Source organism: Candidatus Accumulibacter sp. ACC005 (genome assembly GCF_907163215.1).
In the GTDB taxonomy this organism is placed as follows: domain Bacteria; phylum Pseudomonadota; class Gammaproteobacteria; order Burkholderiales; family Rhodocyclaceae; genus Accumulibacter; species Accumulibacter regalis.
This window is the reverse complement of sequence record NZ_CAJQUB010000012.1, coordinates 1-114,775: the sequence shown is the minus strand read 5'-3', so window position 1 is coordinate 114,775 and position 114,775 is coordinate 1. Positions and strand designations below refer to the sequence as shown.

Sequence of the window (114,775 nt, the reverse complement as noted above, 5' to 3'; positions counted from 1 at the left end):
TGGCGTGCTCGCCGACGTGACGCGCATTCTCGCCGATCAGGAAATCTCGATCGACGCCATGATCCAGCGTGAGCCTGCCGAGGGGGAAGAACAGACCGAGATCATCATGCTCACCCACCAGACGCGCGAGCGAAACATCGACGCGGCGATTGTCCGCATCGCATCGCTCGACGCCGTCAAGGGGGCGATCGTCCGTCTGCGCCTGGAAGAACTTCTCTAGGAGCCGGCGCAGCGGGTGGCATCGGCGGCATTGCTGCCGACCCCTGCGCGGCGAGGTCGCGCAGGCTGATGCCGCCAACCGCCGTGTCGAGCGCCAGCCGCATGCGCTCGAAGACGGCGTCGACCGCCGGCGCTGCCGGTAGGCCGACGGGTGAAAAGAAGCGTTCCTCACCAGCGCTGCGCACCGTCTCCAGGACCTGCGTCACGCTGATCAGCGCCGGGTCGCGCCCGAGCAGGTAGAGCGGCGGGTCGTCGCTGCTCTGCAACAACAATTTCTCGCTTTCCAGGGCATCGACAACGGTCTGCAGGACGTGCCGCGGCATGCCCAGCAGGCGAATGAATTCCGTCAGCGAGGGCGTGCGCTCACCGGCCACGAACCTGCCCGTCACCAGGGCCATGGTCGACAGGGCCAGCCGCTCGCGCATGCGGTTGCTCAGTCGCGGTTCGCCGGCGCCGGCGTAGAGATACTCCGGGTGCTGGGCGTAAAAAGCGACACTGGCGCCGAAAAGCAGAATCAGCCAGCTCAGATAAAGCCAGATCATGAACAGGATCAGAATCGCCAGGCTCGAATAGATCGCCGCGTACTGGTTCGAAGTCGCCACGAAGGCCGCAAATCCCCACCCGGCGGTCTGCCAGGCAATACCGCCGGCAGCACCGCCGATCAGCGCCGGAAGCAGACGCACGCGCGCGTTCGGAATGAACATGTAGACAAAGGTGAAGGCAGCAATGACCAGCAGATAGGGGGTCAGCCGGCTGATCGTCTGTACCAGCTGACCAAGCATCTCGATGGCCAGCAGTCCGCGCACCGTCTCGACATTCATCACCGTGGCGGTGATGCCAAGCGCGGCGAAGACCAGGATCGGACCCACCATGAGCACGCTCAGGTAGCGGCTGAAACGATCGGCAAGCGAGCGCGGGCGCTGAATATGCCAGATGTAATTCAGCGACTCCTCGATCTTCTGCATCAGGGAAATCGCGGTGTACAGCAGTAAGGCCAGGCCGAGCGCGCCAAGCACGCCGACGTTCATGTTCTGGATGAAGGTCGTGATACTGGTCGCCACTTCCTCGCCTTTTTCACCGAGGGGTTCGAGGAAGTTCAACAGCATCGGCTGAATCTGGTTGTGCACGCCGAACGCCTTGAGCACCGAAAAGCTCAGCGCCAGCAGCGGCACGATCGACAACAGCGTCGTGTAGACCAGACTCATGGCGCGCAGGGTCAGTTGTCCGTCGACGACATCACGGATCAACAGCAGGAGCGTGCGCACGACGCGTATGCCGCGCGCCTGCCACAAGGACAGGCTTGCGCCCTGCCCCCCCCAGATGATGCCGTCCAGACGACTGAGCAGATTCGTACCGACTGCAGGCTTCACTTGACGACCTCGAGTTCAAGTTGCAGGGTGACCGCCTTGGCGTTTGCCGCGCTCGCCGGGCGCGCCTTGCCGAGCAGTACGCGCTTGGCGTCCACTCCGTCGGCGCTGGTCATTTCGGCAATGATCGCTTCGCCGCGACGAGTGGCAAGTTGCGCCAGAGCCTCGTCGGAAACCGGCTGCTCCTTGATCATGCGCTCGAGAAGACTCTCGTAGAACGCCAGCGGCGGCCCCGCGGCCGGCTTCCCGGCCGGCGCCGTGCTGGCGGACGATTCCCCTGCCGGCTTGCCAGACGGCCCGGCGGCAAGTGCACGCTGCTTCACCAGCGCCAGGACCTCAGGCGCATAGCGCTCGCTGAACAGCGCCTCGATCGCCACCTGCGCGCGCGGGTTGGCGGCGTCGACCGGACCGGGGTCCTCGCCAGGCGTCACTTCGAGGCCCATGCGGACGACAAGGTCGCTGCGCACGGCCAGCGACTTCAGCGCTGGCGTGTCCACCTCGGCCGCTTGCGTTGGCGGCACGAGAAGCTTCAGCGTCGTCCGTTCCTTCATCGCGCGCGCCACTGCCGCCAGTTTTTCGCGCTCGGGCGGGGCAAGAACGGCGCTGCCAGGTTCGAAGTCGATGCTGTCGAGTTTGCTGTCGCTACCGGCACCGAAAAGGGCACCGAGCGCCCGGAACGGCGCCGTGATGATGCCGCCGATCAGGTTGCCGAAGGCCTTGCCGACCACTGCCCCGTAGGCAAATTCCGGGTCGTTGAGATCGCCGCTGACCGGCAGGCCGATGTCGATGACCCCCTGCGAATCGCTCAGGATGGCGATCGCCAGGTCGAGCGGCAGGTCTGCTGCGCCGGGGGTATCGACCTTTTCGCCGAGTTTCACCTGCTTGAGGACGATCTTGTTCTCGCCACGCAGCTTGCTGTCCTTGACCTTGTACTGCAGATCGAGCGCCAATTGTCCGCCGGTGATCCTGCGGCCCGCGAACTTGATGACGTACGGCGACAGCGAGCTCATCGTCAGGTTGCGGAAAGTCATCTCGATGTCGGTCAGCCTTGCCGGGCGAAAAACGCTGATCTGGCCGCGAATCTTCGCCGAACCGTACTTGTCGACGCGCGCGTCGAGCTGCACTTTGGCACTGCCCTTCGGATCGGTGCCGAGACCGGTGATCACCCCCTTCAACTCGTGCATGCGCGTGCCGAACTGGGGTCGCAGACTGAGGTCGGCAAACTCGAGCGCGCCCTTGGAAATGCGGATGCGCGCGATCGTCACCGGGAAGGGATCGTCGACCGCCGCGCCTTCATCAGCGGCCGCCACTGCCACTTCGGCGGGCCCTGCAGCACCCTCCCCTCCCGCCGGCTGGTCGGCGGCAGCCGCGGACTCGCCGTCCCTGGGCTTCTTGAGAACGTCGGTCAGATTCACCGATTGGTCCTCGGCAATGATCAGGCGCCCCGCCGGCGCGACCAGCCGCAGCTCGCCGATGTCCAGGCGGTTCGGCTCGACGGTCAGCAGCAAATCGTCGCTGGCCAGCGCATCCCAGGTGACGAACGGCCGCTGCGCTTCGCTCTCGTCGATGCGCAGTTGATCGACCGCAAAACCGCCCTTGTAGGCCAGCTTGGCGGCGGCCGCGGGATCGCCGTAGCGTAGACGCCCGGAGGTCGATAGCGTACCCGATGCCAGATTCAGTTCGGCGAACTCCGCCAGGTAGGGCTGAACGGGCGCCAGCGCGATGGCCGCCAGCTTGAGCTGCAGGTCCGCTGTGCCGTTGTCGGCACGAACACTGCCCCTGGCGTCGATTTCGCCGCCGCTGGCGACAGTGGCCTTGAACTCCACCTGCATCGGTGTGCTGACTCCGGTCGCGAACCCGGCGATGCGCGCGCGGATGGCCTGCAGCCCGACCGTCAGCGGCGGCCCGCCGCTGCGATCTGCGAAACCGAGTGCGAAGCGATCGACCTCGATCGCCTTCACCGCCACCCGCCAGGCACTATCCGCTGCCGCGGCCGCGGCACCAGTGGCGTCGGTCTCGGGTGCGGCAGCTGCCGCCGCCGCGGCAGCGCCGCGAGTGACGATCAGTCCGTTGAACCTGCCCTCTGCGTCGAGCCAGGCTTGCGCCTGTCCATCGGCCACAACGATCTTGTCGACGCTGATCAGCCGATCCTTCAGGCGCAGCACGCCGCCCGAGACCTTGGCTTGCGCAAAGCGCAACATTTCCGTCGCCGGATCGGCAGGACTGCGCACCACCGCATTCGTCAGCGCCACGCTGAGGCCATCGCCGCTGACCTCGACCGGACCGGCGGGCAAGGCGACCAGCAGCGAGTTGGCCGCAAGGCTCGCCGCCGCGATCTGCGCGATTTCCGACGACGCGCCCTGGGCAACGGCAGCGAGAGACTTCAATGCCAGCGCCACACCGTCAAGGCGAAGGTTCACGCCAGTGGAAGCAGGCGCGGCGGACGACCCACCAAGGGTCGCGGCAAGCGCACGCACGTCAAGGACTGCGTCCTGCCAGGCCAGGCGATCGGCGCCCTGGCGTGCGGCAAGGCCGGCCATCGCCACCTGTACAGCGCCAGCGTCGATGCGCAGCGCTGCGTCGTTCTGCGCCAGCGACAGCTTCTCGCCACCGATGGCGAGCTTGCGCAGATCAACGCCGTCGGCCCCTCTCTGCGCCTTCAGCCCGGCAAGGCTCGTTTGTGGTTTTTCGATGCCGAGGTCGAAACGCCCGTCGGCGATGAGCATGGCGATCTTCTCCGCGGCGACCAGCCCCTCCGGAAAAGCCAGGGTGTCGGCGCCACTCTTGAGCCGCGCGCCGCTCAGTGACAGCTTGGGCTGCGCCAGCTCGACGCGCGTTTCGGCCGCCGCCAACTCGATCGCCGGAGACGTCTCGAAAGCGAGCGCAGCGACGTCAATGGCCAGCGCCTTCGCCGGGTCCGCGTAGGCGAATTCGAGCGCCGAGATTTCGGCGCTGTCGACCACTACCCGCCAGCGGGGCGCCGCGCTTGCCGCCGCAGTATCGGCAGCAAGGGCGGCGGGTGCGGTGACCGTTTCCGTGTTCACCGCCACCACCGGGTCGGCTGCTTCCCGGGCGGTCGCCGCTTGTGCTGCATCGGTTGGCCCGGTTTTCCTGTCCGCGCCCTTGTCCGCTTCTTCCACCGCGCCAGCCGCCGGGACCTTGGCCGTGGCGTGTAGCAGCTTTTCCCAGTTGAGCTTGCCGTCGTCGTCAAAAGCGACGGCGACGTTGCCTTTCGCCAGCCGGAGAGTAACCAGCCGTGCCTCGCGTGCGGCGAGATCGACGCTCCCCTGCGATAGCGACAGCGTCTCAAGGGCGAGCAGCGGTGAAGCGGCTCCGGGCACGCTGACCGACAAGCCGCTGACGTCGAGAGCGACATCCTGCACGCTTCCCGACAGGCTGCCGCCGGCATCGAGCGCGAGGTCGAACGCGGCGCTGAGGTCGGCTTTCCCGGCGGGCGCGTCGATCGCCAGCAGACGCGACAGACTCCTGACCAGCGTCGTCACCTGCACACCGCTCAGCGTCAGCCGCCCCTGGCTGGCCATCGGATTGAGTGCCAGTTCGCCGCTCGTCTCGACGCTCTCGTCGGCAGCGCTGTGCGCCGACAGGCGGTAGCTGGCCGCCTGCTCGGGCAGGCTGGAGAGATTGTCGATCTCGATCACGATCGGCTCGATGTGCGCGACCAGCGGCTCGTCGAGCAACTGGTCGGAGAAATCGACGCGGCCGTCGTTCAGCGCGACGCGGCGGACGACAAACCGCGGCAAGCCTGCGTCTTCCGCAGCGGGCTCGCTTTCCGGCAGGCGTTCGAGCAGCGCGGCGAAGTTGTGCCGGCCGTTCCGGTCGAGTGCCAAGTGCACAACCGGCGCCTCGAGACGAGCTTCGGCAAAGGTCCAGGCGCGATCGATGACGCTGCGCAGCTCGAAATCGACCAGCAGGTGTCTGAAGCCGAGCAGCGGCTGGCCGTCGGGGTCGGAAAGAGCGAGATCGTCGACCTCGAATCTGAAGAGCAGCGGATTGAAGCGCACGTCACCGACGCTGATCGGGTGGCCGAGTTGCGCCGGGACCTGTTTTTCGACCTGCCACTTGATGATCGCCGGCAAGGCGAAAAAACCGCCGAGCACATAAAGGGCGAACAGAAGCACGGCGACAATCACCGGTTTTCTGGAAAAGAAGATTCGCAAGCTGTTGAGCATGAATGGGCGCTTCCACCGCCTAGACGACGGCTAGACCTCCGCAGTGGGTGCCAGCGACACGGGTTGGGCACGGCCACACCGTGGGCGGCGCTTGAGCGCTGGCAAAGCCGCCAGGAACTCTGTCGCATCTCGCGCGACAGCTCACTCCGACAGCGCGAGTGCGATGCTTGTTCCGGACGCCTGGCCACGCACCTCGACAACCCGGACACGCCGAGCCAACCGCGATTCATGATAACGCGTTGTAGCCGTGGAGCATAACGCCCAGCGCTCGCGCCCGGCTCGGCGCGCAAGGCTTACAATGCACCATTTGCCACGATTGGCCAGCATTGGCCATGCTTCGGCTTTCCGGCCCTTGCCGACGCGCCACTCCACCACCCGACAGGTCGCACTTCGCAGTTCGGCGCGAACTTGCCGTGTGGCCATCGAGCCCTGCCAGCCCAACCCTTCGAAAGCCCCTCCGCATGCGCCCACCTCCTCTCGCCGGACTTCGCGTCCTTGATCTGACCAGACTTCTGCCCGGCCCGCTGGCCACCATGCATCTCGGCGATCTCGGCGCCGACGTGATCAAGATCGAGGACACCGGCGGCGGCGATTACGCGCGCACCGCGGGCGCGGTGCACGGCAAGACCAGCTACTTCGAATTGGTCAATCGCAACAAGCGCAGCCTCACCCTGGACCTCAAGCAAAGCGCCGGCGTCGAGGCGTTCATGCGCCTCGCCGCCAACGCGGACGTCATCGTCGAGGGCTTTCGCCCGGGCGTCGTCGATAAGCTCGGCGTCGGCTACCAGGCTGTGGCGGCGATCAACCCACGCATCGTCTATTGCGCGATCACCGGCTACGGCCAGGACGGCCCCTACCGCGACCGCGCCGGCCACGACCTCAATTACCTGGCCTACAGCGGCCTGCTCGACCAGATCGGCGCCGCAGGCGGCGCGCCGGCGATTCCGAACTTCCAGATCGGCGACCTGCTCGGCGGCTCGCTGAGCGCGCTGATCGGGCTGCTCGCCGGCGTCGTCGACGCCCGTACCAGCGGCCGCGGGCGCTACGTCGACGTGTCGATGACCGACGCCGTTTTCGCCCACACCCTCTTCCCGCTGCTGGCAGTGCTCGACCGCGGACACGCCGTGCCGCGCGGCGAGGACCTGCTTTCCGGGGGCATGCCCAGCTACGGCGTCTATGCGACCAGCGACGGCCGTCACCTGGCGGTCAGCGCCATGGAGCCGAAGTTCTGGCAGACCTTGTGCGATACCCTAGACCGCCCCGACCTGCGTCCCTGTGCGTTTGCCACCGGCGCCGAGGGCCAGCGCATCCGCGGCGAACTGGAAGCGATCTTCGCCCGCCGCAGCCTGGCCGAATGGACCGCCGTTTTCGACGGCGCAGACTGTTGTGTTGCGCCCGTGCTGCGCCTCGAGGAGAGTGTCGACAACGCGCAGTTGCGAGCCCGCGAGATGATCGTCGAGGTCGCTGGCGTCAAGCAGTTCGCGCCGCCGTTCAAGATCAGCGAGCACCCTTTCGTAGCCCGCCACGGCGCTCCGGGCGCCGGCGAGCACAGTGCCGAAATCCTTGGCGAAGCCGGTTTCAGCGCCGGCGAGATCGCCGCGCTGCGCGCGCAGCAAGTGATCTGAAGCGAACCGGCCGAAGCCCACGCCATGCAAGGCATCGTGCTCCTGCTTCCCGATTTTAGCCTGATCCTGCTCGGCTGGGCGCTCTACCGGCTGGTCGATTTCGGCGATAACTTCTGGAGCGGGCTGGAAAAGCTGGTCTATTTCGTACTCTTTCCGGCCCTGCTGTTCAAGGCCCTGGCCGGCACCAGAATCGATTTCGCCACCGCCGCCCCGCTGTTCGCCAGCGGCGCGGCGGCGCTTGGCTGTGGAGTGCTTTGCGGCCTCTTCGCAGCGCCCCTGTTCAAGCACAACAAAACGGTTTTCGCCTCACGCTTCCAGTGCGCTTTCCGCTTCAACTCCTATCTCGGACTGGCGGTAATCGGCAAGCTCCACGGCGCCCCGGGAATCGCCGCGATGGGAATTCTCATCGGCGCGATGGTGCCGCTGGCCAACCTCGCCTCGGTCTGGATGCTCGCCCGGCAAGGGAATCTCGGCCTGCTCCGCGAAATGCTCCGCAATCCGCTCATCCTGGCCACACTGGCCGGCTTTGCGTTCAGCGCCAGCGGTCTGACGCTACCAGCCTCCGCCGGCCAGTTGCTGGGCAGACTCGGCGACGCGGCGGTCGCCCTCGGGCTGCTGGCCGTCGGCGCAGCGCTGAAGTTGCGCGGCACTTCCGGATCGCACGCGGCTTCCTGCTACCTGCTGGCGGTCAAGCTTCTGGCCGTGCCGGCGGCCGGGCTGCTGGCCGCGAGCAGCCTCGGCTTGAGCGGGGTGTATTTCGATACGGTGATCGTTTTCGCCGCCCTGCCGACAGCCACCTCCGCCTACATTCTGGCCGTACGCATGGGCGGCGACGGCCCCGGCGTCGCCTGGCTGGTTTCGGCGAACACGCTGGTGGCCATGCTCACGCTGCCGCTGTGGCTGACGATTGCCTTGCGCTACTGAGCAATCCCGGGCTTTCGCCAGCACTCAGCGATCGGCCATCGCCGCCGCATCCTCGCCGGTGGCGACTGGCCGGACGACGACCACGGCCACCGAGACGTTGTCGCTCCCGTCGCGCGCACAGGCGAGTTCGACCAGCCGCTGGCTCGCTTCGCGAGGCTGCAGAGAAGCGACGACCTCGGCAATGTCAGCGGCGTCGACCGATGCGTGCAAGCCGTCCGAGCAGAGCACGAAGGTGTCGCCGATCTGCGGCGCGGCGCAACTTCGCGTGGCAATCTTCAGGCCCGAATAGGTCCCCAGGGAACGCATCAGGACGTTGCGCATCGGGTAAAGGCGGGCGGCCTCGGCGCTGAGCACGCCGTTCTTGACCATTTGCTGGACCAGGGTATGGTCCTCGGTCAGTTGCCGACAATGGCCTTCGGCACAGTGGTAGAGGCGGCTATCACCGACGTGCGCGAAAAGCACGCTGTCGTCCACGATCACCAGCGCGGTGGCCGTCGTCCCCATCCCCTCCAGCGAGGGATCCGCCAGGCCGGCCTGGCAAATCGCGCGGTTCGCGTCGAGCATCGCCCGTTCCAGGGCCCGCAAGCGATCCTCGCCCGGCCGTGCGGCAAAATAGCCGCGGCAAATCGTGTCCACCGCCAGCGTGCTCGCCACCTCGCCGCCGCGATGACCTCCCATGCCGTCGGCGACCATCGCCAGCACGCCGAGGCGTCTGCGCAGGGCAATGTCATCCGGGCAAACAAAGGCCAGAGCATCCTCGTTGCTGCGTCGCACGCGGCCGACGTCACTGGCCATCCCGGCGCGCACGGTGTACTCGGGCGGCGGGTCGGAGACGGGGCCGCTCACTGGCGCCTTGGCAGGCATGGTGACCACGCCAGACCCTCGTCAGCGCGTTCGCGAGCAGCAAGGAGTCCGGGTTCGTGCGCAGGGCGCTGCGCTGCGCACGTCGGGACGACTCTCAGCAGCAATGGTGGCTCCTTTTCGAAGGAGCGACCATTGTGCCATGCGTCTCCGCCGTTTCGCGCCCGACCTTCAGGAAGAAGCGCTTCACGACGGCGCTGCCGCGGCGGTCGGCCTTGCGGCACTCATGCTGGCTTGCCAGCGATGCCGTGAACGAAGTGTGCAGTGTGTAGTGGGCGTCAGTGGCAGACCGGCTGCCCCGATTCAACGGTTCGATGCACGGTGCAATCGTCGCAGATCTCCGGCAAAGAAAACCTTCGCGTCAAACGCCATCGATTGCCTCGTCGCCGGCCGCGCAACCGATCGGCAGGGTGACGCGGAAACAGCAGCCTTCGCCGTCTTGCGCGCGCACTTCGATGCGTCCGCGGTGACGCTGCACGATACTGTGCGAGAGCGACAGGCCCAGCCCGGTGCCCTGACCAACCGGCTTGGTCGTAAAAAAAGGCTCGAAGACGCGGGCCAGATTCTCCGGCGCAATGCCCTTCCCGGTATCGCTGACTTCGACCCAGACGGTGTCTGCTTCGCAGCCGGTTCTGAGGGTGATCCGGCCATACCCTTCGATCGCCTGCGCCGCATTGACCAGCAGGTTCATGAATACCTGATTGATCTGCGAAGGCGCGCAGTTCACCAGCGGCAGCTCAGCGTAGCGCTTCTCCACCTTCGCCTTGTGCTTGATTTCGTTCCAGACAATGTTCAGCGTACTTTCAAGGCACTGATGCAGGTCGCTCCGCTGCCAGTTGGGCTCGCCTGGCCGCGAGAAGTCCTTGAGGTCGAGAACGATGCGGCGTACGCGGTCCAGCCCCTCGCGTGACTCGTCTACCAACCTCTTTAGGTCCACGCACAGATCCGAGTAACCGATCTCCTCCTTGATCTGTTCGACCCGGGCAGCGCACTCGGCGCTGTGCGATCCGTCTTGTTCGTAGGCATCCACCAGCCGCAGCAGGTGGTCGGCATACTCGCCCAGGACGTCAAGATTGGAGAGCGCGAAACCGACTGGATTGTTCACCTCGTGTGCGACCCCGGCGGCCAGCTGGCCGATCGCCGACATCTTCTCCAGTTGTCCGATGGCCGCCATTTTTTCTGATCGCAGCAACCGGCTGTGCGCCTCGGCGAGCTTTCCCTGGGCGATCTTGTCCTGGGTCAGGTCGGAGAACACGCCCACCAGATGCGTGAGCACGCCATCGCCGTCGTGGATCTGCGTGACCGAGAGAGACTGCGGGTAGAGTGAGCCGTCCTTGCGCCGGTTGATGACTTCTCCATGCCAGCAGCCCTCTTCGAAAATGGCCGCCCACATCCGGTCAAAAAAGGCACGGCCATGCTCGCCTGAGCCAAGCAGACGCGGCGTCATGCCGCGCGCCTCCTCCGCCGAGTAGCCGGTGATCTCGGAAAAAGCGCGATTGACGCGGACGATGACGCCGTCGGGCCGGGTGACGACGAGGCCTTCCTGCACACTCTCGAACACCTGGTCGGCGAGCGCCAGCTGCTCCTCCATCGCGTATCGTACGGTGGTGTCGCGCAGGCTGACAGCGGTTGCCGGCTGACCAAGCCATTCGAATCGCGAGGCACGCAGCTCGGCCCGACCGATGCAGCCCGCACGATCGATGTACTCGATTTCGGCGTGCCTGCCGTCCAGCGTGATCGGCAGGCCAAGATCCTTTCCGACGAGTTCGCGGCCACCAAACATGTGATACGCACCACGGTTGGCGTAAAGAACGACGCCCACCACATCGAGCACCAGGATGCCGTCCGGAATCGCCTCCAGCAAGCCAAGGATAGTGTTTTCCTCGTACGACGGGGCTTGTTGTTGAAGAGCGTGCAAGTTGGTGATCATCGGTCGGTCCCTGCGTCGTCAGTTACGCTGAACAAGTGGTAGCAATTCCTGCCGGCCCGTTTGGCCTGGTACATTGCCTGGTCGCATCCCAAGCCCTACGCTCCGCAGGTCCGCTGCTGGTCTGCTGAACCGTTCGCAGGCGCTGCGGTTCCATAAAGCACCTTGCCCCGAAGATCAGGAATCAGAATGCCGTCGCTGGTCGTCTCGACGATGGCGTTGAGGTGCTCGCGACTTCCGCGCCGTGGCCTCTTCGGCGCTCGCGTGCTCTCGCCAATCGACATCGCCTGCCCTCGCCTGCCGACCTACTCGCCGAGTTCTTCCCTGAACAGCGAACCCATGCGCTCGATTTCCGGCTGCGCGATCTGCATCGGCTGGCCGGAAAGAATCCCGGAGATGCCGTGGAACTGCGCGCCGATGTGCATCCCCTGCCCGTCGATGGCGTACTCCCTGATCCCCTTGTCGTGCATCGAGCCACGCATCTTGAGCACCGTAATACCCCGCCGCATCTCGCCGAACATTTCCACATAGCGCAGCAGGAGGATCGAGTCGGTAATCGTGGAAATATGTTCCTCGGTGATCGACGCGCCCCCCAGCAAGGTCGGAGTCGTCGACGAGAACAGCCCGACGATCTCCTGATGCTTGATGAACGACGTGATGCCGATGACAAATTCGCGAAAACCCTTGCCGGTGGAAACCCGTTCCAGTGCTGAAAGGCTGTCCACCGCGACGCGCGTCGGCTGGAAGGCGCGAATCTCCTTCTTCATCCGGATCAGGTGGTCTTCGAGGCCCATCACCTCGGGGTACACGCAGACCACCTTCAGCCGGCCTTCCTGCTCCATGGTCTCGAAATCCATTCCCCAGCCGGAGGCATTGCGAAAGAGCTGCTCGCGACTTTCCTCGAAGGCAAACAACAGGCATCGATCGTCCTGCTTCTGCGCGCCACTGACGAAGGCGGTCACCAGCAGCGTCTTGCCGCAACCAGTCGCCCCCGAGACGAGGATGATCGAGTCCCGGAAAAAGCCGCCGCCGCACATTTCGTCAAGCGTGTCGTTACCGGACGTCACGCGCAAGGTCGACGACTTCTGCTCCAGCTTGGTCTCCGAGAGGGGAATGATCACCAGGCCCTCGCCGGGAATGACCGTGAAGGGGAATTCGCCCTTGGCGTGGTCGGTACCCCGGAACTTGAGGATCTCCACCGTCCTGCGCCGTTTCTCGTCGTCGAGGACATTGCGCAGAATGATGACGTTGTCGGCGACGAACTCCTCGACGCCAAAGCGGGCCAGCGTGCCGTACTCCTCGGTTCTCTCGGCGGTCAGGATCGTCGTCACGGCCATTTTCTTGAGCGCCACGGCCATCCGATAGAGCTCACCGCGAACCGTCGCGACATCCGAGAACTGACTGAATACGGCTCCCAGCGAGTCGACGGATACGCGTTTCGCCTGCACCCTGCCGACCGCATACTCGATGCGCGCCACCAGGGCGCCGAGGTCGTAACTGCCAGCCTCGACAACCTCCTGATCAGGTTGCGGGCTGGCGTCGACGAAAGCCAGCTTGCCGTCGCGCACGAACTCCCCGAGTTCCCAACCAAAGCTGAGCATATTGCTCATCACGTCGTCCGGCGACTCTTCGAAGGTGACGAAGACGCCACCCTCGCCGCGACGGATCCCCTCGACAAGAAACTGCACGGCAAAGACCGTCTTGGAGCTTCCCGCGGTCCCCGACAGGAGACAGGTGCGACCCTTGGGAAGCCCGCCCACGGAGACATGCTCGAAACCAGGAATGCCGGTTTCGAGCTTTTCCACTGCCGTGATCACTGAGCCGGACATGACCTATTTCCTCTTTCGTTCGTTGGCGCCACCCAGCGCCGCAATGTCAAGTCCGAGCAAGACCTTCTCGGTATCGCTGAGATCCCCGATGACTCGCCGCAAGGGCGGCGGCAGCTCTTTTACCAGGGTCGGCGTGGCAAGGATCTTCTGATCCTCCGCCAACTGCGGCTGCTCGAGGACGTCGATCACGGTCATTTCGTACGTTCCCTGGAGTTCCTCGGCGCAAATCCGCTGCAGGTTCCTGATGCCCTTCTCGGAACGCGGCGTATGCCCCGTCACGTAAAGGGTCAGTCTGAATTTGTTCATGTGGATCCCTTCTTTGCCCGGCCGTGCAGCGCTTGTGTAGTCGAATTCGGCTCAGGATGGGCCGCGGCCGGGACGCGGTTGTAGTTCTTGCGATAAAACGACAACAGGTTCCCCATCAGTTCAAGCACCAGGAAGCGCCCTTCTTCGATCATTGCCTTCGCCTTCGCCGCGGGAACGCCCTTGGTGTTTCTTGTCAGCGTCTGCGAGTGCAACTCGGCGACATCGCGCGCACCGGCCTGCAGATAACCCAGGTCGTCGGCGAGTTCCCGCAGCTGATCGGAAACGGGATTATCGACCTTGAAGGCCAGGTTCTCCACCGCCAGCTCCAGCGTCCTGCCGTACCTGTGCACCAATTCGTCAAATACGCCCTTGGCCGAGCGTGAGAGTGGCGCCGAACCGTACATACTGCCGACGACGGATAATACAGGAGAGTTGGCCACCGTATACCGTCGCTCGATCTCCTCAAGGAGCTTCTCCGACTGCTGCAACTGGAGGCGCGCCTCCTCGAGCGCAGCCTGGTCGGCTTTGTGCTGGGTCAGGTCGGAAAAGATACCGACCAGGTGCGCAACCTGGCCATCGCCGTCCTGAATTCGCGAGATCGAGAGCAACTCGGGATAGAGCGAGCCGTCCTTGCGCCGGTTCACTATTTCGCCGTGCCAGAACCCCTGCCCGGCGATCGACTCCCACATCCGCTCGAAGAAGGCGCGATCGTGCTCGCCCGATTTCAACAGACGCGGCGTGTTGCCGAGCGCTTCTTCAAGCGAGTAACCGGTGATGGTCGTAAACGAGCGATTGACGCTGACAATCACCCCATCGGGTCGGGTGACGATGATCCCTTCGCGGGCGTTCTCGAAGACCTGGCCAGCCAGCGCCAATTGCCTTTCCAGGGCGCGTCGTTCGGTAATGTCACGCAGGCTGGCAACGGTGGCCGGTTGCCCCAACCAGTCAAATGTCGCGGCGCGCAGCTCGGCACAGCCGACTCGGCCCGCACTGTCGATCACCTCGATGTCGGCATGACTTTCGCCGGCCATGATCGGCAGGCCAAGATTCTTGCCGAGCAGCCGGCGGCCCCCGAACATGCGATGCGCGCTGTCGTTGGCATAGAGGACGATGCCCATCGCATCGAGGACGATCATCCCGTCCGGCATTGCCGCGAACAGGCGGAGAATCGCGTCCTTGTCGAAAGACGGATCTTCCTGAACTTTTTTTGGGCGCAGGCTCATCGCTCAGTCAAAGGCTTGGCGCGCGAGGAACGAAACATCGATCAGCCGCCCTCGCCACCTGTGCCATCGGTGGCGATGATCGAGAGAATCTTCTCGGACTGGGAAATGGCGCCGAGCAGCTTGAGGACCGGCAAGGGCACCAGGCGGACCAGCGTAGGGGTGGCAAAAACGTCGCCCTGAAGTGCTTTCTCCGGCTCCTCGAGAACGTCGACCACGTCGAGCACCCAGTGGTCCAGGCCGACTTCGGCGTTCATTGTCCGGCCCAGACTGGCGACCTGTTGCCGGATTTCGTCATTGACCCCGGCGACGTACAGGGTCAGTTGGAGTTTGCTCATGGCTTGCCTTCCTTCGCGCGGGGGTGGTCAATCGCCGTTGATGATCGACTTCACGATGATGCGGATTTGCTCGGGCGAAAGTGGCTTGGCGGCAAGCTGGAAACGAAGGCCGGCCTGTTGGGCACGGCGCAGCCCTTCCATGTACTCCTGGGCAAAAGCGGTGGCAACATAGACCGGAATCGTCGCATCCGTGGCCTGCAGACGGCGCAGCGTTTCGACACCGTCCAACCCGGGCATCTTGAGGTCCAGGAACACCAGGTCGGGACGCCGGGCAGCCGCAAGCTGCAGACCGATCTGCCCGCTGTCTGCCAGCTGAACCTCGTAACCGTCATCGGCCAGCGCGAGTTCAAAGGCGTCACGCACGGCGCGATCATCGTCGATTACCAGAACCACTCCTGCCGTCATCAGGCTTCCTCGGGGAAAACATCAAGTTCAATGGAAAACACCGCGCCGCCGTCCAGCATGTCGGCCAGGGTCAATTTTCCGCCCGCATTGTCTATTAACTGCCGAGAAACCGCCAGACCCAATCCGGTGCCGCTACCCGTCTCTTTGGTGGTGAAAAATGGATCGAAGATCCTGGCCTTGATGGCGTCCGGAACACCAGGACCATTGTCGGCGACACGGAGCACGGCACGCGAGTTGTCGAACTGCTCGAGCGTGACACTCACGCAATGGGGGCCTGGCGACTGCTTGCAGGCGTGGCAAGCGTTGAACAACAGGTTGAGCAGAACCTGCTGCAGCGCATCGTGACTGCAACGCAGGCGCGGCACGGGCGCCGGCAGGCGGAGGTCGACCAGCACGTCTGCCTGCCGGCGCTCGCCCTCGATGAGCACCAGCGTATCGGCAAGAACCCGCGCCGGGTCGCAACTCTGGTCGGCGACCGAAACTGGCATGCGTGAAAACACCAGCATGTTCTTGACGATGCGCGCAATGCGCTCGACTTCGCCGACCGCGCGCTCGAGCATGCTGCGCGGCCGCCCCTCCTCCAGCTTCCCGATGGCGTATTCGAGATAGCCGAGGATGCCCATCAGTGGATTGTTCACTTCGTGGGCGACGCCACCGACCAGCGTTCCCAGGGCGCTCAACTTTTCCATACGCAGCATTTGTGCCTGCGACTGCTCGAGCGCCTGGTGCGCCGCTTCGAGTTTCGCCGTGCGCTCGACAACCTTTCCTTCCAACTCCGCGTTCAGCGTTCTCAGCTCTTCCGTGGCCATGGCGCGCGCACTTTCGATCTTCTTCAATTGCTCCGCCATGGCGTTGAAGCTGCGTGAAAGCGTCCCGAACTCGTTATCGTCGGCGACCGGAATGGCCTGTTCCAGATCACCACCCGCTGCCCGGCGCAGCCCCTCGAGCAGCACCTCGAAGCCCCGGTTCAGGCGTCGCGACAAGAGACTCAGGAAAAGCACGCTGAGCAACGACAAGGTGACCAGCACGGCGATGATCCGCGTATTCGCTGCACCCCGGACGCGCGCCATGGCCGCGCGCTGAAGATCGGCCAGCTGCTGCGCCTTGAAGCCCAGGCCCTGGACATTGACCAGCAGCGCACCGATGGCCTGCTCGCGTGCGCTGGGGTGCGCCGCGAGCAGCAGGTCCAGCAGGCGCCCATTGTCCTCATGGTCCTGCCGGAGGGTTTCCAGCAGTTGCTCACCCCCGGGCTCGCTGAAGCGCGCGCCGGCCAACACGCTGCTCAGCGAGATCTGTTGTCGGCGCAACTGGGTGCTTGCCCCGGAACTATCGTGGAGCAGGTATTCCTGGGTCAGGATGTTCATCTTGGACACCTCGCGACCAAGCTGCTCGGCGATGTCTGCACCCTGGCGAATGCGCGCGATCTGATTCCAGGAAGCCCACAGGACGCCACCGACCAGAACGGCCAACAGGGCAGGCAAGAGGGCGGCAATACGGAGCTGGCTGCGGATGAGCATGGTCGCGGACTCAAGGGTTGGCCGTCAGGGTGGCAGGCTTGACCACTGGCAAGGCATCCGGACGGAGGAAAGACTGCCGCTCGCCTTGTCCGCAGGCGCACCGGCCGGGATGCTCCGGCACGACTAGACGATCCCCGCTTGGCGAAGCGCCGCGATCTGCGTGTCGCTGTGGCCAAGTTCGCGCAACACGGTCACGCTATCTTCGCCGAGTGCCGGCGGTGCCTTGCGGTAGCCGACCGGCGTCGCCGACAGGTGTATCGGGTTGGCGACCTGCGGCGCGCTGCCGCCGCTGGCGTGCGGCATGTCGAGGCGCATGGCACGCGCCACGACATGCGGGTCGGCGAAAACAGCGGCCAGATCGTTGATCGGGCCACAGGGAACGGCCGCCTGCTCGAGCGCGGCCATCCATTCGCCGGTCGTGCGCAGCACGGTGTTTTGCCGCAGCAGTGGAATCAGCGCCTGGCGGTGCCTGACCCGCGCCGCGTTGCTGCTGAAGCGCTCGTCGCCGGCCCACTCGGGATGCCCGGCAACGGCGCAGAAGCGGGCGAACTGGCCGTCGTTGCCGATGGCCAGGATCATGTCGCCATCGGCGGTCGGAAAGTCCTGATAGGGGACGATGTTCGGGTGGGCGTTGCCCATGCGCCGGGGTGCCGTCCCGGATACCAGATAGTTCATGGCCTGATTGGCCAGGCAGGCGATCTGCACGTCGAGCAGGGCGAGGTCGATGTGCTGGCCGTCGCCGCTGCGAAACCCGTCCCGGTCGCGATACGCCAGCGCGGCGAGAATGGCGTTGCCGGCGTAGAGACCGGTGAGGATGTCGGTGAGCGCGACGCCGACTTTCTGCGGCCCGGCGCCGGGCTCGCCATCCGGCGTGCCGGTAACGCTCATCAGGCCACCCATGCCCTGGATCAGGAAGTCGTAACCGGCGCGCTCCGCGTAGGGTCCCTGCTGCCCGAAACCGGTGATCGAGCAATAGACGAGCTTGGGGTTGAGCACGCGCAGGCTGTGCTGATCGAGGCCATAGGCGGCCAGACCGCCGACCTTGAAGTTCTCGATCAGCACATCGGAGTTGCACGCCAGCCGGCGAACGATTTCCTGCCCCTCGCGACGGGTGATATCGACGGTCAGCGAGCGTTTGTTGCGGTTGGTACACAGGAAGTACGCTGCCTCGCGCGTCGCCTGGCCGTCGCCATCGGCCAGCCACGGCGGCCCCCAGCCGCGCGTGTCGTCACCGCAGCCCGGCCGCTCGACCTTGATCACGTCGGCGCCGAGGTCAGCGAGCAACTGACTGGCCCAGGGGCCGGCGAGTACGCGTGACAGGTCGAGCACGCGCAGATGCGACAGTGCGCCGCCGCTGTTCGCCCGCGAAACGGTGGGCATCGCCGGCGGCTTCAGAAAGCGGCGATGCCGGTCTGTGCCCGACCGAGGATCAGCGCATGCACGTCGTGCGTGCCTTCGTAGGTATTGACCACTTCGAGGTTGACCATGTGGCGAATGACGCCGAACTCGTCGGAGATACCGTTGCCGCCAAGCATGTCACGTGCGCAGCGCGCGATGTCGAGCGACTTGCCGCACGAGTTGCGTTTCATCATCGAGGTGATGTCCGGAGTCGCCGTGCCTTCATCCTTCATGCGCCCAAGGCGCAGGCAGCCCTGCAGGGCCAGGGTGATTTCGGTCTGCATGTCGGCGAGCTTCTTCTGGATCAACTGATTGGCGGCCAGCGGACGACCGAACTGCTGGCGATCGAGGGTGTACTGGCGCGCCGTGTGCCAGCAGGACTCGGCCGCGCCAAGCGCCCCCCAGGAGATGCCGTAACGCGCTGAATCGAGGCAGGTAAACGGCCCCTTCAGGCCACGGATGTCGGGGAACGCGTTCTCCTCGGGAACGAAGACCTCGTCCATGACGATTTCGCCGGTGATCGAGGTGCGCAGTCCGACCTTGCCGTGGATGGCCGGCGCCGACAGGCCTTGCATTCCCTTGTCGAGGATGAAGCCGCGAATCGCGCCGGCGTCGTCCTTGGCCCAGACGATGAAGACATTGGCGATCGGTGAGTTGGTGATCCACATCTTGCTGCCCGACAGTCGGTAGCCGCCGTCAACGGCGCGCGCCCTGCTGGTCATGCCGCCGGGGTCGGAACCGTGGTTGGGTTCGGTAAGCCCAAAGCAGCCGATCAGTTCGCCACTCGCCAGACGTGGAAGGTACTTGCTTTTCTGCGCCGCGCTGCCGAAAGCGTGGATCGGCACCATCACCAGCGACGACTGGACGCTCATCATCGAGCGATAGCCCGAGTCGACCCGCTCGACCTCGCGGGCGACCAGACCGTAGCTGACGTAGTTGAGGCCGGCGCCACCGTACTCGTTTGGAATCGTCGCGCCAAGGAGGCCCATCTCGCCCATTTCGCGGAAGATCGCCGGATCGGTTCGCTCGTGGCGAAACGCATCCTGAACGCGCGGCAGCAAGCGGCCCTGACAGTAGTCGCGCGTGGCGTCGCGCAGCATGCGCTCGTCTTCGCTCAACTGCGCCTCGACAAGTAACGGGTCGTCCCAGCAAAAGCGTGCTCCGGATGCATTGGCCATCGACATCTCCTGAGTATGGTTGTGACCTTCCTGCCCCCGTCGGCCCCCTTGCGCAATGCATCGGTGAGTGGCAGACAGCAGCAGGGATTGAGTATCCTGTGCCGATTGCGATCAGGCAAGCCTTTGCCGGCGCCGGCGCCAGGCCTTGATCAGATACAGCCGCCATGCCGCCCGTGTCGCCATATAGCCCGACGCCGAGAGTGCGCTGGCGAGAGCGACGAGGCCCAGTGCCAGTGGCTTGGCCACCACCAGCATCCATGCCTGCATGGCCTCGGTCCACGCGGCAAAGGCGGTGACGCTGAACGCCGGTGGAGCGACGAAGCCCGCGCTATCGCCGGTCAGCAAGCGCCCCAGCTGATACGCGACCAGGTACAGCGGCACGATGGTGAAGGGATTGGTGTACAGAGTGACGAGAAGAGCCAGCGGCAGATTGATGCGAAACTTCACCGCGGCAAGCGCCGCGCCGATCATTTGCAACGGGCCGGGAATCAGCCCGCAGAACAGACCGGTGGCTACCGCGCCGGCGGCCGAATGGCGATTCAGGTGCCACAGCCGCGGGTGCAGCAAGGACGACTGGAACGGCCGCAGCCACGGGTTGTTGCGGATGGTTTCCTGAGCGGGAAGGTATTTCTTGAGATAGCTGCGCATCCTGCTCATTATGCGCGAGAACAGCCGTTCGCTGCAGACACCGGCCCATCCCCGGGCCTTGCTCGCTGGCCCGGCTCGCCAGCGGCTTTTCCCCGCTCATTCCCGCCGCTTGCGTAGCACTCCCGAGCCGGCGGTACGGATATTGCCGGCCCATATCAAAGACAGTCTACGGCCGGCGTCGGAAAATCCGCTCTTTCAACCCCCTTGTTGCTCACGGAGACCACCATGCATGCATGCGACCAGCCCACTCAGGAAGCCGTCTATCCCTTCGACGCACGTGGCGTCGCCAAGCGCTTTCGCCACGCGGCGATCTTTGGCGCCCTCGATGCCTTGCTCGCCGGCGAAACGATGCGCTTCTGCAACGATCACGATCCGCTGCCCTTGCTCGCCCAGTTGCAGGCGCGCTTCGGCGACGCGCTGCAGATCAAGTACGTCCAGCGCGAAGCGGGCGCCATCGTCATCGACTTCACCAGAATGGCTTGACGGCAGACCGCCGAATTCACCGCCAGCAGGCGGCCAACTGCGCGCGAACGACGGCCTATAGCCGCCGCCAGCCAGGGGCTGGGCGACCTGTTCCTGGCGCAAAGGCGGCTGGCGAGCGCGTGACAGGGTGCTGATCTACCTGGGGTTTTCTGCCGTCGCGGTCTTCCTTGCCGCGCTGGTGTTACTGCATTCCGGCGGCACGTCGGTCGCGGCAGTCGCACACCTGGTGTTCACCGTCGCCGTGGTGCCGCTGATCTTTGCCGCCATCAGCCATTTCATTCCCGTGCTGACGCGCAGCCGCGCGGCCCCACGCGGCGTTGTGCTGCTGCCACTGCTGCTGCAGGTGGCCGGCGTGGTGACCTTTCTCGCCTTCCGGGGCACGCTGCCGGAGAGTGCTGTGTACGCGGCGGCGAGCGTCACCCTTCTCGTCGCACTGCTGTTTTCCGGCTGGATGATTCTGCGTGCCCGACGAACGCTGGGCAGAGCGCACCCCGGCTGGCGCTGGTACCTGCTGGCCATCGTCTTCCTGGCGGCCGCGCTGCTGCTGATCCCGGCGATGAACGGGTGGCCACAGGCACGACCGCAGCTGCGCCTGCTACACCTGCATCTCAATACCCTGGGTTTCATTGGCTTGACTGCGCTGGGAAGCTTGCAGGTTCTCTTGCCGACGGTCTTGCGAACACCCGACGCCGGAGCCGCGCAACGGCTGCGCCGCCAGTTGCCCTTCGCCGCCGGCGCGGTGCTTGCCGTTGCCTTCGGCGCCGCTTTCTGGCCACCGCTGTCGCTGGCGGGGGCGCTCGTATTGCTGGCCGTCACGCTGCAGATCGCCAACGCCTGCCTACGCCGCCACGGCTGGCAAACCCTGAGCGCCAATGGTACGGCAGCGGCGCTTTTCGCGGCGCTGGCCGGCTTTGCACTGCTGCTGATCCTCGGCAGCGCCCATGCCTTTGCCCTGGGCAACGGCGGTGACGCGGTACCGGCGTTTGTCGTCGCCTTCCTCCTGCCGCTGGTCAGCGGCGCCCTGTCGGAACTGTTTCCGGTCTGGTACCTCCCCGGCAGGCGCACGCCGGCACGTGACCGGATGCACGCCGAACTCCGTTGCGGCGGCACCTTGCGCGCCATCCTGCTCCTCGTCGGCGGCGCCCTGCTGGCGCTGGGAATGGACGACGGCTTGTGGTTTGCGGCGCTTGCGCTGCTCTCCTTCATGTTCGCCCTGCTCCGCTCGCTGGCTACCGCCGGGGCTCGCCGAACGACGCAATAAGGACTTAATTCTCATTGCAACACAATTAGTTACAAGATATCTGAGAAAAAAGTCTCAAGATCTGCGAAGCCTATCCGTATCTGGAACTATGGCCGACGCACAGCGGCCCCCAGACGGAGCCAACGAGATGTTCAAGCACGATGAGTCTTCCCCTCTACAGTCATCCCGGCACGCGTCACGCCGGCCGCACCGGCTGCCGGATCTCGCCAACCTGCCCTTGCCGATGCGCGGCCACCTTTCTCTGCCGACCGCCAACGGCCGCGTCCATCACCCGCACATCCGTCGCGTCGAAGCTCCCGTACCTGCGCCAGGTGCGCTGCAACTACTGGTCGCCGAAGCGCGCATCGCGGAACTCGAGAGCGCCTTGAGCGAAGCACGGCAAGCAGCATTCACTGACGCCCTGACCGGAGCACTCAACCGGCGCGGCTTTGACGAAGCGTATAAACGCGAACTGGCTCGCTCGCGTCGCAATGGCAGTCAGTTGGCCATTGCCCTGATCGATGTCGACGACTTCAAGCGCCTGAACGACACGCTGGGCCACCATATGGGCGACGAAACGCTGGTGCATCTCGTCAAGAGCCTGCGCGCGGCGCTGCGTCCGTCGGACATCCTTTGCCGTTTCGGCGGTGAGGAGTTTGTCCTGCTGCTCCCCGAAACCGCACTCGACGAGGCAGTCGCCGCCATTTCCCGATTCCAGCGCCAGTTCGCCGCCAGCGCCGTGCCGGGCTGTGCGCTAGCCGTGACCTTCAGCGCCGGCGTCGTCGTCAGGCAGAACAGCGAATCGCTCGAAGACGTGATTCTCCGAGCCGACGCGGCGACCTACGCCGCCAAACGCGCGGGCAAGAACTGCGTGATCAGCGGCTGACCCTGGCCAAGCGCCTGCCCTGCAGCGGGGTTCGGCGCCAAGGGCGCCGCGCCCGAGCGTGATAAACTGCGACTCCGCCGGCGTCCAGCGGCATTCCCACTTACGGTCCTCAACATGCGCTATCTCTCGACTCGCGGCCAGAGCAACTCCGACACCAAGAACTCGGCGGCGCCGAGGTTCACCGAGATTCTCCTCGCCGGCCTGGCACCCGACGGCGGCCTCTACCTCCCCGAGTCGTATCCACAGGTCGGCAAAGCCGAACTCGAAGAGTGGCGCGGTTTGTCCTACGCCGATCTGGCGTACGCGGTGCTCTCCCGGTTCATCGATGATATTCCTGCCGCCGATCTGCAGGCCCTGATCGCCAGAACCTACACCGCGCAGGTCTACGGCAACGGTCGCAACCGTGAGCAGGCCGCCGAAATCACGCCCTTGCGTTGGCTGGAGAAACCCGACGAGGCCCGCGGCGAAGGCGGCCTGGCGATCCTCGAACTGTCCAACGGCCCAACGCTGGCCTTCAAGGACATGGCCATGCAACTGCTCGGCAATCTCTTCGAGTACGTCCTGGCCAAGCGTGGCGAGGAGATCAACATCCTCGGCGCAACCTCGGGGGACACGGGTTCATCGGCCGAGTACGCGATGCGCGGCAAGGAAAGGCTGCGCGTCTTCATGCTCTCGCCGCACCAGCGGATGAGCGCTTTCCAGCGCGCGCAGATGTATTCCCTGCACGATGAAAACATCCACAACATAGCCGTGCGCGGCAGCTTCGACGATGCCCAGGATATCGTCAAGGCGGTGTCCAGCGATCACGCCTTCAAGGCGCGCTACAGGATCGGCGCGGTCAATTCGATCAACTGGGCGCGCATTGCCGCACAGATCGTGTACTACTTCAAAGCCTATTTCGCGGCCACCGGCGGAGTTGGCGGGAGCAGTGATCGAGAGGTGGCTTTTGCCGTACCTTCTGGCAATTTCGGCAACATCTGTGCCGGCCACATCGCCCGCATGATGGGCTTGCCCATTGGCCGCCTGGTGCTGGCAACCAACGAAAACGATGTCCTCAAGGAGTTTTTCCAAAGCGGCGTCTACCGCCCACGTGTCAGCGCCGAAACGCACGCCACATCGAGTCCGTCGATGGACATTTCAAAGGCGTCGAACTTCGAACGCTTTGCCTTTGATCTCGTCGGCCGCAATGCCAGCGTAATCCGCAACCTGTGGAGCGCCGTTGACGCGGGCGGCAGCGTCGATCTCTCCAAGACGTCGTTTTTCGCGAAGCTTTCCGACTTCGGTTTTGCCGCCGGCAGGAGCACCCATGCCGACCGCCTGGCGACAATACGCCAGACCTTCGAGAAATATGGCTTGGTGATCGATCCGCACACCGCCGACGGACTGAAGGTCGGCAGCGAACTGCGCAGTCCGGACATGCCGATGGTCGTACTCGAAACCGCCCTGCCGGCCAAGTTCGAGGAAACCATCGGCGAAGCACTGGGCCGCCGACCCGAGCGACCGGCAGCTCTGCAGGGTATCGAGGACCTGCCGCAACGTGTTGAGGTGATCGACGTCAGCGTCGATGCGGTGAAGGCGATCATTCAGCGACTCCTGGACTGATCACCTACGACCAGGAATTGAGAAGGGCGCCTTGTGGCGCCCTTCTTCGCGTTGCAGATTAGCCCTTGCATCGCCCCGAGTAGCGCGCAAATTCTGCTGCCGAGCGATTCCTTCAGAGGTAGATGACGGCCGGAAAAACGGCGGCGGCGAGTACCAGCACCAGCCACTCTAGGTTATGACGCGCCAGGAATCCGGTGAAGTGCATGATCAGAATCGCGATCGCCACCACGTAAAACAACGCAAACAGCATCCGAACCCCCTTTCTTTCAATGCACCAACCACCAGTCCCATCCTGCCTCACATCGACCGGCGCCGATTATATAACGCATTGCCCAGCCCTCGACGGTCAGCGCGGCGTCGCCTGTGCTACGCCGAAAAGCGCATCGACAGGTCGAGTGCCCGTACGTCCTTGGTCAAACCGCCGATCGAGATGCGATCAACGCCGGTCTCGGCGATGCCACGTACGCTGTCGAGGCTGACGTTGCCCGACGCTTCGAGAATCGCCCGACCGGCGGTCAGGGCGACGGCTTCGCGAAGCTGATCAAGACTCAGATTGTCGAGGAGAATCATTTCCGCACCGGCGTCCAGCGCCTGCTGCAGCTCGACCAGCGTCTCGACTTCTATTTCGACGAACTGGCAGGCGCGGGCCGCCCCTGCGGCAATCCGCGTGGCCGCGAGCAGCGCCGCGGCGATGCTCCCGGCGGCGTGGATATGGTTTTCCTTGATCAGAATTCCGTCATAAAGACCGAGGCGGTGATTGCCGCCCCCGCCACAGCTGACGGCGTATTTCTGGGCCAGGCGCAAGCCGGGAATCGTCTTGCGCGTATCGACGACCTGCGCCCGCGTTCCGGCCACCAAGTCGGCGTACTGCCGGGCCTTGGTGGCGACGCCTGACAGCAACTGCAGGAAATTGAGCGCGCTGCGCTCGCCGGTGAGCAAGGCGCGGGCAGGCCCTTCGATCTCGCAGAGCACCTGATCCGGGTGGGTACGCTGACCATCCTCGACGCGCCAGTCGATTTCGATCGTCGCATCCAGTTTGCTGAAGCAGCGGCTGAACCACGAGTTCCCGCAAAGAATGGCGCTCTCGCGTGCGACCACCGACGCACGGCTACGCACCCCGGCGGGAACGAGTTGCGCGGTGAGGTCGCCGCTACCAACGTCCTCGCTGAGCGCGGCAGTGACGTTGCGCTCGATTTCGGCATCGAGCAAGGCTGCAATAGGCATGGCATTCCCGTAGACTGAGAACCTGGCCGCGGGATTCTATCACTGAAGGGAAGCACAAATGCTCGACCTACTGCTTGTTAGCCTGGGAGTACTGTTCGCTCTCCTTGTCGTCGCAGCGCTGATCACCCTTTACGTGCAGGACGTGACGCAGGAAAAGCACGCCGTGTTGCGGAATTTCCCGCTCGTCGGCCACCTGCGCTATTTCTTCGAAAGCCTCGGCGAGTACTTCCGGCAATATTTCTTTCTCGGCGACCGAGAGGAACAGCCCTTCGACCGGGCAACGCGTAGCTGGGTGTACCGCATGGCCAAGAATGAGGGCGGCATCATCGGCTTTGGCTCGACCTACCCGATCCATGAACCCGGCGCGCTGGTCTTCGTCAATGCACCGTTCCCGATCCTCGACGACGAGCAGCAGGAACCACCGCCGCTGCTCATCGGCGAAGGCTTTTGCCAAACGCCTTTCGTCGGCAAGTCACTGGTCAATATCAGCGCGATGAGCTTTGGCGCCATTTCCCGCCCGGCCGTGCGCGCGCTGTCGCGCGGTGCGGCGGCCGCCGGTTGCTGGCTGGATACTGGCGAGGGCGGGCTCTCTTCGTATCACCTGGAGGGTGGCTGCGACATCATTTTTCAGGTCGGAACGGCGAAATACGGCGTCCGTGACGAGAGCGGGCAGTTGTCCGACGCGCGCCTGCGCGAACTGGCCACGCACGCGGCGGTGCGCGCGTTCGAGATCAAGTTGTCACAAGGAGCGAAACCGGGCAAGGGCGGTGTCCTGCCCGGCAACAAGGTCAGCGCGGAGATCGCCGGCATTCGCGGCATTCCCGTCGGCCGCGACTCGCTGAGTCCGAACCGCCATCCCGAGATCGGCAACATCGACCAACTGCTCGACCGCGTCGAGCACATCCGCGCGGTGACCGGCAAACCGGTCGGCGTGAAGACCGCCATCGGCGGCCGGCACTTCCTCGATGAACTCAGCGCCGCGATCGCGCGGCGTGGCCTGCAGGCGGCGCCCGACTTCCTGACCATCGACGGTGGCGAAGGCGGCAGCGGCGCCGCACCACAGGCCCTGGCCGATCACATGGCGATGTCGATCGACGAGGCGCTGCCGCTGGTCGTCGACGCGCTGATCGCCAGCGGCCTGAAAGAGCGGATTCGGGTGATCGCCGCCGGCAAGCTGCTGACCCCGGCGCGAGTTGCCTGGGCGCTGGCGAGCGGCGCTGATTTCGTCAACACGGCGCGCGGCTTCATGTTTTCTCTCGGCTGCATTCAGGCCCTGCGCTGCCACACCAATACCTGTCCGACCGGCGTCACCACCCACGACCCGCGTCTGCAACGCGGCCTGGTGGTCGAGGACAAGGCCGCACGCGTCGCCTCCTACTGCCGCAACATGAACCAGGAGGTCGCCATGATCGCCCATTCCTGCGGCCTGCGCCATGCTCGCCAACTGCGCCGCGAGCACGTGCGCATCGTTCAGCCGGGCGGGCAAAGCGTCGCTCTCGACGTGCTCAAACCCTATCCTACCGGTCCCGCCGTAGCGACTTCCTGAGCTCTCGCCTCAGGCGCACGCGGCGACAATGGCCAACAGGCCCTCGCCGTAACGTTCGGCCTTGGCCACACCGATGCCCGGGACGGCGAGCAGCGCCGGCAGTGAATCGGGTCGCACGGCGGCAATCTCGCCCAGCGTCCGGTCGTGCAAAATGACGTAGGCCGGCACGCCCTGCTCGCGCGCCTGCGCAAGTCGCCAGGCGCGCAGGCTGGCCAGCAACGGCGAATCGCGGGGCCCAGAAACGCCGCTTGACGCCGCCCTGCCGGCGCCGCCCGCCTTGCTTCGGGTCACTCTGGTCTTCGGCGGTTCGACTTGCCGGCGAAGCTGCAGACGGCTTTCGCCCTTGAGAATCGGCCGCGCGCTATTGGTCAGCTTGAGCGCGCCGTACGCCGAGGCGTCGGCATCGAGCAGGCCGGCGGCGAGCAGCTGGCGAAAGACCGAGCGCCAGCCGCGCTCGTCGATATCGGCGCCGACGCCGAAGGTCGGCAAACGCTGATGGCCAAACTGCTGTACTTTTTCGGTGTTCTTGCCGCGCAGGATGTCGATCAGGTGGCCAGCGCCGAAACGCTGGCCGGTGCGCAAGGCGGCGGACAGCGCCTTCTGCGCCGCCACCGTGCCGTCCCACACGATCGGCGGCACGAGGCAGACATCGCAATTCCCGCAGGACGTCGCCGGCTCGCCGAAATAGTCGAGCAGGATCACCCGCCGACAGCGGGCCGACTCGCAATACGCGAGCATGCTCTCCAGCTTCTGCCTTTCGACGCGCTTCTGTTCGCTCGGCGAAGCCGACTCCTCGATCATCTGGCGATGGATCACCACGTCGTTGAGACCGTAGGTCATCCAGGCTTCCGACGGCTCGCCGTCACGCCCGGCTCGGCCGGTTTCCTGGTAATAGGCTTCGAGGCTCTTCGGTAGGTCGAGATGGGCGACGAAACGCACATCGGGCTTGTCGATTCCCATCCCGAAGGCGATGGTGGCGACCATCACCAGGCCGTCCTCGCGCAGGAAGCGTTGCTGGTGGCGCTGCCGGTCGCTGCCCGCCAGTCCGGCGTGATAGGGCAAGGCGGTGACGCCCTGCTCGTTCAGCCAGGCCGCCGTCTCATCGACCTTGCGCCGCGACAGGCAGTAGACGATTCCCGCCTCGCCCTGATGCGCGCCAAGAAAGGAAAGCAGCTGCTGGCGTGGGCTGTCGCGCTCGACGATGGTGTAACGAATGTTCGGGCGGTCGAAACTGTCGACAAAGACTTTCGCCTGCTCGAGGCCGAGCCGGGTTCTGATTTCCTGCCGGGTCAGCTGGTCGGCGGTCGCCGTCAGGGCAACTCGCGGCACGTCGGGAAAGCGCTCGTGCAACTGCGAGAGCTGCATGTACTCGGGACGAAAGTCGTGCCCCCACTGCGACACGCAGTGGGCCTCGTCGATGGCGAACAGCGCCACCTGCTGGCGCGCGACGAGCTGCTCGAGCAGGCCGATGAAGCGATCGCTAAGCAGGCGTTCGGGGGCCACGTAGATCAGGTCGAGCTCACCGCGCAACAGCCTGTGCTCCGTTTCGACCAGCGCCCGGAAATCCAACGACGAGTTGAGGAAAGCAGCCTTCACGCCCACCTGGCGCAAGGCATCCACCTGGTCCTGCATGAGGGCGATCAGCGGCGAGACGACGACGCCGACGCCCGTCCGCAGAAGCGCCGGGATCTGATAGCAGAGCGACTTTCCGCCGCCGGTCGGCATCAGCACGAGTGCGTCACCGCCACTGACCAGCTGGTCGACGATCTCCGCCTGTTGGCCACGAAACGAGGGATAGCCGAAAATCCGGCGCAGGAGTTCCGTCGCCGCCACCGCCGCGCTCATCGTCGCTGGGAACTGCGCAAGGAAAAATGCCTCAAGCCAGACGCTCGCGGGTCAGGGTTTCGCCGTCCCAGCAAAGGCACTCCCCTGCCCCGTCACGCTCGTTCCAGTCCGCCATCACCCAGCGCTCGACGTGAATGCCATCGACCATGTGATCGTGTCTTGCCGGACGGTGCGTGTGGCCGTGGATGAGCGTGGCGTAGCCATATGCGCGCAGGAAGTCGTCGGTCGCAGCGGGATTGACGTCCATCAGGAAAGTGGCCTTGCCACGCTTGGCCGATTCGCTTTGCTGGCGCAGCGCAAGGACCATCTGCTTACGTTCGGGCAGCGGCTTGGCGAGAAAGGCCGTCTGCCAATCCGCCTGGCGAACGAGCGCGCGAAACGCCTGGTACTCGCGGTCATCGGTGCACAGCGCATCGCCGTGGGTGAGGACGAACTGCCATGTTGGCAGCGACAGGACATGCGGGTCGGAGAGCAGGCGCGCACCGCTGCGCGCCAGGAAGGATTCGCCGAGCAGGAAATCGCGGTTGCCATGCATCAGCGACAGCTCGACGCCGCTGCTGGATAGCGCGTGCAGCGCTGCGGCGATGTCCGCGGCGAACGAGTCCCCGGGATCGTCGAGGCAATCGTCGCCCGGCCAGGCTTCGAAGAGATCGCCAAGAATGAACAATTGCTCGGCAGAACGCGCCCGACCGGCAAGGAAATCGAGGAAGCTGCGGGTGACAGCTGGCGCTTGCGGCGCCAGGTGCAGGTCGGAAATGAATAGAATCAAGGATGCTGCAGATCGTGCGGCGGAGCAGACTTCAGCAGACTTCGGCGCGTTCGATCAGCACATCGTCGACCGGGACGTCGCGATGAAAACCGGACGAGCCGGTGCGCACGCCCTTGATCTTGTCGACCACCTCGCTCCCTTCGACGACCTTGCCGAAGACGCAGTAGCCCCAGCCTTCGGCGTTCGCCGCGCGATAGTTGAGCGACGCGTTGTCGACCACATTGATGAAGAACTGCGCGGTCGCCGAATGCGGTTCGTTGGTACGCGCCATGGCCAGCGTGTAGGCCGCATTCTTGAGGCCATTGTCGGCTTCGTTCTTGATCGGCGCCTTGCAGGGCTTCTGCTTCATGCCTGGCGCAAAGCCACCCCCTTGAATCATGAAGCCGGGAATGACGCGATGAAAAATGGTGTTGTCGTAATGGCCGGCGGTCGCGTAGTCAATGAAGTTCTGGGCTGAGAGAGGCGCTTTCTCGGCGTCCAGTTCGATAGCGATGACGCCAAAATTGGTGTGCAGCTTGATCATGCGGGATTCCTTATTTTTTCTCGGAGATGACTTTGACCGACTGGATGATGACCGGCTCGACGGGGACGTTCTGGTGCATCGCACGATTGCCGGTCGGGACCTTGGCGATCTTGTCGGCGACGTCCATACCCTGGGTGAGCTTGCCAAAGACCGTGTAACCCCAGCCGTCGGATCCAGGGGAGTTGAGTGCGCCATTATCCTGGTGGTTGATGAAAAACTGCGAACTGGCCGAATGCGGGTCGGCAGTGCGCGCCATGGCGATCGTCCAGCGGTCATTCTTGAGCCCGTTCTTGGCTTCGTTTTCAACCTTTCGCGGCGCCGATTTCTGTTCCATCGCCGGAGTGAAGCCGCCGCCCTGGATCATGAATCCCGGGATGACGCGGTGAAAGATCGTGCCGTTGTAAAAACCCTCGTTGACGTATTGAACGAAGTTTTGCACGGTCTTCGGAGCCTTCTCGGAATCGAGTTCGATGACCATTTTGCCCATGCTGGTCTGCATTTCGACCGTTGGCGCGGCCAAGGCCGCAAAAGGCAACAGTGCGGCCGCCAAGGCGGCAATTCTCTTGTACATCAGGCGCTCCCTTCGTAAATAATCTTCCAGCGACCGTCTTCACGTATCCAGTACTGGCGCTTTTTCATCAGGTTCTTGAAGTTGTTGCTGGTGTACTGCTGGTCAAAGGTGACGAAAACGACGCCATCCTTGCCCGGGCTGCGAAACATCGATTGCCGGGAAAGGTCGATCTTGACCCATTCCTTGCCGGTAAGCACTTGTCGCTTGCGCGCCGCGAACTCGGCGAAGTTCTGCTTGTCGGTTTGAAACGCCCGCGAGTAGTGAGCCAGCAGGCGGTCGACGTCGCCACTCTCCCAGGCCAGTCGCCAGGCTTCGACTTCCCGGCGCAGGCCCTCGCGCTCGCGCTGCCAGTCGCCAGGCGACAACCATTCGATGGAATCACTGATGATGACCGGTGTGACGCCCACCTGGACGTTCTTGGCGAGGACTTCGAGGTCGGCGTTGGACAGCACCACACAGCCTTCCGATGCCTTTGGGGGGCGCGAATAGGTGTCGGCCGGTGTCCCGTGCAGCCAGATGCCGTGCCCCTTCCGTCCCTGACGCTTGTCCCATTCATTGGGATAGTTGATCGGGAACGCGCCGGTGCCGTAGAGATCACTCAACTTCTTGGCCGACAGCGCGGCGGTGACATGGTAAACGCCTAACGGCGTCTTGCGGTCGCCCTCGCGCATCTTGTCGGCGCCCGATTTGCCCTGCGTCACGTAATAGTCGGCGACGAAACGTGGCCGGCCACCGTCGTTCTCGTACAGATAGAGCCGCGACTTCTGCGTGTCGACAAGCATCGCGTGCTTCTGCCCGGGCTCCATCTGCAGCAGCGAGCTGGGCAGTTGATCCGCCAGGGCCGGCTTCTCGCGGTAGGCCTTGATACGCACCAGCGCCTCGTCGCGCAGGTCGGAGAGCTTCTCCCGTGGCGCGTTGTCGGCGTTACCAAAGGTCTCTAGCGGCTTGCTGCGAGCGAGCAGGAGGTCGCCCTTGATCAGATGCCCGAGCCGGAAATTCGGATATTGAAGGAGAAGAGCTTCGGTCTTCTGGAGTGCCGCATCAATGCGATTTTTCTCTATCTCTCCGAGGATGGTGGCGAGTTGCGATTCCGGACCCGCATCGGGGAAGACCACCGTGCCAGCGGCGCCGGCAGCGATGGCCGGAGCGGCCACACAGGCGGCAACGATGGCCAAGGTGACGCGGACCCTGTTGATCAATCGACCCGCTCCTGCTCGATCAACCATTTGCCCCGTTTCTTGACGAAGACAAGTGTCTTGCGTACGGTTGATTCGAGCTTGTCCGACGTGTAATGCTGCTTGAAGCTGACCGTTGCCTTGTTGTCAGCGAAGGAGATCGTGATCTCCTCGAGATCGACCTGAATCCTGCCGGGCTTGTCGATACGCTTTCTGCGCTGGGCGTCCCACGCCTTGCGCGACATTCCGCGCGGCGTCCTGAAATCGTCAGCGTAATGCGCGAGATAAACCTTCATGTTCTTGTCCGACCAGGCCTTGGCCCAGGCCTGCAGCGCCGCCCTGACGCCGACCTGCTCGGCTGGCGGCGGTGGCGATTCTGGCGGCGCAGGGGGCGCCGTGGCGACCCTCGGCGATGGCGCGGGTGGCGCTCTTTCTGCCGGCGTAGCGGCCATGGGCTTGCCCACGGAAATCCCGGCGCCCCTGTCCACCGCCTTCGCGGGCGGCGGTTCGGAAGGTTTGCCTGCCGGCGCTGTCGGCGCTGTCTGCGCTGTCGGCGGCGGCACTGGTGCAGCAGTCACTGGCGGTGCCCTGGTCGGCTGGACAGCGGCCCTCTTGCCGGCATCGTCCGCCGCTGGCACCGCGGCACCGGGCTTCACCGACGCCCTGGAAGAGGTGCCGATCAGCTCACGAATCATCGACAGCTTGGACTGCGTCGCCTGGTTCGACGAATCCAGCTGCAACGCCTTGTCATACGCCTGGCTGGCGAGCTTGGCATAGACATCACCGAGATTCTCGTGCGCGATGGAGTAGCTCGGATGCGTCCGGATGGCCATCTCGAGCGCCGTGCGCGCCTTGTCGTACTGCTTTTGCTGAGCGTAGAGCACGGCGAGGTTGTTGTAGGGCTCGGGTAGTTCCGGATAGTCCTCGGCAAGCCTGTTGAAGATGACGATCGCTTCGGCCGGGCGCCCCATCTCGGTGAGGATAACGCCCTTGAGAAAGCGCCCCTGCGCCTCTTTTGGCTGGCTGGCGAGATGGGCATCCACCTTCTCGAGCGCCTGCGACCACTGGCCACCCTTCATCAAGCGCTGCACGTCGGGCAGGTAATCGACAATCGCCCAGGATGCAGAAGCAATCAGGAGCAGGCCGAAAAGCAGGGCAGGGAAGCAGGCGGACAAGGGCCTCTGGGAGATCGAGCGCATCGTTATGGTATACTGACCGGTGCAGCGGTTGGATGTTACTTAGCCGGTCGATTCTAACAAGAAGTACGTCGAAACCAAAGCACTCCCTACTCGCGCTGGCCGGCGCCGAGCACTCTCGTGAGTCCGAAAATGCTGAAAATCTACAATTCGCTGACGCGCGAAAAACAGGACTTTGTGCCGATCATCCCGGGCAGCGCCCGCATGTACGTCTGCGGCATGACAGTATACGACTACTGCCACCTTGGCCACGCGCGCGTTCTGGTGGTTTTCGACATGGTCCAACGCTGGCTGCGGGCGAGTGGGTTGCAGGTGACCTACGTTCGCAACATCACCGACATCGATGACAAAATCATCAAGCGGGCAGTCGAGAGCAAGCAGAGCATCGCCGAGCTGACGGCGCGTTTCATCGCCTTCATGGACGAGGATGCCGCGGCCCTCGGCGTCGAGCCGCCCGACCACGAACCTCGCGCCACCGCCTACGTGCCGCAGATGCTCGACCTGATCGGACAACTGGAAAAGAACGGCCTCGCTTACCAGGCCGCGGATGGCGACGTAAACTTTTCGGTGCGCAAGTTCGCTGGCTACGGCAAGCTTTCGGGCAAGTCTATCGACGACCTGCGGGCAGGCGAACGTGTCGAGGTCGACACCGCCAAGGAGGATCCGCTCGACTTCGTGCTCTGGAAGCACGCTCGTGACAACGAGCCTTTCTGGCCTTCGCCGTGGGGCAATGGCCGCCCCGGATGGCATATCGAGTGCTCGGCGATGAGTTCGGATCTGCTCGGCAAGCACTTCGACATTCACGGCGGCGGCCAGGATCTGCAGTTTCCCCACCACGAGAACGAGATCGCGCAATCCGAGGGCGCCCACCTCTGCCGCTTTGTGAACTACTGGATGCATAACGGCTTCGTTCGTGTCGCCGACGAAAAGATGTCGAAATCGCTCGGCAACTTCTTCACGATCCGGGAAATCCTCAAGAACTACGACGCCGAAGTTGTCCGCTTCTTCATCCTGCGCGCGCATTACCGCAGCCCGCTCAACTACTCGGACAGCCATCTCGACGATGCCCGTCAGGCGCTGACCAGACTATATACGGCGCTGAAGAGCGTGGGCGCCGCGGACGCCGGTGCCTCGCCAGTCGATTGGGACGAGCCGCACGCGCAGCGTTTCAGGCAGGCGATGGACGACGACTTCAACACCCCCGAAGCGTGCGCGGTACTCTTCGACCTGGCGGCCGAACTAAACCGCAGGAAGTCGCCGGCTGTCGCCGGGCAATTGCGCGGACTGGCAGGTCTGCTCGGCCTGCTGACGCGCGATCCGCAGATCTTCCTGCAAGCGGCGCCGAGCAACGAGACCGCGGACAGTGTCGCGGACATTGAAGCGCGCATCGCCGAGCGCGTTGCTGCCAAGAAGAACAAGGACTACGCGGCGGCGGATCGCATCCGCGCCGATCTGCTGGCGGCTGGCGTTGTCCTCGAGGACAGCAGCGCCGGAACCACCTGGCGACGCTCGTAAGCGCTGCCTGACCAACGCCAGCCGGCAGCGAGCAGCACTGAAAGCGCGGAAGCCCTAATGCATGATGCGGCCGTCGGGCCCGATAACGGTCAGGTCGACGAAGCGCGAACCACTCCGTTCCTGCGCTGAATAGCTGACCCGATACCCCCCCAGATCGAGGTTGTGCATGCTCTCCAGCGCATTGACCAGCCCTTCACGGGTCGGCTCCCTGCCGGCTTTGCGGAGCGCTTCGACCAGCACTCTGGCCATCGCATAGGCCTCGAGCCCATAGTACGAAGGCTTTCCCTGCGGCCCGATCAGCTTCCGGTATTCGTGCGCCAGCGGCGTTGTGTCGTTCCACGGCGACGGCATGACCTGCGAGATGCCGATACCGCGCGCCTGCTCACCGAGCTCCTGAACCAGCAATTCGGCGCCAACGGGAGAAAGGGTCATGAACTGCGGCATCTGATCGGCCTTCTTCATGCCGCGGACAAAGGCCGCCGTCGGCTTGTAGAGCGTCACCATGATCACCGCCTGCGGATTGACCCCGGCGATCTGCTCTACCGCCTGCGCGACGTCGACCGAGTTGCGCTCAACCGAGGCCACCGCAGACGGCGCCAGCCGATGCTGCTTGAGCGCGCCAACGACGCCATCGAGGCCCGATTTGCCGAAACCGTCGTTCTGGTACACTACGGCAATGTTCTTCATGCCCAGCGAGACCAGATGCTTGACCAGGGCTTCGGTTTCGTTCGCGTAGCTGGCCCGGACGTTGAACATGTAGCGGTTGTTCGAACTGTCCTTGGGCGACTGGCGGAGCGAATCGGCACCGGAAATCGCGCCCACCAACGGCACCCTGGCGACGCCAAAAGCCTCGTTCATGGCGGCCGTCGTCGGGCTCGATCCGTATGAAGCGAGCAGGGCAAAAACCTTTTCAGTGTTGATCAAGGCCTTGGTATTGGCCACCGCGCGTTCGGTCTCGTAGCCGTCGTCAAGAACGCGCAAGGAAAGCATCCTGCCGTGAATGCCGCCGGCTTCATTGATCTGGCGGAAGTAGGTCTGGATGACTCTCTTCATATCCAGGCCGTAAACGCCGTTGGGACCAGAAAACGGCGCCGTCATGCCGATCAGGACACCGTTTGCGGTAACGCCCGTCTCGCCCGCGGTGACGCAGCAGCCAAAGCCGCTCAAAAAAACGCACAGCAGCGCCTTTGCCAACCTCATGCTCATGCGCTTGTCCTCCTCCCGAATAGGGGTCGCGGTCGTCTGCGGACCGTTTCGACCAGACGGGGAAGGATGGCAAGAAAAGCTGACAGGCGGCTTACAGGCTTGAGAAGAAACGGGTTTGAAGCTTACGAATCAACAAGCGTGGCAGTTGGCCAGCGGACGCGGGCGGCCAAACGGACAGGGCTGTGCCGGCCCGCCCACCCGCCGAACCCTCAGGTCGCCGCAAAGAAATCGCGCACCCGATCCATCCAGGATTTGGCGCGCGGATTGTGACGCCCCGAGTTTTCCTGACTCGACTCCTCGAGTTCGCGCAGCAGCTCCTTCTGACGTTCAGTCAGATGGACCGGCGTTTCGACGACGACGTGACACAGCAGGTCTCCGTGCGCGTGGCTGCGCACGCTCTTGATGCCTTTTCCACGCAGGCGGAAGACCTTGCCAGACTGCGTTTCCGCAGGGATCCTGATTTTGGCCGCACCGTCGAGAGTCGGGATATCGATCTCTCCACCGAGCGCCGCCGTCGTAAAGCTGATCGGCATCTCGCAGTGCAGGTCGCTCTGCTCGCGCTGGAAGACGGCGTGCGCCTTGAGATGAATCTGGACGTAGAGATCTCCCGCCGGGCCGCCATTGACGCCGTGCTCGCCTTCGCCGGAGAGCCGAATCCGATCGCCCTCGTCAACCCCGGCGGGGATCTTCACCGCCAGCGTCTTGTGTTGCTTGACCCGACCCGCGCCGTGGCAGGGAGCGCATGGGTCGGCGACGAAGCGACCGGTCCCATGGCATTTCGGGCAGGTTTGCTGAATCGAAAAAAAGCCCTGCTGCAGGCGAACCTGGCCACTCCCCTGACAGGTCGGGCAGGTTTTCGGTTGCGTGCCAGCCTTGGCACCGCTGCCGTGGCAGGCATCGCAGACTTCCATGGTCGGAATGCGGATCTTCGTTTCAGTGCCGAAGGCCGCCTGCTCGAGGGTGATCTCGAGGTTGTAGCGCAGGTCTGCGCCACGATAGACGTTCGAGCGCCCGCCACGAGCACCGCCGAAGATCTCGTCGAAAATACCGCCAAAAGCGTCGGAGAAGCCGCCCGGACCTCCACCGCCCATGCCGGACTGGGGGTCGACCCCGGCGTGGCCGTATTGGTCGTAAGCCGCACGCTGCTGGGAGTCCGCGAGAATTTCGTAGGCTTCCTTGACTTCCTTGAACTGCTCTTCTGCCTTGGGGTTATCCGGGTTGCGGTCCGGATGGTGTTTCATCGCCAGCTTGCGGTAGGCTTTCTTGAGATCTTCATCGGATGCGTCGCGATTGACGCCCAGAATGTCGTAAAAGTCGCGTTTAGCCATCGTTTCTCAAGCACGTTGTGGGACGGAGCGAGGCGCGATTATACGCCCCGCCCTGCAGCAGGATGCCTACTTCTTGTCTTTGACTTCGGTAAACTCGGCATCGACGACGTCGCTGTCGTCCTTTTTCGCCGTCCCTGCGGACTCGGCTCCGGGCGCGTGATGCTCGCCGCCCCCACCCGCCTCGGCCTGCTGCTTGGCGTACATTTTCTCGCCAAGCTTTTGCGCCGCCGTGCCGAGGGCCTCGGTTTTCGCCTTGATGCTCTCGACGTCGTCGCCGCGGATCGACTCCTCGGCCTCCTTCATCGCGGCTTCAATGACCGCCTTCTCCCCATCGGCAAGCTCCTTGCCGTATTCGGCAAGAGATTTCTTGACCGAATGGACCATGCCATCGCACTGATTGCGCGCTTCCGCCAGTTCGTGCGCCTTGCGATCCTCCTCGGCGTGCACTTCGGCATCCTGCACCATGCGCTGCACTTCCTCCTCGCTGAGGCCGGAAGAGGCCTGGATCTTGATCTTGTTCTCCTTGCCGGTCGCCTTGTCCTTGGCCGAGACATGCAGAATGCCGTTGGCGTCGATGTCGAAAGTCACTTCAATCTGTGGCATGCCACGCGGCGCCGGCGGGATGTCGGAGAGATTGAACTGCCCGAGGCTCTTGTTGCCACTGGCCATTTCACGCTCACCCTGCAGGACATGAATGGTGACCGCCGACTGGCCGTCATCGGCCGTCGAGAAAACCTGGTTCGCCTTGGTCGGGATGGTGGTGTTCTTCTTGATCAGCTTGGTCATCACCCCGCCAAGCGTCTCGATACCGAGCGACAGCGGCGTCACGTCGAGCAACAGGACATCCTTGACCTCGCCCTGCAGCACGCCACCCTGGATCGCCGCACCAACGGCAACGGCTTCGTCCGGATTGACGTCGCGGCGCGGTTCCTTGCCGAAGAAGGCCTTCACTTTCTCCTGCACCTTGGGCATGCGCGACTGGCCACCGACGAGAATCACGTCGTCGATGTCGCTCATCTTGCAGCCGGCATCCTTGAGTGCGATACGGCAAGGCTCGATGGTCCGGTCGACGAGTTCGTCCACCAGGGCTTCGAACTTGGCACGGGTGATCTTCAGCGTCAGGTGTTTGGGCCCGGAGCTGTCGGCGGTGATGTACGGCAGGTTGATCTCGGTCTGCTGGCCCGACGAAAGCTCGATCTTGGCTTTCTCGGCAGCATCCTTGAGACGCTGCAGGGCAAGCACGTCGGACTTCAGGTTGACCCCCGACTCTTTCTTGAACTCGTCGATGATGTAGTCGATTAGACGCTGGTCGAAGTCTTCGCCGCCGAGAAAAGTGTCGCCGTTGGTGGACAGAACCTCGAACTGATGCTCGCCTTCAACCTGCGCGATTTCGATGATCGAGATGTCGAAAGTGCCGCCGCCGAGGTCATAGACGGCGATCTTCTTGTCGCCCTGCTTCTTGTCCATACCGAAAGCCAGCGCCGCTGCAGTCGGTTCGTTGATGATCCGCTTGACTTCCAGACCGGCGATGCGACCGGCGTCCTTCGTCGCCTGACGCTGGCTGTCGTTGAAGTACGCCGGCACGGTGATCACCGCTTCGGTGACCTCTTCGCCCAGGTAGTCCTCAGCGGTCCGCTTCATCTTGCGCAACACTTCGGCGGAAACCTGCGGCGGGGCGATCTTCTTGCCGCGCACCTCGACCCAGGCGTCCGCGTTGTCCGCCTTGAGAATCTTGAAAGGCATCAGGGCGATATCCTTCTGCACTTCCTTTTCCTCGAAACGCCGGCCGATCAGCCGCTTGATCGCGTACAGCGTGTTTTTCGGATTGGTGACCGCCTGCCGCTTGGCCGGCGCACCACAGAGAATTTCATCATCCTCGGTGTAAGCAACGATCGACGGCGTCGTGCGTGCGCCCTCGGAGTTCTCGATAACCTTCGGCTTGCCGTTTTCCATAACGGCGACGCAGGAGTTGGTTGTGCCCAGATCAATGCCGATGATCTTGCCCATGTAAGGATCCTTTCAGTATTTCGGTAAATTGTGACGACATCGGCCCACTGGCCGAATGTCTGGTGACAAGCACCAACTGGGGCTCATCGCAGGAATTTCAAGCCTCGGCCTTGGCGACGACGACCATCGCCGGGCGCAAGACGCGGTCAGCCAGCAGGTAGCCCTTCTGCAACACAGTGACCACCGTGTTCGGCTCCTGTGTCGATGCGACGACGCTGATCGCCTGGTGCAGGTTGGGATCGAACTTCTCGCCGAGCGGGTTGACTTCTTTCAGCGCCGATTTCTCGAAAGCGGCGACCAGTTGCTTGAGCGTGACTTCGCTACCCGCGCGCAAACTTTCGACGCTCTGCGCATCGGTGGCCAGCGCAATTTCCAGGCTGTCCTTGACCGCCAGCAGCTCCCGAGCGAAGCGCTCGATCGCGAACTTGGCAGCCTTGGCAATGTCTTCCTGAGCGCGCCGACGCACGTTTTCGGTTTCCGCTTTGGCGCGCAACCAGGCATCGTGATACTCGGCAGCTTTCAGCTCGGCTTCGCGCAAGGCATCTTCGAGATTCGGCACGCCCTCTTCAGCAGGCGCGCTTTCGGCAATCACTTCAACGGGCTCCGATGCCACAGGCGCATCGTTGCCATTGTCAGGCGGTATGTCGTTAGCTTGCATAGATGATGATCTCCCAGAAAACTGCAGGCAGGTTGGGGCGAGTTTTTCGATTTCAAGGCTTTTTTGTGGACTCCCGGAGGTGGAAGAGCGACGCAATTCGCGCATAATTGCTCATTCGGCGCCTCGCTTCGCTACTAGCATTTCAATTCTCTCTAGTCCCGAACAGGACTTGGTACCGGCATGACGGAGAAAATCGGCAAATATCAGATCATTCGCACGCTTGGCAAGGGCGCGACGGCGGTCGTCTACCTGGCCGAGGATCCGGACCTGAACCGGCAGGTAGCGATCAAGCTGATCCGCTTCGGCAAGGACAGCGCAGCGATGTCAAGGCGCTTGCGCAAGATCTTCCAGACCGAGGACGCGATCGGCCGGCGACTCGATCACCCGAACATCGTCAAGGTATACGACGCCGTCGTCGAGAAGGATCAGGCCTACCTGGTCATGGAATTCGTCGACGGCGGCGCGCTCGACCGCTTCTGCTCGATCAACCGCCTGCTGCCCATGCACCGGGTGATCGGCATTATCTTCAAGTGTTGCCTGGCGCTTGATCACGCTTTCCGCCAGGGCGTCGTCCATCGCGACATCAAGCCGGCCAATATCCTGCTCGATGCCGACGACAATCCACGCATCACCGACTTCGGCCTGGGGCTGAACCTGCAAAAGGACATGGGCCAGGACTCGACCTTCGTGATGGGCGTTGGCTCGCCGGCCTACATGTCTCCCGAACAGGTCAAGAACTACCCGCTCAATCACAAGACCGACCTCTATTCGCTCGGGGTCCTGCTCTTCCAGCTGCTCACCGGACGCTTGCCGTTTCGCGCCAACAATCCCGCGACGCTGGTCTACAAGATCGTCAACATGGATTCACCGTCGGTCTGCGCGCTGAACCCCAACCTGCCTGCCGGGCTAGATGCGATCATCAAGAAGTCGCTCGAGAAAGACCTCTACAGCCGCTACCGAAATGGCGCCGCCTTCGCCAAGGACCTCTCGGCGGTGCGCTACCAAATGCTCGACGAAGACCAGACGCAACAGGATTTGACGCACTTCCAAACGCTGCGCAAGCTCGACTTCTTCGTTGACTTCGAGGATATCGAATTGTGGGAAGTGCTGCGTATCAGCAGATGGCAAGAGATAACCGAAAAAGTGACCCTGATCCGTGAAGGCGACACGCACCGCAAGTTTGGGGTGATCATCGACGGCTTCGTCGAAGTATCGACCAATGGCCGTGTCATCTGCCGGCTTGGTTCGAGCGACGTGATCGGCGAAATGACTTTCCTGCACCCCACCGACACCCTGCGCCACGCCACGGTAGTGACCCTGGAAAGAACGCTGTTCCTGGAAGTCAACAGCGCAGCCCTCGAACTGGCTTCCGACGAACTGCGCGAACGCTTCAACAAGGTTCTCCTGACCAGAGTGCTCGCTCGCTTGCGCGACGCCAACAAAGTGCTCGCCAAACTGGGGCAGACAGCCGTCCAGGGCAGCTTTTCGGCGTCCTCGCTCGGGCTGACCCCGCCGCTGGAACTGCTCTAGAGGGCAGGCGCACTGGCGCAGCAGCCCTCAGGATGGCGCTCCCAATGCCTTGGCGCGCAATGCGCTGAGCTCGAGTCCCGCCTGGTCGGGTGCGAGCTGTGTCGGCCAGCCGCGCAGCTGCGTTTCCGCGATATCGGCGAGGGCTCGAATCCAGTCGTCGCGCTCGTTGAGGCACGGCAGGTAGTGGAATTCCTTGCCGCCCCCATGGAGGAATTCGGCGCGACCTTCGATAGCGATCTCTTCGAGCGTCTCCAGGCAATCGGCAGGAAACCCCGGACAGATCACATCGACCCGCTGCACGCCCTGCTTGCCGAGCGCCCTCAGCGTCGGCGCGGTATACGGCTGCAGCCACTCGGCGCGACCGAAACGCGACTGAAAGCAGATCTGATAGCGCTCGGCCGTCAGGCCAAGCGCTTCGGCCAGCAAGCGGCCACTCTTCTGGCACTCGCAGTGGTAGGGATCGCCTTTGTCCAGGGTGTAGCGCGGCAACCCATGAAAGCTCATGATCAGCCGATACGAGTCACCCGGCGGCCCACTGCTCGCCCAATGCTCGCGCACACTGGCAGCCAGTGCTGCGATGTAACCCGGATGGTCGGCAAAACTCCTCAGCGAGCGTATTTCCGGCTGGTTGCGAACGCTTTGCAGCCAGCTGCAGGCGGCATCGATGGCGGTGGCCGTGGTACTTGCCGCGTACTGCGGATAGAGCGGCAGCAACAGAATCCGCGTACAGCCCGCCGCCTTGAGTCGAGAAAGCGTCGCGGCCATCGACGGCTCGCCATAACGCATCGCGTAATCGACGACCACCTGATGCCCGGCCTGGCCAAGGAATCCACGCAACAGCTTCGCCTGGCGCTCGACATGCACTTTCAGCGGCGAGCCTTCGGCGGTCCAGATCGACGCGTACTTTTCGGCCGAGCGTCGCGGGCGCAGCCTGAGGATGATGCCGTTCAGGATCAGCCACCAGACGGGGCGTGGAATCTCGACGACGCGCGGATCGGAGAGGAACTCCTTGAGGTAGCGTCGCACCGCCGACGCCGTCGGTTCTTCGGGCGTCCCGAGATTGATCAACAGAACGGCGGTTTTTTCCGGCGAGCCATGACGGTAGGCCGGCTCGGGAAGATAACGAGGCATCAGGAGTTGGCCTGGTAAGAGAGTGCTGAAGAGAGGAGTTTGGCGGTGATGTCGACGATCGGGATGACGCGCTCGTAGGCCATGCGGGTGGGACCGATGACGCCCACCGAACCGACGACTTGGCCGTCGACCTCGTAGGGCGCGGTAACCACACTGCATTCATCAAGGGGTGCCAGGCCCGATTCGCCGCCAATGAAGATCTGCACGCCGTCGGCGCGATGCGACAGATCGAGCAACTGCATCAGCGACGTGCGCTGTTCGAAGAGGTCGAACAGCTCACGCAGCCGTTTCATGTTCGACGAGAACTCCTCGACTTCGAGCAAGTTGCGCTCGCCGGAAATGATGTAGCGCTCGTCAGAACCCTTCATCGCCTCGTCGCCAGCGGCCAGCGCGGCGGCCATCAGCGATTGCAGGTCACCGCGCAGCCTCTGCACCTCCTCCTGGACGCGCGAACGAATGTGCTCGAAATCACCGCCGATGAAATGCTGGTTCAGGTAGTTGGTGGCGGTGACCAGTTCCGAAGGGGTGTACGACCGCCCCGGGAAGAGCAGACGATTCTGCACGTCACCGTCGGACGTCACCAGGATCAGCAGGATGCGCTTCTCCGACAGGCTGACGAACTCGATCTGGCGAATCTTCGGCACCCGACGCCTCGGCGTCATGACGATGCCCGCAAAACGGCTCAAGCCGGAGAGCAGGAGCGACGCATTGCTAATCAACTGGCGCGGCTGGGAAAGCAGCAACTGCCCCTCGATGGCGTCGATTTTCGCTTTTTCGAGCGGCTCGACGGTGAGCAGGCTATCGACAAAGAAACGGTAGCCACGCGACGTCGGCACGCGCCCGGCCGAAGTGTGCGGACTGGCGATCAAACCGTTGTCTTCAAGGTCGGCCATCACGTTGCGCACGGTCGCCGCCGATAAGTCCAGGCCCGAGAACCTTGACAGCGCACGCGACCCGACAGGCAGTCCGTCCGCGATGTAGCGTTCGATGAGCGTCTTGAGCAGCCGTCTGGCGCGTTCGTCTAGCATGGGTCGGATTCTACAAAAATTCCCCCCCTCGCGGGGCGCCGCGGAGGCAAGCTGAATTGTGGTCTAATTGGCGCCATGAACAATGCCTTTCCTCACGAATCGACCGATTGCGCAAATCTGCCGAAGACCATTGCCTTGATCGGCAAGTACCACAGCCAGGAAATCGCCGAATCGCTGCGCATGCTGGCCAGATACCTGCACGAACGCGGCATCACCGTCCTGATCGAGGAGGAAACCGCCCGTAACCTCGTCTCGCAACTTGACCTGCGCAGCTGGGCCAGCGGCAGCTTTTCCTGGTTGGGAGCGCATGCCGACATGGCGATCGTCCTCGGCGGCGACGGCACGATGCTCAACGCAGCACGTCAACTGGCCCGTTATCGTGTGCCCCTGGTCGGAGTAAACCAGGGGCGCCTGGGTTTCATGACCGACATCTCACGCAGTGACATGCTGGCTTCCATGGACAGCCTGCTCGACGGCCAGTTCGTTCCCGAAACGCGCATGCTCCTCGAAGCCGAGGTCACGCGCGACGAGCGCCTCGTTGCTGCCCATCTGGCGCTCAACGACGTGGTCGTTGACAAGGGCGCCATCGGGCGCATGATCGAATTCGAACTCTTCGTCGACGGCGAATTCATTTATCACCTGCGCTCGGACGGCCTGATCGTTGCCACGTCCACCGGCTCGACGGCGTACGCGCTATCGGCCAACGGCCCGATCCTGCATCCTCAGGTTTCGGCGATCGCGCTGGTCCCGCTTTGCCCTCATTCCCTGACCAACCGACCGATCCTGGTTGGTGATCGCAACGAGATCGAAATCCGCATCGTCCATGGCATCGATTCACGCGCCCACTTCGACGGCCAGGTGACGGTCGACCTCAAGAACGGCGACTGCGTACGCCTCCGTCGCTCCGAATACTCGATCTGCCTGCTCCACCCCCCCGGCCACAGCTACTTCGCCATGCTCCGTCAGAAGCTGCACTGGAGCGAGCGACCGAAGGAGCACTAGGCGATTCCTGCGACGACCCCATCATGCTGCGCCGGCTGACGATCCGCGACTTTGTCCTCGTCGATCGCCTTGAACTCGAATTTCAGGGCGGTTTCGGCACGCTCACCGGCGAAACCGGCGCCGGCAAGTCGATTCTTGTCGACGCGCTGGCTTTTGCGCTCGGCGAGCGTGCCGACGCCAGCCTGATACGCGCCGGAGCCGAGCGCGCCGAAATTGCTGCCGAGTTTGAGCTGGACGATTCCCTGGCGGCCGCAGAATGGTTGCGGGAGCACGATCTCGACACGCAGGACGGTCTGCTGCTGCGCCGATTGCTCGACGCCAACGGCCGATCGCGCGCCTATCTGAACGGCTCGCCGGTCACCGTCGTTCAACTCCGTGAAGTTGCCGAAGCGCTGGTCGACATTCACGGTCAGCATGCCCACCAATCGCTTCTGCGCGGCGACGCACAGCGCGCGCTGCTCGATTCGCACGCGCGCCTAGCCCCCCTGCCGGCCGAAGTCGCAGACGCCTGGCGGCAATGGCGCGATGCCCGCAACCGGCTCGACGCTGCGGCCGACGACATAGAAGCACTGGCCACCGAGCGCGAGCAACTGGGCTGGCAACTTGGCGAAGTGAGCGCTCTCGGCTTCTCCAGCGAGGAATGGCGGGCGTTGAACGACGAACACCAGCGCTTGGCGCACGCCGCAAGCCTGGTCGAGGGTGCCCACTTTTCGCTGCAGGTCCTCGCCGAAGGCGATGCGGCGTGTGAGGCACAGGTCGCCAGTGTCGCCAACCGGCTCGACGACCTGTCCGAATACGACTCTGCACTCGAAGAAATCGCCGTCCTGCTGCACTCGGCGCAGGCGGAACTTGGCGAAGCGATCTCCGCACTTCGCCGCTACACCAACCGCGTCGAACTTGATCCACAACGCCTGACGGAAGTCGAAAGCCGCATCGAAGCGGTCCTGGACTGTGCGCGCAAGTTTCGCTGCACTCCGGATGACCTGCCGGCCTTGCTCGCGCGCTGGCAGGAGAGATTGGCCGTGCTTGACGACGCCGCCGATCTCGCCGGACTAGCCGAACGCGTCGAAGCCGCGAAGCAACGCTATGGCGAACTTGCCCGCCGGCTGACCGCCGGTCGCGCTGGCGCCGCCGCTGCGCTTGGCCGCGAAGTCAGCCAGGTCATGCAGCAACTGGCGCTTGGTGGCGGCAGCTTCGACGTAGCGCTACTGCCGGTCGAAGGGGGCAGCGCAGGCGGGCATGAACAAATCGAATTTCGCATTGCCGGTCTCGCTGGGAATGAATCGCGCTCCCTGGCCAAGGTTGCCTCTGGCGGCGAGCTATCGCGGATCAGCCTGGCCATCCAGGTGGTCACCAGCCAGGCGGCAAGCGTGCCGACACTGATCTTTGACGAGGTTGACGTGGGCATCGGCGGTGGGGTGGCCGAGGTCGTGGGCCGTTTATTGCGCGAACTGGGCGCCGAACGACAGGTCCTTTGCGTAACGCATCTGCCGCAGGTCGCCGCACGCGCCAACTGGCAGTGGCAAGTGAGCAAGGTTTCCGAGGCCGGTCAGCTACGCAGCCGTGTCGCCACGCTAGACGCCGAAGCACGCGTCGAAGAAATCGCCCGCATGCTGGGGGGCATAGAAATCACGCCAATCACCCGCCAGCACGCCAAGGAAATGCTGCAGCTCCCCTGATCCCGTGCAAGGCGGTGACTGACGCTCGCGGCGGCACAAGCAGCGCTGCCCGCCCGACCACGAAAGCCCGCGACGGCGGGGCCGTCACACGACAAACACGCGAGAGCTTGGAGAAATGTTGCGGTGAACGTGGCTGCGGAAACCTCGGCCCATCGGCAGCCAGAACAAGCGACGCCACTACCGGCGGCGCCAGCCACGATGGTTAAGCAAGGCTTAGACGGGCTTCTTGCCCTTGCCGCGGGCAGCTTTCTTGAGGGATTTGAACTGTTCCGGGTCTTCCGCCTTCAGATACTCGATGACCTCGTAGTCCTCGCGCTTGAGGCGCTGAATATCGATTTGCTCGACATGCACCAAGCGCAGCAACTCACGGACCGGCTTGGGCATGTTGCGGCCACTTTCGTAGCGCGAACCACCGCTTTGTGTCACGCCGATTCTTGACCAGAACTGCTGTTGATTGAGGCCAAGTTTACGGCGAATTTCGCGGGGATCGACCCTCTCGACGACTTTGACGGTGCTCATAGCTATCCTTTCGTACAATTACTCCACGCGAACCAGCAGGAAACCCTGCCTCCTGCCACAGATCGACACCCTATGACCCTGGTAACACACGGCACACTATAGGCGAATCAAACAGAATTGCAAGTGGCATTTGATTAGAACATTTGACTAATGCTGATCGGTTCTTTAAGACCGACGCCCTTTGCCGCCGTGTCAAGCAATGCTTTAGAATACCGATTTTTTGTGGACCTCAAATTGGATTTGCGATGGCGCTGATAGTTCAGAAGTTCGGTGGTACGTCGGTGGCCTCGACGGACCGTATCAAAAACGTCGCCAAACGCGTCGCGCGCTGGCAGGCTCAAGGGCACGACGTCATCGTCGTTCCGTCGGCGATGGCCGGCGAGACCAACCGCCTGATCGCCCTGGCCAACGAGATCTCGCCCTCGCCAGACCCGCGCGAACTCGACGTCATTGCCTCGACCGGAGAACAGGTGACCATCGCGCTGCTGGCCATGGCCATGCACGCGCAGGGCCTCAAGGCCAAGAGTTTCACCGGCTCGCAGGTCACCGTGCTGACCGATAGCTCGTTCACCAAGGCGCGCATCCTCAAGATCGACGAAACGCGAATTCGCAAGGCCCTGTCCGAAGGCAACGTGGTCGTCGTCGCCGGCTTCCAGGGTGCCGATGAACACGGCAACATCACCACCTTGGGCCGCGGCGGTTCGGACACCTCGGCGGTCGCGCTGGCCGCCGCACTGAAAGCCGACGAGTGTCAGATCTACACGGACGTAGACGGCGTCTACACCACCGACCCGCGCGTCGAGCCGGAAGCACGCAAACTGGATACCATCACTTTCGAAGAAATGCTGGAGATGGCCAGCCTCGGCTCCAAGGTGCTCCAGATCCGCTCGGTCGAGTTCGCCGGCAAGTACAAAGTCAAACTGCGTGTGCTTTCGAGCTTCGAGGACGAAGGCGAGGGCACGCTGATCACTGTTGAGGAAAAAAGCACCATGGAACAACCTGTCATATCCGGGATCGCCTTCAATCGAGACGAAGCCAAACTCACCATGCTCGGCGTTCCCGACCGCCCAGGCATCGCCTACCAGATCCTGGGACCGATCGCCGACGCGAACATCGACGTCGACATGATCATCCAGAACATTGGCCGAGACGACACCACCGACTTCTCGTTCACCGTCAACCGCAGCGATTACAACAAGGCCCTCGCGATCCTGGAGACCGTGCGGCAGAAGATCGGCGCCCGCGACCTCAGCGGCGACACCAGCACCTGCAAAGTCTCTGCCGTCGGCGTCGGAATGCGCTCCCATCCAGGCGTCGCCAGCAAGATGTTCGGCGCGCTGGCCAAGGAAGGGATCAACCTGCAAATGATCTCGACTTCGGAGATCAAGATCTCGGTGGTCATCGAGGAAAAGTATCTGGAGCTGGCCGTTCGTGTCCTGCACAAAGCCTTCGGCCTGGAGAAACCGGCGAAGTCGAAGTTGAGTTTGACCGGCCGTGACGAAACCGATATCATCACGCCCTCCTAGGAGACGTGGCCGAGAGGTCGAAGGCACTCCCCTGCTAAGGGAGCATGCGGGCATAAACCTGCATCAAGGGTTCGAATCCCTTCGTCTCCGCCAGTAACAGCACCGAAGCCCTGTTAAATCAGGGCTTTGTTGTTTATGCTATTTGAAAAACCATCATTTACCCCATCATTTTGAATGCGCTTGTGTGCGACGGGGTGAGACACGGAACCCACGCTGTTACAGCGTAACGGCCGCCCTGGTCGCTCGTAGATAAACGCATCCGTCCACCTAGACGCGGCGTCGCTGCTCGAAAGCACAAGCACCACGCTGGCTTGGCTCAGGCTCTTGCGACGCATTGAACCCATGCATTGCGTGCAGCTATCGAAGGCCGTTATTTTGGTCCGGCTATGCTATCTGGCGCATCGGCCAGAGTTGCCGCCAAGAACGATACTCACGCGGATCTAGCTGCAACGCGCTGTCGGATGGCATCAGCAATGCTCAGATCGCCCGTCACGGCCAGCCGATCCTTCCACATACCCAGATGCCGCCCTTGCAGTTCCAGAGCCCGCAGCGCCGCCGCATGGCTTGCCATGACGACGTTCCCGGCCTTGTCAGTGGCCTTGCTCATGGCATCCTGCTTAACTGCTTCGAGGTCGGCCAGCACCTTGTCATGCGTGATTCCGGTACGTTGCGCCCGGGCGTTCATGCGTTCGGTGATTGCGTCCTGAACTGTAGTTTTCTGCAGTAGCTGATAACCGATCTCTGACGCTCTCCGGAGACTGTACCCGGCGCGAATCGCTGCTTTGCTCGCCACCAGATCACAGAGATACTCGTCAACGAAACGACTTTGCCTTGGCGTCATTGCCTCTTCCTTCTCACGGTCGCCACTCTCCGACACTGGCGCTGCTCGCTTGGCCTTGCGTCTCCAAGCAGTCACGGAAGGCCTGCAAACTCCCGTGCTCTGCCATCACGGCCGCGCGACTGGTTCCGGCTTTCCCCAGCAGCCGATCGAGTTTGCACGCCACGTCGTTCTGCTGCCGGCATTGCTCTAGCTTCGTCAAGCGACGTTGCAAGGGGCTCACAAGGCAACATCCTGTTCGGACAGAAGAATCACGCGAGCTGGTCGCCGGTGAGTGCCGGCCAAGGCTTCGACCTTCGACCGTGTCATGAAATCGTCTTCCGATTCGTCGGTCTGGCGGTCCACAACGTTGTCGCCAATGATCGCTCGGACAACCTCGCCGGAGTCTGCCCGGATAATTCGCCTGAAGATGATTGCGATGCGATTTGCCTCGGGGTGTGCCGCTGCTTCAAGCTTGGTCATGCGACGTTGCAGCGCGGTGCTCATTTCGCTGTTTCCAGTTCAGTGATGCGCGCTTCGATCGCATTTCCTTCCTCGTCGATTTTCGCAACACCGCCGCCAGCAATCAGCCGAAGGCGAGACGTTACCCGCCCGGTGCCCGGCTCGATCATGTGGACGATGACGTTGAGCGGTTCGCCAGCGCCGATTGGACGTTCCAGCTTGCTAACCCGCTTCTGCAAGGCGTTCATTCTTTCACTTCGAGTGCGCTGATACGGGCTTCAAGCTCTTGAGTCTCCACCGCCTTGCGGCGTGCCTCTACGATACCGGCCAAGGTCGCAGCCTCTCCCGGCAGGAGGTCACCAATCGCTACCGCTTGCAGGATGGCCGCCTGCGCTTTTGCGACGCCATCAGCAGAGGTTGTATCCGGTAGGTCCAGGAAGATCGGGCGTTCCTTCGCCGGTGGCACAAGCCGTTCGAGTACCAGTCTGGCCGCGCTCATGTCTCCCTGTTTGGCCATTTCGACGATCTTCTTGGCGATGGCGTCGGCGCCTTCTTCCATCGCCGCCAATGCCACGAGGGTTACACGGTTCCTGCTGCCCGGTGGTCTGCCCTTTGGATTTCCGCTTTGACCGGGTTTCCAGCCAGGGCGCAAGTTTTCGGCCTTCGTCGTTTCGGTCATTGCCTGTATCTCATCGGTGAAAATTCAATGGTCTGCGTAGCGTTACAGCGTAACGTTCAAGTAGTTATCGAAAGCCTCATCATCTAGGCCTCGCGTAATCGAGTCATCAGCTTCGACAATCAGCTTTTCGAGCATCGCCCTCCGAGTGACCCCGTGATGCCGTGCAAGCCGGTCCAGGGCCCGATCAGCCTTGGTGGTCACCCAAGCCTGCAGACGCCGCTCGCCGTTGTCGCCGGCTGTTGATCGCCGAGCCCGATATGCTCGCTGTCGCTCCGTTGCTGTTGCCATGCCGTTTCCGTTACGCTGTAACGGTTCTATTCTAGCACTGTTACGCTGTAACGCGCACTGCCCGCCCTAGTTCGCTGCTGGATGCCAAAGTGGAAATATTTCCACTTGCTTTGAATCTTCGGGTGGACGTTCGTCCACTTTGCGAGCCTAAACCTTCTGCTCGTGAGTCTTTCCGTTGCGCGTCACCGTGCGCGTATCATCCATTTACGGGATGATGGCGTTTCGGATTGAATCGACCAACGAACTGCCGACGCAGCACTTCGCGGCAATTTCGGTGTTTGGAAGAACTGACCATTCATCGTCGGCAAGCATCATTTCTACCGCTTTGCGCTTGTCGGCGTTGCTGCGGCGCAACCTGTAACTCGCATTCGCGCCGATGGCATGCAGAACGGCATTGCGCAAACTTCCCGGCGTAATGAGGCTCTCAAAACGCTGCTGCTTGCCACGCCAGCATTCTTTACGCTAGTCGTTCGGCTTCTTGCTGGTCGACGTCGGAGAGGCTTTGCTGGTCGAGGCTGAAGCCATCGCCTGGTGCCGCTTGATTGCTCGCGCTAGCCGGGTTTCCGCTACCAAGTCCTGAATCTTGTCGTTCTCCGCTGCCGTCAAGCCAGCCTGGCTCTTATCCTTCGATTGCTGCATGTGACGCCTCCTCGTCTTTGAGTGCTTACCTATCTGTTCAGGATAGCTGGCCTGTTTCGATTGCGAAGGCTGCGAGCACCGCTTCGCCTACTGTCACGAGCCGCGCCCAGACGTAGTAGGTGCCTTGCTCGTCTTTTGCGTATCTGGCGGGCCGTACTTTGGACGGGGGGCCGGTCTTAGAACGAACACCCCTTGCGGGGGCTTGCCCCGTCCCGTGTAGATTCTCTCCTCCGTTTTCCCGTATCTCATTTTCGTCCTCGATGAGCAAGTCGCCGTAAATTTCACCCCGCTGGCCACGGTAGTGAGCCTCGACGGGTAAGCTCGAACGTCTGCACTTCGCCATACTTCTTGACTGAAAACATCTTGGTCCGCTCGTGACCATCGGCCAGCTTGATCCTCGCTGCCCATGCGCCTTGCGGCTCGCCCTTCGGCGTGATGAAAAGCACGCCAGGTACACCGCTCCAGTTCGATCTTCTCTTGATCTGGCAGAAGTCCCGCTTTGTCACCGTGCTGATCGCCGCCAACTGATCGTCACGCCATGCCATTGCCGCAGCGAAGGCGTTCTCCGCATCACCACGGCGAATGTCAGAAAACGATTTGTAGTGTGGCTTCCCTTGGCGCGAGAACGTCACTGAGCAGTACCATATGCCCGGTCGTCGCTCATGTCTTGAGATGGCGTACACGCAATTTAGGAGAGTCGAAATGTCTCAGGCACGAAATCAGCGGTCATGGCTTCGTTTCCTGCTTGTTCCCCTGTGGATCGTAGCCCATTTTGCATGGAGTGATACGCTTTCGGGGAGAGTGGTAAGCGTAGCGGACGGTGGCACGGTCATCGTGTTGGATGCCGACCATCAACAGCACAAGATTCGGGTCTCTGGCATCGACGCTCCCGAGAAATCTCAGCCGTTCGGACAGCGATCAAAGCAGGGCATGTCGATGCTCGTGTTCGGCAAACAGGTGGAGGTACCGTGGAGCAAGCGCGATCGTTATCGCCGTATCATTGGCAAGGTGATGGTCGCCGCGGCGAGCTGTCGCACAAATCGCTGCCCCAAGACTCTGGATGCTGGTCTTGCACAGATCACGACAGGGCTAGCGTAGTGGTATCAGAAATACGAAAAGGATCAATCGGCATCGGATGCCGGGCGGTATGGCTTTGCCCAGCAAGAGGCCCGAGCCAAGCGGGCCGGCCTCTGGGCCGATGTTGGCCCGATACCGCCGTGGGATTGGCGCAAAGACGAACGCTGATGACTCAGAAGCAGTTGGCGGTTACGATCGACGAAACGGTCGGGGTTGATCACGGCCCCGCCAGAACGCAGAACAACAAACAGACGCTCGCTAGAGTAATCCAGGACGCATCGAAGAAACCAAAAGACCAGCCAGCTTACTCAGCTCTACTAGCACGCGATCCCTCACCCGATTCAGACTCTAGAACAGGCCTATTTTCTTGAATCCAATCGTCCGACACTTCTTACCCTCCGTTATGCGTGGCGTGTATCGCCTTGACGACGCTCTAGCATCCGATTTTGGGACAGATTCCTACCCCCAATTCGTCACAGCAAAAATGAAGCTAGTACCACGACGTCTGGCAGATGCAATTAAATCTTTTCCCAATTTTAAGGAACTTCAACGGCCAAAGATTCGTGAGATGACGTCACCCGGGCGCGCGCAGACAAAACAGCGTGCGGCTGGGTTTTTTTGCGCCAATTCATATTTCTCTAATGCTGTCAGAGGTACAAGTCTGGTCGGTGAAAAAGAACTAGAAGGCGCGCAAAATTTTCTGGAAGTTCAGTTCGTAAAGAAAATTCTAGCCCCTGCATTGAACGAGTCTGGACTCCTGCGGGCCCGGCCACAGGAGCAGGTCGGGCGATACTTCATTGATTTCGCTTTATGCGGCACCAAGAAATTTGCACTGGAAATAGACGGCTTCGGAAAATTCCAGAACCGAGCTGCTCTTGACAATTTCCTTAAGCGACAGAACGATATTGCTAAGGCTGGATGGACGATCATCCGCTACTCCTACAGCCAGATCATGCATACGACCCAAGCGACCCTCCGGGATTTCTGCGCCATACTAAAATCAGATTCGGAGCTCGAACGACTCTTGAACCCAGATTTGACAATTGATCAAACCGAATTGTTCGTCGGCACCGAGGGAGCATGCGATGGCCATATGATTGATCGAGTCAACGACTTTCATCGGGCACAGGATTGCTTTGCCGATTTCTGCGCGACCCATCGGCCCAACGATGTTTCTCTTACGGTTAGAGACAGCTTGAAACCTAGCTGCTCGTTCGTGGCTGTTGCGATTACTGCACTGTATGAGTGGCTCGATGCTGTCTCTGGTGTCGTCGACGTCGACTTTGATCTCCCTAGGGTCCGGATATGCAGCCCCACTCAGCCACCCAGATTGGGGCCTTACTTGCATGCAAAAGTTTCAATCGAGGCGGAAACCGGCCTTTGGGATCTTGAAATTAATGAAGCAACGATACTTTATGGTGCGGCGCGAATCCCTGTGCCACCCGACGCAGACGCGCAGCGCATCCGCTACCGCCAAGGCCTCACACTGGATGAAATCCACCAACGGCTAACTTACTTCACAGAGAATATTTTTGACTATATCGACGGAACGAAGGCATTTCAGGATCGCATCCTCAAGCGAATTTTTGACGAGAGAAATGTTCTCGGCATATCGACAACTGGCAGTGGGAAATCCTTTTGTTTTTGGCTGCCATCGCTCCTCCGACCGGGATTGACGATTGTGGTCGCGCCGTTGCGTGCTCTGATGCGTGACCAGATACTGTCGCTTCGCACAAATGGCATCGGAGTCGCTGACTTTATAAATGTCGATGTTCCCGAAGCAAGCCGACAGCGAATAATGGCAGAAGCACGGCTCGGCTTCATCCGAATCTTGTACGTTGCGCCTGAACGGCTCCGCATTAAGAAGTTCGTTGACCAATTGGCGCAACTAAATAGATCTGTTCCAATCAAGTTGCTGGCTATTGATGAGGCACACTGCATATCAGAATGGGGGCATGATTTTCGTCCTTCGTATTTGAAACTGCCATGGGTCTGCAAACGCCTCTCAAACGGAGAGTTTCCTTTACAGCTAATCGCCCTCACTGCAACAGCTAGCTTAATAGTTGCTGCCGACATGCTCCGTGTCCTCCAACTGAAAAAGGGTGACGGCGATGAAGGCGACGTCATTCGGGATGCCGCCGCGGATCGGCTCCGATTCAGTTATCAGGTTGTTGTTGCTGAAAATAGCGAAAACAAAACTGGGCTGTTTCACAAAATCCTCACCGACCACACCCCCAAATCGCTTAGAGCAGACTCGCTCACAACTCTTCTCAAGACAGTTAACAAGAATCACGAAAAATCGCTGGGAATTGTGTTTTGCATCTACGCCAATCCCCACGGACGACACTCCACCCGGGAAGGTACGGCACATCATCTTTATGAGACGATGAGCGTTGTGGAGCCAGGCGAGATTTTTGAGTCCGGTCGTCGTCCCCGGAAGTATCGACTAAGCGCTTATTCTACAGGTCGAGTTCGCGCCTTCTCAAGCACGAAGCCTACTCTTTGCCCACGTTGTAACTCTTATGATTTCACCGCCGGAAAAGAAACCGGCCAAAAACTCTGTGGGCATTGCAAGCACACGTTTGTGGACGGGGAAGAAATCTCCCCAAAAACGTGGGACAAAGTTATCAAAGAAAATCAAGAACACTTCAAAGCAAGAGACTTCGACATTCTTGTGGCCACAAAAGGCTTCGGCATGGGAGTTGATCAGCCTAGCGTTCGCTTTGTGGTGCACACGGCATTATCGGCCGGTCTTGAATCCTGGTATCAGGAAGTTGGGCGAGCTGGCCGTGATAACGAACGTGCTCACATCGCGCTATTAACGGAGCCGCCGAACAGTGCGTGCATGACCGTGTTAATGGCCAGAGAAAAGAAAGTCCCAGACTGTAATTCCTACATTTCTGGCTGTCCGCATGGCAAACCTGGTTTATGCGACTATGGGAAGCAGCATATGTTCATAACTAGGAGCTACCCTGGTGTTGTGAGTGATGCCTTCGCTTCACTAACCATGTTGGATAAGATTTTTGCCGCTCAGCAGGCCCAACCAGACGGGCCTGTCACGGTTAACTCGCGCCATGATCGCATCTCCTCAGACGAGATTACCATTTACCGGCTGGCAGTCCTGGGGCTTGTTCGTGACGACTACGTCATCGCCTACGAACCTCACTCGCACTTTGTGGTTAATTCCAATTTTCCTAGCATTCCGGACAATCAGGAAGATCTGACGAGATTCCGAAAGGCAATGCAAAAGCAATTGATGAACTACCTTTCTCCTTTTCACGGAGAGCGTCCAGCCAGATCGAAGGTCTCACAAGAAGTTGAGGAGTGCCTGAAGGAGTTTGGCGAGCCCTACAATTTTCCGGACAAGCTAGGAAAACTTCGGGTTCTAAACCAATGCTCTCCCTTGTTCGATCAGACGGAATCACAGTTTTTGCCAATAGTTTATGGTTATCTGATTCTTCTACTCAAATACACATATGAACATGTCGTCACGATGCGGTATGACATGTTATGGAATCTTCTCACCGTGGTTCGGAGCCAGAACTCAGCGGGAGTTCCGACCTGCCGACGAATCCCACTGCTCGCGCGACTGGGTAGCTCAATAGAAGAAAGCTATCGCTGCGGCCTCTGCGATGTATGTTCGCCAAATCTTGTTTTTCCCGACAGCCGCAATCCACTTCCTGGTAGCTCCACCGATGAAGAGCTGGAGCGTCAATTGGAGAGCATATTTGCGAACGATCCCGATTCTTTTGATTTGGCTGTGCTAAGAAAGCTGGTGTACAAGTTTAAGGATTACCCAACAGCCAAATACACGCAGGCGAGAACTGTAGTAGAAGGAAGCCCTAAGAACCTATCTGCCCTCTTCGTCGCGCGCGAGTTCTCCCCGCTGGAAGAGCTCGCAGGCAATTCCAGACGGCTATTGCGAACTGCGAACGAAGCCCGTATTAGTTTTTCCTGTGTGGAAGATTTGTACACGACATCGGAAGATTCGCTAAAAGAAGAGATGCTCTTGTCGATACTCAATAGCGCTAATTCCAACTGTGACACTGTTGAAGGATGGGAATTCTTGGTTCGGGAGGTGTCAAGATTAAGTGATGGTCAAGCCGCGTCGGCGGCGACAATGAGAGAGTGCCTAGCGTTTTTTCTTGTCGTGGCCAAAATTCTTCCTCGGGAAATACCTGTGATAAAAAACCGAGTTGTTGAGTTGGAGAAAGCGTTTTATGCCTGAGATAAATAGTGTTGATGCTGTCCGCGAGAAGCTTCGCGAATTTGACGATCAGATGAATGAAGCTATCTCCGCCGCACGATCTCTTGCGAAGATAAGGGCGGACGCTGGCAAGATGCAGGACGACTTAATCAATCTTACGTCTGCCACACAAGGCGAGGTGCAGCAGCTGAGTGGGATAAAGGCTGCGTTAAAAAATGCCCGAAATGAGTGGTTGTCACTTATTAAGGATCTAACGCAGTCCCTCGCCGAGTCAATAGACGCTCGCGCAAAGTTGGAGAATTCTCGCTCATCTGCACTGCGGTCCATTGATACGAAATTAGCCCAAGCGGAGGATCGCGTACTGTCCGCCAGCCGAGTTAGTTTTGCAAACCAGGAACACGTTTTAGCGCGCCTTGAGGCGGGTACGCGTACTAATGCCGAGCTGGCTGCAAAAGCAGCCGGGAGTGCAGGCAAACACGCCGATCAGTTGCAAGAGCTCTTGCAGTCGTTACGTACTGATCTGCAGAGGGACTCAGCTAATGAGGCTCTTCGGATTGAGCAACTCCTGGGAAGCAAGTTCAAGAAGCTGCAGGGCGATTTTGAGGCCACAGCCCAATCCAATTTCCAGTTGCTGGAGGCTGCCGCCGCAAGCAACGATAAGTTTTTGCATGAGGAGGCATCTGCGCTGAGGGATGAGCAACAGCTGTTTCGTTCGAAGATGGAGGATTTCGTGGGGGCGGCCGTGGAATCGATGGCACAGCGGTTCTCAAATTTTTCTAGGGATTCAAATGGAGAAATGGCTTCATTCAAGGATGAGGTCGCCGCATCTTTGCGCGAGGAGCACGAATCAATGAGCCGGCAAGTCACGGACTTCCTCAACAAGCAAAACGCGCTGGTCCAGAACCTCTCCCAACAGATTGACGCTTTCCAGCGCGCCGCATCAGTGAATTCCGCGACTTTGCGTGAGGTTCAATTGAAGATGTCTGATCTTTCTATCGCGCTTCGACGCTGCCAAGAAACGGCGGCCGACCAGTTTGAAAAAAGCCGGAACGAGGTTTCAGAAATGCGTCGTTCAACCAACGAGATTCAAGTCGGGCTTCAGGAAGAGGCGCGAGCTCGGCGTCTGCAGGAGGGAATAGTGCAAGGGCTTGGAAGTCTCTTGGAGGAAACGCTAAAGAAACTTAAAAATCTGCCATTTGTGGGAAAGACATTTAGTTAGAGTCGGCGGACTTTCCAGCGGCATTATGCTTTGAATCAAAGGCGTTTTCAAGGTTGATAGAACTGCCCGCTAAGGCCACAGAATCGCGCCAAGACGAGCTGTCGGCGCTTTGCTGATAGTTCCCTGCGGATTCGACCGTAAAGAGGCTGTGGCGGCGCACTACCGTGTTGTTGGCATTGCCTAAATCCCTAGGCGTTACGCTGTAGCGTTACCATGTCGCATCCGATTAATGGCGGACAGTTCGCGCAGCACATCGCGGCAGTCGTGCGCCACGAAATCCACGCCACCGAACCTGCCTACCAGAAAAAGGATCTCGGCTTGCTCTGCTCGTAAGCGCTCTCAGATAAGTTGTCCGATCTTCAGAGCCTTCTCGCCTTGCAAAAACCGGCCTTGAAACACGAAAGACTTCCTGTTAACCGCTTATATGCCCTTGGTCGCTTTGCACTGCACCGCCAGCTAGCGGCCATCCCGAATCATTCCGAGAAGGTCCGAGCAGCCTTTCCAGCCGAAGCGGACAAATTGCCCACCAATTTTCGCCATCCCGGAATTCTGGCGCTCAATCCACGCGAAAGCTGACTGATGCCGCAGCGCCTTGAGAGCTTCCGCCAAGGCAACGGCTTCGGGACAATCGTTGGTGTGATAGGTCGTTGGCGACTCGAACACTAATAGATCGGCACTCATGGTCGTGCCTTTCGCCAAGTCGAGAAGCAGACCAGGGCGGATAGGGCGGCAAAACGCTCATTTCCAAAGCTTTTTCTAGTAACGGCTGCATGGGGGAGTTTACCGAAAATGCCGTTTATCCGCCCCATCCGCCCTGTCGGTCGTTGATTGACGTTTATCTGCGTCATCGATAGCCCTCTTTCCGTTGCGCATAACCCTGGTGACAAGAATTTTTCAAGGTCAAACCGCACCAGAGACGGCTGCCGTTTGATTTTCGTGAAACGTATCCCCGCTCACCCAGCCGGCGACCAAGTACGGCGTTGCTCGCTGGCTTATGACCGTTGTCGAGGCTCCACGCTTTATAGCTATCGTAGAGGTCTCGACTAGCGGTCTCGCACCGCGTATCGCGCTCAGTGCATTCGCTGAGCCAGGCGCCCGTCAAGTCCTGATCGCTTTGGTAGGCGTCTGTAGCTTCGCGGATTCTCTTCGGCGTGTCGGTAAGCCCTTTACATTGCCACGCGACGCAACCTTGAATCATCCATGCAAGGATGTGGGGCCCTTCAGCCTTCAACTTGGCGAGCAGCTTCGGATCGCGCTCGTCCGCCGTGAAGGTCCGATCGAAGGGCACCAGTCGAACCCGTCGCCATATTCCGTGATCGTTGCCACGCACAATCGGCTTATGGTTACCGGCCATGATTAGTTTCAAGTTGGGCGTGAACTGGATAGGATCGCAGTAGAGTCTCCGCGCGGTCATGCTATCCCCGGACACCATGCCCTTGACCAAAGATTCCGCGAGGGCGGTGTTGTCTTCGGTTTCAGCGCACAGAACTAACCGCGCGCCTACGAGGTCGGCGAGGTCTGGCGAAGCGCCTCCTGCATTGCGCTTGGCCTCGCTGAGCGTTTCCGAGGCGATGGCGCGGGCATAGTCGCCCATGATGTGCTTCAGCAACTCTATGAAGACAGATTTGCCGTTGGCACCGTGCCCGTAGAGAAAAAGGAACAAATGCTCCTGCGTTGAACCCGTTAAAAGGTAGCCGCAAAAGCGCTGCAGCCAATCGACAATCTCTTGGTCGCCGTTGAACACTTCATGCAAGAACTGGCGCCATCGCACAGCCCTTGACTCGCTGCCAACCGAGTCTGGCGACAAGCTCTTGGTTACGCAATCACCACGTGTGGCGGCGCGCGCCGTGCCCGTGCAAAGATCGACAACCTGTCGTGCGTGATCAAACCCGACGACAAGCTTGTCCGCGTCAATGTGCGTCATCGGCAAGCGCAGCTGGTCGAAATCTGATAGCAGCTTGACTGCAGCGGCGATTGTCTTTTGCTCTGAGCTTTTGCGCGCAAACCTTGCGAAGTGCTCAACGTCGTTGGGGTGTCCCAAGCCCTCAGCGTAAATCGTTCTATGCAGTTGAGCGGCCATTGATCGGACGGCGGCGCCATCGGCATCCCATTGCCAGGACTTTTCGCGCCAGATCATCCACATCTTCACATCGCGTACGAACCTGAGATTCTCGCCATTGTCATCGTGCAGGCGCAGGGCATTTCCGTACTCCGTCAGCGGGCGCGTGTCTCGCGTGCCGTCTCGCGCGTCGCACTTCGCCAATGGGGGCGCTAGGAAGGGCACTGTTTCGTGGGCGGATGTCCTTGGCATCGAGTGTAGTTGTTGCCGAACTGCGTCGAGCCCTTCGGTCTGATGCAGATCGTTGAAGTCGCCTTTGATGCGACTATCGCTAAACTTCGGCAGGACGATGACGGCAGGCGCTCCGGTATCAGCGGCGGCCTGAGCGTAATCAAGCCCCTTGCCATGGTTATCAAGGTCGCCAGCGATGCGTAGAGACGAGCCCGGATACTTTCGACGCAGATCGCCAGCAACGACAGCCAGATTGGCCCCGGAGAATCCGACGACAACCACTTCGCCGGTCGCCTCGTGAATGCTGCAAGCAGTCGCCCAACCTTCGACAAGATTAATCGGGTCCCCGTTTTCAGGCTGGCCAACGAACATTCGGCCACCTTTCATCCTGGCGAACTTCAGAAACTTCTTGACGCCATCACACCGGATGAACTGGACGCTTTGAACTGCGCCATCTGGCCCTTGCACCGGAAGAACAATCGAGCCGTCAAGGTCTTGTCGTGCACCGTAGGGGATGACACCTTTGCGCACGACGTAAGCATTTCCCGGATCAAGATCGACGGTCTGGCTCATGATGCGGCCGGCTGCCGCTGCAGCTTTCTCGTGCTGTGTGGCGAGGTCTTCTGCCGCCTGCTTGTTCGCCAGTATTGATTTGGCCTTAGCCGCCTGCAGTTGAGCTCCGGTGGGCTTCGGCGAGTCGCTGTCGCGTAGTTGCCAGGTAAACTTGGTGCCTTCCCGGTTGCATCCAAACGATGCGCCGACACCATCGGGAAACAGCTTGCAGAACCCAGCCTGGTCGCCGGCCTTCTCGCTGGTCGGGAATCGGGCAAATTTTCCAGGCTCAATATCCTTTTCTGGGTATTTCATCCCGGCTGTGGCGAAGGCTTCCGGCAGCGACGGACAGAAGATCACGTTCTCCCTTATCATGCTGCGAGCCCCCCAACCAAGAGAAAAACGCCTACGAAGACCAGCAGAGCCGGATCGATAGATCCTCTTTGACGATGGAAAATCCGGAACACCTTCTGCCGCGTGCGTATGCCGCTGACGTGTTGTTCAGCGCTGGTGCGCCGAATAGGCTTCAGGCATGGCATGCCGCCGCGACCACGCGCGAATGCGCCCCAGAACAATGGCCTTTCGCCTTCGGGGTACTCGGTGGCGATAACTTTCGCCTTGATCGAATCCGTCAATGAGGCGATAATGTTGCTGTCGTTGTTGTTTTCCTGAGCCCCGCTGCGCACCATCGCTGCCGGGGCTTCTCGTTTCTTGGGCTGGCTCATTTTTTGCCCTCCAGCATGGCCGAAATCCTGCCCGGTACTGACTGCCCGATCAGCGCAGCAAATTGGCGGACGCGCTCAGCGGTCGTGCGGTAGGCGTCCTTGTAGAAGGTCTTTTCCGCCATCGATTCCAGCAGCGAGCGTTCAACGATGTGCTCAGCCATCGCCACCGATGCCAACTGCTGCGCGGAAAGTTTTTGCCTGAGGTTCTTGCCGACAGCGGACGTGACCATGAACAAAGCGCGATTCGTTTCTTTCGTCAGGCTGATGTAATACCGGCGTGCGTTCCTGCTGCCCTGATTGGTCGCGTACTCCACGAATGCGGCTATCACGGTCTCATTGCGCCTCGCTGTCTTGCCTTCGATGCGGGCTTGGTGCCAGTCTGCCGATGCGTGCATCTGGTGCAAGCGACTGATTTCGTCGCGGGCGGCGAAGAATGCGTCGACCAGGCGGCGTTGGCCTTCCCGTGACCTATTGCCGCCAATGAACGGCATGGAAATCAGTGCGCCGCGCTCGCTTAACTGATACGCGCGCTGTTCGCGGTTCATCTCGTCGGTGTAGAAGATCGGCTTGAACTCTAGCCGATCTATCCTGTCGTCTTGGATCAGACGATCTAGCGACTGCAGGACGTTCTTGTGTGATCTGTCGAACGCCTCGGCGATTAGAAGAGATGTAGTGCTTGGCCGGCCACCGGCAACGCTTACGATGTGAGTGGTGGCATTCATATGCTCACCCCGATCAGCTTGCGCAACTCGCCGACACGAACCCGTGTCGAATTGCCGACCTTGATCTTCGTAAGTTCCCCGGCTTCGAAGTGGCGATAAATGCTGGCTCGGCTTCGGCCAGACACAGCGCTGGCGTCTGGAATGTCGATCGCTGCAGAGTTGGGAAGGCTATCAAACTGCTGAACTGTCACTGATGCTTCTTTGATTTCGTTTTGCATTTCTTTTCCGTTTCGAAGAATGCCGGCCGTAAACGCAAGAAGCCCGCACAGGGCGGGCTTCTCAAATTGTCGACTGGCTGTCACAAATGAAAAACCCGCTCAAGGCGGGCCGTAAACGACTAAAGGCCGGATCTCCATTGCTGGAAACTCCGGCCTTTAGTCGAAAAAAAACCCGCTTGCGGCGGGCGTGCTACGCTACTACTGCTTTTCGTACATTACCTTTGGGCGCAACTTCCCCGACGGCCCAAATCATTTCATACTTTGGTGACCGTGTCAACCCGTTTCAGCACGACGCTTTCGCGGCCGTCATCGACAGCACCTTGCCGGTAGTCGCCACTACCATCCGGCAGTAGCTTGCCCATTCATCCATCATCCTGGTGCGCTTCGCGATCAGGTCGTCACGCTGATAGGCGGCTTTCACTTTGTCGGCGATGGTATGCGCCAGCGCCATTTCAATTACGTCAGATGGGTATGCGGTTTGACTGTGCGCCCAACTGCTGAATGTCGCGCGGAAGCCATGTGCGGTTAGATGGCCGCAGCCCATGCGCCGCAGAACTGCGGTCAGGGTCATGTCGGATAGTGGGCGACCGGTCTTCGCGCCAGGAAAGACCAAATCACCCTCGCGCGGCATGGCGCGCAGCAGCGCCAGCGCACTGTCTGAAAGCGGTACGGTGTGCTCATTCCCGACCTTCATGCGCGCGCCCGGAACAGTCCACAGCGCGGCATCCATGTCGATTTCCGCCCACGTCGCGCCGCGGACCTCGCCGGACCTTGCAGCCGTCAAGATAGCGAATTCAAGCGCACGGGCGCCGATGCCTTCACGATGCGACAGGTCAGCCATGAAAGCGCCAAGCTCGCGGTAGTCAAGGGCAGCATGGTGCTCGACCTTGGCAATCTTCGTTGGCTTGGCGAGCAAGTTCTGCAAGTGGTCTTTCCAGCGTGCCGGATTCTCTCCGGTCCGGTGCTTTGCCGTCGTCGCCCAAGACAGCACTTTTTCAATTCGGCCGCGCAATCGGCTTGCTGTCTCGGTCTTCGTTTTCCAGATCGGTTCGAGCACCTTGAACACATGTCCGGTTTCGATCAGTGCCACATCCATATCGCCAATGACAGGCCCGGCGTAGCTAGCAAGCGTGCTGCGCCACTGTTGCCGATGCTTTGAATTGCTCCACTCGTCCGCATAGGCGGCGAGATATCCGTCGACGCACTGGTTGAACGTCATCGCCTTTGCATTCTTCGCGGCCAGCGCAGCGCGCGTTTCTCGGCGTTGCCCGATCGGGTCAATACCCCCGTCTATCTGTTCGCGCAGTTCCCGCGCCCGCCTGCGCGCATCCGCCAGTGTCACGTCAGGGAATCCGCCCAAGCCCATGTCGCGCCGCTTGCCGGCAATCATGGTGCGCAGTATCCAAGAACGCGCGCCGGTGTCGGAGACCAGCAGCGCCAGCCCCGCGACCTCGCCCACGAAGTTCATGCCCGGCTTGACCAGCCTCTTCACCTCGATAGCCGTCAATGGCTCAATCTTTCGCCCCATCATCTACCCCTTCTTCGTTGATGGGGTAGGATGCTACGCCTTGATACGTCGCGAGTCAATGTACCACGTACACAAAGGCTGTATGCCTTGCTGCGTATGCTTCCATGACAAACGGTGATGCCGTATGAGACAGCACTATGGCGGACTTCGTCTCCGCCAGGAACGTCGCAGCAAAGCTCTGCGACAAAAAACGAACACCCCGCTGAACGCCATGTTCCGCGGGGTTTTTCGTTTATACCTGTTGACCTCGCGTACCCCCCGGCACGGCGCCTGAGTTCGCGCCTCCAATGAATGACCTGCTGTTGGTCGGCGGGGCCCACGACGCCAGCCCGTTCCCGGTCGAGCGCCAGGGCAGCGATCGCGACCAAATCGGGGGGTGTCGACCGAGGCGTAACGGGGACCTCGCACGGGCTGCCGGGCCGAGCCGATGGCGAGCAGCCATCGGTGCAGCTTGACCTCACGGAGAAAACCCGCATACTTTTATCGTGCGGTTGAGTTCTATGCTCGTTTTCAACAGAGGGGACGTTTCGATGCCTGACAGGGCCGTGACAATCCGGTGGTGGGCGCCCCATTTGGCGTGCCTGGCCCTTCTTGGCGCCTGGTCCGCAACCACGCAAGCGGGAGACAAAACCATGGGCATGAGCATTTCTTCAAGTGCGTTTGCGCACAACGGCTCGATCCCCAAGCTGTACACTTGCGAGGGCAAGGACATTTCCCCGCCACTGACCTGGAGTGGCGTGCCTGCGGGGGCAAGGAGCCTGGTCATGATCGTCGACGATCCCGATGCACCAGATCCCGCAGCGCCCCGCATGACCTGGGTCCATTGGGTGCTGTACAACCTGCCTGCCAACAGCACTGGGCTGCCCGAGGCACTGCCGTCGCGTCCGGCCAACGCGCTGGACGGACTCAACGATTGGCAGCGCACCGGCTACCGTGGCCCCTGCCCGCCCGTCGGCCGGCACCGTTACTTCCATAAGCTCTACGCGCTGGACGTCGTCTTGCCCGACTTGAAAGAGCCGAACAAGAAGACCTTGGAGCAGGCCATGCAGGGGCACATCGTTGCCGAAACGCAATTGGTCGGCACCTATCAAAAGGCACGCTGATCTCCCTTCGCCCCGACGACCTTGCTCTGTCGCTTCCCCTGTTTTTGCCGTGGCTTCTTCTGCGCGACTCCTCGATTCTGGATTTTTGGAGGAACTCCCGAAACCAAGCGCGGCAGGCTGACCAGGGTGTCCGGTCCTTCGCGACCTGATTCCCGGTTCGCGCCACTTGATCGAAACAAATAAATCGCGGTCGTTGTCTATCCTGCATCGGCACCCCCTGGGTTTCCTATCCTTCCACACGTTGGCAGGAGGTTGCGATGAACCGACGATCATCAGGTTACCAAAGCACGCTGTCCCGCCTCTACGACATCGGCGGGGCCGACCTCGCACTGCGCTATCACGAATTGTCCGAAGGCACGTGCGCCAACTCTGCCGCTGCTCAGGCGCCAGCGCGTGCCATCTACATCAACGGTGCGCGCATCAGCGATGACGATGTCGGGGCAATGGAGCGGGCATGGAATATCGCACTACTCGATGGCCGCTACTGGTACGACCGGGCAAACGGCGCCTGTGGCGTCGAAGGAGGCCCATGTACCGGCTTCATCCCGGCCGGCCTGCCGCTTGGCGGGCCACTGATGGCGAATGCCTCAGGTGGCGGGACCGGCGTATTCGTCAATGGACGCGAGCTTCATCCACAGGACGTCTTCGCGCTGACCCGCGTGATGCAGGTTTGGCCAGGTCGCTATTGGGTGGACGCGGTCGGTAATTTCGGATGCGAAGGCGGTCCGGCGGTTGGCAACCTGGCGGCGTCCATGCACATGCCGGGTGCGCAGAGTGGACCCTGGACGGCCTCGAGCCGGGCCGGCACGGTCGGCGGCGACGGCGAGGGTTTCCTCTTCTTCGACGACGGCAAGACTTCCTGGTCGACCTAGGTCGCAGCCATGACTCCCGACCAACTTAGGCATCGCGAGGCGCTGATCGCCCGTAGCGACGCGGCACTCGAACGCTGGCCGGATCGCACCGGGGCGGGCTTCACAAGCGAAATGGAGGCGGTCGCAGACGGGCTCGAAGTACTTGCGCAAGCGACGCCGCTCAGTGAGCGCGATGCCGTCGAAGGTGCGCGCACTTGGCGCTGGGCGGGCAACGCCTATTACGATCTCGGCGCAGGCAAGGAGCGCCGCGCGCTCGAACATGCGGCAAGGGCCTACCGCAAGGCCGAGAACGCTCTGGAGGTAGCCGCCGAGGCTGCGGACGCGGTCGATTGGGTCAAGCTCAACTACTGCTTCGGGAAAGTGCTCCTGCAGTTGAGCGAAGGAAAAGACCCCGGGCTCGCCACTGAAGCGTGCACTCGCCTGCGCGCGGCTCTCACGCTGGCGCGCCTACACATGCCGGACGGAGTCGAAAGCGTCCGGGAGGAACTCGCAACCGCGCAGCAGATCGTCACCTTGCTGGGCGAAGCCGGCCAGCTCGATCAGCGGATGGCTCAATTGAAGGACGGGCTCGGGCTTGCCGACGCTGGCGAGCCGATGCACGTACTGCGAAAACCAGAGCGCGCTGCCGAAGTGAAACACATCAGCTCGATGTTCGATCTCCTCAATCAACAGTTCGAGAAAGAGAAACCCTCGCTCGATCCGACCCGCCAGGCGGGACTTTCGAGTCTCATGCAACGGCTGCAAGGAGTGGTCGGATCGACAACATCAGAGGGCTTGTCGCTCGAAGCGATGATGGCCAATCGCGGAAAAATTGATGCGCTCAAACGCGAGCTCAGCCCTCAGGCCCGCAACCCGAGTCTCAAGGGGCCGGGTGCGGCGCAAGGCTCGCGCGGCGGACGGCTACTGGCCGCGCTGCAGGAGCTGAAAATGTTCGTCGGCGCGGCCGGCATGGCGCCCAACAGCTCGGCCGAAATGCGTGAAGCCGCGATGGAACTGTTCGCGCGGCTCGGACGGCTGACCACCTGGGTCAGCCAGGCCGGCGACGACACGGCAACGCTGGACAAGCTCGAGCGCGATCAGGCGCGTGCGCTGGCACACGAGGTTCGCCTGTATGCCGCACGCCGGCACCCGCTATTGGCGCAGCCAGTGTGGCCGCGTGGCGAAGCAACGATTGATCCCAATCGCATTTTCTTCGCAGGCGGCTTGCGCATGCGCAAGGAGCTGGCGGGGGCACTGATGTTCTCGGGCCTGGAACTCGCCGTGGACGCCCCCGCAGGGGCTGATGTCGCAACCCATCGATGGCAGGAGCTGCAATCCTCGAACGTCGCGGTGTTCGACCTTTCCGAGGCGCAGGCGCAGGTTTACTACGAACTGGGGATCGCACTGACAATCGGCACTCAGATTCTTTTGATTGCCGCCGACGAGACCGAGATCCCGTTCGACATCGCGCAAAACGTCAGTCGTTACAGCCCGGGCGATACGCTGCGCCCATGGCTGGCCAACGAAGTGCACACGGCGATCTACGGCTTGCAGGTCAGGGGCGGCAAGGAATCAAGTCTGGCGGCGACACTCGACTACGCCCAACGGGTGGCCACCGGCGAGCCAGACAACCCACTGTTCGCGGTTGCACTGAAGGTGATGCGTGCCGCGGGCGATGATCCGATCAAGTTCCGCAATGCGCTGACGACTTTCAATGCCTATCTCGGCACAGGTCAGCACGAGCTGCTGCAAACGCGCTGGCCCGGCCTCTACCCGGACCCGCGTGCGCGGCGAACCTTCGCCGTCATGCCGTTCCGCCGCGAGCGTGAGGCGGCCTATGCGGTGATCGAAGCCAGCGCGCGGCAGGCGGGCGTAGAGCCGGTGCGTGGCGACCAGGCCGATGGACAGGAGATCATCGAATCAATCTGGCACGAGATCTGCCGCGCGACACACGTCACGGTCGACATCAGCGGCTTCAACCCTAACGTATGCCTCGAACTGGGGATGGCCGACGCGCTCGGCCGCCCGACGCTTCTGATCGGCGAGCAGGGCACCGAACGCCTAGTGAAAGCCGCTTTGCCTGCAGTGGCCAAGCGCCGCTGCCAGCCTTACGAGGCCGATCCGCGCCACGCGCCGCAATTTGCGGCGGCGCTGAAGAAGTTCTTTGCAGCGCCCTGAGCGGTATCACGCTCACGGCGGCCGCAAGAGCGCATGGACAGGGGAATCGCCCCGACCGCGAAACTCCCGTTCTGAACAGGGAACATTTCACAGGGTACCGGTTGCGCCCCCTCGGCCGGTTCGGGCCATTAGGTGCGCTGCACTGTGGTTCCAAGCCTCACAAGAAGGCTATGGCAAGGTTCGAACGCCGGGGCGAAGCCAGTACGGCGTTCGCTAATCCTGGCGATTGCCGCCGTGGTTACCCTTGTTGCCGTGGCCCTTGTCTTTCTTCTGCTTGCCACGATCGTCATCCCAGCGCTGATCATCGTGGTCATGACGGTAGTCGCGGCGGTAATCCTCGCGGTATTCCTCACGTCGATAGCGCTGCTGACCCTGATAGTACGGAACGTATTCGCGGTTGTACCAGTTGTTCTGCACAAAATAGACCCGCTCCCCGCAGGCGCGGTACTTGTGGCAGTTCTTGCTCCAGTGCTTTGCATGACCAGGAGGCACGTTCAGGTAGATCGGCGGGCGCATGACCGGCACCCGCTCAATGATGATCGGCTGTGGGTAGATCAGTTGCGGCGGCGGATAGCCGCCAATGTCGATGCGCCCGTAGAAACCGGGTTGGCCGATGCTTACCGATACGCCAAGGTCGGCGGAAAGCACAGGCGATGTCGAGACGATCAGTGCGGCGGCGAGGAAAAGACGTTTCATGCTGGCCCTGTAGGTGTAGATGTCGTCTACTAACGCGCGCACCCCAAGCACCGTTGACTGCGCGCCTGCTTGGCAACCCGACGAACCGCGCAGGAGCCGCCTCTCATCAAGGCCCGGGCCTGCCAGAAGCAAGCGACCCGGCGGAGCGGAAGCTGCCCGGGAAAGCCCGGCAAGCGATCTGGTCGTCGGTAGCCGCTCACCCCGGACATCCGGAAACCGGCGATTTCTGGGCACTTCGCATAGACTGAATTTTTGTCTGCCGAGCCGCCGCCGATGCAACGTTGTCCTTGGTGCGAAGGCTTCGACCTTTACCGTGAATACCATGATTCGGGAATGGGGCGTGCCGCTCTACGATGATCGATCCCTGTTTGAACGGCTGCTTCTGGAAGGCGCGCAGGCGGGTTTGTTTTGGGCGACCATCCTCAAGAAGCGAGAAAACTACCGACGTGCCTTCGATGCCTTCGATCCGGCCCGGATTGCCTGCTATGACGACGAAAAAGTTGCAGCCCTGTTGACGGATCCGGGGATCGTCCGAAATCGAGCCAAGGTCGCCGCCGCCATCAACAACGCCAAAGCGTACCTGGCGCTCACCGCAGGTGGACAGTCGTTCAGCGATTTTCTATGGCACTTCGTCGATGATCTGCCGACCCAGAATCAATGGACGGCAAGCTTATGAAAGCAAGAGCCGCCGGGAGGTTTCACCCTGCCGAAGACAACACCATCTTGATGCGTTTGAGGCCACTACCCACCGTTTCCGCCAGCTTGACCACGTTCGGATCGTCAGACGGTCGTTCCACCGTCCATTCGCAGAACGAGGCCATGATTGAAGCACGCTCGATGGAGAGCTTTGAGGCCAACAAGCCGGACTCAATGATCGGGATCAGGGCTGCGGCAGCCCTGAGACGGTTGATTTCCGGAGTTGGAGGCGGAATCTGCTTCGACATGCCTTGAGTCTAGCGAATGCCGCACCACGACGCCGAGGACATATTTCACACGACGTCCAACCCAGCAGCAATGAGGCGAGCGCGGCCGCCTCGTTTGCCGATCGCCGCGGGGCCGAGCGAGCGATGCGGCGGCCGACCTGATCGCCAGGCGCAAGTCGCTCAAGCAGGGTGATTCAGGAGGCGCCTTTCGGGCGCTTCGCGACGACCAGGCACTGCATCAACTGCTGCTCCGCCTCGGTCGCTTCTCCTTCTCGATCAACGCCAAGGAAATGCCGCCGAAACGCCGCCAGGGCGGCGGCCGGGTCCGAAGTGTCGTAGCCGATGTCCTCGAGCGCAAGTTGAGGATCGAAAGGCTCCGCAACCGGCATCGCCGCTGGTTCGCGGCACCACAAACCAAATCCTTTCGCCGCCAGACGCTCCCAGGGGAAGAGCCGACTCGGATCGATCTTTCGGCGTGGAGCGACATCTCCGTGCCCGAGGAAATTGTTCGTCGGAATCCGGTAGCGCTGCTGCAAGTCCTTCAAAAGATCGAGGAGAACCATGATCTGTGCTTCCGAATACGGTTCGGCACCCGTGTTGTCGAGCTCAATGCCAATCGACGCCGAGTTGAGATCAGTGTTGCCTGCCCAGTAAGAGATCCCCGCGTGCCAGGCGCGCCTTTCTTCATCGACCAGTTGGTAGAGGGTGCCATCGCGTCCGATCAGGTAATGCGAGCTGACTTCGCGGACCGGGTTGGTCAGCGTTCTGAGGGCATGCTCGACGTTGCTGCTCGTGGTGTCGTGGAGGATCACGAAATTTGGCCGCCGGGCGTTGTGGTTTGGCGAGGGCACCACGATGGCCCGTTCAGAACCCGCCGGAAATCTGACGCATCCAACCATCAAGACGCAGGCAAGACCAAGCCAAGCGACCCGCAGAAGCTGACGAATCACGTCAGCCCTCCGCTTTCTCGCCCGATTCCGCAAGCCCGAAAATTCGTCCAGGCGAATACGGGCCGGCCGGTCACTTCCCTGATCGGAGAGCTTCTTGTCGCCGTAAGGAGCTGGATCATTTGATCCAGCCGTTCCACAACATGCGGGCGATCGCCGCGTTCGCCGCCGGTCGATCGAAACGGGCGGGATCAAAGTCCAGCCCCGCCCAGGTGCGTACCGCCTCGGTCTCCTCGCCGTACGGGTCGTTCTCGAAGCTGGCCACGAACTCCTGGTATTGACCAACGCCACCGGCATCCTCGGGCGGACACGCACGCTCGCCCCCTTCGACGCCGCCAGCGAGTCCGTCGTCGTGATCGCCCCGGTTGCGCACCTGCTCGACGCTGATGCGATGCAGCCAGCTGTCGCCGAAGTCGTAGAGATACGTGAAGGTGGCGCCCGTCGCGAGCAGCCTGTCCAGTCGAACGCGCTTTTCGAACGCGGTCGGGTGGTCGGGCTCGTCGAACTCTGCGTCCGGAACGCCGATTCTCATGTCGCCGACGCGAAACTCGTGCAGATGAGCGTCGTGCCAACCCATCGCGGCCTGAATGACGTGGTGCAGCGTGGCGAAGCTCGCCTGCCCACCAATTACCAGCCGGCGCCAGATGAGTGGCGTCGTGTCGACGAGTTCGATCTTCAAGGTGAGCAGCGTCGAAGACGCTTTCTTGCGAGCAGTGGCCACGGCAGTTCCCAGAGCAAATATTTGCTGATTCTACGGAAGCTTTGCCCCGGCCCCAATCGATCCGAGAAGAGGCCCTGCAAATCCTGATCGCCACCCGGTTCTTTGCGGCGCCGCTTTTCGGTGACCGCTGGCGTCGACACGGGTAGGGGGCCACTTGGCAAGCAGAACAGCCGCCTTGCGGCGGCCGTCTGAGCTTTCCTGAAACGCCCCTTCAGCGCTACTTGACGACCAGCAGGCTGTCGTCCCACTTGACGTGCTTCTCGAAGCCGAGCAGGTTGGCGATCGTCGCTGCAATGTTTGACAGGCCCGCGGTCTCACTCGCCTGAAGAGCAAGCTTGCCGCCGGAAACATTGTCGTAGAGGATGAGGGGCACCGGATTGAGAGTGTGCGCCGTCTTCGCCTTGAACGAGCCGTCGGCATTTTTCGCCGGTTGCTTGCTCTTCTTGTCGATTTCGTACATCTCGTCGGCGTTACCGTGGTCGGCAGTGATCAAGGCAACGCCGCCAAGCGCGTCGATGACGGGCAGGATGCGCGCCAGTTCCAGGTCAACCGCTTCGATGGCCATCGTCGCAGCGCGGAAACTGCCGGTGTGGCCGACCATGTCGCCATTCGCGAAATTGCAGCGCAGCGTCTTGTACTTGCCACTTTTCAGCGCGTCGATCATGGCGTCGGCGATTTCGGCAGCTTTCATCCACGGACGCTGCTCGAAGGGCACCACGTCGCTGGGCACCTCCTGGTAGGTTTCACCGTCGAACTTGTTCGATCGGTTGCCATTCCAGAAATAGGTCACATGACCGAATTTCTGGGTTTCCGAGCAGGCAAACTGGGTGATCCCGGCTTTGGCGAACCACTCGCCCATGGTGTCGAGAATCGCTGGCGGATCGACCAGGAAGCGCTTCGGCAGCTTGAGGTCGCCATCGTACTGCAGCATGCCGGCATAGGTCACGCTGGGCACGCGCAGGCGATCGAACTTGTCGAATTCGGCGTCTTCGAAAGCACGCGTGATCTCGATCGAACGATCGCCGCGAAAGTTGAAGAACACCACCGCGTCGCCGTCATTGATCGTCCCGACGGGAACCCCGGCGCGCCCGATGACGAATGCCGGCAGGTCCTGGTCGATCGTTCCCGGGAACTCGGCGCGCAGCGCCTCGATCGCGGCGGCAGCACTGTCATACTGCGGACCTTCCCCGAGGACGTGCGTGCGCCAGCCCTTGTCGACCATGTTCCAGTTCGCCTCGTAGCGGTCCATCGTGATGTTCATGCGCCCACCACCCGAGGCGATGCGGGCATCGAAGCTGTCGTCGCTGGTCTCGGCCAGGAAGGCCTCGAAGGGCAGTACATAGTCGAGGGCGCTGGTCTCGGGAACGTCACGACCGTCAAGCAGGATGTGCACCCGTACGGTCTTGACGCCCTCTTCCTTGGCGCGCACGATCATCGCCCGCAGGTGGTCGACGTGGCTGTGCACGTTCCCGTCGGAAAAGAGGCCCAGGAAGTGCAGCACGCCGCGACCGCCCTTGACAGCGGCGACGACTTCCCGCCACGCCGCTCCCTGCCAGATCGAGCCGGCGGCGATGGCGTCGGCGACCAGCGACGCGCCCTGGCTGTAGACCTGGCCGGCGCCGATGGCGTTGTGACCAACTTCGGAGTTGCCCATGTCGTCGTCGGAAGGCATGCCGACAGCGACGCCGTGCGCGCGCAGGGTGATGTTCGGATAATTGGCAAAGAGACGATCCAGAGTCGGCTTCGTGGCGGCAGCGATGGCACTGCCGACGTCGGACTTGGCAATCCCGTAGCCGTCCATGACGATGGTGACGATCGGGCCCCGAATACCGGGGAAAGACGCAGATTTCTGCAACATGATGGATTCCTGGGGAGTGGAGAGGTCAGAAGGTAGGCCGCAGGAACCGGAACAAGCGAGAAGCCCGCGACGTCAGCTCCAGTATACCCCCAAGCCCGTCTGGCCGGGATCGGCGAGGACTCGGGTCCGCGCCGACGGGCAGCCGCCGACCCAGGCAGGCGCGAACAGAGTGTCCTCCCGTGGGCGGGCAAAGCCGGGCGCCAAGGCCCCGCGGCGGCAACGCTGCCGGCACAGCTACGAAGGCTGCTGCAGCCTGATTCGGGTACGTACCCGCTTGAGCCTGATACGGGTGCGAGTGCGTTTGACCTTCGGCTGCTCGCCGCCAGAACTCGGCCGACGCGAGTGCCGGCGGCCGTGCGAGCGGGCAATCACCAGCGCCAGCTTACCGATCAGCGCCAGAACGACCAGCACCCAGAACAGAGGATACTGGACCATGCGGGAGCCCAGCTCGGCCAGTTCACGTACCGGATTGAAAGTGCTGCGCGGCGCCTGCTGCGCGGCTTCGCGGGCAGCATCGAGCGCGGCAATCCGCCGCTCAAGCTGAGCCCCCGCTGCCTGGTTGAAGGCCACCGCAGTATCGCCATGGCCCAACGAGACCTCACCGTCGCCAGCGGTCACGTGAAAACCTTGCACGCCAAGCAGGGAAAAAGTGACCCGACCTTCGCCGTCGACGCGCGCGTCAAGGGCTTCGGTAATCACTTGAGCAAGCCCTTCCTCCATTCTGACAACCGCCGCCGCGATGTCCTCGACCAGGATTGGGCTAACCTGGTCGAGCTGTTCCGCGGGCAAAGTCACACGCGGCACAGACGATCCCGGCTGCCGCCTGGCAGTCACGTTGACCACCGATCGCAGCGCCCGTCCGAGCGGGTCGGCCTGCGCCGGGCTGGCAAAATCCACGTCCTGGTGTACGACAGCCGGTGGATCAACGAACAAGGGGACGGGCATCTCGCGGTCGATGCCGAGCAAGGAGCCGGTCGACCAGGGGTCGCCATTGGCGTTCGTGGCCGCCGGCAACTCGACGAACGCGTCGCGACCGACACCGGCTTTCGGTGCCAGGTCATAGTCGTCAAGAGGGTGTGCTGCCGCCTGAGCTGCAAGAAGGGCCCCGACCAGAAGTCCGGGGAACCCGTGCGGTCGCTTGAAACGTGCCATCATGCCAAGGATCCGAAAGATTCCGAAACATAGAAGCAAAAATCACGCCCATTTGCAAGAGCGCCTTAAATCAAGCGCATTGTCCGCAACCGGGCGCCAGCGATCTGGCCATTGTCAAGTTTCCCGACACCATCGACCGGCGCTGGCGCGGCTGCCTGGCTACCGTGACGGAGGGGGCGCGTGCGCGGGGGTGAGTCCAAGACTGCCCTATAATTCAGAAGAATGCACTGAAACCGTCGATCTTCCAAGGCCAGCGGCCGGCCTTGGCCAGAGGGAAGAATGAACGCGAACACCCCGGAACGAGTCGCCTGGCATTTCATCGCCGCCGATGAAGCGGCAACACGCCTGCAGGCCAGCTGCGACGAGGGATTGGCCGAAAGTGAAGTCCTCAGCCGTCGCGCCTTGCACGGCGAGAACCGGATCACCCCGAAAGCGGGCAAGGGACCGCTGCTGCGCTTTGCGCTGCAGTTCGTCCAGCCGCTGGTGCTGGTGCTGCTGGTGGCCGGAGCGGTCACGGCCTTCCTCGGTGAATGGGTCGACTCGGGCGTGATCTTTGGCGTCACCCTGATCAACGCGGCGATTGGTTTCATCCAGGAGGGCCGTGCCGAGGATGCCCTTGCGGCGCTGGCACGTTCGGTCAGCAGCGAAGTCACCGTCCTGCGCGAAGGCTGCAAGCAACGCCTGCCCTCGACCGAACTGGTTCCCGGCGACGTTGTTCTGCTGGCGGCCGGCGACAAGGTGCCGGCCGACCTGCGCCTGTTCCGCGCCAAGGACTTGCAGGCCATAGAATCGGCATTGACTGGCGAATCGACGGCGGTGGCCAAACACGGCGACGTGCTGCCCGAAGCAACCGTCCTTGCCGACCGCTGCAACATGGCTTACGCCGGCACGGTGATGATCACCGGCCGCGGCGCGGGGGTAGTGGTGGCGACCGGCGACCATACCGAAACCGGCCGCATTTCGCAATTGATCGCCGAAGCCCCCGATCTGACCACACCCCTGACGCGCAAGATGGCGGTTTTCAGCAACTGGCTGCTGATCGCCATTGGCCTGCTGGCGGTGCTCACCTTCGTTGTCGGAATGTGGCGGGGTTCTTCGGCTTTCGAAATGTTCATGGCTGCCGTCGCGCTCGCCGTTGGTGCGATCCCCGAGGGGCTGCCGGCGGCAATGACCATCACGCTGGCCATCGGCGTCGCGCGGATGGCCAAACGACGAGCAATCATCCGCAAGCTGACGGCGGTCGAAACGCTGGGCAGCACAACGATCATCTGTTCCGACAAGACCGGCACGCTGACCGAGAACCAGATGACCGTCCGCGAACTCTACGCGGGCGGCGTGCCGACGACGGTCAGCGGCAACGGGTACTCGCCGGAGGGCAAGGTCGGCGACGGCGCGGCGATCGGTGCTGCCTTGCGCGAGTGCCTTCTCGCCGGCGTGCTGTGCAACGACGCCGCGCTGAGCAAGGAAGACGCGGACGGCGAACACGGCGAGCAATGGGTCGTCGTCGGCGACCCGACAGAGGGCGCGCTGCTCGTCGTCGCCCGCAAGGCCGGCCTCGACGAAACAAGCCTGCACAAGAGCTTCCCCCGCCTCGACGAAATTCCCTTCGATTCCGCGCGTCAGTACATGGCCACGGCGCACGAAATCGACGGCCAGCGCGTGGCGTATTTCAAGGGCGCTCTAGAACAGTTGCTGCCGCGCTCGCCACAGATGCTCGACGCGTCCGGCCAGCCGGTTGCGCTGCGCCACGACGAAATCGAAAATGCGGCCCGCGCCATGGCCAGGGAGGGCTTGCGCGTACTGGCGATCGCCCGGCTGGCGAGCGGCAGCGATGGCACGGCGACGGCGCTCGACGAGGCCAGCGCCGACGCCGGCCTGGTATTCATCGGTCTGATCGGCATGATCGACCCACCGCGTCCGAAAGCGATTGCCGCGGTGGACACCTGTCACGCCGCCGGCATCACGGTCAAGATGATCACCGGCGATCACGCCGTCACCGCGCTGTCGATCGCCCGCCAGCTCGATATCGCCAAGGAGGGAGAGACAGCACTCACCGGTGTCGAACTGGCGGCACTCGATGACCAGGCGCTGCTCCGGGTGGCCCAGGAAGTCAACGTCTTCGCCCGCGTCGAGCCGGAGCAGAAACTGCGTCTGGTACGGGCGCTGCAGGCCAACGGCGAGGTGGTAGCGATGACCGGCGACGGCGTCAACGACGCGCCGGCGCTGAAGCAGGCCGACATCGGCATCGCCATGGGCCTGGCCGGCACCGAGGTGGCCAAGGACGCCGCCGACATGGTCCTCACCGACGACGATTTTGCGGCCATCGAAGCGGCCGTCGAGGAGGGACGCGGCGTCTACGACAATCTGGTCAAGTTCATCACCTGGACGCTACCCACCAACTTCGGCGAAGGCCTGGTCATCCTGGCGGCAGTTCTTGCCGGTGCCACCCTGCCGATCACGCCGCTGCAGATTCTCTGGATCAACATGACCACAGCCGTTTTCCTCGGACTGATGCTGGCCTTCGAGCCGATCGAGGAGAACGTCATGCAGCGCCGCCCGCGCCGGCCGGGAACGCCGATTCTCGACGCCAAGCTGGTCTGGCGGATCGTGCTGGTCAGCCTGCTGCTGCTCGCCGGCTCGTTCGGGCTTTTCCTGCGCGAACTGTCGCTGGGAAATCCGCTGGCTGAAGCACGCACCGTCGCACTCAACGTCTTCGTCGTCGTCGAAGCGATGTACCTCTTCAACTGCCGCTCGCTGACCCGCTCGGCGCTGCACGTCGGCCTGTTCTCCAACCCCGCGGTCTGGTACGGTGTGCTGACCATGGCCGTGCTACAGGCGCTGCTCACCTACCTGCCGCTGCTCAACCGCCTGTTCGCCACGGCGCCGATCGGCCTGCGCCAGTGGCTGGAGATCGTTGCTGTCGGCTTGTTCGCCTATCTTGTCGTCGGCGTCGAAAAGCGGCTGCGCGAGAGTCGCCAACCACGCTGATCCCAGCCACTCACTTGAAAACCTCCCACCCGATGAAACAGATTCTCGCCATGCTCGCCCTGATCTCGCTGGCCGCAATGAGCTGCGGCAGCGCCGCAGCAATGTCGACCGACACCGTCGCTCAGGAGATGGCCTCGCTGTCGCTCGGCCACCCAGTCGCCGCCGGCGATCCGGCCGTGATCAGAACGCGAACAATGCTCGAGCAGGTCAGCAAGCGCAGCGGTGATGACGCAACCGCGATCTTCGCTGCCTGCCGGCGCTACGCGGGCCATTTGCGCGATGCCGCGCAGATCAAGGCCAGCCAGCTTGAGCTGCTCGCCGCCCTCGATACCCATGGCAAGGCCGGTGAATCGATCAACGACACCCTCCAGGCCTATGTCGCCGCGCGCAAGGCGGCAGCGGACAAGACACACGCCACAGCGATGGCGGCGTTGGCCAGGCAGAAATAGCCGCAGTCCTGGGTGTGCGGCAGGCGAAGCGCCGCCTTCGCGACCCGTAGCGACCTTCATGAAAATGGCAAAAAATGCAAATCTGGGTTGACGCCGACGCCTGCCCCGGCGTGATCAAGGAAATCCTCTTTCGCGCCGCACAGCGGACACGCATCATGACCACGCTGGTCGCCAACCAGATGCTGCGCGTACCGCCCTCGCCGTACATCCGCGCACGGCAGGTGCCATCCGGTTTCGACGTCGCCGACCAGCGCATCGTCCAGGACGTGCAGGCGGGCGACCTGGTGATCACCGCCGACATCCCGCTCGCCGCGCTGGTCGTCGAACGCCAGGCGCACGCCCTGAATCCACGCGGCGAGTTCTACACCCCGGAAAACATCAGCGAACGCCTGAGCATGCGCAACTTCATGGAAGAACTGCGCGGCAGCGGCGTCGACATTTCCGGACCGGCGGCTTTCGGCGCCAGCGACCGGCAGGCTTTTGCCGCGCAGCTCGATCGCTTTCTGGCCAGGCAAAGCGCGCCGAAGTAGTCACCCAGGCGGCCAGCGCCGCCGCGCGCGTCAGCCCGCCGCACGCTTGGTGAGTTCGTCCTCGATCATTGCCGCCCAGGCGACTTCGTCGCCGCGCGTCGCACGGGCGGCGCGGATCAACGCCAGGTTGCGCGCCGTCGTTTCCGGCTCCCAGGTTTCGCGAACCGCGGCCAGGGCATTGCCCGCGGCCTCCATTGCCGCAGCTTCGTCTTTCTGCAGGACGGCCAATTCGAGCAGCGTCGCATGGTCCCAGTAATCGGGTGTTCCCTTGGCCAGGCGCCGCTTGACCGCGTAGCTGACGACCGGCAGCAGTTCCAGCCGGCGCGGGTCGGGCGTCTTTTCCAGCTCCATCAGCGTCACCGCGTTGACGCCGGGATAGGCGTCGCGCCAGTCGGCTTCGAAACCCTGCAAATAGGTGTCAATCGCCTTGCGCAGCCAGCCCGCAGCCTTAAGCAGGTCATTCGCGTTGCGGGCCTCGTCCCAGCGATCCTTGTACACGCGTCCGAGCAGCCCATTGGTTTCGCTGCTCGGGCCGCGCTCCTTGATCAGTTCGGCGAACCACTGTTCGGCTTCGTCGCGGCGCTTGAGCCGATTGAGGGCAAAGCCCAGCTGTTCGCGCACCAGCACGCTGCGCGCAAGCGGCGCCGGCATCTGCGCCGCCAGCTCGACCATCGCCTGCCAGTCACTGAGCGCGCGATACGAGAGAAAGAGGTCGAGGACCACCCCCGATTCGAGATTCTGCACCTCGCCAAGTTCGCCAGCAGCTTTTTTGAGGGCGTCCGTTCCGGCTCGGCGAGCGTCGGCGAGCCGCTTGCGCGCCTCGACCGCATAGTGTGCCCGATCACGGAAGACATCGGTCTTCAGGCGCGCGATATCGGGAGCGGTGTAGCCATCGACCAACTGGAATACCGGGCTGTCGGTGTTCTCGTCACCACGCGCGGCCTTGGCGGTTTCGAGCAGCTTGCGCAAAGCCTGGCCTGCGCCCTCGACATCGCTCGGCTTGCCGTCCGCCGCCAGCTTGTAGGGCAAGGCGCGCAGAGGCGCCACGTCAAAAGGCATGCGCTCGCTCCCGGCGTAGAGCAGCACCGTGGTCGAAGGGCGAACACCGTGGCGCAGACCGAGCTCGTAGAAGACGTTGGCGTTGGCGCCGGTGAGGTCGGCAACGGCGAAGTCACAGAGAATCAGCCGCTCGTACATCGGTTTGTGAATCACCCCGCCGCTGACCTCCTGGTCGGCACGCAGCGCCTCCAACCCCGCGGCCTCGATGGCCGGCGCGATCAGGTCGTGGTAAACAGCATCGAAATCGGCAGTGACTCCGGACGGCATGGGTTTCTTGCCGAAGGGCATGAGTACGAAACATAGCGGCAGCATCGTTGTTCTCCTGGGAAGAAATGGCGATTGACCTTGCCTTGACCCTCATCACCGGCGCTGCCGGCGACACAGCGCCATCGCCCGGCAGAGTGCCTGCAACTGGCGCGCTCCGCCGTCCTCTCCATTCTGAACCCGGTCGCCACCGTGGCCAAGCACCATTGCCTGCGGCGCGCCGTAGCCGAAGCAGGAAGCGAGCGCGCGAGTGCCGCAATCGCCAAAGCAGCTTTCCCGGATTAACATTCGCACCCACACCCAACTTGAAGGAACAGGAAATGGACGCTGAATGGGTTCTCACCACCCTCACCGACGCCATGGAAGCGCTCGAAGAAGCGATCGGCGAACTGGAATCGGATCCAGACGCGGTCGACGAGTTGCTGCCACAGTTGCTGCCAACGGTCTACGCCAAGCTCAACTACGCGTGGAATAGCCGCGAGTTGGGGCCGGAGGCGATCGAAAAGATCGACCACGACGAACTGGTCGGCTTTCCGAAGGATTTGCCGATGTGAGCGGCGCGATGGCGCGCCTTGGCCGCGGAGGAAAAACCGGCCATCGCGCCAGAGGAGAGTCATTCTGTAGATCGTGCGTCAGCCAGCCTGCGCGGAGATCCGGCAGCGTCGATCGCTTGCCGGCTGCGCATGCGCGACGGCCTTTTTTCGTGCTGCAGCAACAAAGCGTGTATAGTGCCGGGCAGAACTGAGCCGCGTTTCATCCGGTCGGCAGCTCGGTCCTCTCGCGGTTGATCCCCCATCGGCACCTGCCGATCGCCCCGCAGCACACCCCTCCCCCAAAGTTCCAAACGCCTGAACCGGCTCTGTTGGCATCGTGCCGCAGCAGGTCGTTCACCGGAGATTCACCTTGACTCAATCGTTTTCCGTTCTCGGCCTGTCGGCCGAGCTCACCCGCGTTGTCGCCGAACAAGGCTACACCGACCCGACGCCGGTACAGGCGCAGGCCATTCCACTCATTCTCGAGGGCCGCGACGTCCTTGCGGGCGCGCAAACCGGCACCGGCAAGACCGCCGGTTTCACGCTGCCCCTGCTGCAACGCCTGGCCACCATGCCCGCCCGTGCGGACGCCAGTGCCCAGCCACGCCAGCGTGTGCGGGCGCTAATCCTGACCCCGACCCGCGAACTCGCGGCGCAGATCGAGGAAAGCGTACGCACCTACGGCAAGTACATGAAACTGAAGTCGACGCTGATCTATGGCGGCGTGAACATCAACCCGCAGATCGACGCCCTGCGCCGTGGCGTCGACATCCTGGTCGCCACACCCGGGCGGCTGCTCGATCACCTGCAGCAGAAGACGCTCGAACTGTCGAACGTCGAGATCCTGGTGCTCGACGAAGCCGACCGCATGCTGGACATGGGTTTCATCCGCGACATCCGCCGCGTCCTCGCGCTGCTGCCGGCGAAACGCCAGAACCTGCTCTTCTCGGCGACCTTCTCGGAAGAGATCCGCAAGCTCGCCGACGGCCTGCTGCACAACCCGGCGATGGTCGAAGTCGCACGCCGCAACGCCGAGTCCGAGCTCGTCGCGCAGCGCGTACACCCGGTCGATAGCTGGTGCAAGCGCGACCTGCTGGTGCACCTGGTGTCGTCGGGCGACTGGAAACAGGTACTGGTGTTCACGCGCATGAAGAGCGGCGCCAACCGCCTCTCCGAATATCTGTGCAAGGCCGGCATCGAGGCCACCGCCATCCACGGCAACAAGAGCCAGCCGGCGCGCACGCGTGCCCTGGCCGGTTTCAAGAACGGCACGGTGCGCGTGCTGGTGGCCACCGACATCGCCGCGCGCGGTCTGGACATCGAGGAGCTGCCGCACGTGGTGAACTTCGAGCTGCCGAACGTCCCCGAGGACTACGTCCATCGCATCGGCCGCACCGGCCGCGCGGGTAGCTCGGGTGAAGCGCTGTCGCTGGTTTCGGCCGAAGAGCGCCCGCTGCTGGCGGCGATCGAAAAGCTGCTCACCCGACGCATTGAAAAACAGGTCGTCGAAGGCTTCGAGCCCGGCAAGACCGCGGCGCCAGCGGTGGCAGCGCCTGCACCACGCGGCAGCCACGACGGCAGTCGCCGCGGTGCCGGCCCCGCTCGTGACGGACGCGCACGCACGCCGGCCAAGGCGGCGACGCCACCGCCGCGACCGGGAGCGACGCCGTCCCCCGCCCGCGCCAATCCGACCACGCCGCACAACCCGCCGCGCGGACCGCAACGTCCACGCGCGGACAGCGGCGTCGCCACGGCGGCGCTGTTTCGCAGCCCGGCGCGGCGCGGCGGCTGAGGCCCCGCGGCTGCAGACGACGCCGGTGCCAAGGTCAGCCCGGCTTGACCGATGTCAAGGTCCGCTCGGGAGTCGGCATTGACCGGAAATTCAAGGAGCGCTTGCCCCTGCGGCAGTCGACTCGCGTACGCCGAATGCTGCGGCCCTCTGCACGACGGGGCTGCGGCGCCTGACGCGGCAGCGCTGATGCGCTCGCGCTACAGCGCCTACGTCCTGGCCATAGAAGCCTACCTCCTGGCGACCTGGCATCCGTCGACCCGTCCGGCACGGATCGACCCTGATGGCGCACTGGCGCCGCAGTGGCTCGGGCTGCAGGTGCGCCGCCACGTGACCACCGGACCGGCAGCGGCGATCGTCGAGTTCGTCGCCCGCTACCGCGTCGGCGGCCGCGCCCAGCGCCTGCACGAAGTCAGCCACTTCGTGCAGCAAGCCGGCCGCTGGTACTACGTCGACGGCGAGTTCCCGGCGGCAACCGGCAGGTCGTCGGCAGGGAAATCACCGGCAGCCACCATACACGCGGGCCGAAAAGGCAACGCGTCGGCGAAGAGCGCAGGTGGGCGGCAATGACTGAGACTGACGGCGCCACGCTGCCGATCCTGTATCAGGACCAGCATCTGGTCGCTATCCACAAGCCGGCGGGCTTGCTGGTCCATCGCAGCGCCATCGACCGCCGTGAGCGCCGCTTTGCGCTGCAGATGCTGCGCGAGCAGCTCGGCCAGCGCGTCTACGCGGTACACCGCCTCGACAAGGGAAGCTCCGGGGTCCTACTGTTCGCGCTCAGCAGCGCGATCGGGCGGTCGTTGAGCAGCTGCTTCGAACAGCGCCAGGTGGGCAAGAACTACCTGGCGGTAGTACGCGGCCATCCGCCGCTCGCCGGCGAAATCGACCATCCCTTGCGTCGTCACATCGACACGTCCGAAGGCGCTCGCGCCGCCGACGCCCCGGCGCAGGACGCGTTCACCCGCTACAGGACGCTGGCCACGATCGAGCTGCCGTACCGCGTCGACCGCTATCCGTCGAGCCGCTACGCCCTAGTCGAGCTCGAGCCGCTGAGCGGACGCCGCCATCAGCTGCGCCGGCATCTCAAGCACATCGCTCACCCGATCATTGGCGACGCCACTCATGGCAAGGGACGCCACAACCGCCTTTTTCAGACGCTGTTCGCTTGCCACCGGCTGCTCCTGGCATGCACCGAGCTGCGCCTGGCGCATCCGGTCAGCGGCGCACCGCTTACCCTGCGCGCGCCGCTGGCGAATGACTTCTACCGCCTGCTGGCGCGCCTGGAATGGACCAGCGCCGTACCGCCGCAATGGCGACCTGACGCCGAGAAGCAAGCCTGACGGGCACCCCGGACGACCTTCAGGGATAGCTCACGCACTCTCCGACGATGCTCTCCGCGTCGCGACCGCAGGGAGTCGCGACGCCGGCAATCGGCTGCGGGCTGCCGTCATCGTCCATGTGCGCGGCCAGCGTCTCCCAGGCAACCAGCCCGCTCCTGTCGAGGGTCAGGCGCAGCAGCCAGCCGGTACGCGTGGCGGCGTCGTTGAAGCCATCGAAGACAAAATTCCCCAGGCTGTAGACGATCAGCTTGCCGCGATAGTACTCGGCGCCCTGGGTGACGTGCGGATGGCCGCCAACGACGACGTCGGCGCCGGCGTCGATCATCGTCCGCGCCAGCTGCCGCTGCCGCTCGCTCGGCTCTTCCTCGCGCTCCCAGCCCCAGTGCATGAACGGGATCACGAGGTCAGCACCGGCCGCACGAGCGGCACGGATGTCGGCGACGACATGGCTGTCCTCGCTCCAGGCGATCCCCGGCCAGTCAGCCCCGGCCTCGAAAGAACGCGGCTTGAATTCGTTGTACGCCAGTACGGCGATGCGCAGACCGCCACGCGCTATCCACAGCGGTCGGTGCGCTTCTTCGAGATTGCGCCCCCCCCCAAATGCGGCGATCCCCTGCCCTGCGACATGGTCCAGCGTTTCCAGAAAAGCCTGTTGCCCATAGTCGCCGGAATGATTGTTGGCCACCGCCAGGGCATCGAAGCGACCCTTGAGAACGGCCGCCACGCGCGGCGCGGCGCGAAAGCTGTAGATCTTGGCGTCCAGTGCCTGGCCCTGGGTGGCGATCGGGCATTCGAGGTTACCGATACGGTAGTCGGCATCTTGCAGCTGCGACGCGAACGCGGCCAGCGGATCACCACCACGACGGATCAGATTGCCCGGCCCATCGTCGAGCATGATGTCGCCAACGAAGATCAGGCGTACGTTCTGTGCACTGACCGGTTGGACCAGCGTCAGGCCGAGCAGGAGAGCAAGCAGGAAAAGGAGGGGGCGTCTCTCGCTCACGATTGCCGCCCCGCGCCGGACCACTCGCACCAGTAGCGCAATTCACCGTCCCTGAGCGGCTCATAGACGTGATTGACGCCGGTGAAGCCCCAAGGCGCGGCCTTCATCGTCAGCGGCGGATAGGCATGGGTGGCCTGGTGGATCGGCGTCGGGCCGATGTCTCTGGCGGCCAGCACATAGACCTTGATCGCCGCCAGGTCGGCGGGCTCCTTCTGGAAGACGACGCGAAAAAGGAAATACGAGCCGACCTTCTCCACCGGGACGGCGTAGGGCGAGGCGACCGGCTGCGCCTGCACCAGCCGCGTTTCGCCGCCGTAGGTGACGTGGCAGGAAACGCTTTCCGCCAGTGCAGCCGACACGGGCAGGCCGAGAAGCTGAGAGCCGAGCAGGGCAAGAGCGAAGCGGCGAGGGCAAGAAGGTGGCATGGGAACACGAAGTGGCTGAGAACCCCGTAGTATCGGGAGCAGCCAGGGGCCGGTCAAGCGGTGCCTGTACGACGACCCTCCAGGCGACGGCAAGAGCGGTCACGGCACCGCCTTTTCGTCAGCGCCCCTATCGCACGCGAATCATTGCTAAACTAGCCGGCTCCCGACTTGGGAGTTGTGTCTCGACCTGCCGGTGCATCGCCAATGCCTTCATACCTTCGTCTTCGCCTTCTCTGCCTGGCTGGTGCCGTGTTGCTGAGCGCCTGCGGCACCCTCGACCAACCAGCGGCGGACCCGTCCGCGCGGGCAGCCAAGGCTGCGCGAGAGCCGACGCCGCCCACGCCGGCGCTGCCAAACACCCCCTTTGCCGACGACCCGGCCAAGAGGACGATCTATTTCGCCCTCGGCGAAGCGACGATCAGCCGCGAGGGCATCGAGGTCCTGCGCGAGAACGCCATGCACCTGAAGAATGACCCGCAACTGGTCGTGACGCTGGTCGGCTATACGGACAATCTCGGCAGCGCGGCCTACAATCTGGCGGTCGCCGACAAACGCGCCGAAGCGGCGAGCGACAAACTGCGCTCGCTTGGCGTGCCACGTAACCAACTGCGGCGCCTGCCGCGCGCCAGCGAACAGAGCGGCAAGGAGGCCTGCGACAGCGAAACCTGTCGTCAGAGCATGCGCAAGGTCGAACTGGTGTACGAAAGACGCTGAGTCGCGGATTCGGCGGCAGCCTTGATGTGTGGCTGCCGCAGGACGGCGTGCTGGGCAGACTTGCCGGCGTTACCCGTTGCCGGCGCTAGAGCAATTTCAATTTGCGCGCCGCTTCGCTCAGTTCGCCGCGGAAATCAGGGTGAGCAATACCGATCAGCGCCTGCGCCCTCTGCTTGGCGCTCTTGCCGCGCAACTGCGCAAGACCGTATTCGGTGACCACGTAGTTGACGTCATTCTTGCTCGTCGTGACGTGCGCCCCGGTGGTCAGCGTCGGTACGATTCGGGAAATGGTGTCGCCCTTGGCCGTAGCCGGCAGGACGATGAACGACTTGCCGTCTCGTGAGCGGTTGGCTGCGCGCACGAAGTCGACCTGCCCACCGGTACCGGAGTACGACTGCGGACCGAAACTCTCCGAACAGCACTGGCCAATCAGATCGACCTGCAGCGTGGCGTTGATGGTCACCAGCTTGTCGTTGCGCGCCGCCAGAAACGGATCGTTGGTGTAGTCGACCGGATGCATTTCGAGCATCGGGTTGCGATTCATGAAGCGATAGAGCTTCTGCGAACCGAGCGCAAAAGTGGCGACCATCTTGCCGGGCAGGTAGGTCTTCTTGCGATTGGTTACCGCACCGCACTCGAGCAGCTTGAGGATGCCGTCCCCGATCATCTCGGTGTGGATTCCCAGATCGTGCTTGTTGACGAGTTGCATGACCACCGCGTCGGGAATGGCTCCGTAACCGATCTGCAGCGTCGACCCGTCCTCGATGATATCGGTAACGTATTCGCCGATCGCCTCCTGCACCTTGCCGATTTGCGGCAGACCCACTTCGAGTACCGGATCCTCGCTCTCGACGAGACCCGCAATCTGCGAGACATGCACGTGGCAGCTGCCGTTGGTAAACGGAACGTTGGGATTGACCTCGAGGATCACCACCCGGGCGGTACTGATCGCCGCCATCGTGTAGTCGGTGGCCAGGCTGATCGAGAAATAGCCGTGCTCGTCCATTGGCGAGGCCATGGTGACAACGACGTCGACACGAATCTGTCGATTCTTGATCAGCGACGGCATTTCGGAGAAATAGCTAGGCAGGTAGTCGATCCAGCCTTCCTGACCACCCGCCCGGCTGGCGCCGCCATAGAAAAAAGCGAGATGGCGGACGTTGTCGACCGTCTCGGGGTCGAAATAGGCGAATTTGCGAAGCGGCAGAATCTGCGCCACGGTCACCCCGTGAAAACGCTGCCGCTGCTCGGACAGCGCCGTCAGCAGGGTCGGTGGCTCGCCGACGCCGGTTGGCACGCTGATCAGATCGCCGTTCTCGACCAGACCCATGGCGTCCGCTGCCGTCATTTTCTTGCTCTGGTAGATACGCTGGTAAATCTCCGACATGTTTCATCCCCTCCGTCCTATTGGCCAACAAACCGTATTCCGGCACTAGACGCTACCTGGCTACGCTCATTTTTCTTGCTCCCTTGCCTGCCTGCACCAGAGCAGCAGGCGGGGCACGCATAGCGCGCATCCCGCCGACCAGTCCTGCATGCTACATGCTACGACGATATTGGCCACCAACGTCGTAAAGTGCATTGGTGATCTGCCCGAGCGAGCAAACGCGAACGGCGTCGATCAGCACCGCGAAAACGTTGCCGTCTTCGATGACCGTCTGCTGCAGGCGTTCGAGTAGCGCCGCAGACGCCGCGGCGTTGCGCCCCTGGAAATCACGCAGGCGATTGAGCTGCGACTGCTTCTCTTCTTCGGTCGACCGCGCCAGCTCGATTTCGATCTGCGCGTCACCCTTCGGGTTGCGGAAAGTATTGACGCCGACGATGGGGAACGAACCGTCGTGCTTCTTGTGCTCGTAATGTAGCGACTCTTCCTGGATTTTGCCACGCTGATAGCCGGTTTCCATGGCCCCGAGAACGCCACCGCGCGAGGCGATGGCTTCGAACTCCTTGAGCACCGCCTCTTCGACCAGATCGGTCAGTTCGTCGATGATGAACGAGCCCTGATTGGGGTTCTCGTTCATCGCCAGACCCCACTCGCGGTTGATCACCAACTGGATGGCCATGGCGCGGCGAACGGACTCTTCGGTCGGTGTGGTGATCGCTTCGTCGTAGGCGTTGGTGTGCAGCGAGTTGCAGTTGTCGTAGACGGCGATCAGCGCCTGCAGCGTCGTGCGGATGTCGTTGAATGACATTTCCTGCGCGTGCAGCGAACGCCCCGAAGTCTGGATGTGGTACTTGAGCTTCTGGCTGCGCTCGCTGGCGCCGTACTTGTTCTTCATCGCCACGGCCCAGATACGACGGGCAACGCGGCCGATCACTGAATACTCCGGGTCCATGCCGTTGCTGAAGAAGAACGACAGGTTCGGCGCGAAGTCGTCGATGTGCATGCCGCGCGCCAGATAGGCCTCGGCGTAGGTGAAACCGTTGGCCAGGGTAAAGGCCAACTGCGAAATCGGGTTGGCGCCGGCTTCGGCAATGTGATAACCGGAGATCGATACCGAGTAGAAATTGCGGATGTTGTTATGGACGAAGAACTCCTGGATGTCACCCATCATCTTGAGCGCGAATTCGGTCGAGAAGATGCAGGTATTCTGTCCCTGGTCTTCCTTGAGAATGTCCGCCTGGACGGTGCCGCGAACATTGGCCAGCACCCACTCGCGGATTTTGTCGATCTCGTCTTCGGTCGGCTGGCGAGCGTTTTCGCTCTGGAATTTCTCGATCTGCTGATCGATCGCCGCGTTGAAGAACATCGACAGGATGATCGGCGCCGGACCGTTGATGGTCAGCGACACCGAAGTCGTCGGCGCGCACAGGTCGAAACCGTCGAAGAGCACTTTCATGTCGTCGAGCGTGGCGATCGAGACACCGGAATTCCCGACCTTGCCGTAGATGTCCGGCCGGGCGTCGGGGTCGCAGCCGTAGAGCGTGACCGAGTCGAAGGCGGTCGACAGACGCTTCGCGGGCATTCCCTCGGAGACGCGCTTGAAGCGACGATTGGTGCGGAAAGCGTCGCCTTCGCCGGCGAACATGCGCGTCGGATCCTCGTTCTCGCGCTTGAAGGCGAAGACGCCGGCGGTGAATGGGAACGAGCCGGGAACGTTCTCGCGCATCAGGAATCGCAGCACTTCACCGTCGTCCTTGTAGGTCGGCAGAGAAACCTTGCGGATGCGCGACCCCGACAGCGAGGTGCTGGTCAGTCGGGTGCGCTTCTCCTTGTCGCGGATCTTGACGACGTATTCGTCCTGCGCGTATAGCTCGACGGTTTTTGGCCACATGTCGAGAAGCTTCCTGGCGCGCGCGTCGAGCTGCCCGTCCTTCCATTCGATCAGCTCGTCGAAATCGCCACCCGCTGGTTTGCCGCGAGCCTGAAAGAGCTCCTTGGCGGTGCGCAGCGACTGCCGCTCGCGGGCCAGTTCGGCCTGTTCTGCGGTATGCGCGTGGTAGGAACGAACGGTGTCGGCAATCTCGGCCAGGTAGCGCACGCGTTGCGCCGGCACGATCGCGCGCTGATTCGACGATTGCCGGACTTCGACCAGCGGCAGCTTGCCCTTCTTGAGCGGCAGACCGAGATCGCGCAGGCGCGGCAACATGGCCTGATAAAGCGCGGTAACACCGTCGTCGTTGAAGCGCGCGGCCATGGTGCCGAAGACCGGCATTTCCTCGCTACGCTGACCGAAGGCCTCGTGGTTGCGCTGATACTGCTTGCGCACGTCGCGCAGCGCGTCGTCGGCGCCCTTGCGGTCGAACTTGTTGATGGCCACGAAATCGGCGAAATCGAGCATGTCGATCTTCTCCAGCTGCGACGCGGCACCGAACTCCGGCGTCATCACGTACAGCGAGGCGTCGACCAGCGGCACGATCGCCGCATTGCCCTGACCGATCCCCGAGGTTTCGACGATCACCAGATCGAAGCCAGCCAGCTTGCACGCGGCCAGAACCTCGGGCAGGGCGGCGGAAAGCTCGGAGCCCGTCTCGCGCGTCGCCAGCGAGCGCATGTAGATGTTCGCATGTTCGATGGCGTTCATCCGGATACGGTCGCCGAGCAAGGCACCACCGGTGCGTTTGCGCGAGGGGTCGATGGAGATGATCGCCAGCTTGATGCGGTCGCTCTGGTCGAGCCGGAAGCGGCGCACCAGTTCGTCGGTCAGCGATGACTTGCCGGCGCCGCCGGTACCGGTGATGCCCAGCGTCGGGACTTTCAGTCCGGCGGCCGCGTCGACGATCGTCTTGCGCAGCGCTGCGGAATAGACACCGTTCTCCAGCGCCGTGATCACCTGCGCCAGATGACGGCGATCGCCTGCTTTCAGCGTCGCGAGCACCACTTCAGGATCCAGCGGCGCGAGGGCTGCGAGGTCGAAGTCGGAGTTTTCCGCGACGTCATTGATCATTCCCTGCAGGCCCATCGACTGGCCGTCTTCCGGCGAATAGATGCGCGCCACGCCGTAGGCATGCAGCTCGTCGATTTCGCTGGGCACGATCACCCCACCGCCGCCGCCGAAGACCCTGATCTTCTCGCCGCCGCCCGCTTTCAGCAGGTCGATCATGTACTTGAAGAACTCGACGTGGCCGCCCTGGTACGAGGTGATGGCAATTCCCTGCACATCCTCCTGCAAGGCCGCGTTCACGATTTCCTGCACCGAACGATTGTGGCCAAGATGGATCACTTCCGCACCGGTCGCCTGCAGAATGCGACGCATGATGTTGATCGACGCATCGTGGCCGTCAAACAAGGAAGCTGCGGTAACGAAGCGCAGTTTGTGCTTGGGTTTGTACGGTGCAAGCTTCTTGGCAAGCGAAAGGTCGGTCATGACGTTTGTGCTCCACGAAAATTGAAGATGTCTCGGTGATCGGGAATTTCACGGGAACATCCATGGTAGAAACTTGATCCCGATAAAGCCATTACCCGACACGCCTTGAACAGTGTAAATTTCGCCAACTTGAAATATGCTGTCAATTCACAGCCTTGCAAGACGACCATGCGCCACGCTGAGAAGACCGCCAGACACCTGCCAATAAGCGCCGCCACGACCCGCGTGTCCGCCGCCGGCCGCGCGACGGTGGCAATTGCCTTCGTCCGGGGAATGCTGGCCGGTCTGCGGCATGCGGGCTGCCCGACGGCGCCGCTGCTCGAACGTGCCCATATTGCGCCGGTACTGCTCGACGAGCCGAGCGCGCGCATTCCTGTCGACCGCTATGCCGCACTCTACAACCTGATCAACGAGCAACTCGACGACGAAGGCTTCGGGCTTTTCTCGCAGCCCATGCGCTGCGGCGCCTTCGAGTTCCTCTGCCGCAGCACGATCACCGCGCCGACACTGTCCGAGGCCATCGAACGCAGTGTCCGCTTTCTCCGCCTGGTGCTTCCCGACCTCAGCGTCCGTTTGGAAAGAACCCACGAGCAGGCCCGCCTGTGTATCGCCGAAACTCGCCCCCTGTTGATCGGACGGGTATTCGCCTTCGAATGGCTGCTGCGCCTGCTGCACGGGCTGCTATCCTGGTTGATCGGCCGCGGCATCGTCCTTGACTCGGTGGCCTTTCCCTACCCGCGCCCGCAACACGCCGACGATTACGCACTGATCTTCACTGCCGACTCGACTTTCGATGCTGCGACGCTGACCGCCAGCTTCGCCGCCAATCTGCTCGACTGGCCGATCCGCCGCGACGAAGCGACCCTGCAGGCCTTCCTCGACGGCGCGCCGGGCAAGCTGACGACCCTCTACCGCCGCGACCGCGAAATGGCGCTACGCGTGCGCAACGCGCTGCGCGATGCACTGCCCGCTTCACCGTCGCTGGCGGCCATCGCGCATCAACTGCATCTATCGCCACGCACCCTGCATCGTCGGCTCGAAGACGAGGGGTCCAGCTTTCAGGCCACCAAGGACGCCTTGCGGCGAGACCTGGCCATCGACCGTCTGGCCAAAAGCAAGCAGGCGCTGGCCCAGATCGCCGCTGAACTGGGCTTCGCCGACGCCGCGGCTTTTTACCGCGCCTTCGTGCGCTGGACCGGCATGGCGCCAGCGTACTATCGACGGCGGCTGCACGCGGCAACCGGGAATGGGGCAAGAAAGCGCCGCCAGGGCTCGGCAGCGTCGCCGGCGACATCGGACGGGGCAGCCGAATAATCGCCCGCCAGCAGATGACCGGGCGCGTCGGCCGCAAGCAGCGGGTGACGCGCATACAGAAGGGGCAATGCCGAACGGCGGGGAACGGGGAACGGCGCAGCGTCAACGATCGGTCATGAAACGCGTCGCGTTTTCGAGGTCCGCGTGGGTACTGCCGCTGTACAGGGCATTGACAAATTTTCGCCAGATCAAATCCGGTTCGCCGAGGAAAAAATCGTAGACACCGCTGTCCGACACCCTGGTGGCCGCGACCTTGATTTGCGAGGTTTCGGCAGGGCCGAGTTGAATCGTGACTTCACCCCAGACGTCAAGCGGAACCGGGACCCGCGCGAGTGCCTGGAAGTCAGAGAGCGAAAGCTGGGTGATTTCCAGGCCGATCTTGCTCTCGGCACCGTCTGGCGACGTAATGGTGAACTTCGCCGGGCAGCGTACCGAAAAGCGCCGATGGCGCTGGCGCTCCCTCTCGTCCTCGCTGCGTTCCTTGACAGCGGGCAGCACGGCCTTGTAGGCGGGAAGATCGTAGATCGTGTGCAACAGGCATTTCTTTCGATCGCTGAGCTCAGCGAAGACGTTGGTCCGCACGTTGAAGAAGTGGTCGAGCAATTCCGGCGTCAGCACGGGGTCGTTGGTGGTGTAGAAACGACGTTGTGGAAGGCGGATATTGGGCAGATTGACCTGCGTAAAGAATGCGTGCAGATTCCGCCTCGGCGGCTTGCTCCCGTAGTACTTCCTGAAGATCTCCTGCGCCGCACGAAGGTCCAGCGTCGCGCCGACCGCGGGAGCGCCATTGACGAAATCGTAATTCTCGACGACGTTCTGCGTCAGGCGGCGGAAGAACAACAGTGATTCGTACATCTCGATATGGCGGGGATTGACGGCGATGACGAGATGACGGGTATCGAAAAAGGTCGTGCAATACTCGTACATGAACTTCATCAGCGGAAACAGGATACTGCCACCCGTGCGGCGGAATTTCCGGTGCACGGCCAGCGCCGAAACTTCGGCAATGTTCCCGGTCTTCTCGCGCACTGCGGTCAGGTCGAAGATCCTCTGCAGCGGAAAACCCAGCACGCTCTCCCGGATCAGGGACAGCGTGCCAACCACCTGTCCATCATACTTCGCGCACAAAGTCGTCGTCGTCGGCAGGGCATGATAGAGGGTGACGCGCATTCCGGAGGGATCCGGGGTCATGAAGCCACTGCCGACATAGGCATCGTGCAGCAGGGTAAAGCAGGCTTCGAGTTCCTCCTGAGTGTCGGCGATCTTCAACACCAGCCGCTCACTTGGCGCGGGATCGCAATCGACGAAGTTGCGATAGACAGCGAAACGCCTCTTCTTGGGGAGGACGTTGAACAGCTTTCTCAAGGTCCCGTGCAGTAGTTTCCGTACCGGCAAGACTAGTTTTCTGAACATCACCACCCCCTGTGCAACCACGACGACCGGAAGCACCCGCGACCCGTCTGCGGGTAGACACGCGCTCGCCGCTGCATCGACAAGGCGACAGCATGGCACTGCGCTGACAACATTGTCGCCGTGCATCTTATCAAAGGCGGCTCCGTCTTTGCCGCTTGTTCGATGGCCTGTGCACAAGGCATCGCAGCAGCAGTTCACCGGCGTATTACTGCCGAAAAGCATTCCCACCGAACCATGGTCGAGCAAACGGCAAGATGACGCAACGTCAGACTACCGTAGCTGAAGCCTTGCGGCCAGCAATTCCGGCAGCGCAAAGCCGGCGTGTCCCGCGGCGACGCAGCTTCCGGCTGACGGCAAGCGCCTGCGGAGGGCGGCAGTGCGCTCCTGGCATGCGCCGCACACGCCATTCGTGAAGTGGCCACTCGCGGCGCTTCAGTGCCGGATGCAGACCTTTCCGAAGTGCGCGCCGCTCTTGAGGTAGGCCATCGCCTCCTTGAGTTCGTCGAAAGCAAAGACGCGATCGACCACCGGCTGCAGCCGATGCTGGTCGATCGCGCGCAGCATCGCCTCGAAAGCATCGCGGGAACCCACCGTGATGCCTTGCAAACGTACCAAGCGGGTGACCACCAGTCCCAGCGGCGCGGCCAGAGTCGAACCGGACAACACACCAATCATCGACAGGGTCCCGCCCGGACGGATGCAGCGTAGCGACTGCGGCAGGGTTTTTTCGCCGCCGAGCTCGACGATGTGGTCGAAACCGCGGCCAGCAGTGAGGGCGCGCGCCGGCTTTGCCCATTCGGGGGTCGTCGTATAGTTGATGCCGGCGTCGGCGCCGAGCGCCTTAGCGCGTTCTAGCTTGGCGTCGCTCGACGAGATCACCGTCACGTGGGCGCCGAGCAATTTCGCGAACTGCAGGGCGAAAATCGCCACCCCGCCGGTCCCCTGCACGAGTACCCGCGACCCCGGACCAAGGGCGTCGTGGCTGACGATTGCGCTCCAGGCGGTGAGCGCCGCGCAGGGCAGTGTCGCCGCCTCTTCGTCGCTGAGATGCCCCGGCACCTTGACCATTCCCTCTTCAGGCAGGCAGACCATATCGGCCATCATCCCGTCGACCGGGCCGCCAAGCGTCCGCGTCAGCCGCTCAAGGTCAGGCGCGCCGGCGATCCAGCCTTGATGAAAGCACGGGCAGACGCGATCGCCAACCGCCACACGACTCACCCCGGGACCAAGCTCGAGCACTTCTCCAACACCGTCGGAAACAGGAATCAGCGGCAGCACGCCGGTGAAAGCGCCGTAGCCGCGATTCGGAACGACTAGGTCGCGGTAGTTCAACGACGCCGCTTTGGTGCGCAGCAGGACCTGTCCCGGACCAGGCCGTGGATCAGGACGGGTAGACATCTGCAAGTGCTCCATGCCCCAGTCGTCCTGGATCTGAAAGACTCTCATGCGGTTGATCCTCCTGCTATGGTCGTTGCCCAGGTGCGCGCACGGGGGCACCGAAAGAGTAGCCTGGCAAGCGCGAAAGTATATTTGGCCCAATCAATCCCGGTCAATTGCTATTGCAGAGGCACGAAATACTTGGCGCTTGCCGATAGGCGAGCATTCGTCGGCACGGTGAGCGTTTCTGGTCCGGCCTGCGACAGCGGCAGGCGGCAGCTACCGATGGCTGCGCTATCATCGGCGTCGACGAGGATTTCCGGGGATGTCGCGTTGAAAAGAATCCTGCTCATCTTCCTGGCCGTATTCTGCAGCCGGCACCCGATCTCCGCTCAGGAGAACTACCCCCTTGCCCTCGAGACGAGGAAGGAAGGCAATGGCCACCGTATCGTCGCCCGCAACAACGGCCCGGCAGCTGTCTCGCTCAAGGTTTCTCTCGCCAATTCGCGCCATGCCGCCACCGATCGCCCATTCCCGCTTTTCGTAGTGCTTCCCCCGGAGAGTGGAAGCGTCTCCCTGGCGCGCATTCGACCAGCGGTGAGCGGGGAGGGTTACAGTTTTCGCACGGAAAGTTCGTGGCTGCTCGGCGATTACCATGCCCGGCAGAGCGCCGGCGCGATCTATCGCCTGCCCTACCCGAACGGACTCGCCTTCCACATTGGCCAGGCGCCCGGCGGCCCGCTGAGCACGCACGGCACACCCGACAGCGAGTACGCGGTCGATATCGGCATGCCCGAGCGCACGCCCGTGCTCGCTGCGCGCGATGGGATAGTGGTCTACACCGAGGCCAGGCAGAGCTATGGTGGACGGCACCCTGACCTGATCAGCAGGGCCAACGCAGTGCGCATACAGCACAGCGACGGGACCATCGCCCTCTACGCGCACCTGGCCCATGGTGGGGTAAGCGTTTACCCGGGACAGCGGGTCAAGGCCGGAATGCAGATCGGCCTGTCCGGCTCTACGGGCTATTCATCCGGACCACATCTTCATTTCGCTGTACAAACGGTGTTGCGCGCGGGTGATCGCTTGACGGCGATCTCGCTGCCCTTCAACTTCTACGTCGGCGATCCGCCGGCGGTATTCGCGCCTCGGTTTGGCATGTTCGCCGCAGCGCAGTACTCTTCCCCGGGCCGGGTGCCGATCACCGTTCCAGGGAGTTACGGGAGCCGCTTACGCCGCCAGGAAGCTGCCGGGCGCCAACAACAGAAATTGCCATGAGGACGAAACATGAGTCGAGGGAAGCCGAAGCACTATCTGTTTTCCGCACTTGCCCTGCTCCTCGTCTTCGTCGGCTGGCAGTTGTTCCGCGGCGGCAAGCAGGACTTCGCGAACGAGCTCGATCGCTTCAAATACGGCTCACTGGGCGCTGAACTGGTCGCCGGCATTCCCTATCCGATCTTTCGCGCCTTGCCGCAGGTCTTCCCCGATCTGCTCGAACGCCACGCCAGCCTGGGACCGGGCGCCGACCAATCCGGGGGCGCGGCTTACGAAGCCTTCGGACTCGCCGCAGAAGCCGACCACCCCCTGCCGATCGGCTTCTCCATCAAGCGCCTGGGCGTAGAGCGCGTCACCATCAACTGCGCGCTATGCCACACGACGACCTATCGCCTCACCCCGGATGAGGCGCCGCGCCACGCTCACGGCGGCCCCGGACACACGGTCAACGTTCAGGGTTTGCTGCGCTTCCTGTTTGCCGCTGCGCACGACCCGCGCTTCACTGCCTCCGGAATGTTGCCGATTATTGAACGGCAATCGACGCTGGACTGGAGCGAAAGGGCAATCTACGCAGCGCTGTGGATCCCGCTGACGCGCCTGGCGCTGCGCATCGCCGGCGATCAGCTCGCCTGGACGGAAGAAAAACCTGCCTGGGGACCGGGACGCGACGACGCTTTCAACCTGCCGAAATTCGTCCTCACCCAAGCCCCCTGGGACGACACCGTCGGCAATACCGATTTCCCCGCTCTGTGGCGGCTCGGCGAACGCAGCGGACATCTCCTTCACTCCGGCGGCGAGGCGCGTAGCGTCGCCGCCGTGATCGCCAGTTCCACGCTCGGCACCGGTGCCCTGCCCTGGGGAGGATTTGACGCCCGCAATCGCTGGCTCGAAAGCTTTCTGAGCGCTCTCGCGCCACCACCGTTCCCGGCCCCGACCGACCCCGCGTTGACCGCACGCGGCGGCGAGCTGTTCGCCAGCCAGTGCGCCGGCTGTCACGGCAGCGACGGCGAACGCACCGGACAGGCAATCCCGGTCGCGGAAGTCGGCACCGATCCCGAACACGTGCTGACTTTCCAGGCCGGGGACGCCCGGCGCATGAATCGTGTGACCGCGACGCTTGGCATGGGCAACGCCGAACTGCAAGGTGCACAAGGCTATGTGGCGCGCCCGCTGGTGGGAATATGGTTGCTTGCGCCCTACCTGCACAACGGTTCGGTGCCCACGCTGCACGATCTCTTGGCGCCGCCGGCGCAGCGCCCGAGCGTATTCTATCGGGGCTACGACGTGCTCGACACGGTGAAGGTGGGATTCGTCGCCAGTGGTGACGCGGCGCAAGCGAACGGCTTTCGTTTCGACACCCGCCTGCGCGGCAACGCCAACGGCGGCCACCGCTACGGCACCGAACTGGCCGCGCCGGACAAGCAAGCCCTGCTAGAATTTCTCAAGACCCTCTAGCGCAAGCGACGGTGGTGGTGAGGCGCGCCGCTGGCCGTCGCCGCAGAACCGCGTGGCAAAGGCCGCGGCATGTCGAGTAACGGTGGCGAACCCTGTAGCGCCGCCGGCTCGCTGATTCACCACCCGCTGAAAAGGATCAAATGGCCAATTCCTTTTTCTACCCCCTGCGTCTTTCAGGCTTGCTCGCGCTTGCGCTGCCGCTGCTTTCTGCCTGCGTGTCGTACGGCAAGATCAGCAACGAACCCATCGCCGAGGTCGGGCCGTCTGCAAGATACTCGATGACGCAAGCGGTGCATTCCGCTCGTTCCGACGACGCGACAATGATCCTGGCGTTCTCAGGCGGCGGCACGCGCGCTGCCGCGCTGGCGTATGGCGTTCTGCAAGCGCTACGCGATACCCGCGTCACGCTCGACGGCCGCTCCCAACGACTGCTGGACAAGATCGACATCATCAGCTCGGTCTCGGGTGGCAGTTTCACGGCCGCCTATCTAGGCTTGTACGGTGACCGGATTTTCACGGACTTCGAGCACGACTTCCTGCGCCGCAACATCTCCATTGAACTGATGCAAGGACTCCTGGATCCAGCGCTGCTGCTCTCCCAACGTGGGCGTACCGAAATGGCAGCCAATTATTACGATGGCAACGTCTTCAAGGGCGCAACCTTTGCTGATCTGCAGAGCCGGGGCGGACCGCTGATCGTGATCAATGCCACCGACCTCGGTCGCGGAGTGCGCTTTTCCTTCCTGCAGGATTACTTCGACCTGCTGTGCTCGGACCTTTCGTCGTTCCCGATTGCCAGTGCGGTCACCGCGTCATCGGCGGTGCCGGTTCTCTTCCATCCGCTCGTGCTCGAGAATCGCCAAGGCTGTACCGATCGCGCGCAGAGCGTTCTCAGCGGCTTGCAACACCGGGCAAGCAGCTCGGCGCAGCTGTCGCAGGTGGTCGACGGACTGAACAGCTACACGCTCAAGGACCAGCGCCGCTATATTCACCTGGTCGACGGCGGCATTACCGACAACCTGGGGCTGCTGGCCATCTACGAGATGATCGAGTTGGCTGGCGGCGCAACCAATTTGCTCGACTCGCTTGGTGGCGCTCCGCCACGCCGTTTCGTTGTCATTTCGGTGAACGCCTCCACCTCCCCGCAATACGGAATGGAACTGAGCAGCGCAGCTCCGTCGATGGCCGACACGGTCAATCTGGTGACTGACATCCAGCTTCATCGCACCAACGCCGCAACGATGGCACTGCTGCGCAGCAGCATCGAGCGTTGGGCGGCAGACCTATCAACGCCGGAGCAAACGGTCGAATCGTATTTCGTCGAAATTGATTTCAAGAGCATTAAACAAGCGGAGCGAAGACGCTTTCTGAACCAGATCCCAACGAGCTTTGCTTTGAAGGGAGAGCAGGTCGATGAACTCATCGCGGCGGGTCGCGAGTTGCTGCTCAGCAACGCAGAATTTCAACGCCTGATCAGCGACCTGGGGAGGCAGTGAGCCAGCCAGCTCGTGCGCACGATGGCCACGCGGCCGGGCGCAGCGTCAGGCGACATCTGCGGGGGGCCGGCGAGGGCTTTCTGGCCGGAACTGCGGTACACTTGCTGGCCAAGACCGTCGTCCGGCCAAGTCGTCTGATTGCCGATCGCCACGCCAGGGGCGGAAAATGTTCCAAGTGAGCGCAGGTGAAGGTGCCGAGGCCGTGGGCCTTGGCAAGCATCAACCGAGAGCGTGACCACGGTCCCGTCTTCCACCTGCACGTCGTGATGTCGAGTATCTGAAGGGGAATTGAGTGATGAGCAGCGAACATAGGGCGACTTTGACCATTACCGGAGAAGCTCCGGTGCACTTTCCGATTCTGACGCCAACGCACGGCAACGAGTGTGTAGATATTCGTGCACTCGGCGGCAAAACCGATCGTTTCGGGTACGACTCCGGCTTCGAGTCGACGGCCAGCTGCAAGTCGAGTATTACCTACGTTGACGGCGCGAAGGGTGAGCTGCTTTATCGCGGCTACCCGATCGAGCAACTCACCGAGCACTGCGACTTCCTTGAAGTTGCTTATCTGCTGAAGAACGGCGAACTGCCGAATGCCGAGCAGAAAGCAGGCTTTGCGGCGACGATCACGAAGCACACTCCCGTACATAACCAGATGGTGAACTTCTACCATGGCTTTCGCCGCGACGCGCATACCATGCCGGTGATGGTTGGGGTGGTCGGCGCGCTGTCAGCCTTTCATCGCGAAGCTGCCGACTTTTCCGATGTCGAGCAGCGCAGTCTTACCATTCATCGGATCATTGCCAAGATGCCGACGTTGGCGGCCATGGCCTACAAGTACACCATGGGTCACCCGCCGATGAGCCCACGCGCCGACCTCGATTACGCGGCCAACTTCGTGTACATGATGTTTGCCAATCCGGCCGAGAAGTTCAAACTCAACCCGGTTCTGATGCGGGCATTCGACCGACTTCTGATCCTGCACGCCGACCACGCTCAGGACGCTTCAACCTCGACGGTACGCATGGCGGGCTCGTCCGGGGCCAATCCCTTCGCCTGTATTTCTGCCGCAATTGCTTGCCTGTCGGGTCGCGAGCACGGCGGCGCCAGCGAAGCCTGTCTGGCAATGCTCGAGGAAGTCGGCGATGTGCGGAAAGTCGCGGCGATGATCAGCCGCTCGAGAATCGAGAGCGACCGTTCCAAGGTCACCGGCTTTGGTCTCTACGTTTACCGAAATTTCGACCCGCGTGCAAAGCTGATGCGCAGACTGTGCACCGAAGTGCTGACAGAACTCGGTCTCGAAAACGATCCCCTGTTCAAGTTGGCCATAGAACTCGACAGGATAGCCCTCGAAGACCCTTACTTCGTCGAGAACAAGCTCTATCCGAACGTCGATTTCTACTCGGGGATCCTGCAGAAGGCGCTTGGTCTGCCCGCTTCGATGTTTGCCTGCATCGTTGCCGTGGCGCGCACCGCCGGCTGGATGGCGCAGTGGGAAGAGATGCGCGCCGATCCGGAATACAAGATCGCCCGTCCGCGCCAGCTCTACGTCGGCCCGACACGGCGCGACGTGCCTGCCGCATCGGCGCGGGTCTGAGCGCGACGGTAGACAGCGCGCCCCCGGACGGCTGGCTGAGCTTGCGTGTACGAGACCTGCGCTGGCCGCCGTCCGCTGCGACGACCGTACCGACGCCCAACCAACCGCTGCTGCTGCGTTGCCGGCACGGTCGATTGACCCGTCTATCGACTTGTGATCTAATCCCGCCTGCTGTCGGCTTGGCGCCTGAACGCGGCGGCGTCGGACAGGGTGAATGGCCAGGTTATGGTAGGCAAGTGCGTTCCTCCCGGCGCAAATCGGACGAGGTTCATGCGCAGCGGCTCGCGGCTGAGCCGGCCTCCGTGCCGCGGACCATCCACGAATCAACACGCTGGGCGATTAACTCAGGGGTAGAGTGCCACCTTCACACGGTGGAAGTCAGTGGTTCGATCCCACTATCGCCCACCATCTGCATGCGACGCTCCTCGGCCAAGCGGACCTCTCGCGGCAACAACAGGCCTGGGCCGGGCGCCCGAGATTTCCAGTGCAAGCCGTATTTTCCCTCCGCGGAGTATCGCGGCGCCTGCCGCGAGCGGCAAGCGCCGCCTTGCAGACGCCTTTCTGGTAGAATCGTGCCGTCGCTGCCCTTTCCAGCCGTTCAACGACGATCCGCGCATGATTCGCGGCTACTCTTGTTACGATCTCACCCAGATATGACCACTTCGTCGCACGCCTCGTTCACCATCGTCGGGCTGACTACCGCCGGCAAGAAGTTCCGTCCAAGCGATTGGGCAGAGAGACTCTGCGGAGTTCTGTCGGCTTTCGGCGCCGAGAAGCGAATGAAGTATTCGCCGTACGTCGGGCCGCGGAGCTACAAAGGTGAAAAGGCTGTTTTCGTCGACGGTCGCCTGTACGAAGTGGAACCCATGGCCTATCGCTTCGTCCTGAATTTCGCTCAGGACAACGACCTGCAGCTGATTGAAGGCCCGTCACCCGCTCGCTGAAGGCCTGGGTAGTTGGTGATAGTGGCCAGCGCCCCTGGCCGCTTTGGCGCAACGCGTTCCCCTGCCTTGCTGCTGGCTTTTTCAGCTGATCCGTCGCACGCGCGCGCCAAGCTGACCGAGTTTCTCCTCGATGCGTTCGTAGCCGCGGTCAAGATGGTAGATACGTTCGATCTGCGTCTCGCCTTGCGCGACCAGGCCGGCGATGACCAGACTGGCCGAGGCGCGCAGATCGGTGGCCATGACGGTCGCCCCGTCGAGATGGTCGACGCCGGTAACCATGGCGTTGCTGGCATCGATCTTGATGTCCGCACCCAGGCGAATCAACTCCACGGCGTGCATGAATCGGTTCTCGAAGATCGTCTCCCGGATCACCGACGACCCTTCGGCGACACAGTTGATGGCCATGAACTGGGCCTGCATGTCCGTCGGAAAAGCCGGGTAAGGCGAGGTGCGGATGCTCACGGCCTTGAGTCGCGGCGGCGCCTGCAGGGTGATCGCTGTGCGTTCGCTGAGCACATCGCAGCCGGCGTCGAACAGCTTGTCGACCACCGCATCGAGATAAGCCGCCGAGGTATTGGTCAGACGGACGTGGCCGCCGGTCGCTGCGGCAGCACACAGATAGGTTCCAGTCTCGATACGGTCGGCCATGATGGCGTGTGTCGCACCGTGCAGACGTTCGACGCCCTGAATGCGAATCTTGTCGGTGCCGGCTCCGGCAATCCGCGCGCCCATCGAGACCAGGCAATTGGCCAGATCGACGACCTCGGGTTCGCGTGCCGCATTCTCGATGACCGTTTCACCCTTGGCCAATACCGCGGCCATCATCAGATTCTCGGTCCCGGTGACGGTGACCATGTCGGTGAAAATCCGTGCGCCGGCCAGACCGCGCTGCCCGGCTTTTGCGCCGGCCGTGGCATGGATGTAACCATGCTCGACGCGCAGCTGCGCGCCCATTGCCTGTAACCCCTTGATGTGCTGCTCGACCGGTCGCGCGCCTATTGCGCAGCCACCGGGCAAGGAGACCCGCGCCTCGCCATGGCGCGCGACCAGCGGGCCGAGGACCAGGATCGCCGCACGCATGGTCTTGACCATGTCGTAAGGGGCAAGCGGGTTGTCGAGCCCGCAACTATTCAGGACCAGCCCATCGTCACCCAGGTCTTCAACGTCCACGCCCATCTGTACAAGCAGGCGCAACATCGTCGCGATGTCTTTCAGCCGGGGAACATTGGTCAGATGCAGCGGTTCGGAAGAAAGCAGGCTGGCGCAGAGAATCGGCAGGGCGGCGTTCTTGGCGCCGGAGATGGCGATTTCGCCGGAAAGCGGGATGCCACCCTCTATCAGCAGCTTATCCACGCGTTGCACCCCACTCTTCGGGCGTTTGCGTTTTCATCGACAGGGCGTGCAGTTGGCCGCTGTCGAAGTGCTGACGCAGTACTTCATTCACCGCTTGCTGTCGTTGCACACGGTTCTTGCCGATGAACTCGGCGCTGACGATCAGTGCTTCGAAATGGTGGCCATCGCCAGCAACTTCCAGATGTGCGCAGGCAATGCCTTCGGCGATGATGGCTTGGACTTGTTCAGGGTGCATCATGAGTCAGGACCTCAGTTTGTAGCCGCTCCTGAGCAGCGCCAGCGTCGCGGCCGAGACCAGCAGGAGACTTGCGGTGACCACTACCAGGCTGTTTTCCGGAGCCACGTCGGAGACGCCGAAAAAGCCGAAGCGAAAGCCGTCGATCATATAGAACACGGGATTGAAACGAGAAACCAGCTGCCAGAACTCGGGCAGTGAATGAATCGAGTAGAAGACACCGGAGAGCATGGTCAGCGGCATGATCAGAAAGTTCTGAAAACCCGCCAGCTGGTCGAACTTGTCGGCCCAGATGCCGGCGATCATCCCCAGCGTTCCCATGATCCCGCCACCGAGGACGATGAACACGAGAATCCAGTGCGGGGCAACGAAAGTCAGCGGTGCCAGCCACATGGTCACCAGCAGCACCCCGACCCCGACCATCACGCCGCGCAGCATCGCCGCAACGACATAGGCGAGGAAAAACTCGACGTAGGAGATCGGCGGCAGAAGGACGAAAACGACGCTGCCGGTGACTTTCGACTGGATCAGGCTTGACGAGCTGTTGGCAAAGGCGTTCTGCAGGGCCGACATGATCACCAGCCCGGGAATCAGAAAGGCTCCGTACGGCACGCCATGGACCTGCACATGCGACTCCAGTACGTGCGAGAAGATGAGCAGGTAGAGCAATGCCGTCAGTACCGGTGCGCCGACGGTCTGAAAGCTGACTTTCCAGAAACGCAGCAGTTCCTTGTAGAGCAGGGTCCGAAAACCGCTCAACACGGCGCCGCGTCCTTGCCGGCAGAGCCTTGCATGACGCCAAGAAAGACGTCCTCGAGGTCGGGTTGCGTCAAGCGCATTTCTTCGATCACGCAGCCGCCGACACGCAAGCCTGCGAGTAACGGTTCCAGCTCGTCGAGACCGGCGAGCTGGAATGTCCAGGTGCCGCCGCTTTCGCTCGCGCGCATGCGCAGCACGGGCGGCAGCTGCACGGGCCCCGCCAGGCGGAGGTTAAGCGTCTGGCCTGAGAAGCGCGCGAGCAGGTTGCGCGTCGTGTCCAGGGCCACCACCCGTCCCGCTTTGAGCATCGCGATCCGGGCGCACAGGGCTTCGGCTTCCTCGAGATAGTGCGTGGTCAGGATGACCGTGTGGCCGTCTTGATTGAGGCGCCGGATGAATTGCCACAAACCCTGACGCAACTCGACGTCGACGCCGGCGGTAGGTTCGTCAAGGACGATCACCGGCGGCCTGTGCACCAGCGCCTGCGCCACGAGAACGCGCCGCTTCATGCCGCCGGACAAGCGGCGCATATTGGTGTCCGCCTTGGCGGTCAGATCAAGGTTGGCGAGAATCTCGTCGATCCAGTCGTCATTGCGACGAATGCCGAAGTAGCCGGACTGAATGCGCAAGGTTTCACGGACCGAAAAGAAAGGGTCAAAAACCAGCTCCTGCGGCACCACCCCAAGCCGGCGTCTGGCTTCGCGATAATCGCTGACCACGTCGTGGCCCATCACCGTCAGCTGGCCGGCGTCGGGGCGGACGAGACCGGCGAGGCACGAGATCAGTGTCGTCTTGCCAGCACCGTTCGGGCCGAGCAGACCGAAGAATTCACCTTCGGCGATCTGCAGCGAAACACCGGCAAGCGCCCGCAGCGAACCAAAGCGCTTTTCCACCCGAGAAATGGCGACAGCGACGCTCATGGCATCGGGAACGGCGTCGAAGCCAACTCGCCCGTTCAGGCGAGGGGAAGCAGTTCGGAGACGCCGTACAGCGCTGCCAGGCTGATCAAGCTTGCTGGCGGATTGGCGACGCGCAACTGCACGGCACTCTCCGCTGCCTTGCGCTGCCAGGCAAAAAGAGTCGCCAGAGCTGACGAATCGACCTCGGCAACCCCGGCCAGATCAAGCAGCACGCTCGCCGAGCGCTGGGCAGAGCTCAAGGCGCGACGCCCGGCCTCATGCAGCGCGCGCGCGTTGGCGATGACCATCGGCGCAGTGACGCGCAGCCCGCCTTCCGCTTGCTCGATCACGGGTTGCTGGTTTCCAGCTGCGTGTTGCGCTCGCTGAGCATCTGGATCAGGCCATCGATTCCCTTGTTGCGCACTTCCTGGGCAAAGGAGCCCCGGTAGTTGGTGACCAGGCTGACACCGGCGACGATGACATCGTAAACCTTCCACCCGTCGCCCTGTTTCTCAAGCGCGTAACTGAGCTGCACCGGCTTGCTACCTGGCTGGACGATCTCGGTCTTGACCACCACGTCGGTCTCGGCAGCGTCGATCTTGCTCGGGCTATAGGTGATGGTCTGGTCCTTGTACGAGGTCAGCGCGTTCGAGTAGGTGCGTACCAGCAGCTTCTTGAACTCTTCCGCCAAGCGCTTTTTCTGCTCGGGCGTCGCCTTGCTCCAGTTGCGTCCGACGGCGAGTGCAGTCATGCGGTGGAAATCGAAATACGGCAGAACCTTGGTCTCGACCAGTTTGATCGCTTTTCTGGTGTCACCGCTTTGAATGTCCTTGTCCTGGCGAACGATGGTCAGGACGTCATCGGTGACCTTCTGGACCAGTGCGTCAGGCGACCCTTGCTGCGCCCACGCGCTGCCGGACAGGACAGTCAAAGCGAAAAACAACGAAAGCAGATATTTCATGGCATCTTTCCGTGCAATAGAGGATTCGACCCCGCGAGGCGGGTTGGCATCAGCCTGCGCGGTCGATTAGTAGTCAAGTGGAATGCGTGGCGGGTCGCCGTCGAAGATCTCGTTGCGCCGGTGCTGCAGGTAGGCATCCCTGATGTACGAGTACTTGTCGAACGCCGCCTCCTCGATCACCTTGTCGGTGGGCAGGACGCTGGCGCGCAAATCAACGTAACGGACGGCAACCAGGCTGTTGCGCAGGGGTATGTTGTCCACGCGCCAGACCGGATCGTAATAGGTGTCGACCATCCAGCCGAAGGTATCGCGAGTGGTGCGCGGGCCGATGAGCGGCCAGTAGAAGTAAGGCCCGTCCGGGACCCCCCACTTGCCGAGCGTCTGGCCGAACTCCTCCGAGTGCTTGGTTAGACCCATTTCGCTGGCCACGTCGAAGACGCCACCAATGCCGATGGTGCTGTTGATCAGCACCCGGCCGACGTCCGAAAGAGCGTCGCCTCCCTTGCCCTGCAGAAGATTATTGATCGCTGTCCACGAGTCCCAGATGTTACCGAAAAAGTTGCCCACGCCGACTTTCACCGGCAGCGGAGTCACCGCGTCGTAACCTTGCGCAACCGGTTTGATGGCCACCGTGTCGAGGCCTTCGTTGACGGCGAACATGGCGCGGTTGAAGCCCTCGAAGGGGTCTGCCGGATCATTGTTCGTACTTGCGCAGCCACTGGCGACGGTGATGGCCGTTGCACAGACGTACGCCGATAGACGCCTTGAAAGCTGTGGTTTCACGATCTTCCTTTCTATCTGCTATTCGCTCGGAGCTTCTGAAGCCTTGCTGAACATGAACTGACTGATCAGGCTTTCCAGAACTACCGCCGACTGTGTTTTCGAGATGACATCGTTCGCGGCGAGCATTTTTTCGTCACCGCCCGGGTCAAGCCCGACGTACTGCTCACCGAGCAGGCCCGCGGTCAGGATCAAGGCAAACGTATCTTTCGGAAAGCGATAACGCTCGTCAATATTGAACGTCACCACCGCTTCGTACTCACTGGGATCGAAATGGATGTCGACCACCCGCCCAACGACGACACCGGCGCTCTTGACCGGCGCCCTGACTTTCAGGCCGCCGATGTTAGCAAACTTGGCCGTCACCGGGTACGTTTCGGCGAAATTTCCGGCCGACAGATTGCCGACCTTGAGCGCCAGAAAGAGCATGCCAGCCAGCCCCACGGCAACAAAAATTCCGACCCACAGGTCGAGCAACTTGCGACTCATCAAGCCTCCCGGAACATGAACGAGGTTAGTACGAAGTCGAGGGCCAGGATTGCCAGTGCCGACTGGACGACGGTGCTCTTGATCGAACTGGAAACACCTTCTGCGGTCGGTACGGCATCGTAGCCCTCGAAGACTGCGATCAACGAAACGGCGACACCGAAGACGAAGCTCTTGATGATGCCGCTCCAGATGTCATAGCGGAAATCGACCGAAGCCTGCATCTGCGACCAGAAGGCACCTTCATCGACGCCAATGAAGACGACCCCGATCAGGTAGCCACCAAAGACACCGGCCGTCGAGAACAGGGCGGCCAGCAAGGGCATCGAGATGACCCCGCCCCAGAAACGCGGCGCCACGACGCGGGCAATCGGATTCACGGCCATCATGTCCATCGCGGTCAGCTGCTCGGTGGCCTTCATCAGGCCGATCTCGGCGGTGATCGAAGAACCGGCGCGCGAAGCGAAAAGCAGGGCGGCGACGACCGGGCCAAGTTCGCGCACCAGCGACAGCGCCACGAGGACCCCGAGCGCCTCGGCCGAACCGTAGCGTTGCAGGGTCTCGTAGCCCTGCATGCCCAGCACCATGCCGATGAACAGCCCCGAAACCATGATGATCAGCAGCGACTGGAAGCCGGAAAAGTAGAGTTCCCGGATGGTCAGGTGCAGGCGCCGGAATGATTGCCCGGAGAGCAGCAGGAGCATGACAAAAAAGCGCGCAGCGAAGCCGAGTCGCTGCAGCGCGTCGTTGACGCGGTGTCCCAGGCGGGTGACTCCCGAGAGCACCGAAGCGCGACTGTTCTGCCTAGGATTGCTCATACGCGTCTTTCGCCAGCAGTTCGCGATCGAGCGGCTCTGCCGGATAGTGGAAGGGAACCGGTCCGTCCGCCTGCGCGAAAACGAACTGGTGAACAAAGGGGTGTTGCGAAGCGCGGATTTCGTCGGGCGTACCCAGGGCGACCACTTTTCCGTCCGACATGAAGTAGATGTAATCGACGATCTGCAGGGATTCCTGAATGTCGTGGGTGACCATGATCGATGTCGCGCCAAGCGCATCGTTGAGCTTGCGAATCAGTTGTCCGATGACTCCGAGCGAGATCGGATCGAGACCGGCAAAGGGTTCATCGTACATGATCAGCATCGGATCAAGGGCAATCGCCCGTGCCAGCGCCACCCGCCTGGCCATGCCGCCAGAGAGTTCAGCGGGCATCAGCCGGCTGGCGCCGCGCAAGCCGACGGCATTGAGCTTGAGCAGCACCATGTCGCGAATCAGATCTTCGGGCAGGTCGGTGTGCTCGCGCATCTGATAGGCGACGTTGTCGAACACCGAGATATCGGTGAATAGGGCACCGAACTGAAACAGCATCCCCATGCGCCGGCGCAGGGCGTAGAGTTCATCGGCGCGCAACTCGGGTACCGACCGACCGTCGACAAGGACGTCGCCGCGACTGGGCTTGAGCTGGCCGCCGATCAGCCGGAGCAGGGTCGTCTTGCCGCAACCCGAACCACCCATGATGGCGACGACCTTCCCGCGCGGGATCTGCATGCTGATGCCCTTGAGGATCGGTCGATCGTCGTAGGCGAAATCAAGATCCTTGATCTCGACAAGATTATCGTCAGACACTTCTGCATCCTGAGACGAAAAAAAGCCGATTATAACGGATAGCCAGAGGAGGCCGCGTGAATTGCTTGGCGCCCGGTGCAATGGTGGAACAATGACGTGTTAGGCTATCCCGAAACGACCGCCCGCTCTTTCACTTTCCCATGACGGAAATCTTCCTGCCCGAAAAACCCCTACTGCTGATCGTTGACGACGACCCGCTGATCTGCGACACCTTGAGTTTTTCGCTGAGTTCGCTCTTCGCAGTGGTCACCAGCCATTCTCGTCCGCATTGCCTGCAGCTGCTTCGCCAGTTGCGCAGACCGCCGGAGCTGGCCCTGGTCGATCTCGGCCTGCCGCCGGTGCCGCATCGTCCGGACGAGGGCTTTGCGCTGATAACGGACCTGCTCAAGATCGCTCCCGAGATCCGCATCGTCGTTCTCTCCGGGCAAAGCGAGGACGGCAATGCTCGCCACGCACGTACGCTCGGCGCTGCTGATTTCGTGGCCAAGCCGTGCAACCCCGGCGACCTGCAGCAGGTTCTCCAGGGCGCCCTGGCCTTTCGCGCCCTCGACGCAAGACGCCAGGGCGAGGACGCCTCCCCGCTGATCGGGCACAGCCCGGCCATCGAGAAGCTGCGCGTGCAGCTGCGCCAGTATGCCGACCTGCCTTTCGCGGTGCTGATCGAAGGCGAGTCGGGCAGCGGCAAGGAGATAATCGCCTCTGCCTGTCTGCACTACGATACTCACCGCCGCGAGAAACCGTTTCTGGCGCTGAATTGCGCTGCCATCTCGCCAAACCTGGTTGAAGCGACGCTCTTTGGCTACGCTCGCGGCGCGTTTACCGGCGCAGTCGCCACCAAGGCGGGCTACTTTGAAGACGCGACCGACGGCACGCTGTTCCTTGACGAGATCGGCGAACTGGCCCTCGAACTCCAGGCCAAGCTGCTGCGGGTACTCGAAAACGGCGAGTATCAGCGGGTCGGCGAAACCCAGCAGCGCTTCAGCCAGGCACGTATCATTGCCGCCACCAACCGCGACCTGCGCAAGGAGGTGCGCGCCGGCAATTTTCGGGCCGATCTTTATCACCGCCTGTCGGTGTGCGCGATCGTTGCTCCGCCCTTACGCGAGATGGGCGACGACAAGCTGCTCCTGCTCGAGCACTTCCGGCAACTGTACGCGGCACAGACGCGGCAGCTGCCATTCACGCTCTCTGCCGAGGCAAGACTTCTTTGGCTCGACTACGCTTTTCCAGGCAACGTCCGCGAATTGCGCAATATCGTCATTCGTTTGGTCAGCAAGCAGTCGGGGCAGATCGTCGACGTCGCCGCGCTGGAAGCCGAGCTTGACGTCCCCGACGAGCCGCTGGCCGCTTCGGCCAACATCGCTCCGGGCAGCGATGAGGCCGCTGGCGAGGCCATCGTCGCGGCGGCAACACAGCGTTTGCGGCAACGCGAACCGTTCAGCCTCGATGGGCTGCTCAACGCCACCGAGCGCGGCTATATCGAGGCCGCGCTGAAGCTCGCGCATGGCAATGTCAGCCAGGCCGCGCGCCTGCTCGGCATCCATCGCACGACACTCTACAACCGCATGGAATCGTCGGCGCGGGAACTCTGATGTATCTTGAGCATTTCGGTCTGCATCAACCCCCCTTTCGCATCACGCCACATACCGAGTTCTTTTTCTCTGGCGGCAAGCGCGGCGCGACGCTCGAGGCGCTGATCTACGCGATTACGCACGATGAGGGGATCGTCAAGGTCAGCGGCGAGGTCGGTAGCGGCAAGACCATGCTCTGTCGGATGTTGCTCGAGAAGCTGCCGGACAACGTCGAGACGATCTATCTGGCCAATCCGATGCTCTCGCGCGAAGAAATCCTCTTCGCCATCGCCGACGAGCTTGGCATCCCGCCAGCGGAAGGGCGCAGCCATCTGCTCCTTCGCTCACTGCAGGAACGTCTCCTGGAAATCTATGGCAGCGGGCGCCAGGTGGTGGCCCTGATCGACGAGGCCCATGCCATGCCTCCAGAGGCTCTGGAAGAAATCCGCCTGCTTTCCAACCTCGAGTCCAATCGTCACAAACTCCTGCAAATTGCCCTCTTTGGTCAACCCGAGCTCGATTTCCGCCTGCAGCAGGCAGACATGCGCCAGCTCAATGACCGCATCACGCAAAACTTCAGGCTGGAACCGCTGCGCCAAAGTGATGTATCCGTCTACCTGCTCTTCCGCCTGCGCGCTGCCGGTTATCGGGGTCCGGATCCGTTCACCAAAGGGGCCATAGAGCTGATCAGCAAGGCCTCCGAAGGGCTCAGTCGACGCATCAACATTCTTGCCGACAAGGCGCTGCTCGCGGCCTTTTCCGAAGGCGTGCATCAGGTCGATCGACGACAGGTGCGCAGCGCGATTGGCGATGCCGGATTCAGGCGCCTCGGTCGCCGTTTCAACGTCGGCTGGGCCTGGGCAGGGGCCGCAGCAGGCGTCTGTGCCATCGCCTTCCTGGCCTACTCTGCCGGAAAGCAGAGCCTTGGCAGCATTCCTCTCGCGCCAGCGATCGTTACCACTCCGCCGCTCGCCGTGCCGGCGGAGCAGGCCGTAGAGCCGACAGCTGTCGCGCCGACTTCGCCACCGGAGGCGCCTTCCGGCGCAGCGCTCGCGGCGGCGCCTGTCGGAGTTGCCGAGGCGCCGCACGCGCAACCGCCACTGACGCTGGCCGAGCGAAGCGCGGCAAGCAAGGCCTGGCTGGCAAAGACTCCGGATAGCCATTTCTTCATTCAGTTGCTCGTTGTCGATGCCAGCAGCGAGAAAGAAGTACTTGATTTCATTGACAAGCATGCAACGATGCTGGATCTTCGACAGCTTCGGATCTATCGCTCGAATCTGAGCGGCAAAGACCGGCTCGGCGTCATTTACGGCGACTACCCGTCGCGCGAGCTGGCCAACGCGGCGCTGGCCAAGCTTGCCGAGGTCAGCCCGGCGAGCAAGCCCTACGTTCGATCGGTCAGCAGACTACGCTGACCAGCCCCTCGGACGAAGCGACAAACATAGTCACAACACAATAAAAATCATGCACTTGCATCGAAGTTCTGTCGTGGTATCATCAACTCCACTGTTAACCGGAGCAAGCTCGAGCGTGCCTCTGCCAATTCTCGGCGCCATCCTTCTGGCCCTTCTCCTCGGCGCGTGTACGCCAACGACGCTGAGCAGCGGGCCGGCAGCCGCTCACCTGCAGAAAGACAGCGCGCCCAGCACGCCGGGCGCCATTCCCGCCCCGGTGCAACAGAGCCTCTCGCTACCGAGGCCACGGCCGGCTGCCAAGACCGAAACCTACAGCGTGGTGGTCAACAACGTGCAGGTTCATGACCTGCTCTTTGCCCTGGCCCGCGATGCCAAACTCAACGTCGACATCCATCCCGGCATTGTCGGAGAAGTGACCCTCAACGCCATCGATCAGACCCTTCCGCAGTTGCTCACGCGCATTTCCAAGCAGGTCGATATGCGCTTCGAACTCGATGGCCCGAACCTGGCGGTGATGCCCGACACTCCCTATCTCAAGAACTACAAGGTCGACTACGTCAACATCTCTCGCGATGTGACCGGCACCGTGTCGACCAATACGCAGATCTCGACCAGCGCGCTGGCCACCGGCAGTGGCGGCGCTGCGGGAACGGGCAACACCTCGCGAATTCAGATCGAGAACAAATCGAACAACCGTTTCTGGTCTTCTCTCGAGAAGAACCTGAAAGACCTGCTACATGAGACCGACAAGATTTTCCCGGAAGGAACGACCGAGACGGTGACCGAGCAAAGTGCATCGCAAAGCACAACCGGCACCGGCGGAACAGCGACGGCAACGGGTACTACGGCTCGCCTGACGCAACTCGCACAGAACCTGGCCGGCAGCCCGAACCCGGCGACCTTGCAGAATGCCGGCGCCACGGTCGTCAAGCGCATGACTTTCCGCGAGGCGGCGTCGGTGATCGCCAATCCGGAAACCGGGGTGATCAACGTCAGAGCGACGTCTCGACAACACGAAAGGGTCCAGGAGTTCCTCGATCGGGTGATGGGCAGCGCCCGGCGCCAGGTGCTGATCGAGGCGACGATCATCGAGGTTGGCCTCAGCGATGGCTACCAGCAAGGTATCGAGTGGAGTCGTTTTACCAGTGGTAGCGACTACAGCGTGACCAAACCCGCCTTGACGACCAACGTCGGTAGTGTGGTCACCCCCTACGTCCTCAAGTACCGCAACCTCGACCCCTTGAATCTCCTGTCGACCGTGGAGCTGCTGCGCGCCTTCGGCACCGTCAAGGTACTCTCCAGCCCGAAACTGACCGTGCTCAACAACCAGACCGCAACGCTCAAGGTATCGGAGGATTTCGTCTACTTCAATGTCAAGCAGGACGTCGTTCCGGGCAACACCAACACTAACGCCACGGTGACCACGACGACCACGCCACAGTCGGTGTCGATCGGTTTCTTCATGAGCCTGACGCCACAAATCAGCGACAACGGCACGGTCACCTTGAACGTTCGCCCGTCGATTTCCAGCATTGCCGAGCTGAAGCAGGATCCCAACCCGAGCCTGGCTGCCAACAACATCAAGAACCTCGTGCCGCAGATTCGCATGCGCGAAATCGAGTCGATCATGCGTGTCGAAAGCGGCGACATTGCTGTCCTTGGCGGGCTGATGGAAGACCGCCTGGATAACCGCGCCGGGCGCCTGCCAGGCCTCGGCGACATTCCGTTTATCGGGGAAGTGTTCAATACTCGCAACAACTCGTCTGCCAAGACGGAACTGGTCGTCCTGATCCGCCCGACGGTGATCAAGGATGCCTCGATCGATGGCGACTTCAGCAGCTTCAGAGACGTCCTGCCGGGCAAGGATTTCTTCAAGACCGACCAGGTCTATCGGCCGTTCTCGCTCCCCGAACGCCCTCCGGAGCCACTGCAGTGAGTCTGCTGATGGACGCGCTGCGGCGCGCCGAGGAAGCCAAACGCAAGGCCAGCGCCAACGCTCGGCCAACGGCCACGGTGGCGGGGGAACTGCGCCTCGACCCCCTGCCGCTGGAAACGCCAGCGCCATCCGACGAACAGACGTTCTCGTCGCTTGCCGATGACCTCGATGCAGTCGAAGCCGATCTGGCTTCGCGACGCCCGTCGGCAGCAGCGACAGGACGTGCACCCACGGCGGCACGCTCGGCAGCCGCCTTCGACAGTCAGCAGGCGGACGAGCGGACAGCCGCGAGAAACCTGTTTGCCGTCAAGCAGACACCCAGGTCACGCACCTCGTTATGGCTCTTTCTCGGCCTGCTCGGCGTGGCGACGATCGCCATCGGCGGCTATTTCTGGTGGCAATTGCAGTCCATTTCCGGCGCAGCGCTAGTCGCACCTACGTCCGCCGCGCGACCGCCGGCGTATCCACCAACCCCGGCAATGCAGCAGCAAGCAACACCGCTCGCGCACTCACCGGCCAGCACACTGCAGACGGCTGCAGAAGGGCACGGCGAACAGCCGCCCGCGGCAACGCCCGCCGGCGAAGCGCCCGAGCGATCAACGCCGGCGCAGCGAAAACCGGACGCCTCCTCATCCTCGTCCACAGGGCGCGCACCGAGAGACGGCGGCATGGCTCCGCGCGCAGCGGCGGCGGAGGTTTTCCAACGCAGTTCCGGCCGCAAACAAGCGACGCAGACCCTTGAAAAAGCCTACGACGCCTGGCTTGCGGACCGTCTGGACGACGCGCGCCGGGGCTACGAACAGGTCCTGCGTGGCGACCCCAGAAATGCCGATGCCCTGCTCGGCCTGGCAGCTATTGCCAACCGGCAGGGCCAGCTTGAGCGGGCGCAGGGACTGTTTCTGCAAGTTCTCGAATCCGATCCCGGCAACATGACTGCGCAGGCGGCGCTGATCAACATGCGCGGGCAGAGTGGCGCCAGTCAATCCGAGAGTCGTCTGAAGACCTTGATCGCCCGCCAGCCCGACTCGTCGGCCTTGTTCTTCGCCCTCGGCAACCTCTACGCCGGGCAGAGCCGCTGGAGCGATGCCCAACAGGCCTATTTCCAGGCTTATTCGCTGGAGCCGGGCAATGCCGACCATCTCTTCAACGTCGCCGTCAGTCTCGACCACCTGCGCCAGAAGAAGCTCGCAGCGCAGTACTATCAGATGGCCTTGAGCGCTGCCGAAACCTCACCCAGCGCCTTTGACAAGAATGCCGCAGAGCAGCGCATCCTTGAACTGCAACGATGAACGTGATCGTCTGCGACCATCGCTGCTGCTGAAGTGCCGGTCCAAGCCCTCATGAACGCTGCAGCCACTCCCGTCCATTCCCGGCCGCTAGGCCAGATCCTGCTCGGCAAGGGCATTCTCAGCGAGGACCAGCTGCGTATCGCCCTGCTCGAGCAGATGAAGTCCAACCGGCCGATCGGCAAGCTCCTGGTATCACTCGGCTTCGTCTCCGAGGCGACGCTACGCGACGCGCTTTCGGAAAGTCTGGGCAAGCAGAGCGTCGATCTCTCGAATGCGATCATCGACCCATCGGCGCTGAAATTCGTTCCGCGCGATCTTGCCAAACGCCACCACCTGCTGCCGCTCGACTACGACGCTGAAAACCTGCGGTTGACGGTCGCCATTGCCGACAGCAACGACATCGTCGCGCTGGACAGAATACGTGCGCTGGCCAGCGACGACATCGAAATCGAAACCCTGCTCGCCGGCGAAACCGAAATCGACCGCGCCATCGACCAGTACTACGGTCACGAGTTGTCGATCGACGGCATCCTGCACGAGATCGAGACCGGCGAGATCGACTTCCGTGGACTGCAATCATCGGCCGATGAGTACAGCCAGCCGGTTGTTCGGCTGATCGACTCGATCCTCACCGACGCCGTCAAGCGCGAGTCCTCGGATATCCACTTCGAGCCGGAAGCCAGCTTCCTGCGCATTCGTACC

At 62.3% G+C, this 114,775-nt stretch carries 103 protein-coding genes, 2 tRNA genes and 2 pseudogenes (1 of these 107 cut by a window edge); 42 read left to right on the top strand and 65 right to left on the bottom strand.

Annotated features, from left to right (window positions below):
• Positions 1-220, top strand: the end of a protein-coding gene (locus QZ613_RS14325; RefSeq protein ID WP_291982922.1) for a homoserine dehydrogenase. The gene continues 1,091 nt to the left of window position 1, outside the view; the window shows 220 of its 1,311 coding nt (coding positions 1,092-1,311); its start codon lies off the left edge, out of view; its stop codon occupies positions 218-220.
• Here QZ613_RS14325 and QZ613_RS14320 read toward each other — a convergent pair.
• Positions 177-1,589 carry a YihY/virulence factor BrkB family protein gene (locus QZ613_RS14320; protein WP_291982920.1) on the bottom strand — a complete coding sequence of 471 codons (1,413 nt, stop codon included), beginning with the start codon at positions 1,587-1,589 and terminating at the stop codon, positions 177-179. The genes QZ613_RS14325 and QZ613_RS14320 overlap by 44 nt on opposite strands.
• Positions 1,586-5,776, bottom strand: coding sequence for a DUF748 domain-containing protein (locus QZ613_RS14315; RefSeq protein WP_291982918.1), 4,191 nt, complete (start codon positions 5,774-5,776; stop codon positions 1,586-1,588). Before QZ613_RS14315 ends, QZ613_RS14320 begins: the two co-directional genes overlap by 4 nt.
• Positions 5,777-6,237: 461 nt before the next feature.
• Between QZ613_RS14315 and QZ613_RS14310 the strand changes: the two genes are divergently transcribed.
• Positions 6,238-7,401, top strand: coding sequence for a CaiB/BaiF CoA-transferase family protein (locus QZ613_RS14310; protein WP_291982916.1), 1,164 nt, complete (start codon positions 6,238-6,240; stop codon positions 7,399-7,401).
• Positions 7,402-7,425: 24 nt separating this feature from the next.
• Positions 7,426-8,325, top strand: a complete 900-nt coding sequence (locus tag QZ613_RS14305; RefSeq protein WP_291982914.1) for an AEC family transporter — start codon at positions 7,426-7,428, stop codon at positions 8,323-8,325.
• Between the two features lie 24 nt (positions 8,326-8,349).
• On the opposite strand, the gene QZ613_RS14300 is transcribed toward QZ613_RS14305, so the two are convergent.
• The 11 genes from QZ613_RS14300 to QZ613_RS14250 all read right to left on the bottom strand — a co-directional run bounded on the left by QZ613_RS14300 (position 8,350) and on the right by QZ613_RS14250 (position 19,952).
• Positions 8,350-9,189: a PP2C family serine/threonine-protein phosphatase gene (locus QZ613_RS14300; protein ID WP_291983221.1), complete on the bottom strand. Its 840-nt coding sequence runs from the start codon at positions 9,187-9,189 to the stop codon at positions 8,350-8,352.
• 358 nt (positions 9,190-9,547) lie between these two features.
• Positions 9,548-11,116: an ATP-binding protein gene (locus tag QZ613_RS14295; RefSeq protein ID WP_291982912.1), complete on the bottom strand. Its 1,569-nt coding sequence runs from the start codon at positions 11,114-11,116 to the stop codon at positions 9,548-9,550.
• Between the two features lie 302 nt (positions 11,117-11,418).
• Positions 11,419-12,942, bottom strand: coding sequence for a circadian clock protein KaiC (gene kaiC / locus QZ613_RS14290; RefSeq protein WP_291865236.1), 1,524 nt, complete (start codon positions 12,940-12,942; stop codon positions 11,419-11,421).
• A 3-nt stretch (positions 12,943-12,945) separates the two neighbouring features.
• Positions 12,946-13,248 carry a circadian clock protein KaiB gene (gene kaiB, locus QZ613_RS14285; RefSeq protein ID WP_291865234.1) on the bottom strand — a complete coding sequence of 101 codons (303 nt, stop codon included), beginning with the start codon at positions 13,246-13,248 and terminating at the stop codon, positions 12,946-12,948.
• Complete coding sequence (locus QZ613_RS14280) at positions 13,245-14,471, bottom strand: PAS domain S-box protein (protein WP_291865232.1); 1,227 nt, start codon at positions 14,469-14,471, stop codon at positions 13,245-13,247. Before QZ613_RS14280 ends, kaiB begins: the two co-directional genes overlap by 4 nt.
• Before the next feature lie 41 nt (positions 14,472-14,512).
• Positions 14,513-14,806: a circadian clock KaiB family protein gene (locus QZ613_RS14275; RefSeq protein WP_291982909.1), complete on the bottom strand. Its 294-nt coding sequence runs from the start codon at positions 14,804-14,806 to the stop codon at positions 14,513-14,515.
• Positions 14,807-14,833: 27 nt separating this feature from the next.
• Positions 14,834-15,211, bottom strand: a complete 378-nt coding sequence (locus QZ613_RS14270) for a response regulator (RefSeq protein ID WP_291865226.1) — start codon at positions 15,209-15,211, stop codon at positions 14,834-14,836.
• Positions 15,211-16,728, bottom strand: a complete 1,518-nt coding sequence (locus QZ613_RS14265; protein WP_291865223.1) for an ATP-binding protein — start codon at positions 16,726-16,728, stop codon at positions 15,211-15,213. Before QZ613_RS14265 ends, QZ613_RS14270 begins: the two co-directional genes overlap by 1 nt.
• Before the next feature lie 123 nt (positions 16,729-16,851).
• On the bottom strand, positions 16,852-18,108 hold the full coding sequence (locus QZ613_RS14260) for a CaiB/BaiF CoA-transferase family protein (protein ID WP_291982907.1): 1,257 nt from the start codon (positions 18,106-18,108) through the stop codon (positions 16,852-16,854).
• Between the two features lie 11 nt (positions 18,109-18,119).
• A complete protein-coding gene (locus tag QZ613_RS14255) occupies positions 18,120-19,304 on the bottom strand; it encodes an acyl-CoA dehydrogenase (RefSeq protein ID WP_291903735.1) in 1,185 nt (394 codons plus the stop codon).
• A gap of 111 nt (positions 19,305-19,415) precedes the next feature.
• Positions 19,416-19,952, bottom strand: coding sequence for a DUF2062 domain-containing protein (locus QZ613_RS14250; protein ID WP_043565538.1), 537 nt, complete (start codon positions 19,950-19,952; stop codon positions 19,416-19,418).
• A gap of 225 nt (positions 19,953-20,177) precedes the next feature.
• Between QZ613_RS14250 and QZ613_RS14245 the strand changes: the two genes are divergently transcribed.
• From QZ613_RS14245 to thrC, 4 genes are all read left to right on the top strand, one after another.
• Positions 20,178-20,435 (top strand): DUF2249 domain-containing protein, encoded by a 258-nt coding sequence (locus tag QZ613_RS14245; protein ID WP_043565601.1) that lies wholly within the window; start codon positions 20,178-20,180, stop codon positions 20,433-20,435.
• A gap of 127 nt (positions 20,436-20,562) precedes the next feature.
• The gene (locus tag QZ613_RS14240; RefSeq protein ID WP_291865212.1) at positions 20,563-21,696 is read left to right on the top strand and encodes a hypothetical protein; all 1,134 of its coding nucleotides are present in this window, start codon (positions 20,563-20,565) and stop codon (positions 21,694-21,696) included.
• Positions 21,697-21,823: 127 nt separating this feature from the next.
• A complete protein-coding gene (locus QZ613_RS14235; protein ID WP_291865209.1) occupies positions 21,824-22,561 on the top strand; it encodes a GGDEF domain-containing protein in 738 nt (245 codons plus the stop codon).
• Between the two features lie 114 nt (positions 22,562-22,675).
• A complete protein-coding gene (gene thrC / locus QZ613_RS14230; protein ID WP_043565540.1) occupies positions 22,676-24,163 on the top strand; it encodes a threonine synthase in 1,488 nt (495 codons plus the stop codon).
• Positions 24,164-24,275: 112 nt separating this feature from the next.
• Here thrC and QZ613_RS14225 read toward each other — a convergent pair whose 3' ends face one another.
• Positions 24,276-24,413 (bottom strand): hypothetical protein, encoded by a 138-nt coding sequence (locus QZ613_RS14225; protein ID WP_291865204.1) that lies wholly within the window; start codon positions 24,411-24,413, stop codon positions 24,276-24,278.
• 116 nt (positions 24,414-24,529) lie between these two features.
• A complete protein-coding gene (gene nadC, locus QZ613_RS14220; RefSeq protein WP_043565542.1) occupies positions 24,530-25,387 on the bottom strand; it encodes a carboxylating nicotinate-nucleotide diphosphorylase in 858 nt (285 codons plus the stop codon).
• Positions 25,388-25,445: 58 nt separating this feature from the next.
• On the opposite strand from nadC, the gene QZ613_RS14215 reads away from it, so the two are divergent.
• On the top strand, positions 25,446-26,933 hold the full coding sequence (locus QZ613_RS14215; RefSeq protein ID WP_043565544.1) for an FMN-binding glutamate synthase family protein: 1,488 nt from the start codon (positions 25,446-25,448) through the stop codon (positions 26,931-26,933).
• Between the two features lie 9 nt (positions 26,934-26,942).
• Here QZ613_RS14215 and recQ read toward each other — a convergent pair whose 3' ends face one another.
• From recQ to QZ613_RS14185, 6 genes are read right to left on the bottom strand one after another with little or no spacing between them, the layout of a single operon-like run.
• Positions 26,943-28,778 carry a DNA helicase RecQ gene (gene recQ / locus QZ613_RS14210; protein ID WP_043565545.1) on the bottom strand — a complete coding sequence of 612 codons (1,836 nt, stop codon included), beginning with the start codon at positions 28,776-28,778 and terminating at the stop codon, positions 26,943-26,945.
• Between the two features lie 31 nt (positions 28,779-28,809).
• On the bottom strand, positions 28,810-29,547 hold the full coding sequence (locus QZ613_RS14205) for a UDP-2,3-diacylglucosamine diphosphatase (RefSeq protein WP_043565548.1): 738 nt from the start codon (positions 29,545-29,547) through the stop codon (positions 28,810-28,812).
• A gap of 31 nt (positions 29,548-29,578) precedes the next feature.
• Entirely contained in the window at positions 29,579-30,070 is a 492-nt protein-coding gene (locus tag QZ613_RS14200; protein WP_043565549.1) for a peptidylprolyl isomerase, read from the bottom strand.
• Between the two features lie 10 nt (positions 30,071-30,080).
• Positions 30,081-30,641 carry a peptidylprolyl isomerase gene (locus QZ613_RS14195; protein WP_043565551.1) on the bottom strand — a complete coding sequence of 187 codons (561 nt, stop codon included), beginning with the start codon at positions 30,639-30,641 and terminating at the stop codon, positions 30,081-30,083.
• Positions 30,641-31,840 carry a L,D-transpeptidase family protein gene (locus QZ613_RS14190; RefSeq protein ID WP_291865195.1) on the bottom strand — a complete coding sequence of 400 codons (1,200 nt, stop codon included), beginning with the start codon at positions 31,838-31,840 and terminating at the stop codon, positions 30,641-30,643. Before QZ613_RS14190 ends, QZ613_RS14195 begins: the two co-directional genes overlap by 1 nt.
• Positions 31,837-32,991, bottom strand: a complete 1,155-nt coding sequence (locus QZ613_RS14185; protein ID WP_291982905.1) for a tetratricopeptide repeat protein — start codon at positions 32,989-32,991, stop codon at positions 31,837-31,839. Before QZ613_RS14185 ends, QZ613_RS14190 begins: the two co-directional genes overlap by 4 nt.
• A gap of 153 nt (positions 32,992-33,144) precedes the next feature.
• Between QZ613_RS14185 and cysS the strand changes: the two genes are divergently transcribed.
• On the top strand, positions 33,145-34,527 hold the full coding sequence (gene cysS, locus QZ613_RS14180) for a cysteine--tRNA ligase (RefSeq protein WP_043565555.1): 1,383 nt from the start codon (positions 33,145-33,147) through the stop codon (positions 34,525-34,527).
• A 54-nt stretch (positions 34,528-34,581) separates the two neighbouring features.
• Here the strand turns inward: cysS and QZ613_RS14175 are convergent, their stop codons facing one another.
• The 4 genes from QZ613_RS14175 to grpE form a co-directional block, all read right to left on the bottom strand.
• A complete protein-coding gene (locus QZ613_RS14175; protein WP_291982903.1) occupies positions 34,582-35,733 on the bottom strand; it encodes an ABC transporter substrate-binding protein in 1,152 nt (383 codons plus the stop codon).
• A 209-nt stretch (positions 35,734-35,942) separates the two neighbouring features.
• The gene (gene dnaJ / locus QZ613_RS14170) at positions 35,943-37,061 is read right to left on the bottom strand and encodes a molecular chaperone DnaJ (protein WP_043565556.1); all 1,119 of its coding nucleotides are present in this window, start codon (positions 37,059-37,061) and stop codon (positions 35,943-35,945) included.
• Between the two features lie 66 nt (positions 37,062-37,127).
• Positions 37,128-39,068, bottom strand: coding sequence for a molecular chaperone DnaK (gene dnaK, locus QZ613_RS14165; protein WP_043565557.1), 1,941 nt, complete (start codon positions 39,066-39,068; stop codon positions 37,128-37,130).
• A 97-nt stretch (positions 39,069-39,165) separates the two neighbouring features.
• Entirely contained in the window at positions 39,166-39,660 is a 495-nt protein-coding gene (gene grpE / locus QZ613_RS14160; RefSeq protein WP_291865535.1) for a nucleotide exchange factor GrpE, read from the bottom strand.
• Between the two features lie 246 nt (positions 39,661-39,906).
• Here grpE and QZ613_RS14155 point away from each other — a divergent pair, with 246 nt between their 5' ends.
• Positions 39,907-41,256, top strand: coding sequence for a serine/threonine-protein kinase (locus tag QZ613_RS14155; protein ID WP_043565559.1), 1,350 nt, complete (start codon positions 39,907-39,909; stop codon positions 41,254-41,256).
• Positions 41,257-41,283: 27 nt separating this feature from the next.
• On the opposite strand, the gene hemH is transcribed toward QZ613_RS14155, so the two are convergent.
• A complete protein-coding gene (gene hemH, locus QZ613_RS14150) occupies positions 41,284-42,387 on the bottom strand; it encodes a ferrochelatase (RefSeq protein WP_043565560.1) in 1,104 nt (367 codons plus the stop codon).
• Entirely contained in the window at positions 42,387-43,415 is a 1,029-nt protein-coding gene (gene hrcA, locus QZ613_RS14145) for a heat-inducible transcriptional repressor HrcA (RefSeq protein ID WP_291901903.1), read from the bottom strand. Before hrcA ends, hemH begins: the two co-directional genes overlap by 1 nt.
• Before the next feature lie 75 nt (positions 43,416-43,490).
• Here hrcA and QZ613_RS14140 point away from each other — a divergent pair, with 75 nt between their 5' ends.
• Positions 43,491-44,417, top strand: coding sequence for an NAD kinase (locus QZ613_RS14140; RefSeq protein ID WP_043565562.1), 927 nt, complete (start codon positions 43,491-43,493; stop codon positions 44,415-44,417).
• A 23-nt stretch (positions 44,418-44,440) separates the two neighbouring features.
• On the top strand, positions 44,441-46,096 hold the full coding sequence (gene recN, locus QZ613_RS14135; protein WP_043565564.1) for a DNA repair protein RecN: 1,656 nt from the start codon (positions 44,441-44,443) through the stop codon (positions 46,094-46,096).
• A gap of 213 nt (positions 46,097-46,309) precedes the next feature.
• Here the strand turns inward: recN and QZ613_RS14130 are convergent, their stop codons facing one another.
• Positions 46,310-46,615 carry a helix-turn-helix domain-containing protein gene (locus QZ613_RS14130; protein WP_043565565.1) on the bottom strand — a complete coding sequence of 102 codons (306 nt, stop codon included), beginning with the start codon at positions 46,613-46,615 and terminating at the stop codon, positions 46,310-46,312.
• A 245-nt stretch (positions 46,616-46,860) separates the two neighbouring features.
• Here QZ613_RS14130 and QZ613_RS14125 point away from each other — a divergent pair, with 245 nt between their 5' ends.
• Together QZ613_RS14125 and QZ613_RS14120 are read left to right on the top strand one after the other, a co-directional pair.
• Complete coding sequence (locus tag QZ613_RS14125) at positions 46,861-48,141, top strand: aspartate kinase (protein WP_043565567.1); 1,281 nt, start codon at positions 46,861-46,863, stop codon at positions 48,139-48,141.
• Positions 48,141-48,234: transfer RNA gene (locus QZ613_RS14120), tRNA-Ser, on the top strand. Before QZ613_RS14125 ends, QZ613_RS14120 begins: the two co-directional genes overlap by 1 nt.
• Before the next feature lie 337 nt (positions 48,235-48,571).
• Here the strand turns inward: QZ613_RS14120 and QZ613_RS14115 are convergent.
• From QZ613_RS14115 to QZ613_RS14085, 7 genes are all read right to left on the bottom strand, one after another.
• Positions 48,572-48,982, bottom strand: a complete 411-nt coding sequence (locus tag QZ613_RS14115) for a terminase small subunit (RefSeq protein ID WP_291865548.1) — start codon at positions 48,980-48,982, stop codon at positions 48,572-48,574.
• Between the two features lie 216 nt (positions 48,983-49,198).
• Complete coding sequence (locus QZ613_RS14110) at positions 49,199-49,465, bottom strand: hypothetical protein (RefSeq protein WP_291982901.1); 267 nt, start codon at positions 49,463-49,465, stop codon at positions 49,199-49,201.
• Complete coding sequence (locus tag QZ613_RS14105; RefSeq protein WP_291862883.1) at positions 49,462-49,668, bottom strand: hypothetical protein; 207 nt, start codon at positions 49,666-49,668, stop codon at positions 49,462-49,464. Before QZ613_RS14105 ends, QZ613_RS14110 begins: the two co-directional genes overlap by 4 nt.
• On the bottom strand, positions 49,665-50,099 hold the full coding sequence (locus QZ613_RS14100; RefSeq protein WP_291862880.1) for a DUF5681 domain-containing protein: 435 nt from the start codon (positions 50,097-50,099) through the stop codon (positions 49,665-49,667). The genes QZ613_RS14105 and QZ613_RS14100 overlap by 4 nt, the downstream gene beginning before the upstream one ends.
• A 492-nt stretch (positions 50,100-50,591) precedes the next feature.
• Entirely contained in the window at positions 50,592-50,789 is a 198-nt protein-coding gene (locus QZ613_RS14095) for a hypothetical protein (protein WP_291982899.1), read from the bottom strand.
• A gap of 60 nt (positions 50,790-50,849) precedes the next feature.
• On the bottom strand, positions 50,850-51,026 hold the full coding sequence (locus QZ613_RS14090) for a hypothetical protein (RefSeq protein ID WP_291862877.1): 177 nt from the start codon (positions 51,024-51,026) through the stop codon (positions 50,850-50,852).
• 281 nt (positions 51,027-51,307) lie between these two features.
• Positions 51,308-51,658 carry a hypothetical protein gene (locus tag QZ613_RS14085; RefSeq protein ID WP_291862874.1) on the bottom strand — a complete coding sequence of 117 codons (351 nt, stop codon included), beginning with the start codon at positions 51,656-51,658 and terminating at the stop codon, positions 51,308-51,310.
• Positions 51,659-51,728: 70 nt separating this feature from the next.
• Between QZ613_RS14085 and QZ613_RS14080 the strand changes: the two genes are divergently transcribed.
• The 3 genes from QZ613_RS14080 (at position 51,729) to QZ613_RS14070 (ending at position 57,529) form a co-directional block, all read left to right on the top strand.
• Entirely contained in the window at positions 51,729-52,124 is a 396-nt protein-coding gene (locus QZ613_RS14080; protein ID WP_363319775.1) for a thermonuclease family protein, read from the top strand.
• A gap of 346 nt (positions 52,125-52,470) precedes the next feature.
• Positions 52,471-56,331, top strand: coding sequence for a DEAD/DEAH box helicase (locus tag QZ613_RS14075; protein WP_291982897.1), 3,861 nt, complete (start codon positions 52,471-52,473; stop codon positions 56,329-56,331).
• Entirely contained in the window at positions 56,324-57,529 is a 1,206-nt protein-coding gene (locus tag QZ613_RS14070; RefSeq protein WP_291862864.1) for a hypothetical protein, read from the top strand. Before QZ613_RS14075 ends, QZ613_RS14070 begins: the two co-directional genes overlap by 8 nt.
• A 456-nt stretch (positions 57,530-57,985) precedes the next feature.
• On the opposite strand, the gene QZ613_RS14065 is transcribed toward QZ613_RS14070, so the two are convergent.
• The 6 genes from QZ613_RS14065 to QZ613_RS14040 form a co-directional block, all read right to left on the bottom strand.
• Positions 57,986-58,210, bottom strand: coding sequence for a hypothetical protein (locus QZ613_RS14065; RefSeq protein WP_291862861.1), 225 nt, complete (start codon positions 58,208-58,210; stop codon positions 57,986-57,988).
• 163 nt (positions 58,211-58,373) lie between these two features.
• Positions 58,374-60,746: a phage/plasmid primase, P4 family gene (locus tag QZ613_RS14060; protein ID WP_291862858.1), complete on the bottom strand. Its 2,373-nt coding sequence runs from the start codon at positions 60,744-60,746 to the stop codon at positions 58,374-58,376.
• Positions 60,743-61,096, bottom strand: coding sequence for a hypothetical protein (locus tag QZ613_RS14055; protein WP_291862856.1), 354 nt, complete (start codon positions 61,094-61,096; stop codon positions 60,743-60,745). The genes QZ613_RS14060 and QZ613_RS14055 overlap by 4 nt, the downstream gene beginning before the upstream one ends.
• Positions 61,093-61,818: a Rha family transcriptional regulator gene (locus tag QZ613_RS14050; protein ID WP_291862853.1), complete on the bottom strand. Its 726-nt coding sequence runs from the start codon at positions 61,816-61,818 to the stop codon at positions 61,093-61,095. The genes QZ613_RS14055 and QZ613_RS14050 overlap by 4 nt, the downstream gene beginning before the upstream one ends.
• On the bottom strand, positions 61,815-62,036 hold the full coding sequence (locus QZ613_RS14045) for a helix-turn-helix domain-containing protein (RefSeq protein ID WP_291862850.1): 222 nt from the start codon (positions 62,034-62,036) through the stop codon (positions 61,815-61,817). The genes QZ613_RS14050 and QZ613_RS14045 overlap by 4 nt, the downstream gene beginning before the upstream one ends.
• Positions 62,037-62,319: 283 nt before the next feature.
• The gene (locus QZ613_RS14040; RefSeq protein WP_363319774.1) at positions 62,320-63,567 is read right to left on the bottom strand and encodes an integrase arm-type DNA-binding domain-containing protein; all 1,248 of its coding nucleotides are present in this window, start codon (positions 63,565-63,567) and stop codon (positions 62,320-62,322) included.
• Between the two features lie 629 nt (positions 63,568-64,196).
• Between QZ613_RS14040 and QZ613_RS14035 the strand changes: the two genes are divergently transcribed.
• The 3 genes from QZ613_RS14035 (at position 64,197) to QZ613_RS14025 (ending at position 67,696) form a co-directional block, all read left to right on the top strand.
• On the top strand, positions 64,197-64,667 hold the full coding sequence (locus QZ613_RS14035; protein ID WP_043565570.1) for a YbhB/YbcL family Raf kinase inhibitor-like protein: 471 nt from the start codon (positions 64,197-64,199) through the stop codon (positions 64,665-64,667).
• Between the two features lie 257 nt (positions 64,668-64,924).
• Positions 64,925-65,539, top strand: coding sequence for a hypothetical protein (locus QZ613_RS14030; RefSeq protein ID WP_043565572.1), 615 nt, complete (start codon positions 64,925-64,927; stop codon positions 65,537-65,539).
• 513 nt (positions 65,540-66,052) lie between these two features.
• The gene (locus QZ613_RS14025) at positions 66,053-67,696 is read left to right on the top strand and encodes a hypothetical protein (RefSeq protein ID WP_291982895.1); all 1,644 of its coding nucleotides are present in this window, start codon (positions 66,053-66,055) and stop codon (positions 67,694-67,696) included.
• Between the two features lie 213 nt (positions 67,697-67,909).
• On the opposite strand, the gene QZ613_RS14020 is transcribed toward QZ613_RS14025, so the two are convergent.
• Positions 67,910-68,392: a hypothetical protein gene (locus tag QZ613_RS14020; RefSeq protein ID WP_291862889.1), complete on the bottom strand. Its 483-nt coding sequence runs from the start codon at positions 68,390-68,392 to the stop codon at positions 67,910-67,912.
• 322 nt (positions 68,393-68,714) lie between these two features.
• Between QZ613_RS14020 and QZ613_RS14015 the strand changes: the two genes are divergently transcribed.
• A complete protein-coding gene (locus tag QZ613_RS14015) occupies positions 68,715-69,068 on the top strand; it encodes a DNA-3-methyladenine glycosylase I (RefSeq protein ID WP_363319777.1) in 354 nt (117 codons plus the stop codon).
• Positions 69,069-69,090: 22 nt separating this feature from the next.
• Here QZ613_RS14015 and QZ613_RS14010 read toward each other — a convergent pair whose 3' ends face one another.
• From QZ613_RS14010 to QZ613_RS13990, 5 genes are all read right to left on the bottom strand, one after another.
• Entirely contained in the window at positions 69,091-69,336 is a 246-nt protein-coding gene (locus QZ613_RS14010) for a hypothetical protein (RefSeq protein WP_043565577.1), read from the bottom strand.
• A 173-nt stretch (positions 69,337-69,509) separates the two neighbouring features.
• A complete protein-coding gene (locus QZ613_RS14005) occupies positions 69,510-70,214 on the bottom strand; it encodes an N-acetylmuramoyl-L-alanine amidase (RefSeq protein ID WP_291921184.1) in 705 nt (234 codons plus the stop codon).
• 166 nt (positions 70,215-70,380) lie between these two features.
• Positions 70,381-70,983, bottom strand: a complete 603-nt coding sequence (locus tag QZ613_RS14000) for a plasmid pRiA4b ORF-3 family protein (RefSeq protein WP_043565581.1) — start codon at positions 70,981-70,983, stop codon at positions 70,381-70,383.
• Between the two features lie 217 nt (positions 70,984-71,200).
• Complete coding sequence (gene gpmI / locus QZ613_RS13995) at positions 71,201-72,841, bottom strand: 2,3-bisphosphoglycerate-independent phosphoglycerate mutase (RefSeq protein ID WP_043565582.1); 1,641 nt, start codon at positions 72,839-72,841, stop codon at positions 71,201-71,203.
• A gap of 234 nt (positions 72,842-73,075) precedes the next feature.
• Positions 73,076-73,996: a hypothetical protein gene (locus QZ613_RS13990; RefSeq protein WP_291862832.1), complete on the bottom strand. Its 921-nt coding sequence runs from the start codon at positions 73,994-73,996 to the stop codon at positions 73,076-73,078.
• Positions 73,997-74,272: 276 nt separating this feature from the next.
• On the opposite strand from QZ613_RS13990, the gene QZ613_RS13985 reads away from it, so the two are divergent.
• From QZ613_RS13985 to QZ613_RS13975, 3 genes are all read left to right on the top strand, one after another.
• Complete coding sequence (locus QZ613_RS13985; protein WP_043565584.1) at positions 74,273-76,981, top strand: cation-transporting P-type ATPase; 2,709 nt, start codon at positions 74,273-74,275, stop codon at positions 76,979-76,981.
• Positions 76,982-77,013: 32 nt separating this feature from the next.
• Positions 77,014-77,430 carry a hypothetical protein gene (locus tag QZ613_RS13980; protein ID WP_043565585.1) on the top strand — a complete coding sequence of 139 codons (417 nt, stop codon included), beginning with the start codon at positions 77,014-77,016 and terminating at the stop codon, positions 77,428-77,430.
• Between the two features lie 74 nt (positions 77,431-77,504).
• On the top strand, positions 77,505-77,960 hold the full coding sequence (locus tag QZ613_RS13975) for a YaiI/YqxD family protein (RefSeq protein ID WP_043565587.1): 456 nt from the start codon (positions 77,505-77,507) through the stop codon (positions 77,958-77,960).
• A gap of 30 nt (positions 77,961-77,990) precedes the next feature.
• Here QZ613_RS13975 and QZ613_RS13970 read toward each other — a convergent pair whose 3' ends face one another.
• Complete coding sequence (locus QZ613_RS13970; protein ID WP_291982892.1) at positions 77,991-79,331, bottom strand: TRAFs-binding domain-containing protein; 1,341 nt, start codon at positions 79,329-79,331, stop codon at positions 77,991-77,993.
• A gap of 272 nt (positions 79,332-79,603) precedes the next feature.
• On the opposite strand from QZ613_RS13970, the gene QZ613_RS13965 reads away from it, so the two are divergent.
• The 5 genes and pseudogenes from QZ613_RS13965 (at position 79,604) to QZ613_RS13950 (ending at position 82,948) form a co-directional block, all read left to right on the top strand.
• Complete coding sequence (locus QZ613_RS13965) at positions 79,604-79,837, top strand: hypothetical protein (protein ID WP_291862823.1); 234 nt, start codon at positions 79,604-79,606, stop codon at positions 79,835-79,837.
• 349 nt (positions 79,838-80,186) lie between these two features.
• The gene (locus QZ613_RS13960) at positions 80,187-81,608 is read left to right on the top strand and encodes a DEAD/DEAH box helicase (protein ID WP_291982890.1); all 1,422 of its coding nucleotides are present in this window, start codon (positions 80,187-80,189) and stop codon (positions 81,606-81,608) included.
• Between the two features lie 51 nt (positions 81,609-81,659).
• Positions 81,660-81,755, top strand: a pseudogene (locus QZ613_RS21200) (SEC-C metal-binding domain-containing protein); the annotation flags it as partial.
• A gap of 39 nt (positions 81,756-81,794) precedes the next feature.
• Positions 81,795-82,175, top strand: coding sequence for a YchJ family metal-binding protein (locus tag QZ613_RS21195; protein WP_324593365.1), 381 nt, complete (start codon positions 81,795-81,797; stop codon positions 82,173-82,175).
• Positions 82,172-82,948 (top strand): pseudouridine synthase, encoded by a 777-nt coding sequence (locus QZ613_RS13950; RefSeq protein WP_291982889.1) that lies wholly within the window; start codon positions 82,172-82,174, stop codon positions 82,946-82,948. The genes QZ613_RS21195 and QZ613_RS13950 overlap by 4 nt, the downstream gene beginning before the upstream one ends.
• 19 nt (positions 82,949-82,967) lie before the next feature.
• On the opposite strand, the gene QZ613_RS13945 is transcribed toward QZ613_RS13950, so the two are convergent.
• Together QZ613_RS13945 and QZ613_RS13940 are read right to left on the bottom strand one after the other, a co-directional pair.
• Entirely contained in the window at positions 82,968-83,951 is a 984-nt protein-coding gene (locus tag QZ613_RS13945) for a CapA family protein (protein WP_291901930.1), read from the bottom strand.
• Positions 83,948-84,376 (bottom strand): hypothetical protein, encoded by a 429-nt coding sequence (locus QZ613_RS13940; protein ID WP_291901933.1) that lies wholly within the window; start codon positions 84,374-84,376, stop codon positions 83,948-83,950. The genes QZ613_RS13945 and QZ613_RS13940 overlap by 4 nt, the downstream gene beginning before the upstream one ends.
• 204 nt (positions 84,377-84,580) lie before the next feature.
• Between QZ613_RS13940 and QZ613_RS13935 the strand changes: the two genes are divergently transcribed.
• Positions 84,581-85,090, top strand: a complete 510-nt coding sequence (locus tag QZ613_RS13935; protein WP_043569622.1) for an OmpA family protein — start codon at positions 84,581-84,583, stop codon at positions 85,088-85,090.
• Between the two features lie 85 nt (positions 85,091-85,175).
• Here QZ613_RS13935 and QZ613_RS13930 read toward each other — a convergent pair whose 3' ends face one another.
• Both QZ613_RS13930 and icmF read right to left on the bottom strand, forming a co-directional pair.
• The gene (locus tag QZ613_RS13930; RefSeq protein WP_043569623.1) at positions 85,176-86,477 is read right to left on the bottom strand and encodes an acetyl-CoA hydrolase/transferase C-terminal domain-containing protein; all 1,302 of its coding nucleotides are present in this window, start codon (positions 86,475-86,477) and stop codon (positions 85,176-85,178) included.
• 151 nt (positions 86,478-86,628) lie between these two features.
• On the bottom strand, positions 86,629-89,898 hold the full coding sequence (gene icmF, locus QZ613_RS13925; RefSeq protein WP_291862806.1) for a fused isobutyryl-CoA mutase/GTPase IcmF: 3,270 nt from the start codon (positions 89,896-89,898) through the stop codon (positions 86,629-86,631).
• A gap of 168 nt (positions 89,899-90,066) precedes the next feature.
• Between icmF and QZ613_RS13920 the strand changes: the two genes are divergently transcribed.
• The gene (locus tag QZ613_RS13920; RefSeq protein ID WP_291862803.1) at positions 90,067-91,212 is read left to right on the top strand and encodes an AraC family transcriptional regulator; all 1,146 of its coding nucleotides are present in this window, start codon (positions 90,067-90,069) and stop codon (positions 91,210-91,212) included.
• A gap of 102 nt (positions 91,213-91,314) precedes the next feature.
• Here QZ613_RS13920 and QZ613_RS13915 read toward each other — a convergent pair whose 3' ends face one another.
• The 3 genes from QZ613_RS13915 to QZ613_RS13905 form a co-directional block, all read right to left on the bottom strand.
• Positions 91,315-92,625: a GNAT family N-acetyltransferase gene (locus QZ613_RS13915; protein ID WP_043569770.1), complete on the bottom strand. Its 1,311-nt coding sequence runs from the start codon at positions 92,623-92,625 to the stop codon at positions 91,315-91,317.
• Between the two features lie 432 nt (positions 92,626-93,057).
• Positions 93,058-94,071 carry an NAD(P)-dependent alcohol dehydrogenase gene (locus QZ613_RS13910; RefSeq protein ID WP_291982886.1) on the bottom strand — a complete coding sequence of 338 codons (1,014 nt, stop codon included), beginning with the start codon at positions 94,069-94,071 and terminating at the stop codon, positions 93,058-93,060.
• A 110-nt stretch (positions 94,072-94,181) separates the two neighbouring features.
• The gene (locus QZ613_RS13905) at positions 94,182-94,355 is read right to left on the bottom strand and encodes a hypothetical protein (protein ID WP_291862795.1); all 174 of its coding nucleotides are present in this window, start codon (positions 94,353-94,355) and stop codon (positions 94,182-94,184) included.
• Between QZ613_RS13905 and QZ613_RS13900 the strand changes: the two genes are divergently transcribed.
• From QZ613_RS13900 to QZ613_RS13875, 6 genes are all read left to right on the top strand, one after another.
• Positions 94,336-95,280, top strand: coding sequence for a M23 family metallopeptidase (locus QZ613_RS13900; RefSeq protein WP_291862791.1), 945 nt, complete (start codon positions 94,336-94,338; stop codon positions 95,278-95,280). The two genes, QZ613_RS13905 and QZ613_RS13900, sit on opposite strands and share 20 nt — an antisense overlap.
• Positions 95,281-95,289: 9 nt before the next feature.
• Positions 95,290-96,732: a hypothetical protein gene (locus QZ613_RS13895; protein ID WP_291982884.1), complete on the top strand. Its 1,443-nt coding sequence runs from the start codon at positions 95,290-95,292 to the stop codon at positions 96,730-96,732.
• A gap of 140 nt (positions 96,733-96,872) precedes the next feature.
• Positions 96,873-98,228, top strand: coding sequence for a patatin-like phospholipase family protein (locus QZ613_RS13890; protein ID WP_043569631.1), 1,356 nt, complete (start codon positions 96,873-96,875; stop codon positions 98,226-98,228).
• A gap of 295 nt (positions 98,229-98,523) precedes the next feature.
• Complete coding sequence (gene gltA, locus QZ613_RS13885) at positions 98,524-99,822, top strand: citrate synthase (RefSeq protein WP_043569633.1); 1,299 nt, start codon at positions 98,524-98,526, stop codon at positions 99,820-99,822.
• Positions 99,823-100,155: 333 nt separating this feature from the next.
• Positions 100,156-100,230: transfer RNA gene (locus QZ613_RS13880), tRNA-Val, on the top strand.
• A 245-nt stretch (positions 100,231-100,475) separates the two neighbouring features.
• A complete protein-coding gene (locus QZ613_RS13875; RefSeq protein ID WP_043569635.1) occupies positions 100,476-100,766 on the top strand; it encodes a DUF3579 domain-containing protein in 291 nt (96 codons plus the stop codon).
• 81 nt (positions 100,767-100,847) lie between these two features.
• Here the strand turns inward: QZ613_RS13875 and murA are convergent, their stop codons facing one another.
• From murA to QZ613_RS13825, 10 genes are all read right to left on the bottom strand, one after another.
• Positions 100,848-102,119, bottom strand: a complete 1,272-nt coding sequence (gene murA / locus QZ613_RS13870; protein ID WP_043569637.1) for a UDP-N-acetylglucosamine 1-carboxyvinyltransferase — start codon at positions 102,117-102,119, stop codon at positions 100,848-100,850.
• Entirely contained in the window at positions 102,112-102,357 is a 246-nt protein-coding gene (locus QZ613_RS13865; protein WP_043569639.1) for a BolA/IbaG family iron-sulfur metabolism protein, read from the bottom strand. The genes murA and QZ613_RS13865 overlap by 8 nt, the downstream gene beginning before the upstream one ends.
• Before the next feature lie 3 nt (positions 102,358-102,360).
• Entirely contained in the window at positions 102,361-103,113 is a 753-nt protein-coding gene (locus QZ613_RS13860) for an ABC transporter permease (RefSeq protein WP_291862783.1), read from the bottom strand.
• Positions 103,110-104,033, bottom strand: a complete 924-nt coding sequence (locus QZ613_RS13855; protein WP_043569643.1) for an ABC transporter ATP-binding protein — start codon at positions 104,031-104,033, stop codon at positions 103,110-103,112. Before QZ613_RS13855 ends, QZ613_RS13860 begins: the two co-directional genes overlap by 4 nt.
• Before the next feature lie 35 nt (positions 104,034-104,068).
• Entirely contained in the window at positions 104,069-104,362 is a 294-nt protein-coding gene (locus QZ613_RS13850) for an STAS domain-containing protein (RefSeq protein ID WP_291862777.1), read from the bottom strand.
• On the bottom strand, positions 104,359-104,973 hold the full coding sequence (locus QZ613_RS13845) for a phospholipid-binding protein MlaC (protein ID WP_291982882.1): 615 nt from the start codon (positions 104,971-104,973) through the stop codon (positions 104,359-104,361). Before QZ613_RS13845 ends, QZ613_RS13850 begins: the two co-directional genes overlap by 4 nt.
• Before the next feature lie 66 nt (positions 104,974-105,039).
• The gene (locus tag QZ613_RS13840) at positions 105,040-105,756 is read right to left on the bottom strand and encodes a VacJ family lipoprotein (RefSeq protein WP_043569648.1); all 717 of its coding nucleotides are present in this window, start codon (positions 105,754-105,756) and stop codon (positions 105,040-105,042) included.
• A gap of 18 nt (positions 105,757-105,774) precedes the next feature.
• Complete coding sequence (gene mlaD, locus QZ613_RS13835) at positions 105,775-106,242, bottom strand: outer membrane lipid asymmetry maintenance protein MlaD (RefSeq protein WP_043569650.1); 468 nt, start codon at positions 106,240-106,242, stop codon at positions 105,775-105,777.
• On the bottom strand, positions 106,242-107,057 hold the full coding sequence (mlaE, locus tag QZ613_RS13830) for a lipid asymmetry maintenance ABC transporter permease subunit MlaE (RefSeq protein WP_043569652.1): 816 nt from the start codon (positions 107,055-107,057) through the stop codon (positions 106,242-106,244). Before mlaE ends, mlaD begins: the two co-directional genes overlap by 1 nt.
• Positions 107,044-107,862: an ABC transporter ATP-binding protein gene (locus QZ613_RS13825; RefSeq protein ID WP_043569655.1), complete on the bottom strand. Its 819-nt coding sequence runs from the start codon at positions 107,860-107,862 to the stop codon at positions 107,044-107,046. Before QZ613_RS13825 ends, mlaE begins: the two co-directional genes overlap by 14 nt.
• Before the next feature lie 140 nt (positions 107,863-108,002).
• On the opposite strand from QZ613_RS13825, the gene QZ613_RS13820 reads away from it, so the two are divergent.
• The 5 genes and pseudogenes from QZ613_RS13820 to QZ613_RS13800 form a co-directional block, all read left to right on the top strand.
• Positions 108,003-109,454 (top strand): sigma-54 dependent transcriptional regulator, encoded by a 1,452-nt coding sequence (locus QZ613_RS13820; RefSeq protein WP_291901942.1) that lies wholly within the window; start codon positions 108,003-108,005, stop codon positions 109,452-109,454.
• A complete protein-coding gene (locus QZ613_RS13815; protein ID WP_043569658.1) occupies positions 109,454-110,848 on the top strand; it encodes an AAA family ATPase in 1,395 nt (464 codons plus the stop codon). The genes QZ613_RS13820 and QZ613_RS13815 overlap by 1 nt, the downstream gene beginning before the upstream one ends.
• A gap of 115 nt (positions 110,849-110,963) precedes the next feature.
• Positions 110,964-112,784: a pilus (MSHA type) biogenesis protein MshL gene (gene mshL / locus QZ613_RS13810; protein WP_291862762.1), complete on the top strand. Its 1,821-nt coding sequence runs from the start codon at positions 110,964-110,966 to the stop codon at positions 112,782-112,784.
• On the top strand, positions 112,781-114,073 hold the full coding sequence (locus tag QZ613_RS13805; RefSeq protein ID WP_291862759.1) for a tetratricopeptide repeat protein: 1,293 nt from the start codon (positions 112,781-112,783) through the stop codon (positions 114,071-114,073). The genes mshL and QZ613_RS13805 overlap by 4 nt, the downstream gene beginning before the upstream one ends.
• A 51-nt stretch (positions 114,074-114,124) precedes the next feature.
• Positions 114,125-114,775, top strand: a pseudogene (locus tag QZ613_RS13800) (secretion system protein E); the annotation flags it as partial.

What these genes read in the sequence shown, in the direction of transcription:
- QZ613_RS14175 (WP_291982903.1), bottom strand. Translation starts at nt 35,733, where the DNA reads ATGAGCATGAGGTTGGCAAAGGCGCTGCTGTGCGTTTTTTTGAGCGGC.
- QZ613_RS14105 (WP_291862883.1), bottom strand. Translation starts at nt 49,668, where the DNA reads ATGAACGCCTTGCAGAAGCGGGTTAGCAAGCTGGAACGTCCAATCGGC.
- QZ613_RS14250 (WP_043565538.1), bottom strand. Translation starts at nt 19,952, where the DNA reads ATGCGCAGCTATCTCAAGAAATACCTTCCCGCTCAGGAAACCATCCGC.
- QZ613_RS14200 (WP_043565549.1), bottom strand. Translation starts at nt 30,070, where the DNA reads ATGATCAAGCTGCACACCAATTTTGGCGTCATCGCTATCGAACTGGAC.
- QZ613_RS14275 (WP_291982909.1), bottom strand. Translation starts at nt 14,806, where the DNA reads ATGAGCAAACTCCAACTGACCCTGTACGTCGCCGGGGTCAATGACGAA.
- QZ613_RS14110 (WP_291982901.1), bottom strand. Translation starts at nt 49,465, where the DNA reads ATGAGCACCGCGCTGCAACGTCGCATGACCAAGCTTGAAGCAGCGGCA.
- mlaE (WP_043569652.1), bottom strand. Translation starts at nt 107,057, where the DNA reads ATGAGCAATCCTAGGCAGAACAGTCGCGCTTCGGTGCTCTCGGGAGTC.
- QZ613_RS14125 (WP_043565567.1), top strand. Translation starts at nt 46,861, where the DNA reads ATGGCGCTGATAGTTCAGAAGTTCGGTGGTACGTCGGTGGCCTCGACG.
- QZ613_RS13930 (WP_043569623.1), bottom strand. Translation starts at nt 86,477, where the DNA reads ATGTCGGAGATTTACCAGCGTATCTACCAGAGCAAGAAAATGACGGCA.
- QZ613_RS13975 (WP_043565587.1), top strand. Translation starts at nt 77,505, where the DNA reads ATGCAAATCTGGGTTGACGCCGACGCCTGCCCCGGCGTGATCAAGGAA.
- QZ613_RS14030 (WP_043565572.1), top strand. Translation starts at nt 64,925, where the DNA reads ATGAACCGACGATCATCAGGTTACCAAAGCACGCTGTCCCGCCTCTAC.
- QZ613_RS14005 (WP_291921184.1), bottom strand. Translation starts at nt 70,214, where the DNA reads ATGGTTGGATGCGTCAGATTTCCGGCGGGTTCTGAACGGGCCATCGTG.
- QZ613_RS14260 (WP_291982907.1), bottom strand. Translation starts at nt 18,108, where the DNA reads ATGCCCACCGTTTCGCGGGCGAACAGCGGCGGCGCACTGTCGCATCTG.
- cysS (WP_043565555.1), top strand. Translation starts at nt 33,145, where the DNA reads ATGCTGAAAATCTACAATTCGCTGACGCGCGAAAAACAGGACTTTGTG.
- QZ613_RS14235 (WP_291865209.1), top strand. Translation starts at nt 21,824, where the DNA reads ATGTTCAAGCACGATGAGTCTTCCCCTCTACAGTCATCCCGGCACGCG.
- QZ613_RS14225 (WP_291865204.1), bottom strand. Translation starts at nt 24,413, where the DNA reads ATGCTGTTTGCGTTGTTTTACGTGGTGGCGATCGCGATTCTGATCATG.
- QZ613_RS13920 (WP_291862803.1), top strand. Translation starts at nt 90,067, where the DNA reads ATGCGCCACGCTGAGAAGACCGCCAGACACCTGCCAATAAGCGCCGCC.
- QZ613_RS13935 (WP_043569622.1), top strand. Translation starts at nt 84,581, where the DNA reads ATGCCTTCATACCTTCGTCTTCGCCTTCTCTGCCTGGCTGGTGCCGTG.
- QZ613_RS14315 (WP_291982918.1), bottom strand. Translation starts at nt 5,776, where the DNA reads ATGCTCAACAGCTTGCGAATCTTCTTTTCCAGAAAACCGGTGATTGTC.
- QZ613_RS14305 (WP_291982914.1), top strand. Translation starts at nt 7,426, where the DNA reads ATGCAAGGCATCGTGCTCCTGCTTCCCGATTTTAGCCTGATCCTGCTC.
- QZ613_RS14215 (WP_043565544.1), top strand. Translation starts at nt 25,446, where the DNA reads ATGCTCGACCTACTGCTTGTTAGCCTGGGAGTACTGTTCGCTCTCCTT.
- QZ613_RS14065 (WP_291862861.1), bottom strand. Translation starts at nt 58,210, where the DNA reads ATGAGTGCCGATCTATTAGTGTTCGAGTCGCCAACGACCTATCACACC.
- QZ613_RS14010 (WP_043565577.1), bottom strand. Translation starts at nt 69,336, where the DNA reads ATGTCGAAGCAGATTCCGCCTCCAACTCCGGAAATCAACCGTCTCAGG.
- QZ613_RS14245 (WP_043565601.1), top strand. Translation starts at nt 20,178, where the DNA reads ATGCATGCATGCGACCAGCCCACTCAGGAAGCCGTCTATCCCTTCGAC.
- QZ613_RS13980 (WP_043565585.1), top strand. Translation starts at nt 77,014, where the DNA reads ATGAAACAGATTCTCGCCATGCTCGCCCTGATCTCGCTGGCCGCAATG.
- QZ613_RS13985 (WP_043565584.1), top strand. Translation starts at nt 74,273, where the DNA reads ATGAACGCGAACACCCCGGAACGAGTCGCCTGGCATTTCATCGCCGCC.
- QZ613_RS14050 (WP_291862853.1), bottom strand. Translation starts at nt 61,818, where the DNA reads ATGAATGCCACCACTCACATCGTAAGCGTTGCCGGTGGCCGGCCAAGC.
- QZ613_RS14035 (WP_043565570.1), top strand. Translation starts at nt 64,197, where the DNA reads ATGGGCATGAGCATTTCTTCAAGTGCGTTTGCGCACAACGGCTCGATC.
- recQ (WP_043565545.1), bottom strand. Translation starts at nt 28,778, where the DNA reads ATGAGCGCGGCGGTGGCGGCGACGGAACTCCTGCGCCGGATTTTCGGC.
- QZ613_RS13905 (WP_291862795.1), bottom strand. Translation starts at nt 94,355, where the DNA reads ATGAGCAGGATTCTTTTCAACGCGACATCCCCGGAAATCCTCGTCGAC.
- QZ613_RS14070 (WP_291862864.1), top strand. Translation starts at nt 56,324, where the DNA reads ATGCCTGAGATAAATAGTGTTGATGCTGTCCGCGAGAAGCTTCGCGAA.
- QZ613_RS14020 (WP_291862889.1), bottom strand. Translation starts at nt 68,392, where the DNA reads ATGAAACGTCTTTTCCTCGCCGCCGCACTGATCGTCTCGACATCGCCT.
- QZ613_RS14040 (WP_363319774.1), bottom strand. Translation starts at nt 63,567, where the DNA reads ATGATGGGGCGAAAGATTGAGCCATTGACGGCTATCGAGGTGAAGAGG.
- QZ613_RS14080 (WP_363319775.1), top strand. Translation starts at nt 51,729, where the DNA reads ATGTCTCAGGCACGAAATCAGCGGTCATGGCTTCGTTTCCTGCTTGTT.
- kaiB (WP_291865234.1), bottom strand. Translation starts at nt 13,248, where the DNA reads ATGAACAAATTCAGACTGACCCTTTACGTGACGGGGCATACGCCGCGT.
- QZ613_RS13815 (WP_043569658.1), top strand. Translation starts at nt 109,454, where the DNA reads ATGTATCTTGAGCATTTCGGTCTGCATCAACCCCCCTTTCGCATCACG.
- QZ613_RS13950 (WP_291982889.1), top strand. Translation starts at nt 82,172, where the DNA reads ATGACTGAGACTGACGGCGCCACGCTGCCGATCCTGTATCAGGACCAG.
- QZ613_RS13965 (WP_291862823.1), top strand. Translation starts at nt 79,604, where the DNA reads ATGGACGCTGAATGGGTTCTCACCACCCTCACCGACGCCATGGAAGCG.
- mlaD (WP_043569650.1), bottom strand. Translation starts at nt 106,242, where the DNA reads ATGAGTCGCAAGTTGCTCGACCTGTGGGTCGGAATTTTTGTTGCCGTG.
- QZ613_RS14100 (WP_291862880.1), bottom strand. Translation starts at nt 50,099, where the DNA reads ATGACCGAAACGACGAAGGCCGAAAACTTGCGCCCTGGCTGGAAACCC.
- QZ613_RS13895 (WP_291982884.1), top strand. Translation starts at nt 95,290, where the DNA reads ATGAGTCGAGGGAAGCCGAAGCACTATCTGTTTTCCGCACTTGCCCTG.
- QZ613_RS13820 (WP_291901942.1), top strand. Translation starts at nt 108,003, where the DNA reads ATGACGGAAATCTTCCTGCCCGAAAAACCCCTACTGCTGATCGTTGAC.
- QZ613_RS14045 (WP_291862850.1), bottom strand. Translation starts at nt 62,036, where the DNA reads ATGCAAAACGAAATCAAAGAAGCATCAGTGACAGTTCAGCAGTTTGAT.
- hrcA (WP_291901903.1), bottom strand. Translation starts at nt 43,415, where the DNA reads ATGCTAGACGAACGCGCCAGACGGCTGCTCAAGACGCTCATCGAACGC.
- QZ613_RS13845 (WP_291982882.1), bottom strand. Translation starts at nt 104,973, where the DNA reads ATGAAATATCTGCTTTCGTTGTTTTTCGCTTTGACTGTCCTGTCCGGC.
- QZ613_RS14195 (WP_043565551.1), bottom strand. Translation starts at nt 30,641, where the DNA reads ATGTACAAGAGAATTGCCGCCTTGGCGGCCGCACTGTTGCCTTTTGCG.
- gltA (WP_043569633.1), top strand. Translation starts at nt 98,524, where the DNA reads ATGAGCAGCGAACATAGGGCGACTTTGACCATTACCGGAGAAGCTCCG.
- QZ613_RS14270 (WP_291865226.1), bottom strand. Translation starts at nt 15,211, where the DNA reads ATGACGGCAGGAGTGGTTCTGGTAATCGACGATGATCGCGCCGTGCGT.
- QZ613_RS13875 (WP_043569635.1), top strand. Translation starts at nt 100,476, where the DNA reads ATGACCACTTCGTCGCACGCCTCGTTCACCATCGTCGGGCTGACTACC.
- QZ613_RS13970 (WP_291982892.1), bottom strand. Translation starts at nt 79,331, where the DNA reads ATGCTGCCGCTATGTTTCGTACTCATGCCCTTCGGCAAGAAACCCATG.
- QZ613_RS14060 (WP_291862858.1), bottom strand. Translation starts at nt 60,746, where the DNA reads ATGATAAGGGAGAACGTGATCTTCTGTCCGTCGCTGCCGGAAGCCTTC.
- QZ613_RS14300 (WP_291983221.1), bottom strand. Translation starts at nt 9,189, where the DNA reads ATGCCTGCCAAGGCGCCAGTGAGCGGCCCCGTCTCCGACCCGCCGCCC.
- QZ613_RS14310 (WP_291982916.1), top strand. Translation starts at nt 6,238, where the DNA reads ATGCGCCCACCTCCTCTCGCCGGACTTCGCGTCCTTGATCTGACCAGA.
- QZ613_RS13915 (WP_043569770.1), bottom strand. Translation starts at nt 92,625, where the DNA reads ATGTTCAGAAAACTAGTCTTGCCGGTACGGAAACTACTGCACGGGACC.
- QZ613_RS14140 (WP_043565562.1), top strand. Translation starts at nt 43,491, where the DNA reads ATGAACAATGCCTTTCCTCACGAATCGACCGATTGCGCAAATCTGCCG.
- gpmI (WP_043565582.1), bottom strand. Translation starts at nt 72,841, where the DNA reads ATGTTGCAGAAATCTGCGTCTTTCCCCGGTATTCGGGGCCCGATCGTC.
- QZ613_RS21195 (WP_324593365.1), top strand. Translation starts at nt 81,795, where the DNA reads ATGCGCTCGCGCTACAGCGCCTACGTCCTGGCCATAGAAGCCTACCTC.
- nadC (WP_043565542.1), bottom strand. Translation starts at nt 25,387, where the DNA reads ATGCCTATTGCAGCCTTGCTCGATGCCGAAATCGAGCGCAACGTCACT.
- hemH (WP_043565560.1), bottom strand. Translation starts at nt 42,387, where the DNA reads ATGCCTCGTTATCTTCCCGAGCCGGCCTACCGTCATGGCTCGCCGGAA.
- QZ613_RS14280 (WP_291865232.1), bottom strand. Translation starts at nt 14,471, where the DNA reads ATGAGCCTGCGCCCAAAAAAAGTTCAGGAAGATCCGTCTTTCGACAAG.
- QZ613_RS13890 (WP_043569631.1), top strand. Translation starts at nt 96,873, where the DNA reads ATGGCCAATTCCTTTTTCTACCCCCTGCGTCTTTCAGGCTTGCTCGCG.
- QZ613_RS14255 (WP_291903735.1), bottom strand. Translation starts at nt 19,304, where the DNA reads ATGGCCAATGCATCCGGAGCACGCTTTTGCTGGGACGACCCGTTACTT.
- recN (WP_043565564.1), top strand. Translation starts at nt 44,441, where the DNA reads ATGCTGCGCCGGCTGACGATCCGCGACTTTGTCCTCGTCGATCGCCTT.
- thrC (WP_043565540.1), top strand. Translation starts at nt 22,676, where the DNA reads ATGCGCTATCTCTCGACTCGCGGCCAGAGCAACTCCGACACCAAGAAC.
- dnaJ (WP_043565556.1), bottom strand. Translation starts at nt 37,061, where the DNA reads ATGGCTAAACGCGACTTTTACGACATTCTGGGCGTCAATCGCGACGCA.
- QZ613_RS13940 (WP_291901933.1), bottom strand. Translation starts at nt 84,376, where the DNA reads ATGCCACCTTCTTGCCCTCGCCGCTTCGCTCTTGCCCTGCTCGGCTCT.
- QZ613_RS14265 (WP_291865223.1), bottom strand. Translation starts at nt 16,728, where the DNA reads ATGCTCATCCGCAGCCAGCTCCGTATTGCCGCCCTCTTGCCTGCCCTG.
- kaiC (WP_291865236.1), bottom strand. Translation starts at nt 12,942, where the DNA reads ATGTCCGGCTCAGTGATCACGGCAGTGGAAAAGCTCGAAACCGGCATT.
- icmF (WP_291862806.1), bottom strand. Translation starts at nt 89,898, where the DNA reads ATGACCGACCTTTCGCTTGCCAAGAAGCTTGCACCGTACAAACCCAAG.
- dnaK (WP_043565557.1), bottom strand. Translation starts at nt 39,068, where the DNA reads ATGGGCAAGATCATCGGCATTGATCTGGGCACAACCAACTCCTGCGTC.
- QZ613_RS13855 (WP_043569643.1), bottom strand. Translation starts at nt 104,033, where the DNA reads ATGAGCGTCGCTGTCGCCATTTCTCGGGTGGAAAAGCGCTTTGGTTCG.
- QZ613_RS13910 (WP_291982886.1), bottom strand. Translation starts at nt 94,071, where the DNA reads ATGAGAGTCTTTCAGATCCAGGACGACTGGGGCATGGAGCACTTGCAG.
- QZ613_RS13865 (WP_043569639.1), bottom strand. Translation starts at nt 102,357, where the DNA reads ATGATGCACCCTGAACAAGTCCAAGCCATCATCGCCGAAGGCATTGCC.
- QZ613_RS14115 (WP_291865548.1), bottom strand. Translation starts at nt 48,982, where the DNA reads ATGACGCCAAGGCAAAGTCGTTTCGTTGACGAGTATCTCTGTGATCTG.
- QZ613_RS13990 (WP_291862832.1), bottom strand. Translation starts at nt 73,996, where the DNA reads ATGATGGCACGTTTCAAGCGACCGCACGGGTTCCCCGGACTTCTGGTC.
- QZ613_RS14295 (WP_291982912.1), bottom strand. Translation starts at nt 11,116, where the DNA reads ATGATCACCAACTTGCACGCTCTTCAACAACAAGCCCCGTCGTACGAG.
- QZ613_RS14055 (WP_291862856.1), bottom strand. Translation starts at nt 61,096, where the DNA reads ATGAGCCAGCCCAAGAAACGAGAAGCCCCGGCAGCGATGGTGCGCAGC.
- QZ613_RS14015 (WP_363319777.1), top strand. Translation starts at nt 68,715, where the DNA reads ATGATTCGGGAATGGGGCGTGCCGCTCTACGATGATCGATCCCTGTTT.
- QZ613_RS14090 (WP_291862877.1), bottom strand. Translation starts at nt 51,026, where the DNA reads ATGCAGCAATCGAAGGATAAGAGCCAGGCTGGCTTGACGGCAGCGGAG.
- QZ613_RS14130 (WP_043565565.1), bottom strand. Translation starts at nt 46,615, where the DNA reads ATGAGCACCGTCAAAGTCGTCGAGAGGGTCGATCCCCGCGAAATTCGC.
- QZ613_RS14155 (WP_043565559.1), top strand. Translation starts at nt 39,907, where the DNA reads ATGACGGAGAAAATCGGCAAATATCAGATCATTCGCACGCTTGGCAAG.